We start from the raw sequence: 115,343 nt of genomic DNA, 5'->3' as shown, positions 1-115,343 counted from the left end.
ACTGATGAGGGACGGGTGTTTCAGGAGCGCTGCCGACGCATCCTGGATGATCTGGATGATGCCCAGGCCGCCTTGTCACAGTCCACGGAAGTGCCGCGTGGACGCTTGCGGCTGAGCCTGCCGATTGCCAGCTATCATCTGTTTCAGTCGGTGTTGATGGCGTTCATGGCGTTGTATCCCGATATCGAGCTGGACATCGATTTCAGCGACAAGTTGGTGGACCTGATCGAAGAGGGGTTTGACGTTGCCATTCGTAGTGGCGACCTGCCTGATTCGCGTCTGATCCGTCGATCCTTGCCCGGCGTGCAACTGGTGCTGTGCGCCGCGCCGGCTTATCTGGAGCGTCATGGCACGCCGCGCACGCCGGCAGAGCTGGATGATCATCTGACAGTGCGTTTTCGCTATTTCAAGAATGGCAAGCTGCAAGACTGGCCGTTGTTGCGAGAGGAGGGCGCTCGCGAGTCTCGGACTCGCACGGTGATGGTCAGCAATAATATGGAAATGGTCCGTGGCGCGCTGATCCATGGATTTGGTTTGGGCACCCTCCCTGACTTTCTTGCCCGTGAGGCATTGGCCGCCGGTTCGTTGCGCTGTTTGCTGCATGAACACCTCATTGCGCCAGACCCGATGAGCATCGTCTGGCCGTCGAGCCGCCAGCTATCGCGCAAGATTCGCGTGTTTGTCGATTTTGTCTGCGAGCGCCTCGAACAGGAGACCGCACAGCTTCGCGCGACCATCGCCTCGGAGTGCTCCTCGGCACAGGTAGCTCGATGATGACAACACGGTTATTCACTTGAGCCCGATCCCGCGCCTGGTGAAATTGTGGCGGGCGGGCTAGCCTGCTTGCCACGAGAATGTGCAAGGTTCCAAACGGGCCGGCGCTGCCGGTGCCACAATCATCCATTGCAACCAAGGAGCATGAGCATGACCCACTCAGCGGCCTACCAGCCACCCCAGGTCTGGACCTGGAGCAAGGAAAACGGCGGCAAATTTGCCAGTATCAACCGACCCATCGCCGGCGCGACCCATGACCGGGAATTGCCAATCGGACGTCATCCGTTACAGTTGTATTCCCTGGCGACACCCAATGGCCAAAAGGTCACCATCTTGTTGGAAGAGTTGCTGGCCCTGGGTCATCAAGGCGCGGAATACGACGCCTGGTTGATTCGTATTGAGGAAGGCGATCAGTTCGGCAGCGGTTTCGTGGAGGTGAATCCGAACTCCAAGATCCCCGCGTTGATGGACCACAGTGGGCCAAAACCGATTCGCCTTTTCGAGTCGGGGGCGATTTTGCAATACCTCGCCGAGAAATTCGGCGCGTTCCTGCCGACCACGCCGGCAGATCGTGCTGAGTGCCTGTCCTGGTTGTTTTGGCAGATGGGCAGCGCACCGTATCTAGGCGGCGGTTTTGGGCATTTCTATGCCTATGCGCCGACGAAGATCGAATACGCGATCGATCGGTTCGCCATGGAAACCAAACGCCAACTCGATGTGCTTGACAAGCAGTTGGCCGTCAGCGAATACATTGCCGGGGCCGAATACACCATCGCCGACATGGCGATATGGCCCTGGTACGGTGGTTTGGCGAAGGGGCGTCTCTATGACGCTGCACAGTTTCTTTCGGTGCAGGATTATCGACATGTCCAGCGTTGGGCCGATGCCATCGAGGCGCGTCCGGCGGTGCAGCGCGGGCGAATGGTCAACCGAGCGTTCGGTGAACTTTCCAGTCAGTTGCGCGAACGCCACGAGTCCACGGACTTCGACACGCGCACCGAAGACAAGCTGGCCACCTCGGGTCAGTGACTACGAGGCGCCGACGAAAGAAGATCCGTTACTCGCCCATGGCGTCGAGTAACAGACGACCCGTGTCAGTCAGATTGGGGTTCAGGGGCGGCGTTTACGTTGGGAGCCTGAAGCGGCTTTTCCCCGCTATTGGCATCTCTGTCTGTCGGGCTCGCGACCCTGGTCGAGGGCTCGCCCGGCATATTCGCGAGCGCTGTTTCGGCCTTGATTGCACGGATTTCCAAGGCTTTGTTCGCGGCGCGCTGTGTGTCGAGCTGTTGCTTGATCGCCGCACTTTTTTCCAGTGCCACCCGCAGGCGTTCCTGGAAGAGCGGGCGTTCGGTTTCCAGCAGGATCGTTCGTTGCGAGAGCGCTTTCTCTCGCTCGCTGCTTTGCTGAAGTTGCTCCTGCGCCTGTCGCATCTCCTTCATCAACCCCCGGCCTTCGGCCAGCAGGCGCTCGTTGTCGCGATGTAATTGAGTGATTTCATCCTGGCGTACCAAGGCACTTTGCTGGGCCTGACGCAATTCCATCTGTACCTGTTGTAGCTGGCCTTCATGGCGACGCTGTTCCTGCTCGCGTTGTTCCTTGGCTGCGCTGCGAAAGTGTTCCAGAGCGTCGCGGGCATGCTGGTGCTTGTCTTCCAGCGAGTGGATCTGCTTTTCCTTGTCCTTGAGGCGCAGTTCGCTGTCGCTGAGGGCCTGACGCAGGCCAGCATTGCGGGTCTGTTCGGTCTGCAGCATGGAGCGAGTGGTCTGCAAGTCCTGTGACTGCTGCGCTAAGGCTGCGGCCTGAACCTCAAGCTGCTGCTCAAGCTGCTCTTGCTTCTGTGTGGCCTGCGTCAGGTGTATCTGCCATTGGGCCTGTTGTTCCTGCCAGTGGGCCTGAGCCCGTTCCAGCGGCTCCTGAGCCTGTTCCTGCAGGCGCCAGGCGAGGCGGGCGACCAGCGCGGCGAGCTCTTCTTCGAGGTCTTCCTGAGGCACCGCCAGGCGCTGGTCACTTTCGGCCAGCTCCTTCAGGTACCGGTGAATGGTGGTTTTCGAGCCCGTATTACCCATTTCGATACGTACTGCATCAATGCTGGGGTGTTCGCCACGGGCGAGGATCGCCAATCGCGCGGTCTGCACCACTGCCTTGTTCACGCCGCCGCGAGCCATGTCTTCTCCTACGATTTCGTACTGTGGTATGTACCCTGTAATTACATAGCATAACAGTAAAACTTAATCGATTCATATTAGAATTTTATAACACGGGATATACTAGTATTATCCCGTGTTAGAGGCATTCTTTTGCATTTGCCCCTGTTCTTTGCGTACACCTGCCGGAATCTCTGCTCATGAGCGAGCTCGACCGTTATTTGCAAGCCGCCACGCGCGACAACACCCGGCGCAGCTATCGGGCCGCCATCGAGCACTTCGAAGTCAGTTGGGGTGGATTTCTGCCGGCCACTGGCGACAGTGTCGCGCGCTATCTGGTCGCCCATGCCGGGCTGCTCTCGATCAACACCCTAAAACTGCGTCTCTCGGCCCTGGCTCAGTGGCACAACAGCCAGGGATTTACCGACCCCACCCGGGCACCGGTGGTACGCCAGGTGTTCAAGGGCATCCGCGCCCTGCATCCGATGCAGGAAAAGCAGGCCGCGCCCTTGCAGTTGCAACACTTGGAGCAGGTGATCGCTTCGTTGGCGGGTGAGGCACAGGCCGCGTCAGCGCGGCAAGATCGGCCGCGACTGCTGCGCGCCCGGCGCGATACGGCACTGATTCTGCTGGGGTTCTGGCGCGGCTTTCGCAGCGATGAGTTGTGCCGGCTGGAGATCGAACACGTCCAGGCACAGCCGGGCGCCGGTATCACCCTGTACCTGCCGCGCAGCAAAAGTGACCGGGACAACCTCGGACGCACCTACCAGACCCCGGCGCTGCGACGGCTTTGTCCGGTACAAGCGTATATCGAGTGGATCAATTGCGCGGCGCTGGTGCGTGGCCCGGTGTTTCGTGCTGTCGACCGCTGGGGCAACGTGGGCAATGAGGGGTTGCACGCCAACAGCATTATCCCATTGTTGCGTCAGGCCCTGGAGCGTGCGGGCATCGCCGCCGAGCACTACACCAGCCACTCGTTGCGTCGAGGCTTTGCCACTTGGGCCCATGGTAGCGGCTGGGATCTGAAATCGCTGATGGGTTATGTCGGCTGGAAGGATTTCAAGTCTGCCATGCGTTATGTCCAGGCCAGTCCGTTTGCGGGCACGGGTCTGCTCGGCGAGAAGGCTGTCCAGCAAGGTTTATAGGATTTCTTCTATTAATACCCTGGTCTTATAGCGAAAACCAATCGCGAGTATCAGCTTTGCCAATGAGCCGGAATGCCAAAGAGTAGCTAGGATTCTCCCATCAACTTCTTAACCCCTGACGGAGAGTCACGATGCCTATCATCAACAGCCAAGTTAAACCGTTCAAAGCCACCGCTTACAAAAACGGCAATTTCATCGAAGTGTCGGACGCTGACCTGAAAGGCAAATGGTCGGTGGTGTTCTTCTACCCAGCCGACTTCACCTTCGTCTGCCCTACTGAACTGGAAGACCTGGCTGACAATTACGAGGCGTTCCAGAAGCTGGGCGTTGAAATCTACAGCGTGTCGACCGACACCCACTTTGCCCACGCCGCCTGGCATAACACCTCACCCGCCATCGGCAAGATTCAGTACACCATGATCGGTGACCCGACCCTGACCATCTCCCGCAACTTCGACGTATTGATCGAAGAAGCTGGCCTGGCCGACCGTGGCACCTTCGTGATCAACCCTGAAGGTCAGATCAAGATCGTTGAACTCAACGATGGCGGCGTAGGTCGTGACGCTTCCGAGCTGCTGCGCAAGATCAAGGCGGCTCAGTACGTCGCTGCCCACCCGGGCGAAGTCTGCCCAGCCAAGTGGCAGGAAGGCGAGGCTACTCTGGCTCCGTCCCTGGACCTGGTCGGCAAGATCTAAGCCAGTGAGTCAGCCAAGGGCGGTCATCCGCACTTCATAAGTCGACCGCACCGCCCAACGACGCCCGGGTGGTAATCACCTGGGCGTCGTTATTTCTACGGTACTGAAAAGGGAAATCGCCCGCATGTTGGACGCCAATCTTAAAGCCCAGTTGAAGTCGTACCTGGAACGGGTTACGCAACCGATCGAGATCGTCGCCTCCCTTGATGACGGCGCGAAATCTCAGGAAATGCTCGCGTTGCTCAAAGACGTCGCCAGTCTTTCCAGTCAGATCATCTTGTTGGACAACGGCACCGATGCGCGCAAGCCATCGTTCTCGTTGAATCGCCCGGGAGCCGATATCAATCTGCGTTTCGCCGGCATCCCCATGGGCCACGAATTCACTTCGCTGGTGCTGGCCTTGCTGCAAGTCGGCGGCCACCCATCGAAGGCCAGTGTCGAGGTGATCGAGCAGATCCGCTCGCTCAAGGGTGAGTTTAACTTCGAGACTTATTTCTCGCTGTCCTGCCAGAACTGCCCGGATGTGGTCCAGGCACTGAACCTGATGGCCGTGCTGAACCCGAGCATCCGTCACGTCGCCATCGATGGCGCGCTGTTCCAGGACGAAGTCAACGATCGCAAGATCATGGCCGTGCCGAGTGTCTACCTCAATGGTGTGAATTTCGGTCAGGGCCGCATGGGCCTTGAGGAAATCCTCGGCAAGCTCGACAGCGGTGCCATCGAGAAGCAGGCGGAAAAACTCAATGCCAAGGACGCTTTTGACGTCTTGGTGGTCGGCGGTGGCCCGGCCGGTGCCGCGGCAGCGATCTACGCCGCTCGTAAAGGCATCCGTACCGGTGTCGCGGCCGAGCGTTTCGGCGGCCAGGTATTGGACACCATGACCATCGAGAACTTTATCTCGGTCCAGGAAACCGACGGACCGAAACTGGCCCGCGCTCTGGAAGAACATGTACGCCAGTACGATGTCGACCTCATGAACCTGCAGCGCGCCAGCGCCTTGATACCGGCCAGGCATGTCGGTGAGCTGCACGAAATACGCTTCGAGAGCGGTGCCAGCCTCAAGGCCAAGACTGTGATCCTCGCCACCGGCGCCCGCTGGCGTGAAATGGGCGTGCCGGGTGAGCAGCAATACAAAGCCAAGGGCGTATGTTTCTGCCCGCACTGTGACGGTCCGCTGTTCAAGGGCAAGCGTGTCGCGGTGATCGGCGGCGGCAACTCGGGCGTCGAGGCGGCCATCGACCTGGCCGGTATCGTTAGCCATGTGACACTGCTGGAGTTCGACAGCAAGCTGCGCGCCGATGCTGTACTGCAACGCAAGTTGTACAGCCTGCCGAACGTGAATGTCATCACCCGTGCGCTGACTAGTGAAGTCAAGGGCGATGGGCAGAAGGTCACAGGCTTGACCTACAAAGACCTTGATTCGGGTGAGTTCAACAGCTTCGAACTGGAAGGTATCTTCGTGCAGATTGGCTTGCTGCCGAACACTGACTGGCTCAAAGGCAGCATCGAGCTGTCGCCGCGGGGCGAGATCATTGTCGATGCGCGCGGCGAGACGTCACTGCCGGGTATCTTCGCTGCCGGTGACGTTACCACGGTGCCACACAAACAGATCGTGATCGCCGTGGGCGAGGGTGCCAAGGCTTCGCTGAGTGCGTTTGATCATCTGATCCGTACCTCCGCTCCGGCTTGAAGCGGATAAGCAAAAGCCCCATGGATCGTCGATCCATGGGGCTTTTGTTTTTTTCGGCGCTGATCAGGCGTCTTGCAGCGGCGCCGGCTGGATGATTTCGACCCAATAGGCATCCGGATCCTTCACGAAGGCCAGGCTTTTCATGCGGCCATCGGTCAGGCGTTTCTGGAATTCCACGCCCAGGGCCTCGAAGCGCGCGCAAGCGGCACGGATATCCGGCACCGAGATGCAAATATGGCCGAAGCCGCGTGGATCGGTATTGCCGTTGTGGTAGGCAAATTCGGGGTCGTTCTCGGTGCCGTGGTTATGGGTTAGTTCCAAAATGCCAGGAATCGATTTCATCCATTGCATGCGCTCTGCCGCATCGACCGGGATCTGTGACTTGTCCACCAGAGCGAGGAAATACAGGCTGAATTCAGCCTCCGGGAAGTCACGTTTCTCAACCAGGGAGAAACCCAGTACGCGGGTGTAAAAATCCAGGGACTTGGTGGCGTCCTTGACGCGTAGCATGGTGTGGTTGAACACGAAGCCTTGAGTGGCGGTGTCGGGTTGAGCGGTAACGCCGGGGAATGTGTTGAGGTCATGCAGGCTCATAGGCCCTCCGCGAAAGTGATGAAGGCGGTCGATCAGTGCAGGGCCAGAACAGGCTGGCCGGTCTCGGACCTTGTGGGACACAGGATGATACGCAAGACGGAGTCTGACTCCAAATCCTGTAGATGAATTCTAGGGGCGCAGGGGATATATAGCGGGCGACTTCAGGAGGGTGGATAAGTTATATGAAGTGCGAACAGATAAACGTCGAAGCATAAAGAAGCCCGCCGAAGCGGGCATTGGGGCGCTAATCCTTCAGCAGCTTTCATCCTGTGAGAGTCGATGTGAAAAAAACGTGAAAGCTTCGGACGGATATCTTTTATCCGACCAACGTCTTCAAGAAGCAACGATCAGGAGTGCTCCATCATGGTAACCACCACGAAAACCCGGTCTGTCACAGCTCACGTCCCAGAGCAACTGGCCCAAAAAATCGATTTGATGGCAGAGCGTCTGGAACGCTCCAAAAATTGGATTGTCAAACAGGCTCTGTCCGCTTGGATAGACCAGGAAGAAGAACGTAGTCGCCTGACCCGCGAAGCCTTGGCTGATGTTGACGCTGGTCGGGTGATTGACCACCAGGCTGTCCAGGCTTGGGCCGATAGCCTCAGCACCGACACTCCGTTGCCGGTGCCGCGCTGATGGAGTTGAAGTGGACAAGCAAGGCCCTTTGCGACATTACCCGGTTGTACGCATTTTTAGCGTTGGTGAATCAAGCAGCTGCGGCACGAACTGTGCGGCAACTCACGGTTGCACCGCTCACGCTGTTGACCAACTCGCGCATTGGCGAACACTTGGAAGAGTTCGAGCCACGGGATGTGCGCCGAATTCAGATTGGCCATTGCGAGATGTGTGTCGAGATAGTGGACTCCACTAGCTAGCTGCTGCGCCTGTGGCATACCCACGAGGATAGGTAGCAGGGTGAAAACCGTGGCGATCGGCGCCAGTGCCAAGTTACCCGAGCTTCATCAATGATTAATCTGTTGCCGGAAAAGATAAGCGATTAGTACGCCTAAAAATTTTAGGCCATAACGGAATAAAATCGGTTGTCGGGTGTTCTGTTCTCGACATTTATGGAGTTTTTTATGCTCAAAAGTCATTTTTTCGCACCTTTTGCCGGCTGCCTCCTAACAATCGCCTGTGGTCAAGCGTTTGCGGCTTCCTCCCCTTACTCCACCCTGGTCGTTTTCGGCGACAGCCTGGCCGACGCCGGCCAGTTTCCCGATGGCTCGGCGGGTTCGACCTTGCGATTTACCAACCGAACCGGCCCGACGTTCCAAGGGGATTTTGGCCTGGTGTCATCGACCTTGCTGGGTTCAAGGCTGGGCGTCGCGCCAAATGACTTGAATGCCTCCACGTCTCCGGTTCGCGCCGCCCAAGGTTTGCCTGACGGCAATAACTGGGCGGTGGGCGGCTACCGTACCGACAATATCCTGGACTCCATTACTTCTGTCTCCAATACGGCGATTCCGCCTGGTAGTCCTGGTGCTGGCACCGTACTGCGCACGCGCCAAGGGTATCTACCGGCAAACGGTGGGCGGGCCGACCCCAATGCGCTGTATTTTCTGTCCGGTGGTGGTAATGATTTCCTACAGGGGCTGGTGCTCAATCCGGGTCAAGCGATTGCCGCTGGCGGACGTCTGGCCGAAAGCGCCCAGACCCTGCAACAAGCCGGTGCGCGTTACATCATGGTGTGGATGCTGCCGGATCTGGGGCTCACACCGGCCCTCAATGGTACCCCACTGCAGGCAGCGACCTCAGCGTTGAGCAACGTGTTCAACCAAGCGCTGGTGCAGCGATTATCGCAAATTGACGCCCAGATCATCCCATTGAATATCCCGCTACTGCTAAAAGAAACCTTTGCCGACCCGGCTCGCTTTGGCCTGGCCACCGGGCAAAACCTCACCGGGACCTGCTTCAGCGGTGACGAATGCACCGCCAATCCCATCTATGGCATCGGTGGTACTCATCCGGACCCGACCAAGCTGCTCTATAACGATTCGGTTCACCCCACCATCGCCGGGCAACAATTGATTGCCGACTATGCCTATTCGCTACTGGCTGCCCCGTGGGAAATAACCCTGCTACCGGAAATGGCCCAAGGCACCCTGCGCGCTCATCAGGATGAACTGCGCAACCAGTGGCAAGCCGACTGGGGTAATTGGCAGGCCGTAGGCCAATGGCGAGCAATCGTCGCCGCCGGTGGCCAACACCTGGACTTTGACGACCGGAGCAGCTCGGCCAGCGGTGACGGCAGCGGTTACAACCTGAATATCGGCGGCAGCTACCGGCTCAATGAAGCCTGGCGCGTCGGTGTGGCTGCCGGCTTCTACCGTCAGAAACTGGAGGCTGGCCCGAACGATTCGGACTACAAACTCAACAGCTACATGGGCACCGCGTTCGCCCAATACCAGCAAAACCACTGGTGGGCCGATGCCGCACTGACCGGCGGCAAGCTGGATTACGACAACCTCAAGCGCCGGTTCGCCCTGGGCGTCAGCGAAGGCAGCGAAAAAGGCGATACCGACGGCTGGCTGTGGGCCTTGAGCAGTCGTGTGGGTTATGACATTGCGCAACCGGGCAGCGAATGGCACCTGTCGCCGTTCATCAGCGCCGACTATTCACGGGTCGAAGTCGATGGTTACTCGGAAAAGGACGTGCGCTCCACCGCGTTGAACTACGACGACCAACAACGCGATTCCAAGCGCCTGGGCGTAGGCCTGCAAGGCAGCTACCGTATCACACCGCAAGCTCAGGTGTATGGCGAAGTGGCCCACGAGCATGAGTTTGAAAACGATGTCCAGCGGGTTAACATCGCGCTCAACAGCGTGCCAGGAATCGACTTCAAGCTTGATGGCTATACGCCGCGTACCCATTCGGATCGCCTGAGTCTTGGGGTTAGCCAGCGGCTGACGAAGGAGCTGGTGCTGAGTGCAGCGTATAATGTGAGAAAGGATGACGGGTTGACCCAGCAAGCGGTCAATATGGGAATGAGCCTGGACTTCTGACACGGTTATAAGACCCAGTGAGAAACCAATGCAGGAGGGTTCCATAGTGGAGGAGTTATCCTCAACTCATCTGCGCCTGACATTGGTTTTGCTCTCCAGCACCTCAGAAACTATCCCCGCCTGTTATTTCTGCTGAAACTCTCCCTATGCCGCTATTCAACTGGCAGCCATTGTGGCATTCCAGTTTTCTGACGTTATCGGCTATCTCTACGGCCTCAACCTAATAGGGCGAAGGCTTCGCGTAGGGTTTTTTCTGTGTTCTCTATGACGCCCGAATGGAAATGACCGACACCGATCAAGGAATTGCAGCGTTTACTGACCCGTTGTCATTAGTTGTACCAGAGATGAAAGGAGTGACACCGCGGGACGCTGTCGGGTGCGATCTGTCAACATGCATGTTTTCCTGGGGTGACCGGTTTGAATGCTTTTTGGAAGAACAGCGTGGTCCTGTGGTTTGTTAGTAAATGTTTCGTGTGCTTTTTTTCATAAAAAAACCCTGCATGTGCAGGGTTTTTATGGGGCATAGAACTTAGCCGCGGAGCCAGGAGTCCACGGTGGCGGCACCGTATTGTTCCTTCCAGGCTTTGAGTCCGCGGTGATTACCGCCTTTGGTTTCGATCAGTTCGCCCGTATGCGGGTTCTGATAGACCTTGATCACGCGAGCGCGGCGCTGCTTGGGTGTCTGAGCGGACTTGGCGCTGGAAGCCTGAGGGTCGAGAATGGCATTAACGTCCCGAAGGCTCTTGTTATAGCTCTTCATTAGGTCTTTAAGCTTTTTCTCGAACTCGATTTCCTTCTTGAGTCCGGCATCGTTTTTCAGGGCTTCCAGTTGAGCGAGTTGTTCTTGAAGGGCCTTTTCTGCGGCGCGAAATTCAGCGAGTCTGGACAAAATTTTTACTCCAATAGTTTATTCGGTTGCCATGAACCTATAACAAAGAGACAAGCCATCGCTTACACTCGATCCACCAGGCACCGCCCACAACGACCTGACTACGTTGAATCATTATGTATAAATCCGAGGCTTTCCCGTCAATTTATTGCTGGCAGGAAAAGTGTAGTAGTTATCGGTCCAAGAGTAAATCATGGGATTAAAGTGGCACGGCGAAAGTGCGGGAGTTACCTGGCGCGGTTTTTCCATTGCTGATCAACCGGCGTTTTGCTGCTTAAGACTGCCGATCAAGTCCGTGTTCGGCAACGCTTTTCCAAGCCGTTAACCCTGCAAGAAGTCGATGCCGTGGGAAGTCAGGTAATCACGCTGTTCGGCGGTTTGCGCGCCTGCGCCAGCGATGCCTAGTTCCAGCTTGGTGCCAAAGTCATCGATTGCGATCATCACCTGTCCGTGTAAATGTTCGAACAGTGGGTGAGTAATGGCGCTGGGGTCGATCAGCTCTCGCTCGACCCATTCCAGCACCAGCCTGAGCTGTCCCTGGACAAAGACTGCGTGTGCGGCCCTTGCTCAGGAATGGATGAAAAAGGAATACGGACAAAATTAGTTACGCCATGTAGAATCAATTTACGCTTATAAGAATAATGCCTTATGAAGATATTCGGATTCAAACTGATCTACGGCGACTTTCTTGCCCGCAGCGTGCGGGGAATTTCCTGTGCTCCACCCATTGGCCTGCGCATCGATAGCCACTCACTGATCGTTACTTGATTAATAGGATGAGGCACCACCATGGCAGATATCTTCGAAAACCCAATGGGCCTGATGGGCTTTGAATTCATCGAATTCGCATCGCCAACCCCGAACACCCTGGAGCCGATCTTCGAGATCATGGGCTTCACCCGGGTTGCGACCCACCGCTCCAAGAACGTGCACCTGTACCGTCAGGGCGCAATCAATCTGATCCTCAACAACGAACCCCACAGCGTGGCCTCGTACTTCGCCGCCGAACATGGTCCGTCGGTGTGCGGCATGGCTTTTCGCGTGCAGAACGCGCAGAAATCCTACGCTCGCGCCCTGGAACTAGGTGCCCAGCCGATCCATATCGCCACCGGCCCGATGGAGCTGAACCTACCGGCGATCAAGGGCATCGGTGGCGCGCCGTTGTACCTGATCGATCGTTATGGTGAAGGCAGCTCGATCTATGACATCGACTTCGTCTACCTCGACGGTGTCGACCGCCACCCAACAGGTGCGGGCCTGAAGATCATCGACCATCTGACCCACAACGTCTATCGTGGGCGCATGGCCTACTGGGCGAAGTTCTACGAGACGCTGTTCAATTTCCGCGAGCTCCGCTACTTCGATATCAAGGGCGAATACACCGGCCTGACGTCCAAGGCTATGACCGCTCCGGACGGCATGATCCGCATTCCGCTGAACGAGGAGTCGTCCAGAGGGGCCGGGCAGATCGAAGAGTTTCTGATGCAGTTCAACGGTGAGGGTATCCAGCATGTTGCGTTCCTCACTGACGACCTGGTCAAGACTTGGGATCAATTGAAGGTGTTGGGCATGCGCTTCATGACCGCACCACCAGAAACCTACTATGAAATGCTCGAAGGCCGTTTGCCGAACCATGGCGAGCCGGTCGAGGAGCTGCAATCACGCGGCATTCTATTGGACGGATCCTCGCAAGAGGGCGACAAGCGTCTGCTGTTGCAGATCTTTTCGCAAACCTTGATGGGACCTGTGTTCTTCGAATTCATCCAGCGCAAGGGCGACGAAGGGTTTGGCGAAGGCAATTTCAAGGCGCTGTTCGAATCGATCGAGCGTGATCAGATTCTTCGAGGTGTGCTGACCACAAAGTGATGTGGACTTGTGTAGAGCGGGGCAATTTACAGGATTGCCCGCTCTGCTCAGCCAAACAACCCCGCTGCAATATTGATCGAAAACCCCAAAATCGCTGCATTGAACACAAACCCGATCAGCGACTGCGCCAGCACCAGTCGGCGCAACGTCTTGGTCGCGACTCCGACATCCGAGGTTTGCACGGCCACGCTGATGGTGAATGAGAAGTACAAGAAGTCCCAGTAGTCCGGATGTTTCTCGCCATCGGCAAAACGCAAGGGCGGGTCCTGATCATTTGAAACGTAAAACTGCCGCGCGTAATGTACGCTGAAAATCACCCCGATCAACAGCCACGAGCCCATCACCGTCAACCCGGTAAATCCGTAGCGCAACAAGCGGGTGTGTACCTCCAGATCCTTGCTACCTGCCAGCTCGAACGTAATCGCGGCCAGGCTGGCAATGGCTGCGATCGATCCGATCAGCAGCACCGTCCCGGCATTTTCGTCCTCACGCTCGACAAAGCGCCGCACGTCCTCGGGGCGGGAACGCACGGTCAGCCACAGCATCAGGATCAGGTAAGACCAGACGGCGGTGTTCCAACCAACGAGGACCTTGGTCAATACGGGGCTGATCGGTACCAGTGCGCCGACGGCGAGGCCGAAGAGGGTGGAGAGGGTCAGGCGTGGATGGGTTCGGGCGAGGTGGCGCATAAAGGTACTCTGCTTGCTGGTATCAACGCACCTTAGCATGGCCCCCGCCCGGCGGAATTGTTACGCGCCTGCGCTGTAGGCGCGAAAGGCTCGGACTCCTGGTTCTGGTCACTCCCGCAGCCACTGGCCGGCGTCGCTGTTCCTCAGCATAACTGGCTATGACTTGTCACAGCGCCTCGGCCATGGATTTGAGGCATCCGAGCTTGAGCGAAGGAACGAGTTGTACAGACTACTAGTAGGCTTATTCGCATGGCCGTTTTGCGGACAAAAAGCCAAAATATTGGCATATTTGTAAATGACTTCTAAAATTTAAAAAAATGACATATTATTGACGTTAGCTCAGTGATATCACACTATGGCATCGCGGATTGCTTGATTTTATTCATTTTTTTTGACGCCAGCGTTCTGTAGGTTCCAGAGAAGGGCGATACGACCTTTGTAAAGAGGGCGGGCACTACAGGGAAGGTCAGTGATTGTGGCGTATAGCCATGAATTACTCCCCGAAAGTGCTAACTTGATGTTGGGATTGCGACGTTTTTTCTTTGGGATGATTTATGTCTGCCAAACGGATATTGGTAACAGGTGGGGCTGGCTTTATTGGTTCTCACCTTGTGGAAGCGCTGTTGGCCAAAGGTTATGTCGTTCAGGTTCTGGACGATCTCTCCACCGGCAAGGTGAGCAACCTGCCGATGGGCCATGCCTCCCTCAAGCTGGTGGTCGGCGATGTCGCCGATGCCGCCAACCTGGCTGAAGCCATGGAGGGTTGCGGCGCGGTGGTGCACCTGGCCGCGGTTGCGTCGGTGCAGGCCTCGGTCGAAGACCCGGTACATACCCACCAGAGCAATTTCATCGGCACTCTGCGAGTGTGCGAGGCCATGATCGCTGCTGGTATCCGTCGAGTGGTATTTGCCTCCAGTGCTGCGGTATACGGCAATAACGGGGAGGGCACCTCGATCAGCGAAGACACACCAAAATCCCCCCTCACACCCTATGCGACGGATAAGCTTGCCAGCGAGTACTACCTGGATTTTTATCGGCGTCAGCATGATCTGGAACCGGTCATCCTGCGCTTCTTCAATATATTCGGTCCTCGTCAGGATCCGTCCTCGCCGTACTCCGGGGTGATCAGCATTTTCAGCGAGCGGGCAAAAACCGCGCAGCCCATCACTGTTTTCGGCGATGGCGGGCAAACTCGCGATTTCGTCTATGTCGAAGACTTGGTGAAGATTCTCGTGCAGGGCCTCGAACGCCCGCAACCCACCCCGGATGCCACTAATGTCGGACTCAGTGGGGTGACCACGCTCAATGACCTGATTGTCGCGTTGGAGCAAATCAGTGGCCAGCCGCTGAAGGTGACTCATGCGCCTGCCCGTTCCGGGGACATCCGGCATTCCAAGGCTGACAATCGTCGTCTGTGCGAGCGTTTCGACCTTGGCACTCCCACCGTCATGGCGGATGGTTTAGCGCGACTTTATCGCAGTCTTTAGTGTCATAGCCTTGCAGGCACCCGGTCGCGGATGTCGGAAGTCTGATGTTGTGCGGATTGATCTACTGAAGAGTAAGTTATGGAAATCGAGTTTCGCGGAAAGGGTTTCTGCCGTGTCTGTATAGTGATACGGCGTTTGTTCACCGCGTTGGTGTTGTGTACGACTCATTCGGTCGTGCAAGCTGCGCCGATTGCTCCTGCCAGCGTCGGGTTCTGGTACGCCGAGCGGCCACCACTCGAAGAGTTGGCTCAGTTCGAATGGGCCGTGGTCGAACCCGGCCATATGACCAGCGCCGATGTTGCCACCTTGCGCCAACTCGGCAGCCAGCCCTTTGCCTATCTGTCGGTGGGCGAGTTCGATGGCGAGCGTATCGCCCTGGACAAGCAAGGCCTGAGTCAGGGGGCGAGCGCCACTCGTAACAAGGCGTGGGACAGCCAGGTCATGGATATCGCCACGCCGGCCTGGCGCGAACATCTGTTCCAACGCGCCAAGGCGTTGCAGGATCAAGGCTATGCCGGCCTGTTCCTCGATACCCTCGACAGCTTCCAACTGCTCCCCAAAGCCAAGCGCGAGCCGCAACGTGAAGCGTTGGCTGCGTTCCTGCGGGAGCTGCATAGCCGCCAGCCGAGCCTGAAGCTGTTCTTCAACCGTGGTTTCGAAGTGCTGGGCGAACTCGATGGCGTGGCTTCGGCCGTGGCCGTGGAATCGATCCATGCTGGTTGGGACGCCTCGAGCAAACGTTATCGACCAGTGTCCGAGGCAGACCGCAACTGGCTGGAAGGCGAACTCGAGCCGCTACGGGCGAAGAGCATCCCGTTGGTGGCGATCGACTACCTGCCGTCCAACCGCCGTGAAGAAGCCCGCAAACTGGTCCGCCAATTGAGCCAGGAAGGCTTTATCCCGGTGGTGACCACCGCGGACCTCAATACCCTGAGCATCAGCCGCGTGGAGGTGCAACCGCGTCGCATTGCCATGCTCTACGACCCGCGTGAAGGTGAGCTCTACGACCACGCCGGACACCGCATGTTGGGCGGCCTGCTCGAATACCTGGGTTATCGGGTGGATTACCTGCCGGTGGGCGACAGCCTGCCGGCGCATGGCTTCGCCGGCGTATACGCTGGGGGGGTGGTGTGGATGACCAGCGGCCCGCCCGAGGACAGTCGTGCCTTTTATAGCTGGATCGGTAAGCGCCTGGATGAGCAGGTGCCCCTGGCGATCATGGCGGGTCTGCCAATCGAGGATCGGGCGCTGCTCAAGCGTCTGGGTCTGAACCCGGTAGCGCCAGGTGCTCGCGAGAGTCTGCATGTGCTGAGCCAGGACAAGACGTTGATCGGTGCCTTCGAGGCACCGGTAGTAGCGCGTAGCCGTGAACTGACCCGAGTGACACTGCTGCCTGACGGACCTAAACCCGCGCTGCTGCTGGGTGATGACCAGGGCGGCAAGTTCGCCCCGGTGGTCACCGGCAACTGGGGTGGCATGGCCCTGGCGCCCTATGTGGTGGAAACCAACGTTGAGCGCAGCCGCTGGATTCTCGATCCGTTCGCCTTTATCCAAAAAGCCCTGCGCCTGCCTGTCCAACCGCGCCCGGACACCACCACCGAGAACGGTCGGCGGATCGCCACGGTCCATATCGACGGCGACGGTTTCCCCTCCCGTGCAGAAGTGCGGGGCACACCGTATTCGGGGCGCCAGGTGCTGGATGACTACATTCGCCCCAACCCATTCCTGACCTCGGTGTCGATCATCGAAGGCGAAGTCGGACCCAAGGGTATGTCGCCGTTCCTGGCCAAGGAGCTTGAGCCGATCGCCCAAGAGATCTTTGCCGACCCCAAGGTCGAGGTTGCCAGCCACACCTACAGCCACCCGTTCTACATGCAGCCGGACAAGGCCAAACAGGACGAGGATTTCCATGCCGAATACGGCCTGCGCCTGAATATCCCAGGTTACAAAACCCTGGATTACAAACGCGAAATCTTCGGTTCGCGAGACTATATCAACAGCCGCCTGACTACCGCGAAGAAGCCGGTGAAGATGATCTTCTGGCCGGGCGATGCGTTGCCGAGCGCCGAAACCATCAAGATGGCCTACGACGCGGGGCTGAAAAACGTCAACGGCGGGCAGACCATTCTGACCAAGGCCAATCCATCGTTGACCGGCCTCTATCCGTTGCTACGACCCACTGAAGGCGGCTTGCAGTACTACGCGCCGGTGATCAACGAGAACATGTACACCAATCTGTGGAAGGGTCCGTACTACGGTTTCCGCGATGTGATCGACACCTTTGAGCTGACCGATAGCCCACGCCGCCTGCGCGGCATCCACCTGTACTACCACTTCTATTCGGGCACCAAGCAGGCCTCGATCAAGACCATGACCCATATCTACCAATTCATGCGCGGCCAGCAGCCGCTGTCGTTGTGGATGAGCGACTACCTGGCTCGGGTCCACGGCTTGTACCAGGCCAGCCTGGCTCGCACCCTCGATGGTGACTGGCAGGTGCGCGGGATGGATGGCTTGCGCACCCTGCGTCTGGACCCGACGCTCGGCTGGCCGGATCTCACTCGCTCCGAGGGCGTGGCCGGCGTCCGCGATCTGCCCCAAGGCCGCTATGTGGCATTGAGCAGCGACCACGCGCTATTGGCCCTGCGACCGGAGCGTGACCCACGCCCGGCGCTTGAGCTGGCGAATATTCCCTTGCGGGACTGGCGTTATGTGAGCGACCGACAAGTGACGTTCTCCTTTGCGGGCGAATTCAATCTGCAATTCTCGGTACGCTCGGCCAGCGCCTGCCGGGTCAAGGTCCAGGGCCAACGTTACGCCGGCAAGGCTGAACAGGGCCTGTGGCATTTCCAACTTCCATTGAAGCAGGTGAGTGATGCCCAACTCCTCTGCAACTAAGACCCAACAAGCGCGGTTGCTCAACCCTTGGGCGCTGCTGCTGGTGGCGATCGCTGTCGGTGTGTTGCTGTGGGCCACCTTTCGCAACGAGGATGCATTCCGCCCCAAAGGCGGCCAGCCGGACGAGGTTTCGGCCAGCTATGCCGAGGTCCTGCTGGCGGCGCATCCGCAAAACAGCGAGTTGCGTGCCCAGTTGCTCGACCTTCTGATCCAACTGGGCGACTACCCGCGAGCGGAAAAACATCTGGTCGAATGGCCGCAAGCCGATCCGACGCTGATGGCCTATTACCGCTTGCAGCTCGATGCCCTGGCCTTGAACAACAGCACCGACAGCGTCGCACTGCAGGCCTTGGCCACGCGCTTCACGGTTTTTGACTATAAGCGGCTGCCGACACCACAGCTCGAACGCTTGCCCCAGTTCGCCCTGAGCGCCCAGGCCCCGGGCCTGGCAGCCGATGCCTATGTCGAACTGGCCCGCCGCGACCCCAAGCAACGTGAGCAGCGGTTGGCCGAGGCGGCGAAATGGTACCTGGCCAGCGAGCAGCCGGGCCAGGCCGCTGACCTGTATGTGCAACTGCTGGAAAACAGCCCGCAACCTGAAGAACGCCGACCGCTCCTCGAAGCCGCCTTCAACGGGCTGGTGGCGGCGGACCGTGGCGATCAGGCCGTCGAGTTGCTGGCAAGGGAACTGGCCACGCAGCCAGATAGTGAAGTCAATCCAGCCTTGCTTGATCAGGGTGTTGATGTGGCCGTGGCGCATCACCGTCTGGACCTGGCCGAACAGTTGTTTAGCGCCTGGCGCAAGTTACAGCCCGACAACCCGCAAGTCCTGGCCAAGGAGTTCAAGCAGCGCTTGGCTTTCGGTGACCTGGAGGGAGCCCACGAGGTGGGCCTGCAATTGCTCCAACAGCACCCTGAAGATCCTCTGCTGCTGGAGCAGATGGCGCATATCGCCGAATGGCGGGGTGATTCGGCATCGGCGCTAGGCTACTGGATCAGCCTCAATACGCTGCGCGACAACGCCGCTGAATTCGAACACACCTGGCGCCTGGCGATGCAGACCTACGACTTCGACCGGGGGATCCCGGTGCTGGCAGGGATCATGCGCAAGCGCGCGTTGACCGATGTCGAACTCGATGCCCTGGTGTACGCCCAAGAGTCGCGTGGAACACCCGAAGAGGCGGAGAAATGGCTACGCAGCTATCTGGTCCAACACCCCAGGCATCGCCTGGCCTGGGTCCGCCTGGTGCAAAACCTGGAAAACACTGAGCAGTATCAGGCGCGCCTGGAGGTCTGGAAGAGCTTCGCCAAAAGCTACCCCTTGAGCAGTACCGAGCGGGTGGACTGGGCCAACAACTATCTCAAGTTGTTTGACAGCCCCTCGGCCTGGAAAGTGCTCACGGCGGTCGATGGCAACAAGATCGACGACATCGATTACTGGCAGTCCCGTTCCGCGTTGGCCTGGGACCTGGAACTGGACGAGGAACTACGGGTTGCGCTGGAGAAGATGCAACTCATCAAGGGCTCGCTCAATTTCGGCGACGAGAGCGAATTAATCGCCCTTTATCGTGCCCGCGATCCGCGCCATGCCCTGCAGTTGAACGTCGACAGTTGGCGTCGCAGCCATAACCCACAGCGCCTGGTGGCTGCTTTGCAACTGGCCCAGGAGTTGCAGGACTGGCCCTTGGTCATCGACCTGCTCAAGGATGCCGACCAGTACCCGGATCTGTCCGACATTTCGCAGGTGTTGGCGGCCCGTGGCGCATTGGCGGTGCAGCAGGGACAGACTGACGAGGCACTGCGCCTGTATCGTCTGGGGCTGAGCCGTTTCCCGGATGACAACATCTTCCGCGAACGCCTGATGTGGCTGTATGTCGACCTGGGCCGTAGCCGTGAGATCAAGCCATTGCTTGAGCAATGGCGAGCCCTGGCGCGTAGCGACGATACCCTGTGGCTGCCGTTTGCCGCCGCCAGCCAGTTGGTGGGGCGCAACAGCGAGGCCCTGGCCTGGTACCGCCTGTACCTGCAAACCCATCCACGGGACTGGATGGTCCAGGCTGCCTACGCCGACGCCCTGGAAGGCGCCGGTTACGCCGACTCGGCCCAGCGCCTGCGGCTCAAGCTCAACCGCCAAGTGACGTCGGAGCAAATTCGCGCCACGCCACAGGGTTACTCAACCTGGCTACGGTTGCTGGCCAGCAGCTACTCCTCGCGTAAGGCGCAGAACCAGGCGATGCACTGGTTGGACGGCTCCAAGCCTATGTTACAACTGTGGTTCGATCAGCTATTGGCGCGTTTGGATGACATCAATCAGCCCGCGCAGAAAGATGATTGGCTAGCCTGGGCTCGCAGTCGCGGCTTGAAGATCAGCAGCTACGAACAGATCCAGCAGGCCTTGCGCGGCAGCAATCGTCAAGCTTTGGAACGCCTGGTGGCCAGTGGCGAGTTGGACCCGGCGCAGCAGGTCGAAGCCCTCAACAGCCTCGGGCGCGGTGGCGAAGCGCTGGCCGTCGGCCTGTCGGCGCTGGGTGACGAGCAACCGCCGGTGATCCGCGAGCAATTGCGCCGCCAGGCCATCGAGATGACCGAACGTACCCCGCAGGGCATGCTGTTCTCATGGGAGCGGCAAGACTATGGTGGCCTGGTGTTCACTGGTCCGCGCCTGACCACCGCCAGTTACCTGAATGACAACTGGTACGCCAAGCTGGTGCTGGAACAGGGCCAATACAGTGGCGATACCATCGATTCGTCGCGCCTGAGCCATGAAACCAACACCGAGTTGACCTTGCAACGACAACTGGAGAATGGCAACTACAAGCTGATTTTCGACAGTAGCCTGCGCCAGGACGACGACCGCAACGGCCTGGGGATCAGCCGGACCTGGCAGGTGGACGGCGGTAACGAACTGGATGTCGGCGCCGACTGGCACCGCAAGAACGAGGACACCGGACTAATGCGTGCTTTCGGTCGCCAGGACGATGCCTGGGTCGGCGGTCGACATCGCTACTCGGCCCGCGACCAATTGTCCTGGAACCTGGCCCAACGCTGGTTTTCGACCCGTGGCGGCGACGACCTGGGCAATGGCCATGCGGTAAAGATCGAGTTCGACCACACCTTGCAATTCGAAGGGCCGAACTGGGAAGTGCGCAGTGGTATCGACTATCAACATAACAGCCTGAACAATCGTTCGCTGGCCAAGCTGGCTAGTACTCAGCGCGGCGCAATCGACCTGGTAGGGGTCGAGCTCGACGATCCGAGTGAGATCACCAGCCAAACCTTGCTGCAGAAACGTTATGGCCAGTGGTTCTTTGGCAGCTCGTGGCGACGCGGTTTTCCGGGCGCCTTGAACCGCACACGCGGGCAGTACACCTGGTTGGTGGATGTCAGCTCGGGCTGGCAGTGGACCGACAACACGATCAACTATGCGATCAGTACAGGTGTCGGCACCGAAGTGCTGGGCGATGACGAATTAGCGGTGACCTTGGGCTACCAGTCGGCACCGGAAGGCGCCGCGGACAAGTCCGGCGGCATCATGGGTGTCAGTTACAGCGTGCGTTTCGGACGCTGATCATGGAATTCAAAGAGGAGTTAATCTTATGCAATCCATTCGTTGCGTGAGTCTGGCGATGGTCGCGGTATTGCTGGCAGGTTGCGGCAGCTTTACCGGTCAACGCAGCCCGGAACTGTCCAGCAAGGCCCGTTGGGGTGTGTTGCCGCTGGTCAATTACTCGCAGACACCTCAGGCCGGTGAGCGTAGTGAGCAGATCCTGCTCAGCGTGCTGAGCAGCCGTGGCCTGCAACCGCAGATCTATGCCGGAGCACCGGAGCAGGGCGAACAGGCGTTGCTGGACGATAACGAGCGTCTGGCTGGCGCTATGGACTGGGCGCGTGAGCAGAAGCTCGATTACGTGGTATCCGGCAGCGTCGAAGAGTGGCAGTACAAGAACGGCCTGGATGGCGAACCGGCGGTGGGCATCAGCCTGCGAGTGGTCGAGGCCAGCACCGGCAAGGTGCTCTGGAGCACCAGTGGCGCCCGTGCTGGTTGGTCCCGTGAGAGCCTGGCTGGCGCGGCCCAGAAGGTCCTCGACAAGCTAATCGGCGGTCTTCGGATCGAGTGACTGCGATGAACTCTCCACACATGGACTACGCGCTGGCGCCCCGTGCCAGCGGTCCGGCGTCATGGTTGGAAACCTTCCTGGTGACCGCGCTGGTCATCGGCTTGGGGCTCTGGCTGACGCCGCAAGACCCATTGCAGGTGCAAGGTGAGTTTCCCTGGTCGGTACTCGCGCCGCTGTTGCTGGGTGTGCGCTACGGTTTTGTCCGTGGCCTGATCAGCGCGAGCTTGCTGGTGGCAGCTTTTTTCGTCCTGCGCCAATCGGGGCTGGCAGGTTATGCGCAGATCGCACCGTCCTATGTTGTCGGCGTGCTGGTGTGCGGCATGCTCGTCGGCGAGGTGCGCGACCTGTGGGAGCGGCGGCTGCTGCGCCTGCAAATGGCCAACGAGTACCGCCAGTATCGGCTCGACGAATTCACCCGCGCACATCAGATCCTGCGGGTGTCCCATGATCGCCTGGAGCAGCGCCTGGCCGGCAGCGACCAAAGCCTGCGCAGTTCATTGCTGGGTCTACGCGAGCGCCTGCGTGCGGTGGCCGATGGTGACGACTCGCTGACCTTGTTGGCCGAACCGGTGCTGACCTTGCTTGGCCAATATGGCTCGTTGCGAGTGGCCGGGTTGTACCGTGTGGAACAGCCCCGCAGCCCGACGCCGACGTTGACCTTGTTGGCGGCCACCGGGACCATGGGACCGCTGGACAACAGGGACTTGTTGGTGCGTTTGTGCCTCGAACGCGAGGAGCTGGTGAGCGTGCGTGAAGAGCTGATCGATAGCGGCGGACAGGCCGCGGTGTCGTCGTTGCAGGCCTGTATTCCGCTGGTGGATATCCATGGCCGGATGTTGGCGATTCTGGCGGTGCGGCAGATGCCGTTCTTTGCCTTCCAGGAGCGCACCCTCAGTCTGCTGGCGTTGCTCGCCGGGCATATCGCCGATCTGCTGCATCACGATCCCGAGGTCCTGCAACTGGAGAATGTCGACGCCCAGCACTTCAGCCGTCAGCTCAAGCGGTCGCTGGTGAATGTCGAGCAGCATGGCTTATCCGGCTGCCTTTATGCGTTCGAGCTGACCCAGCCCAACGATGAGCTGGCGCCGCTGTTCGAACGCAGCCGGCGCGGTCTCGACCTGCACCTGACCTTGATCAACAATCGTGGGAATGCGCTATTGCTGGTGTTGTTGCCGTTGACCAGCGCCGAGGGCGCCGAGGGCTATCTGGCGCGTCTGGGTCGGCTGATTCACGAGTATTTCGGCATGACCTCGGATCTGGCGGGCCTCGGCGTCAAGGTGTTGCCATACGATCTGGAGTCCGCCCGGCAACGGGACGGTTTGCGTAACTTTCTGCAAAACGAGTGTGGCCTGAATGTTCAGCAAGTGGCTGTTTAGCGGGGCGGTACTTTTTGAGGCCGGGAGTTGGGCCAGTCTGACTGCACAGCTGTCGGATCTGCAGATCGCGCTCCTGTACGCAATGACTCACGGCATCGCCTGTGGCCTGCTGACGGCAGCGGTGTGGCTGTTGCTGCCGGCACGTTATCGCACGCCGTTGCCGTGGAGCCCGCTGTTCATTTTCAGCCTGGCATTTTTTGTGCCGCTGATTGGCGCCGTCGGAGTGATCACGGCGATCTTTCCGGCATTGTACCTGCCACGCAAACGCGAAACGCAAATGTGGCAGGCGGTGGGCATACCCGACCTGCCGTTCCGTGCCCAGCCCCAGTTGCACTCGCCAACCTTCGGCGACAGCGGCCTGCAGGATGTACTGCGGCACGCCCTGGAACCGGACCAGCGCCTGGCGGCGTTGCTCGCCACCCGACGGATGCCAGGCAAGGAGGCGGTGCCGATTCTCAAGCTCGCCCTGGGCGATCCGAGCGACGATGTGCGCCTGCTGGCGTACTCGATGCTCGACAAGCAGGAAAGCGATATCAACCAGCGGATCCAGTCCTCGCTGGAGCAATTGGCCGGTGCCGCGCCGCAGAAGGCCGGCGCCTTGCACGCCACGTTGGCACGCTGGTATTGGGAACTGGCTTACCTGGGCCTGGCCCAGGGCAGCGTCCAGCAGCATGTCCTCGGCCAGGCCGGAGAACATGCCGAGCTAGCATTGAAAGCCGGTGAGGGCGGGGAACTGCTATTGCTGGCCGGGCGTATCGCCTTGGAGCGCGGCGATATCGGCAAGGCAAGGCTACACATGCACCAGGCTCAAGAGGCAGGCATGGCCCCGGCCAAGGTTATCCCATTCAGAGCCGAAATTGCCTTTGAGACCGGGCATTACGCCGAGATTCCCAAGCTGCTGAAAAGCCTGCCGCCGGAAATGCAACAGCATCCGCCCTTTGCCGGGCTGTTAAGGACCTGGACATGAAAAAGCCCATCGACCCGACACCGATCGCCGATGTCTGCCTGTTGCTCGAAGGCACTTGGCCCTATGTGCGCGGCGGCGTGTCCGGTTGGATTCACCAGATGATCCTGGGGCTGCCGCAACTGACCTTTTCGGTGCTGTTCATCGGTGGTCAGCGAGCGGCCTATGGGCCGCGCCGCTACGAGATTCCATCCAACGTGGTGCACATCGAAGAGGTGTATCTGGAGGAAGCCTGGCGCAATTCCAAGCACAAGCGCGTCGTACACACGGCTTCTCTCATAGAACTGAGCAGCCTCTATCGTTACCTGCATAACCCGCAAAAACCCGCGGCTGAGCTGGGCTTTAGCGTGCTCGACGCCCTGGCTCAGGGGCGAATAACCCTGGACGACGTGCTCTACAGCCGTCCTAGTTGGGAGGCGCTGACCGAAGGCTACGAGCAGCATTGCGCCGACCCGTCCTTCGTCAACTATTTCTGGACCCTGCGCACCATGCAGTCGCCACTGCTGATGCTGGCCGACGCCGCCAGGCGGATGCCACGGGCGCGGGTCCTGCACTCGATTTCCACCGGTTATGCCGGGCTGGTGGGTTGTATCCTCAAACAGTTGTGGGGCTGCCAGTTCCTGCTCAGCGAGCATGGTATTTACACCAAGGAACGCAAGATCGATCTGGCCCAGGCCAGTTGGATCGCCGAAAGCAGTAACCAACCGCTCAACGACAGCCTGGATGCCGGTTCCGGTTATATCCGCATGCTCTGGGTGCGCTTCTTCGAGCGTATCGGTCATCTGGTGTACGAGAGTGCCGACCAGATCATCGCGCTGTACAACGGCAACCGTCAGCGGCAAATCCAGGACGGTGCGCCGGTCGAGCGAACCCAGGTGATTCCCAACGGTATCAACCTAGAACTCTGGACCCAGGCCCTCACTGCCCGAGCCGAAGGGATTGCGCCGGTGGTCGGCCTGATCGGTCGGGTGGTACCGATCAAGGACGTGAAAACGTTTCTGCGAGCCATGCGCGGCGTGGTCAGTGTCATGCCTCATGTCGAGGGTTGGATCGTCGGCCCGGAAGAGGAAGACCCCGAATACGTCGCCGAATGCCGCAGCCTGGTGGCCAGCCTGGGGCTGGAGAAACAGGTGCAATTCCTCGGCTTCCGGACAATCCAGGACATCCTGCCGCAACTGGGCTTGATGGTGTTGACCTCCATCAGCGAGGCACAGCCCTTGGTGATTCTCGAAGCCTGGGCCGCCGGTACGCCCGTGGTCAGCAGCGACGTCGGTTCTTGCCGCGAACTGATTGAGGGCGGCGAAGTGGCTGACCGCGATCTCGGCCTGGCCGGGGAGGTGGTGGCCATTGCCGACCCACAGGCGACGTCCCAGGCGATCATCGATCTGTTGCGCAGCCCGGAGCGCTGGAAGTCCGCCCAGGCGGCGGGCTTGCTGCGGGTTCATCGTTACTACAGCGAGACGTTGATGATCGACCGTTATCGCAGGCTTTATCACACGGCCATGGGCAGCGTAGACAGGGAGATCAGGTAAATGGCTGGCATCGGTTTCGAACTGCGCAAGATTCTCGCGCGCGACTCCTACATGGCGACGTTGCACGCCTATGTCTATGCGGGCCTGATCAGCTCCGGGCCCTGGGTCTTGTCGATTCTCAGTGTGATGCTGGTGGGGGTTATCAGCCTCGGACTGGTGGTCCCGGAAGTATTGATCCGCCAGTTTCTGATCACTGTGACCTATCTGATGGCGACGTCGCTGATCCTGACCGGCGGCTTGCAGCTATTTTTCACCCGCTTCGTCTCCGACCGCCTGTTCGAGCGCAAGTACGAACAGATTCTGCCGAACCTTGTGGGAGTGTTGTTGCTGGTGACCCTGGGTTCCGGGGTGCTGGGCATTATCTTGCTGACTACGCTGTTCGACCAGCCACTGATTTATCGGCTGCTGACCCTCGCCAACTTCGTGGTGCTCTGTAACCTGTGGCTGGTGATTATCTTCCTTTCTGGGATGAAGGCCTATAACCGCATCCTGTTGGTGATGTTGGTGGGGTATGCGTTGATGGTCGGCAGCGCATTCCTCTTGCGCCACACGGGCATGGAAGGATTACTGCTGGCGTTGTTGTTAGGTCACAGCACGCTGCTGTTCCTGTTCCTCTACGATATCTTGCGCGAATACCGAGCCGAGAAGCTGGTGGCCTTCGACTTCCTGGACCGAGGCCAGGTGTTTGTCAGCCTGCTGCTTACTGGGTTCTGCTACAACCTGGGGATCTGGATCGATAAGTTCATCTTCTGGTTCAACCCGAACACCTCGAGTCAGGTAATCGGGCCGATGCGTGCCTCGATTCTCTATGACTTGCCGATTTTCCTCGCCTACCTGGCGATCATCCCCGGCATGGCGGTGTTCCTGGTACGGATCGAAACCGACTTTGCCGAATGGTACGACCGCCTGTTCCGCGCCGTGCGCGATGGCGAAACCTTGCAGCATATCGGTTCGTTGAAGGCCGAGATGACCTTCTCGATTCGCCAGGGCTTGCTGGAAATCTGCAAGGTCCAGGGGCTGACGGTGGTCCTGCTGTTCCTCTTTGGCCCACGCCTGTTGGCGTGGCTGGGGATGTCCGCCTACTACCTGCCGTTGTTCTATATCGATCTGATCGGGGTGAGCATTCAGGTGCTATTCATGGCGATCCTCAACGTGTTTTTCTACCTCGACAAACGAAGGATCGTGCTGGAGTTGTGCCTGTTGTTCGTGGCGCTCAACGCCATGTTTACCTTGCTTAGCCTGTCCCTGGGGCCGAGTTTCTTCGGTTATGGCTTCACCTTTTCGTTGCTGGTCTGCGTGCTATTGGGGCTGGCGCGGCTGTCGAAGGCATTGGACGACCTGGAATACGAAACCTTCATGCTGTCGCGTTGACAGCCGTTGTCGGCTTGTCGCGATTCGCTTCACGCAGCCTGGCCGGCGATGGCGTCCGAGCTGGCGATATCAATTATTGACATCGTCGGTCCGCGCGGCGAAATCATTCACTCGCGCATCGCTCTGGGGTCCTGCCACCCACCATCACGTTGCTTTGCGTAGCACTCTAGCTTGTTGCTTCGAAGGCCAGTGGTTTTCAAAAAAATACTAGTTATTTGATTTGCATGGCTTTTTAAAGATAGCTCAGTGAGCTCAGGGGCTGTGGCACACTTTCTGCTCTTCATTCCGTTGTTACACACTAAATTCCGTTATAGCGGAGTTCACATCATCGGAGTGCCACGTCATGCATCGCGTACCTTCTTTGTTCAAAGCGTGTGCTTTTATTTTTGCCGCCACGGCGGTTGTGGCCGGAGTCGCCCAGGCCGCCGACAGCAAGCTCGACAATGTGCTCAAGCGTGGCCATTTGATTGTCGGCACTGGCAGCACCAACGCGCCATGGCACTTCCAGGGCGCGGATGGCAAGTTACAGGGCTTCGATATCGATATCGGTGCGATGATCGCCAAGGGCCTGTTCAATGATGCGAGCAAGGTCGAGTACGTGGTGCAGTCTTCCGATGCGCGGATTCCCAACCTGCTGACCGACAAGGTCGACATCAGTTGCCAATTCATCACCGTGACCGCCAGCCGCGCCCAGCAGGTGGCTTTCACCCTGCCGTACTATCGAGAAGGCGTCGGCCTGCTGCTGCCAGCCAACAGCAAGTACAAAGAAATCGATGACTTGAGGGCCGCCGGCGACAAGGTCACCGTAGCGGTGCTGCAGAACGTGTATGCCGAAGAGCTGGTGCACCAGGCGCTGCCAAAGGCCAAGGTCGACCAGTACGACAGTGTCGACCTGATGTACCAGGCCGTGAACTCGGGGCGTGCCGACACTGCGGCCACCGATCAGTCTTCGGTCAAGTACCTGATGGTGCAGAACCCTGGCCGCTACCGCAGCCCGGCCTACGCTTGAAGCCCGCAGACCTACGCTTGCGCGGTCAAGCGTGGCGATCAGGACTGGCTGAACTTCGTCAACGTCGCCTTGCATGAGTCGATGACCGGTGTCGAATTTCCGGCCTACGCGGCGTCCTTCAAGAAATGGTTTGGCGTCGACCTGCCGTCGCCGCAGATTGGTTTTCCCGTCGAATTCAAGTGATCCCTTAAGGGCCGGGTGCCGTGCGTGGCGCCCCGTCGAAGGTACTGTCGAGCATGAACTATCAGTTGAACTTTGCCTCCGTCTGGCGCGATTTCCCCAGCTTGCTGGCAGGACTCGGCCTGGGCCTGGAACTGGCCTTACTGTCGATCGCCATCGGCTGCGTGATCGGTCTGCTGATGGCGTTTGCCTTGCTTAGCAAGCATCGCGCATTACGGCTGCTGGCTTCGGTGTATGTCACGGTGATCCGCAACACGCCGATCCTGGTGCTGATCCTGCTGATCTACTTCGCTCTGCCGAGCCTGGGGATCCGGCTGGACAAGATTCCCTCGTTCATCCTCACCTTGTCGTTGTATGCCGGTGCCTACCTGAGCGAAGTATTCCGTTCCGGTCTGCTGAGCATTCCCAAGGGCTTGTCCGAGGCCGGGTTGGCAATCGGTCTCGGACAATGGCAGGTGCGCGCCTACGTGACGGTCCCGGTGATGTTGCGTAACGTGCTGCCGGCGCTGTCCAACAATTTCATCTCGTTGTTCAAGGACACCTCGTTAGCGGCAGCCATCGCTGTGCCGGAACTGACCTATTACGCCCGCAAGATCAATGTGGAGAGCTATCGGGTGATCGAAACCTGGATGGTCACCACCGCGCTCTACGTGGTTGCCTGTTATCTCATTGCCATGATGCTGCGCTACCTCGAACAGCGCCTGGCAATTCGCCGCTAGGAGCCCCTATGTACGAATCCCCAAGCTGGCTGCATGAATTGTGGGGTGCCCGAAACACCCTGGCGCAAGGCTTTTTGACCAGCGTACAGTGCTCGGCCCTGGCCATTGTCGGCGGTACGTTGATTGGCATCGTCGTCGGATTGGCGCTGACCTACGGCAAGTTCTGGATGCGCCTGCCGTTGCGCCTGTATGTCGATCTGATTCGCGGCACGCCGGTGTTTGTCCTGGTGCTGGCTTGCTTCTACATGGCCCCGGCACTGGGTTGGCAGATCAGTGCGTTCCAGGCTGGTGTCTTGGGCTTGACGCTGTTCTGTGGCACCCATGTCGCGGAAATCGTGCGGGGTGCGCTCCAGGCGATTCCCCATGGCCAGCTGGAAGCGGGCAAGGCCATCGGCCTGACCTTCTACCAATCCCTGGGTTATGTGCTGTTACCTCAGGCGCTACGACAGATCTTGCCGACCTGGGTCAATTCGTCGACTGAGATCGTCAAGGCCTCGACGCTGCTGTCGGTTATCGGCGTCGCCGAATTGTTGCTCAGCACCCAGCAGGTAATCGCCCGGACCTTCATGACCCTGGAGTTCTACCTGTTCGCGGGGTTGTTGTTCTTCATCATCAACTACGCCATCGAATTGCTCGGTCGGCACATCGAAAAGCGGGTGGCATTGCCATGATTGCGACCACCAATCAAAACGACAAGCAAGCGCTGCTGAGTATTCGCGGTCTGCACAAGCAATACGGCCAGGTCGAGGTGCTCAAGGGCGTCGACCTGGAAATGCAGCGTGGCAACGTGGTCACGCTGATCGGTTCCAGCGGTTCGGGCAAGACCACGTTGTTGCGTTGCGTGAACCTGCTCGAAGAGTTCCAGGGCGGGAAGATCATTCTCGAAGGCGAGTCCATCGGCTACAGCGAAGCCCACGGCAAGCGCGTTCGTCATGGGGAAAAAGTCATCGCCCTGCATCGGGCCATGACCGGCATGGCGTTCCAGCAATTCAACCTGTTTCCGCACCTGAGCGCGCTGCAGAACGTCACCCTGGGTTTGCTCAAGGTGAAAAAACTGCCCAAGGACCAGGCCGTGGCCCTGGCGGAAAAGTGGCTGGAACGAGTCGGCCTACTGGACCGGCGCAATCACTTTCCCGGACAGTTGTCCGGCGGCCAGCAGCAGCGGGTTGCGATTGCCCGGGCCATTGCGATGAACCCGAGCCTGATGCTGTTCGACGAAGTAACCTCGGCCCTCGACCCGGAACTGGTCGGCGAAGTGCTGGCGGTGATCAAGGACCTGGCCGAAGAGGGCATGACGATGTTGTTGGTGACCCACGAGATGCGCTTCGCCTTCGAAGTCTCGGACAAGATCGTATTTATGAACCAGGGGCGTATTGAAGAACAGGGGCCACCCAAAGAGCTGTTCGAGCGCCCGCAATCGTTGCGTCTCGCGGAATTTCTCAAGAACACGCGTTTCTAACTTTCATTCAAGGAGAACAGTATGAGCATTATTCGTTACGGCACCGGCAGCACCGCCGGTGGCGGTCAACCGCGTCCTTTCGCCCGTGCCGTCGAAGCCGATGGCTGGCTGCATGTGTCCGGCCAGGTGCCGGCACTCAATGGTGAAATCATTGTCGGCGGCATCGTCGAGCAGACGCACCAGACCATGAAGAACCTGATCGCGATTCTGGAGGAGGCCGGTTATGGCCTGGAAAACGTGGTGCGCGTTGGCGTCTGGCTAGAAGATCCGCGGGATTTCTGGAGCTTCAACAAGGTCTTCTCCGAGTACTTCAAGCCCGAACACGCTCCGGCGCGGGCCTGTGTGCAGGCGCACATGATGGTCGACTGCAAGGTCGAGATCGACTGCATCGCCTACAAGAAGAAGGGCTGACATGGCCGAAGACACCATCAAGCGTCGGGCAAAAGGATTGGACCGGGCGTTCGATATTCTCGATTACCTCAAGGAAATCGGCCAGCCCTTGCGCCCCAACGATATTGCCAGCGGCATCGGTAGTCCTAAGTCCACGGTCTACGAACTGGTGGCGTCGCTGCTGGAGCGACGGATTCTCGAAGCCGTCGGCAAGGACGGACATGTCTACCTGGGCCGTCAACTGTATTTCCTCGGGCAGGCCCACCTGCGTCATTTCGACCTGAGTCGCGAGGCCGATCAGGCCTTGCAGGAAATCGTCAGTCGGACCCGCGAAACCGCGCAGATGTGCCTGCTCAACGGTCGTAAGTACACCGTGGCGCTGATGAGGGAGGGTGAGCGCCATTTTCGTATTTCTTCGGATATCGGTGAAAACGCGCCGATTCCCTGGACCGCGTCCGGCCGCCTGCTGCTGGCGCATTTGAGCGACCAGGAAATCATCGACCTGATCGATCACGACGACTTTATCCTGCCGGACGGCCAGCGCCTGGCGCTGGAGGTGTTCCTCGGGGAAATTCGCCAGGCGGGTATCGACGGGTTCTTTTCCTTCGATAGCGTCGCCGATACCTTCACCCACTGCTTCGCCGCGCCGGTCAAGGACGAGCGGGGCGTCTGCATCGCGACCCTGTGTATCGTCGCCCCTCGCACCGATGCGCAGAAAAACTACAGCGACTATCGTCGGGTACTGATCGACAGCGCGAACAATCTGGCCCGTCGAATCAACGAATAGCAGCGGCTGTGGCCGTGCCTGTTAAGGAGTCTGAAATGCCTGTTGCCTTGAACATTCCCCGCGTGGAGAAAGGCGCCGCCGCTGTCGGTGCCCAACTGGTACGTGACGTTAGCCTGCCGGCCCTGGTGTTGCACCGTGAAGCGCTGGAACACAATATTCGCTGGATGCAGGATTTCGTCAGCCGCAGCGGTGCCGAACTGGCGCCCCACGGCAAGACCAGCATGGTCCCGGCGCTGTTTCAACGCCAGTTGGCCCAGGGCGCCTGGGGCCTGACGCTGGCCACGGCGGTGCAGACCCGAGCGGCCTATGCCGCCGGTGTGCGGCGGGTGCTGATGGCTAACCAACTGGTCGGCGCGGCGAACATGGCGTTGATCGCCGCGTTGCTGGCGGACTCGCGGTTCGAGTTCTACTGCCTGGTCGATCATGCGGACAATGTCGCGGCCCTCGGCGAGTTCTTTGCCGGGCGCGGCCTACGGCTCAATGTAATGATCGAATACGGCGTGGTCGGCGGGCGCTGCGGCTGTCGCAGCGAGCAGCAGGTGCTGGAGCTGGCCGAGGCTATCAAGGTTCAGCCGGGTCTGGCGCTGACCGGTATCGAAGGTTATGAAGGCGTGATCCACGGCGACCAGGCCGTCAGCGCTATCCGCGCCTTCGCCAGCTCATTGGTACGCCTGGCGGTGGGCTTGCGCAACAGCGGTGCATTCGCTATCGATAAGCCGATCATCACCGCTTCGGGCTCGGCCTGGTACGACCTGATCGCCGAAGAGTTCGAAGCCCAGGATGCCGACGGGTGCTTCCTCAGTGTGCTGCGTCCCGGCAGCTATGTGGCCCATGACCATGGCATCTACAAGCTAGCGCAATGTTGTGTGCTGCATCGTCGCAGCGACCTGAGCGAAGGCCTGCGCCCGGCGCTGGAAGTCTGGGCTCACGTCCAATCGATGCCGGAGCCGGGGTTCGCGGTGATCGCCCTGGGCAAGCGCGACGTGGCGTTCGACGCCGGCCTGCCGGTGCCGCTGCTGCGCTACAAGGCAGGCGTGCTGCCGGCGGTGGGTGAAGACGTCAGCACTTGTGAGATCACTGCGGTGATGGACCAGCATGCCTTTATGACCGTGGCACCGGGCTGCGAGCTGCGGGTCGGCGATATTGTCTCGTTCGGCACTTCCCATCCGTGCCTGACCTTCGACAAATGGCGCGTTGGCTGCATTGTCGATGAGCAACTGAGCGTGATCGAGACCTTCGACACCTGCTTCTAAGGGGATATTGCCTGAATGACCACCCACAGCCTGCCCCCACCGCGTATTGCCCTGATCGGCGAATGCATGATCGAACTGCAACAACAGGCCGATGGCAGCCTGCGCCAGAGCTTTGGCGGCGACACCTTGAACACTGCGGTCTATCTCTCCCGCGAATTGGCCGGGCGGGGATCGGTGGATTACGTCACGGCGCTGGGGGACGACAGCTTCAGCGACGCCATGTGCCGGACCTGGGCCGAGGAGGGCATCGGCCTGGACAAGGTCCAGCGCCTGCCCGGACGCTTGCCCGGCCTGTATTGCATCCAGACCGATGCGGGCGGCGAGCGCCGCTTTCTCTACTGGCGTAACGAGGCGGCGGTTCGCGATTGCTTCAGTACACCAGGCGCGGTGCCGATCCTCGCGGCCTTGCCGGATTACGATGTGCTGTACTTCAGCGGCATCACCCTGGCGGTGCTCGGCGAGCTTGGCCGGGAGAAGTTGATTGCCGTGTTGCAAGAGGCGCGTCGGGGCGATACCCGAGTGGTGTTCGACAACAACTACCGGCCACGCCTCTGGTCGGGTATCGAACAGGCCCGCACGGCTTATCGGCAGATCCTGCCGTATGTCGACCTGGCATTGTTGACGTTGGAGGACGAGCAGGCGTTGTTTGGTTATGCCGACGGCCCAACGGTATTCGCTGCCTACGACCAGATCGGCACGCCGGAGGTAGTGATCAAGCGGGGCGCCAAGAGTTGCCTGATCCACTGTGAAGGCGAAGCGTTCGAGGTGCCTGCGCAGGAGGTCGAGACCGTAGTGGACACCACGGCGGCGGGGGATTCGTTCAGTGCCGGGTATCTGGCGAGTCGCTTGACCGGTGGCAATCCGCAACAAGCCGCGCTAGCCGGGCATCGGCTGGCGAGCCAGGTGATCCAGGTCCACGGGGCGTTGATTGCACGTGGCTGAGAGTCTCAACCTGCTCGCCACCACTGATGCTCGTTTCAGTCGCGATAGAAGACCTGCACCAGGTGATAACCGAACTTGCTCTTGATCGGCCCGTGCACGGTACGCAGCGGCTTCTTGAAGATCACCTGGTCAATTGCCCCGACCATCTGCCCCGGACGCACTTCCCCCAAGTCGCCGCCGCGCTTGCCCGAAGGGCAGGTGGAGTGCTTCTTGGCCAGCACGTCGAAGGCTTCGCCCTTGGCAATGCGTTGCTTGAGTTGTTCGGCTTCCTCGGCGGTCTTGACCAGGATATGACGGGCTTGAGCTTTCATTGACAGATACCTTGAAACGGTGGAGCGGGCGACAGGGTGCGCGATTATGCCCGAAGATCAGTTGCCGTGGCCGATCATGTCGCGCACCCGGTTGGCCAGTAGATCAAGGGTAAAGGGTTTGGCGATGAGGTCCATGCCTTCTTCGAGAAAGCCCTGGCGCTCAGCGGCTTTCTCCGCATAGCCGGTCATGAACAACACTTTGAGCTCTGGACGATGCTGACGGGCAATCTCAGCCAGTTGCCGACCGTTCATGCCGGGCAAACCGACGTCGGTTACCAGCAGGTCAATGCGCAACGCAGACTCCAGCAACGGCAGGGCGGTTCGTGCATCAGCGGCCGGATGGACGGTGTAGCCCAGCTCGTCCAGCACGTTGAGCACCAGCATGCGTACCGCCGGGTCGTCCTCGACCACCATCACCGACTCATCGGCGGCTGCCGTGGGCGACTGTGGGGTGTTGGGCGTGGGCGCCGCCTCGTCGGCCTCGGCGTGAAAGCGCGGCAGGTAAAGACGCACGCAGGTGCCTTGGCCGGGTTCGCTTTGCAGCGTGACATGGCCGCCGGACTGCTGGGCAAAGCCATAGATCATCGACAGCCCCAGGCCGGTGCCCTGGCCAATGGGCTTGGTGGTGAAGAACGGGTCGAAGGCCTTGGCCAGGATCAGCGGACTCATGCCGGTGCCATTGTCGCTGACGCCAATCATGACGTAGTCGCCAGCCTTGACCGACTCCAGGGAGTTGATATCACTGCCGTCGAGGCAACTGTTAGCCGTTTCGATCAGCAGCGTACCGCCTTCGGGCATCGCATCGCGGGCATTGATCACCAGGTTGAGCAGGGCGCTTTCCAGTTGTCCGGTGTCCGTGTTCACCGGCCAGATATCCTGGCCGAGCCGGACTTGCAATTGGATATGGGCGCCTTTGGTGCGACTGAACAGCTCTTCCAGCGATTGCACCAATTGGTTCGGATCGATGCGCTTGCTGTCCAGCGATTGCCGACGGGAGAAAGCCAGCAGGCGATGGGTCAGGGCTGCCGCACGCTGGGCGGAGTTGATCGCAGCATCGGCAAAACGTCCGATCTCGGCACTGCGCCCTGCGGCGATATAGCGCTGCATCAGGTCGAGACTGCCGATGATACCGGTGAGCATATTGTTGAAATCGTGAGCGATACCGCCGGTCAACTGGCCGACCGCTTCCATTTTTTGAGCATGGCGCAGGGCATCTTCGGCGCGCTCGCGCTCGAACATTTCGTTCTGCAGGCGCTGGTTCGACTCGGCCAGCGCCTGGGTGCGCTGGGCCACGCGCTCTTCGAGGGTCTCGTTGAGATTGCGCAGCGCCTCTTCGGTTTGTTTACGCTCGGTTTCGTCGCTGACGAAGATATAGAAACCGTTGACCGCACCGTCCTGACCATAGCGTGGCAAGTAGCGCATCGCCGCGTGCCGCCTGCGTCCGTCGCGGTGCAGGTTGTCGATGCTGAAACTGCAGGCCTTGCCCGCCAGCGCGTTGGCGATGTACTCGGCGCGTTGGGCATAGGCGTCCTCACCGAACACTTCGAGCAGGGTCTTGCCATAGAGTTCTTGGGGGGTCTTGCCGAACCAGTCGAGGTAAGCGCTGTTGTTCAGGCGAAAGCGCTCCTCGTGGTCGACATAGCCGATCAGCGCCGGTACGGCATTGATCACCAGTTGCAGTTCGGTCTGGCTCTGGCGTAGCGCTTGTTCACTGTGTTTGCGTTCGGTAATGTCCAGGGCCGCCCCGACAAAGCGTTGGGCCCGGCCATGGGGCCCCCGATAGCAGCGGCCTCGGGCGAACACCCAGCGGACCTGGCCACGGGTCTGGACCCGGTATTCCTCGGCATGTTCGGTATTGTTCTCCAGGCAATACTTGATACCACGCGCTACCAGCCCACGATCTTCCGGGTGAACGCTCTGCATATAGGCATTAAGAGGCGTGTGCGCCGCCTGAGCCGGGTCGACGCCGTGCAGCCGGGCAAATCGCGCATCGGTGACGAAGCGGTCCTGATCGATATCCCAGTCCCAGGTGCCGAGGGTACCCGTGGCAGCCATCGCCAGTTGCAGGCGGTCTTCGCTGTCCTGCTGAGCCTTGATGCTCGCTTCGGAGCGCTGCCGCAGTTCAAGGGTCAGTCGGCGTTCATGGGTTTCGATCACGGTGATCAGGATGCCGGCAACGTCGCCCCGTTCATTGCGCACCGGGTTGTAGGTCAGGTCCACCCAGAGATCGATGTTCACGCCAGCGTGGCGCACCTTGAAACATTGCTCCGCCAGGCTGCGGGTCTGGCCTGCCAGCACGTCTTGAAAGATCGGCGTGCTGAAGTCCTGGTAATCCGACCAGGTTTCGTTGGCCGGCTGGCCGAATGCCTCGGGATGGCGGTCGCCGATAAGCCGGGCGAAGCTGTCGTTGTAGATCTGTACCTGTTGCGTGCCCCAGAGCAGCAGCATCGGTATGGGCGAATGGGTGACGATATCGACTGCGGTACGCAGGCTCTGTGGCCAGCGATTGATTGCGCCCACGGGATTGTGCGACCAGTCCTGGTGACTCATGAGGGTGGCGACGTCGTTGTCGGGGATCGATCCGTTCATAAACCTGCCTTGAAGGTAAAACTTTGAGTTGCGCGGCGGCTTATTATCCCCCCAAGCTGTAGACCATTACCAATTCGAAATGACACCGGATTAATGGTTTGAATCTCAATTGACTGTATTGCGGAAACCCTTGCCATGGAAATCCAAGCGCTATTGAAAATTCTGGCCGTCCAGGACGGTTCGGACTTGTACCTGTCGACCGGGGCGCCACCGTGTGCCAAGTTCAACGGCGTACTCAAGCCGTTGGGTACTGAAGCGCTCAAGGCCGGCGAGGTGGCGCTGATCGCCGACGCTATCATGGACGCCGAGCAGCGCCTGCAGTTCGAACGGGAGCTGGAGATGAATCTGGCGATGTCATTGCCGGGTGTCGGGCGCTTCCGCATCAATATCTTCAAGCAACGCAACGAAGTCTCGATTGTGGCTCGTAATATCAAGCTGGAGATTCCGCGTTTCGAAGACCTCAAGCTGCCGCCGATCCTGCTGCAAACCATCATGGAGAAGCGCGGCCTGGTGCTGTTCGTCGGTGCTACCGGCTCAGGCAAGTCCACCTCGCTGGCGGCCCTGATCGATTATCGCAATCGGCACAGCGGCGGCCATATCATTACCATCGAGGATCCGGTGGAGTATATCCACCGGCACAAGAAGTCGATCATCAACCAGCGCGAAGTAGGGGTCGACACCCGCAGCTTCCACGCGGCGCTGAAAAACACCCTGCGCCAGGCCCCGGATGTGATCCTGATCGGCGAAATCCGCGATCGCGAAACCATGGAGCATGCCCTGGCCTTTGCCGACACCGGGCACCTGGCGATCTCTACCCTGCATGCCAACAACGCCAACCAGGCGCTGGACCGGATCATCAACTTCTTTCCGGAAGACCGTCGTTCGCAACTGCTCAATGACCTGGGTAACAATCTGCAGGCCTTTGTTTCGCAACGGCTGGTGCGTACCACCGACGACAAGCGCCGGGCGGCGGTGGAAGTGATGCTGGGCACGCCGACTATTCGTGATTTCATCAAGCGCAACGAGTTTGCCGAGCTCAAGGGCATCATGGAGAAATCCGAGATCAGCGGCATGCAAACCTTCGATACGGCCTTGTTCCAACTGGTGGTGGAAGGGGCGATCGACGAAGAGGAAGCGCTGAAGAATGCCGACTCGGTCAACAACTTGCGCCTGCGCCTGAAGCTGCATCATGACAATGGCGCACTGGCCCAGCAGACCATGCCACCCGCGGCGCCGGTGGCGGCGCCGGAGCTGGATGTGAAGGATTGGGGCCTGGTGGACGATGGCGAACGCGGCCCGGATTGAACCTCCTCGACCGTGCGCACCAGCGGTGTCCTGTCGTAGCCCCAAACGTCCATTGTTTGATTACCGTCGCCTGTGGTTTTCCGGGATCACACCACCTGATGCCGATACGGCAGGTCCGGCCCGGTGCGGCTGCAGGTGATCGCGGCGGCACGGACGGCGAAGTCCAGCATCTCGTCGATCTGAGCCTTGTCCAGGCGTTCCAGGCCTTCCACCGAGTCCAGTTGATGTTCGGTCAACCAAGCGATCAAGGCTGCCTGGAAGGTATCGCCGGCGCCGACCGTATCGGCGGTGACGACTTCGCGCGCGGGCACTGACCAGTGGCCATGGCGGCGGCTGAATACGCTGGCACCCTGGTTGCCACGGGTCAGGAATACCACCTGGCAGCGCTGGGTAAGCCAGCCCTCGGCAACGCTCCGTGGGTCGCGATCAGGGTAGAGCAGGCTCAGGTCCTCGTCGCTGACCTTGATCATGTCGGCGTGTTCGGCCAGCTCCGCGATACGCTCGCGCCACAATTCAATATTCGGCTGTGGGTTGAGGCGCACGTTGGGGTCGAGGGTGATCAACCGGCGACCGCTTTCCCGCCGTACCAGGGTCAGCAGGGTATCGGCAATCGGCTGCACCACCAGCGAGAACGAGCCGATATGCAGGCCACGGACCTCGTCACCGAGTGACGGCAAGTGCTCCGCCAGCAACTGGCGGTCGGCACAGCCTTCGCCACGGAAGCTGTAATGAGGCGAACCGTCGGCACCCACGGCGACCATCGCCAGGGTGGTGGGGGCCGTGAAGTCCAGTAGGTAATCGGCGCGCACGCCTTCTTCGCACAGGACTTGTTGCAGGCGCCGTCCCAGGTAATCGGTAGACAGCCCGGCCAGCAACGCCGCGTCGACGCCCAGGCGGCGCAGGCCGACCGCGACGTTGAACGGCGAACCGCCGGCAATGGCCTTGAAGTTTACCTTGGAGGTTTGTCCGCTTGCGTCAGGCTCACTGAAAAAATCGAACAGCGCTTCACCACAGACCAGATACATGGATGCTCACTCTTGAATGGCCGCGACCTGTTGACGGTAGCGGTGATAAATCGGTTGATAGGTGCTGACATTGGCCGGAGTCGGCCAGGTTTCGCTGGCGGCGTCGAGGTTGACGCAACGCTCGCATAGTGCCTCCAGACTATGAATCTCCCCGGACTCACACCAGGCCGCCTGGATCGCCGCGCCGAGTGCGGCGGCCTCGCTCTGTTCGGTACAGATCACTGGTGTGTCCATGATATCGGCGACCATCTGTCGCCAGACCGCACTCTTCGCGCCACCGCCAATCAGGCGAATACCATGACTTTGCAGGCCGTTGTCGCGCAGCAAGTCGAGGCCGTAGCGCAAACCAAAGGTGGTGCCCTCGACCACGGCGCGGCACAGGTTGGCCTGGGTCAGGTTGGTCAGGGTCAGCCCCAGTAGGCTGCCGCTGGCCTGGGGCAGCGCGGGGACCCGCTCGCCGTTGAGAAACGGCAGCATGCTGACGCCGTTGGCGCCGATAGGGGCCTGCTCGACTTGGGCATTGAAGTCGTCGAGCCCGAGATCGAACAACTCGCGCACCGCGCCAGTGGCGTTGGTCAGGTTCATGGTGCAGATCAGCGGGAGCCAGCCGCCGCTGGAAGAACAGAACGTCGCTACCGCGGCATCGGCACTGATCTGCGGTTGTTCGGCGTAGGCATAGACGGTGCCGGAAGAGCCCAGACTCATGGTAATCACGCCGGGACGGATGTTGCCGGTGCCGATGGCGCCCATCATGTTGTCGCCACCACCGCTGGCGACCAGGGCTGCTGGGTTGATGCCCAGGTGCCGGGCGATTTCGGGCAGTACCCGGCCGACTGGCTGGTGGGCTTCCAGCAGTTCCGGGAGGGCGGCTTGTAGGCGTCCGCTGGGGTCGATGTCGCTCAGCAGTTGCAGGTCCCAGTTGCGCTTGCGCACATCGAAGTAACCAGTGCCCGAAGCGTCGCCGTACTCCGCGCAAGCACGACCGGTCAGCCAGTAGTTGAGGTAGTCGTGGGGCAGCAGGATATGGGCAATCCGGGCGAACAGTTCAGGGTGGTGTTCTTGGGTCCAGAGCAGCTTGGAGAGCGTATAGCCGGGGGCAATCACCAAACCCAGGCGTTCGAGTGAGCCTGCTGCGCCGCCCAAGTGTTCTAGCAGGCGCTGATTTTGCGGGGTGGTTTCGGTGTCGCACCAGAGCTTGGCCGGGCGCAGAACGTGGCCTTGCTGGTCAAGCAGCACCAGGCCGTGCTGTTGGCCGGAGACGCCGATGCCGAGAATCGACTGGCCGTCGATCCCCGCAACCTGCACTGCCTGGCGGGTGGCCAGGGTAAAGGCTTCCAGCCATTGGCTGACGTCCTGTTCGCGACGGCCATTGGCACCGCTGATCATACTATGAGGGGCCGAGCCCTGGCCGAGCACCCGGCCGCTGACGGTGTCGAGGACAATCGCCTTGGTGCCTTGGGTGCCGCAATCAATGCCGAGGTAGAGTTTCTGCTGCATGCTTGGCCTGCTTGAATAGGGCTATAGCTGTGTGGCGAGTGGACCTGTGGCGAGCGCCACCGTGGCGTTCCGACAAGACCGCTCGCCACAAGGGGCATCACAGATTCAGTTTGTTTTGGCCAATAAACGCTCCAGTGTCTGGCTCACGCCGACTTCCTGCAAGCTATTGAGGTTCTTTTCGAAGGCCGCGACAAACGCCGCCGATTTGGGAATCGCCGTACCGAAGATCTCTTCCACCGCCAGCAAGCGCTGCGCGATCAGTGCGTCGTCGGTCACCAGTGCCTGGCAGAACTCGGCCCGTGGGTCGGCAATGCGGTAGGTCGTGCCGTTTTCATCGACACCCTTGAGGTACAGCGCCCAGGCCGCCACCACCAACGCCGCGCGCTCGGTGTCGCGACCGTCGGCGATCAATCGGTTGATGGTGGGGACGGTGAACTTGGGGAGCTTCGAGGAACCGTCGGAGCAGACTCGCTCCAGCTGGTCGGCAATCGTCTGGTTGGAGAAACGCTTGACCAGGGTGTCCTTGTAGTCGCTCAGATCGATCCCGGGCACCGGCGCCAATTGCGGGGTCACGTCAAGGTCCATGTAGGCGTGCATATAGGCCACGAACAGCGGATCGTTCATGGTTTCGTGGACGAAACGGTAACCCTTGAGGAAGCCCAGGTAGGTGAGGGTCAGGTGACTGCCGTTGAGCAACTTGATCTTCATCTCTTCGTAGGGCGTGACGTCGTCGGTGAACTGCACGCCGACCTTTTCCCAGGCTGGCCGACCGTTGCTGAACTTGTCTTCCAGGACCCACTGCACAAAGGGTTCGCAGACTACTGGCCAAGCGTCGTCGACACCATGCTCATCATGCAGTTGCAGGCGATGGGTGGCGCTGGTCATCGGCGTAATACGGTCGACCATGGCGTTGGGGAAGCTGACGTGTTCGGCGATCCAGTCGCGCAGGTCGGCATCGCGCAAGGCGGCGAAGGCCAGCAGCGCCTTGCGGGTCATTGCGCCGTTGTGCGGCAGGTTATCGCAAGACATCAGGGTGAAGGCCGGGACGCCATGGGCACGACGCTGGGCCAGGGCCGCGCAGAGAAAACCGAAGACCGTCTGCGGCTCCTCTGGGTGACGCAGGTCGTGCTGGATCTGCGGCAAGTGGCTCATGAATTCGCCGTTGCTGTCGTCGATGCAGTAGCCGCCTTCGGTGATGGTCAGCGAAACGATACGAATCTGCGGCGAAGCCAATTTGTCGATCAGCACCTGGGCACCGTCCTGAGCCAGCAGCATGCCACTGATGGAAGCGATCACGCGGGTCTCGGTGTCGTCGCCTTCGCCCAGCTCATAGAGGGTGTAGAGATAGTCCTGGGATGACAGGGCGTCGCGTATGCCCTGGTCTTCTTTCCGCAGGCCGACGCCGCAGATGCTCCAGTCCAGGCCCTCGCCGAGGTTCATCAGGGCGTCGGTGTAGTAGGCCTGGTGAGCGCGGTGAAAGCCGCCGACGCCGATATGGGCAATACCTTGCCGGGTGTTGGTTGCCGCGTACTGGGGCACGGCGACTTCAGGGGCTAGGTTGTGCAGGTTCTGTTTGTTCAGGTTCATTGCAAGGATTCTCGTCAATCAGGCGGCAGCGCGTAGCGGGCGGGCGACCGCAACGCCGTCGGCATCGAATAGGTGGCAATGGGTGCTGTCCAGGTGCAGGTTGAGCGTTTCGCCGTACTGGCTGGCCATGTCCCCGCGGATACGCATGGTCAGTGGTTCCCCGGAGTGGGTCACGACGTGGCAGAAGGTGTCGCTGCCCAGGCGTTCGCCGACATCGGCGGTGACTTGCAGGGTGCAATCCCCGGCCTTGGCGATTTCCAGGTGTTCCGGGCGGATGCCCAGGGTCACCGGGCTACCGACACTGAGGCTGGCACCGCTGTGAGGCAGGCTGATACGGGTGCCGGCCTCAAGTTCGACCTCACAGCCCTGGCCGTCGATACGGCTGACCTTGCCCTTGAGGAAGCCCATCTTCGGCGTGCCGAGGAAACCGGCGACAAACAGGTTGGCCGGCGAGTGATAGAGCTCCAGAGGTGAGCCGACCTGTTCGATACGACCACTGTTGAGGACCACCACTTTGTCGGCCAGGGTCATCGCTTCGACCTGGTCGTGGGTCACGTAGATCATGGTCGCCTGCAGTTCCTTGTGCAGCCGAGCCAGTTCCAGGCGCATCTGCACCCGCAGGGCGGCGTCGAGGTTGGACAGCGGTTCGTCGAACAGGAAGATCTTCGGATTGCGCACGATCGCCCGGCCGATGGCCACCCGTTGGCGTTGACCACCGGAGAGTTGCTTGGGTTTACGTTCGAGCAATGGACCGAGTTCGAGGATCCGTGCGGCCTCGTTGACCTTGCGCTCGACGTCGGCCTTGGCTACGCCAGACAGGTCCAGGGCGAAGGACATGTTCTTGCGCACGCTCATGTGCGGATACAGGGCGTAGGTCTGGAACACCATCGCCAGGTCGCGTTTGGCCGGGCTGACCTCGGTAATATCGCGACCGTCCAGTTCGATGGTGCCAGAGGTGACTTCCTCCAGGCCCGCGATCAGGCGGAGCAGGGTCGATTTGCCGCAGCCGGACGGCCCGACGAAGACCACGAATTCACGGTCGCGGACTTCCAGGTCGATGCCTTTGATGATGGAAAAACCTTCGAAGCCTTTTTTCAGATTCTTGATTTTCAGGTTGGCCATGATGAGGCTCCTTTTGAGACTTGTTCTGGGGTCATGCGCTTGAGTGTGTTTGTTGCAACGTGGCCCTTGTAGGCGCCGGGTTTGTCGGGACGTCGCATCGAGCGAACAGGCACTGGAAATCGTCAAAAGCTTCGCGAGCAATCAAGCGTCGACGGGATGCCCCTACAGGTTGCGTAGTGTTCTCATCAGCGCACATGGGACTCGTTCATTTATTTCACGGCGCCGAAGGACAGGCCGCGTACCAGCTGTTTCTGACTGATCCAGCCGAAGATCAGGATCGGTGCGCAAGCCAGGGTCGAGACGGCGGACAGCTTGGCCCAGAACAAGCCTTCGGGGCTTGAGTAGGACGCGATCAAAGCGGTCAGCGGCGCGGCGGCGGAAGAGGTCAGATTCAGCGACCAGAAGGCCTCGTTCCAGCACAGGATCAATGACAGCAGCATGGTCGAGGCCAGTCCACCCTTGCTGATCGGCAGCAGCACCCGAATCATTTCCTGTTGCAACGTGGCCCCGTCGAGGCGGGCGGCTTCGAGGATGTCCTTGGGGATGTCCTTGAAGTAGGTGTACACCATCCAGACCACGATCGGCAGGTTGATCAGGGTGTAGATCACGATCAGCGAAATGCGGGTATCGAGTAGGCCGAGGGACTTGGCCAGCAGGTAGATCGGCATCAGCACGCCTACCGGCGGTAGCATCTTGGTGGAGAGCATCCAGAGTAAGGTGCGCTTGGTTCGATGGGTTTCGTAGAACGCCATGGAGTAAGCGGCCGGTACCGCGATCAGCATGCACAACAGCGTGGCGCTGATGGAGATCACCACCGAGTTCCAGGCGAAGTGAAAGTAATCACTGCGCTCCTGAATATGCAGATAATTCTCCAGCGTCGGGGTGAAGAAAAGCTGCGGCGGCGTGGCGAACGCGTCGATCTCGGTCTTGAAGCTGGTCAGCACCATCCAGAAGATCGGGAAGAAGATCAGGATGGCGATGGCCCAGGCCAGGACGCCGAGCAGAACGCTTTGCAGGCGCCGAAATTGTTTGAGTGTGAGGGTCATGGCACGGGCCTCAAGGCTTGTCTGTCAGGTTTTTGCCGATCATCCGCACGAGGATGATCGCGGCGATATTGGCGATAATCACGGCGATCAAGCCGCCGGCCGAAGCCATGCCAACATCGAACTGCACCAGGGCCTGGTTGTAGATCAGGTACGCCAGGTTGGTCGAGGCATAACCCGGACCACCGTTGGTAGTGGTGAAGATTTCCGCGAATACCGAGAGCAGGAAGATCGTTTCGATCATCATCACCACGGCAATCGGTCGGGCCAGATGGGGTAGGGTCAGGTGCCAGAAAATCGCCACCGCACCCGCGCCATCCAGGCGTGCGGCTTCTTTCTGTTCCTGATCCAGGGACTGCATGGCGGTCATCAGGATCAGGATGGCGAAGGGCAGCCATTGCCAGGAAACGATGATAATGATCGACAGCAGCGGGTAATGGGCCAACCAGTCCACCGGTTGCGCGCCGAACACTCGCCACAGAGCCGCGAGAACTCCCGACACCGGGTGGAAAATCAGGTTTTTCCAGATCAGCGCGCCGACGGTAGGCATGATAAAAAACGGCGAGATCAACAGGACCCGGACGATGCCGCGACCGAAGAATTCACTGGCTTCGAGCAGCGCCGAAATCAGTACACCGAACACGATGCTGATCAGCAACACGCTGCCCACCAGCAACAGGGTGTTGGTAGCACCGGGGAGAAATCCCGAGTCGGTCAGAAAGTAGCTGTAATTTTCCAGGCCGACAAATTGGTTTTCGCCCGGATAGAGCAGGTTGTAGCGGATCAGCGAAAAGTAAACGGTCATGCCCAGGGGCACGATCATCCACAGCAGCAACAGGCCAACCGAGGGCGAGACTAGGAACCAGCCAGGGTTGCGCAGACGGCTTTTGCGCAGCGGCTGGGGTATATCCATATGGGCTTTGGCAGCGGAGGTATTCATGGTGTTCAAAACCAATTAGGTACAAGGAGCGGGCAATCGTCAGTCCTGCCGGGACTCAATCCCATGGGAGCGGAGCTTGCCCGGCTCCCAAAGGGGCTGTTGTCAGGGGTTACTTCGGATAACCCGCGCGTTTCATTTCACGTTCGGTGAAGGTCTGGGCATCGGCCAAGGCTTTGTCGACCGTGCTCTGGCCGGTCAGTGCGGCAGAGAACTGCTTGCCGACCTGGGTGCCGATAGCCTGAAACTCAGGAATGGTCACCAGTTGGATCCCGATATAAGGCACGGGCTTGGCGCTCGGGTCTTTCGGGTTGGCGACCTTCAACGATTCCAGGGTGACCTTGGCGAACGGCGCCGCTTTCATGTAGGCCTCGGTGTAGGTCGAAGCCCGGGTGCCCGGTGGTACGTTGGCGATGCCGTCCTCCTTGGCCACCAGCGCTCCGTATTCCTTGGAGGTGGCCCAGGTACTGAAGGTTCTCGCCGCGTCCTTGGCCTTGGAACTGGTCGGGATCGCCAGGGCCCAGGAGTAGAGCCAGGACGAACCTTTCTCGGTGACCTGTTGCGGTGCATAGGTAAAGCCGACGTGATCGCTGACCTTGCTCTGAGTCTTGTCGGTGACGAACGAGCCGGCCACGCTGGCATCGACCCAGATGGCGCACTTGCCGCTGTTAAACAGCGCCAGGTTTTCGTTGAAACCGTTACTCGAAGCACCGGGTGGGCCGGAGCTTTTCATGGTCTCGACGTAGAAGTTCAGGGCGTTTTTCCATTCAGGGCCATTGAATTCCGGCTGCCATTTTTCATCGAACCAGCGCGCGCCATAGGCATTGGCGACGGTGGTAATCAGGGCCATATTCTCTCCCCAGCCGGCCTTGCCACGCAGGCAGATACCGTATTGCTCCTTCTCGGGATGGTTGAGCTTGGCGGCGAACTCACCGATCTGTTCCCAGGTCGGCCGCTCGGGCATGGTCAGACCTGCGTCCTCGAACAGGTCGGTGCGGTAGTAGGTCATGGAGCTTTCGGCGTAGAACGGCAGGGCGAACAGGGTACCCTTGACCGACAGGCCGTCACGTACCGAAGGGAATACGTCATCGATATCGTAGGCGGCGGGCAGGTTGGTCATCGGTTCCAGCCAACCCTTGGCGCTCCAGAGTGCGGCTTCGTACATGCCAATGGTCAGCACGTCGAACTGGCCGCCCTGGGTAGCGATATCGGTAGTCAGGCGCTGGCGTAGGACGTTTTCCTCCAGTACTACCCAGTTTAACTTGATGTCCGGGTGTTCAGCCTCGAAGGTCTTCGAGAGCTTTTGCATGCGAATCATGTCGCTATTGTTGACGGTGGCTATGGTCAGGGTCTGGGCACCGAAACTGACGCCACTGATGGTCATGCAGGTGGAGACGAGCAGAGCTTTTGCAACGGCTTTCATCGAACACTCCTCTTCTAGCGCACGGCGGCGGTCGAAGGTCGGTTTATTGTTTTTTGCCTCTTCCGGTGTCCAGGAAGAATCTGCCGATAATTACAGCTCTCAATCGTCGTGCTGACAAATCCTTGGGCACACTCTTATTAATACTTTTTTGCACTGTGGCGAAATGTCGCGGGTTGGCGAAACAGCTGTTCGGGAGGGGATGGGCGTAAGTCAAGCCTTGGAAGAGAGATAAATCAGTACAGGTTCCATCATAAAAGCAAGTCGAAAGTGAGCACCTTAGTGCGTCGCATGGAGAGGTCTGCGAGTCAAATTCGCGCCACGAGCCATTGGCCACCGACTTGTGGCATCCGAACTTGAGTTAACGAGCTAAGTGTAGTGGCTTGCAATCGAAAATGGCCATGCTCGCAATCAACGTAATTTTCGGCTCAAATTAATTGCGACTGACGGGCTCCTCGTACTCACATTAACTGCGACTGAGCTTGCGTTCAGCGGCGTCTGCTTGCATTCCATTTGCGCGTGCTCAAATTAACTGCAACTGACTGACGGACCACCAAACGTTCATTTTGCGGAAACCTAGCGGGACATCTCCTCAGCCGTCAGGCTGAGGCCATAGGCGGGTTGCGTTGGTTGGCTCCATTCTTCTATAGGGGGAGCACTAGAACCGAAAACCAGCGTAAGTCCTTCCAGCGTGTGTATTCCAGCTTTCCCAGTTGGTCATCAATCCCAGAGCCTTTGGGGTCAGCTCAGGCTTCTGAAATCGCCGCCCGACGCTTCTGGCGCTGCGACTCCAGCCAGATCACCAGGACCAGCAAACCACCGCCGGCGATCAGCAAGCTGAGCAGCCAACCCAGGGTTTCGGCCAGTTGGGTAAAAAACAGGGTGTACAACTGGATGATCAAAAACGTTAAGCCATACCCCACCAACATGCCGAACCGCTGGCGCAGTCCCACCGTTAATACGCCGAGGCTAACCAGCGCCCAAAGCAAGTTGAACATCAGCAGCTCACCATCCTCGGCAAAATGCCACGGCCCGTCGATCAAGTCGTAGCTGCCAAACAGAGACAACAGCCACAAGGACATTTCGCCGACAAACAGGCCACAGGAAATCCACACCTTGGCAAACCCACTGTAGCGGGCAAGCAACCTAGCCTCACAGCGCATATGCAACGCCCCCGCAGCCACCAGCACCGTCGCAGCACCGAGAAACCGCAGCGGATAGTTCATGCCAAACCAGTAGGCGCCCCAGCCGGACACATATCCGCTACGACCACCAAACCAGACAAAAAATAACACACTGCACAACGTCAGCAGTAACACGTTGCCCAAGGCATAGCTGAGCACCAGCAGGACTAGGAGATCGATCAGCAGCAGCGCCGGCCAGTTGCCGGAGCCGTCCGAATAGATCATCCCCACAACAAAACTCACGCTGATCAGGGCAAAGCCGCCGAGCAGTTCGGCGGTGCTGCCCAGCATCCTCAAGCCTTTCCCGGGCAACCAGCGCCCGACGACGAACAGGCCCAAGGTCAGCACTGACAAGCTGATCGCCAATTTGGGCGGGGTGAACGTCAGGTGCTCACGCAGAAACAACAGCAGACTGGCCGCCAGGCTGATGGCACCGAACGTCAGAAACCAACGCCCGAGTGAGCGCCAGTCCCATCGGGTCAAGGGATACAGTTCACCGATACGGTTGTGGGCGACGGGATCGATCTGCCCCTCGCGTAGCCATTGATCAAGGGCATCGTGGATCTGTCGATTGCGGCGATCCGGGCTCATGGACGATCCTCCCTGGCACGTAGCGCCGCGCGCTCAAACAACCAGCCCAGCAAAACACCCACAACACCGGCCACCGCGAAAAAAGCCGCGACACTCAGGTGGTCCCAGGCGTATTCATAAAAGCGCGTATATAAGTCGATGCCCAGAAACACTACACCAAACCCGGTGAAGCTGGGGTGTTTGAAACGAGCACCGATTACCAACTGGCTGATGGCCCCAACGGTGAATAGCAGTATCGAGAGCCCCGATTGGGACGAGCTGTAATTATCAAGGCTGAGAAACCACAGCGAGCAGTTGAAGTAGAGCAGTCCGAAAATCACATACAAACGCCCGAAACCGCTGAAGTGGCGGAGCGGCTCTTCTTCCGCCTGCTGGTGCCAAAGCCCCAGAAGCGCTGCCAACCCGGCAATCACTGCCATGGCTCGCGGGTCCTGGATGTTGAACACATATGACCCGCCACCAGCATAACTCGCCCAGGAGCCAAGGCCGTGAAAGGCACACAGCAGCCCCAGAAACAATGGCCAGCGTAGGTGATAACGATAGGCCGTGGCCACACTCAGCAAGGCGGTGACCAGCAGTGCCAGAGGGATGCGATCAAACCGGCCCTCGTCGGAGCCAATTCCACTGAGTAACAGGCTGCCACCGATCAGCATCAGGCCGATGGTCAAAATGGCAACACCAGCCACCGGCATACGCCCGGCCGGCTCACGCGCCAGGCGTACCCCGACCCACCACAATGTCCCCCCGGTGATAAAAAACAGCACAACGCCGAGGGCGGCCGACTCGCTGAGGTAGCTCACACCACCCAGGATTGCCAAACCAATCAGTAACACTGCACCGATGCCCAGCCATTGCAACACCGTGGATAACAGTTGGTTGGGACGCTGATAAGGCGCGCTCAGCCGCTCCTGGGTTTGCTGGTCGATCAAACCTTGGTGTTGCCAGGCAGCAATGTCGTGAATCATTAGCTGCTGTGTGGTTTTTCTCATGAGGTTCAGGCACCGCGCTATTGTTTGGATGATGGGGAGTGTTGGGGCATAGGCTGCTTATTTACCCTGATCATCCAGGGCCGGGCCAGGAACTACTATGGCTAAATTCAGACCACTCAAACAAATCAGCAGTCCCCTGTGAATTGTGGAGTTTGCGTCGTAGTTTAAATTGAGGTCACATTTACTGTTGAGGTCACATTAATTGCAATTAGCCGGCTGGACGTGCACATATTCCATAGCCCTCCCAGATTAAATCGGCAACCCCGCTGCCAGCATTTTGTCGCGCAACTCAGCGGCTCGTGCTGGATCGAGCATGTTGCTGAACAACGCTTTGATTTCGGTGGGCCTGGCGTCAAATTGCTCTACTAGATCTTTAGTACGGTATCCATGGCGCGTCAGGGTTGGTTTGAGGTCATCCAGTTGACGCGACAGAACCGACTCAATCAGCTCCGCCGAGACAGGTTTCTCGCCTATCAGGTGACGGGCCTCCAGGGACAGGCTCAGATGTGCAGGTTTCCAGTAGCCAGTGAATGTATTCGCGCTGACTACCGGCGATGCCGTCGAGTGAGAATATGTCGGTGCGGTAACCGATTTCCTCCATCGTCGGACGACGCAGGTCATTGCGCAGTTGGGGATGGCCAGCCAGCACCACTGACAATCGCCCGTCACCGTCTTCGACCAATTCCATTAGCCGTTTAAGCCCCGTCAGGGTATGACCATTGAGGTCATGGGCTTCATCCACGAACAGGGCCACCGGGCGCTTGTTCTTCTTCACCAGTTCGCGTAGGTCTCGTTTGACGCGGTGTCGATACTTTCTTGCAAACTGTGCAAGCCGACGCCGGCGGCGTCCAGTTGCTCGACCAAACGGATCAGATCCTTCCGCGAGCGTCCAAGACGATCCAGGCGCCAAATCACCACGATGTCTCCTTTGCGCAGCGTGCCCAGCAAGGCAGTCAAACCTATTCGCTCGGCTTTGGCTCCACTGGTGGTATCTTCAAACAGGCGCTCGCAACCTGCTTTCTCCAACGCATCGCGTTGCAGATCGAGGAGTTGGTCGTCGGTTGAGACTCGGGCATATCCAATCAGCATGGTTTCGTCCAGATATTAGACGAAAACTCAGTGTAGCCGGATATTGAAAATTGGAAACTGCTACTGGACACCGATAATGCCGTTTTCAGAGCAGGCAACCCGATCACAACCAGTTGTCCAACAAACCTACGTTTAATGGACGGCTACGATCAAGGTTTCATTCGCAGCTAATGTGAGCAAGCCAAAATGGAATGCAAACCGACGCGGCTGAATGCAAGCTTGCTCGCAACTAATGTGAGCGAAAGGGCTCCGCCAATCGCAGTTAATCTGAGCCGGAAATTGCGCTGATTGCGAGTGCGCCAGTTTTCAAACGCAAGCCGTTACAGCTAAGCGTACAGGCCACCAGGTGGGGCGCTAACTGGAGTCGTACCTGGATCAGCTAAGATTTTGCTCGGTCAGGCGCTGGACCACCAGGCGTCGATAATGAGACGGTGTCATGCCCTTGAGCTGCTGAAAACGTCGATTGAAGTTGGAAATATTGTTGAACCCGGACTCGAAACACACATCAGTCACCGGTTTGTCGCCATCGGCCAGTAACTCGCAGGATTTGCTGATCCGCAGGCGATTGACGAACTCCACGAAGCAACGTCCCGTGGCTTGCTTGAACACCCGGGAAAAGTAGGTGGGTTTCATTCCCAGATGCTCGGCAACCTCCTCCAACGGCAGCTCCCTGGCGTAGTGGGCAAAGATGTAGTCCACGGCGCGGTTGGTACGATCAATATTGTTCTCGTCGGCCAATTGTGGGGTGGTGGCTCCGGAGAGCAGCTGGTAGTCGGTGCAGACGCTGAGCAGCTCCAGCAGAATCAGAAAGTGTCCCAAGCGCGTCACACCCTGGGAGTCGGCGATACGCTGCATCAAGTGCATAGCCTGGCGGATGGTGTCCTTGCAACGGAACTCAATGCCGTATTGGGCGCGTTCGAGCAATGGCGCCAAGGTTTTCAGTTCCGCAAAAATCCGATGCCCTTCTTCAAACAGCTCGTCGGTGAAGTTCACCAGCATGTCACGCTTGGGTACCACTTCGCCTTCGGCCACCTGGCTGATCCAGTTGTGGGGGAGGTTGGGGCCAGTCAGGAACAGGCTCTGCGGGTAGAAATTGCCGATATAGTCACCAATGAAGACCTTGCCAGAGCTGGCGACGATCAGGTGCAGTTCGTATTCCTTATGGAAATGCCAACGCACCAGCGGGCAGGGAAAGCCATGCTGGCGATAGATGATGGACAGGCCATTATGGTCGTCCATCAGTTCATATGAAGGATCGGTGACGCGGGTTGTTCGGGTCATTGGAGGTGCTTTTATTGTTCTCGCCGTCAGATAATGCCTCCTTCGCCTGCCGTCCGCCAGCCTTGCGCCGACGTTCGGATCGGCGTAACCCCGTGGCCATGGCTTTGCAGGCCCTTCATTGAGGAGCAAAACAGTGAAGACCGTTCTATTGATTGGTATCGGTTCCGGTCATCCGGAACAGATCACCGTGCAGGCCATCAAGGCCCTGAACCGGGCCTCGGTATTTTTCCTGCTGGATAAGGGGCAGGCCAAGGATGAACTGTTGCGTGTGCGTCAGGAAATCTGCCGGCTTTATATCGAACAGCCCGATTACCGCCTGGTGCAGGTCAGTGATCCGCTCCGTGAAAACGCCGACGGGTCCTACCGGACGGGTGTTGAACGTTGGCATGAACAGCGTGCCGAATTGTTTGCCCGGTTGATCGACGAAGAGTTGGCCGAGAATGAGTGCGGCGCCTTTCTGGTCTGGGGCGATCCGGGGTTGTATGACAGTACCTTGCGCATCCTTGATCGGGTCGTGGCCCTGGGCGGCTCGGCGTTCGAGGTCGAGGTGATTCCCGGGATCAGCAGCGTGCAGGCGCTGGCGGCACGCCATCGCATTGCGCTGAATCGCATCGGCGAACCGATCCGCATCACCACAGGGCGGCGTTTGGAGACGGCTGACCTGGACAATGTGGTGGTGATGCTCGATGCGCATTGCGCTTTTGCTCAGTTCGCCGACCAGGCGCTGGAAATCTACTGGGGAGCATACCTGGGGACCGAGGATGAACTGTTGGTGAGCGGCAAGCTTCATGAGGTGCAGGGATTGATTCGCGAACAGCGCGAGGCCGCCAGGCTGCGCAAGGGTTGGATCATGGATACCTACCTGCTGCGTCGCCCTGTGAATTCGGACGAGTAAGTACTCTGGCCTTGATTCGGCGATGTTTCCTGCGTTGCTACAAGACCGTTCTTACAGAGAAGACGGGCGGTGTCGTTTAGTGTCCGCGGGATCCGACAATAGCCTGTGAGACTGTTAGAACGCCATGAGCTCCATACCAGCTATCGATCGACTTCAGTGGCGGCCCTTGGTGTTTGCCCTGCTGCTGACCAGCTTACCTGCGTTCGGGCAGGTACGAGTCGACCTGGCCTACAGTGGCGGGGTATTCAGCATCGACCCGGCTACCCTGGAGATGACCTTGTGCCGGGATAATGGCGAAGTCTCGGTACTGAGTGCGGCGGCATTCCCCGAGACCGCCAGGGCAAGTGATCTGGAGGGCTGGCGCTGGCGTATTCGCAACGGTACCGATCAGTTCCAGGTTGAGGTCGGTATCGAGCAGGACGCCTTGCGTCTCTCGGTGCGAGCCAATAAACCGGCTCGTCTGGAATGGCCCAAACCCGCGGAAGCAACTGCCATCGAGGCCCATGCCATACCGTTCGGCGAGGGCAGTTATATTCCTGGCGATGATCGCCAATGGCTGGACTGGCTGGTAAGGCGTTATGAGCCAGATGCGCTGAACGGGCTGCTGTCGATGCCGTTCTGGACCGAACTGCGCGCGGATCACTCAGTGACTTGGCTGGTGCAAACCCCTTTCGATACACGCTTTAGCATCATCGAGCAGGATCAACGGCCGCTGCCGCGAATCAGTCACGAATTCAACCGGCTGGCCGAGGGCGCGGCGTATACCGTCAGTGTGATGATCGGCCCACGGGATCCATTGTACGGTGCACGCTTTTATCGCGAGTGGCTGCTCAAGCATGACCGTTTCGTTTCATTGAAACAGAAAATCGAACTTCAGCCCCAGGTCGCCAGGCTGGGCGGCGCCCCGCATATCTACTTGTGGGGCGCCGGCCCCTTGAAAGCCGTGGATATTGCCGATTGGCCGGCGTTCCTGAAATTTTTTGCCGCGCACCGGGCTGATCCCCGGCATCTGGCCTCACGGTTGTGGGAAGCGTTTGATTCAGCCGCACGGGAAAGTTTCGTGGCGGCCCTGTTGGAGGCGCAGGTTCGGCCAACAGGTGTTTCGATCTTCGGCCAGACCGAAGTGACCCGTGCCCTCAATACGGCGTTGCCACATGCCTTGCCGCTGGTGCCGGTCGAACCCTTGCCGGGCAAGCATGATCCGGCGGCCAACGTGGTCTGGGGGCATAAAGTTCGCGAGCAATTGGTCGAGGCCTTCGGTCCGTGGCTGGTGGCGCCTCGACGCTGGGGGGGCGGACTGTCGCTCGATACCGTAGCCGCCTTGCAGCAAGCCGGCCTGATCAAGGCCTGGTTGGGCGCCGATGATTGGCGTGACGCCATGTGGCACCCCGAAGCGGTGGAGGCGGCCAAGGCTTCGGGCTATCTGGTTGCCGTCTACGACAGCTATGGTAGTGCACACCCCTCGAACCTGCGAGCGACTTGGGCCACGGCGCAAATGGGCGATGAGCTGGCCGCAGCCGGCTATCGGGACAGCAAAGGTGACAAGGTGCGTGGTTTCAGTGGCCGGGGTGTCTATGTCAACGCTCGGTTGGTCGAACCTTACGCGCAACGAAGGATCTCGGCAGTGGCGAAAGCGGCACGTCTCAACAGCTATTTCCTCGATGTCGATGCAGCCGGCCCCGAACTCAAGGACTACACCCCAGGGCGGGAAACCAGTGAACGTGAGGATGCCCAAGCCCGTACTCGCCGCCTGTTGTTTCCAACCCATGCCCTGGACTTGGTCACGGGCAGCGAAGGTGGATTGGCGCACTACGCACCGCATATTGCCTACAGTCATGGCATCGCTACCCAGCCGTTTGCCTGGATGGACCCGGATATCGGCAAGCACAAGCAGTCGGCCTATTACCGGGGGGGCTACTGGCCGCCGGAAACTCCGGCCCTGTACTTCAAGCCGGTGCCCCTTAAACCTTCGATTGCGCGGTTTGTGACCTCCGTGCAGTTCCGGCTGCCGTTGTATCAACTGGTGCTCCACGACAGCCTGGTCAGCACGCACCATTGGGAATACAGCTCGTTGAAATTTTCCAGCGAACGTGAGCATACGGCGCTGTTGCAGTTGCTGTACATGGTGCCGCCGCTGTACCACCTCAATGATCAAGTACTGGCTCGCGACTTGCCGTTCATCAGCGCCTATGATCGGGTGTTCCGGCCATTGCACGAGCGCCTGTTCGTCGAGCGTATGAGCGATTTCCAGGTGTTGTCGGCCAATCGTCTACTGCAACGCTCGGTGTTTGCCGACGGTACCCTGATCACCGTGAATTTCAGCCTGAAAACTATGCAATCACCGGAAGGGCGGCGGCTGCCACCGCGCTCGGCATTGGTCCTGGTACCGGATCAGGAGCCGCAGTTGATCGAAATCAGTCAACTCTTCGCTTCGGCTTCATGACGAGCATGACCCGCCGATTATGCGGTTTTTCGCTTCGATCCACTGGGCCATGTATTGGGTGCTCTTGTGATGGTGATGACGTAGCATCGCCCCGGTGAAATTATCGCGTCGATGCCGTACCAACTGCTGCCGGCAGCGCTCTATGCGTGCGACCAGGGCCGGGCCGTGAAGCCGTCGGTCATAACGGGCCGCCAGCAAGGCCTTGCCGTTTGCCTGGGCCTGCAGCCATGACGATTGATCCTGATACAATTGGACCGCCGCCTGTGCCAAGGCCTCGGCACTGGTCCCGATGACGCCGGGCCAGGGCAGTTCGCCGTGCATGGCCTCGGCACCGATCGGCGTGGTGATATTCGGCGTGCCACAGAGCATCGCATCGGCGAGCTTGCCCTTGATACCGGCGCCAAAGCGCAACGGCGCCAGGCAGATGCGCGCCGCACTCATCACCCGCAGCGCGTCCTCGGCCCAGTTCATCACATAAAAACCCTGGGCGGGGTTGTGCAACGCGGTCGCCTTGGGTGGCGTGTAGGCACCGTAGATATGGAGCTGCGCCCCCGGCAATTGCTGGCGAATCAACGGCCAGAGGGTGGTTTTCATCCAGAGCACCGCGTCCCAGTTCGGCGCGTGGCGGAAATTGCCGATGCTGATAAAGTGTGCGCGGTCTTCGAAGGCAGTGAAGGTGGTGGGTTGCTCAACCATCAGTGGGCACCAGTGCAGCAAGGCCGGCGCTAGCTGGAACTGTTCGGTCAAGAGGCGAATCTCGAGATCGGAAATCATCAGGCTCAGGTCCGAACGGTAGATCGCGGCGATTTCCCTTTTGGCCAGGTCAGTGTCGCTCATCTGCCGGAACACCTCACTCAGCTCGGGAGCGAACAGCGCCGTGAAGTCATTCAGGTCCGGGTCAGCCTTCAGGCGTGCCTTGAGCTGCTGCTGGCGGGCATCGCGCAAGGCTTGCAGGTCCGAGGTCTCCAGCACGCGCACGGCGTCTGGGCAGTGTTGCTCGACCCGCCAGCCGAACTGTTCCTCCATCATGAAGCGGTCGAACAGCACCACATCCGGCTTCAAGTCGCTGATGAAACGGTCGAAGCTGTTGTTGTTGAGCTCGATGATCTGCTCGTCGATGCCCAGGCTGTGTAGATCGGCCTTGTGTTCTCCGGCACTGGCGGGGCTGGCAAAAGTAATCCGCCAGCCGGCTTCGAGGAAGCTTTCGAGAATCTGCATCATGTGCCCGCCGGCAGCCGAGGACCGGGGTTCGGGCCAGACATAACCGATAACCAGGACGTGGGTGGTGTCGGTGGCACTCATGGGCAGCGTTTCCTTGAAGCTGGCAGGGCAAGAGAAGGGGTGCAATTAAACCACAGCGGCCGCCGAGATTGACCTGTTCCCATGCACTGCGTAGCCTTGCAGGTTCGAGGTTCTTCGGCATCTGGCCGAAGCTAAGAAGGGAACGCGGTAAGCCGCGGCTGCCCCCGCAACTGTAGACGGCTCGATAACCCTGCAAAGCCACTGCCTCTGGCGGGAAGGCGCGGGAATCGGCGGATCGGAGTCACTCCGCACGCCCGACCGTAAGCCAGGAGACCTGCCTCGTGACAGATTCTCACAGGGACTCTACGAAACTCGCCTGGGCGGTAGCGTAGGATCCCGTAACCGGGCGGGGTGATCCGGTGGCGAAGCTTTCCGCGCCCGTTGCCGGCAGCGGCTTTCGTCCCGTATGCCCGCTACTTTTGCCAAAGGGCATCCGATGAAAACACTGGCCAAACTTCCCGTCACTATCGTTACCGGCTTTCTCGGCTCGGGCAAGACCACCTTGCTGCGCCATATGTTGGACAACGCCCAAGGCCGCCGTATCGCGGTGATCGTCAACGAGTTCGGCGAACTCGGTATCGACGGCGAGATCCTCAAACAGTGCACCATTGGCTGCACCGAGGAAGAAGCCAATGGCCGCGTCTATGAGCTGGCCAACGGTTGCCTGTGCTGCACCGTACAGGAAGAGTTCTTCCCGGTGATGCGTGAGTTGGTGGCCCGTCGCGGCGACCTCGACCATATCCTCATCGAAACTTCCGGCCTGGCACTGCCCAAGCCGCTGGTCCAGGCGTTTCAGTGGCCGGAAATCCGCGGTGCCTGCACCGTCGATGCGGTGATCACCGTGGTCGACAGCCCAGCCGTCGCCGCTGGCACCTTTGCCGCGTTCCCGGACCAAGTGGATGCCCAGCGCAAGCTCGACCCGAACCTGGACCATGAGTCGCCACTGCATGAGCTGTTCGCCGACCAACTGTCGAGCGCCGACCTGGTGATCCTCAACAAGGCCGACCTGATCAGCCCCGCAGATCTGGCCAGGGTCCGCCTGGAAGTGGCCGAAGAGCTGCCGCCAGCGGTGAAGGTCATCGAAGCCAGCAGCGGGCGTCTGCCGCTGGACGTGTTGCTGGGGCTGGGCGCCGGTTCCGAGGCACATATCGACGGTCGCCACAGTCACCATGACCATCACCACGACGGCGATGATCACGACGACCACGACCACGATGCCTTCGACTCGATCTCCATCGAGCTGCCGCAAGCCGACGAAAGCCTGTTGCTCGATGCCCTGACCCAGTTGGTGGTGCAACACGGCATCCTGCGGATCAAAGGCTTCGCCGCGATTCCCAACAAACCGATGCGCCTGCTGATCCAGGGCGTGGGCACTCGTTTCGACAAGCACTTCGACCGCGCCTGGGGTGCTGACGAGTCGCGGGTCACTCGTTTGGTGCTGATTGGTCAGGAACTGGACGCCGCGTTGCTCGAATCGACGCTTCGTAACGCATTGACGGCCTGATCCCATGCATCTGCTCAGGACCCAGCCCGGCGGTTTCGTCTCGGACGACAATATCGCCGACCTTGGACAAACGCCCGCCGAGCTGGTGATCCTGTGCAGCGGCGATTCCAGCCTGGCGTTGCTCGCCGAGGCGGCGCGGCAATTGTCGCCGGATTATCCCAGCCTGCGTCTGGCCAATCCGATGCAGGTACAAAATCATGCATCGGTCGACCTCTATGTCGACCAGGTGCTGCAACATGCCAAGGTCATTCTGTTGTCGCTGCACGGTGGTATCGGCTATTGGCGTTATGGTATCGAGCGCCTGGTGCAACTGGCCGAGCGCGGTGTGACGTTGATCCTGGTACCGGGCGATGACCGGCCCGACCCGGCGCTGAGCGACCTGAGCAACGTCCCGGCGGCACAGGGCGAGCGGCTCTGGCACTTCCTGCGCCAGGGCGGTCTGGGCAATGCCTTGCAGTTGTACCGTTGCCTGGCCAGTACCTGGCTGGGGCGCGACTATCCGTGGCAGGAGCCGCGGACATTGCCGCGCACGGCGATCTACCATCCGCGCCTGGGTGACGCGCAACTGGCTGACTGGCGGGCCGATTGGCAGGTCGACCTGCCGGTGGCGGCAGTGCTGTTCTATCGCTCGCACCTGCAGGCGGCCAATACCGCCTTTATCGATGTGTTCTGTCAGCGTTTGCGCAACGCTGGGCTGAATCCCCTGCCGATCGCCGTGGCCAGTCTCAAGGAGCCCGGTTGCCTGTCCGTGGTCGAGGACTGGCTGGACGAGGGCGCGGCGGCGGTGATTCTCAACACCACCGGGTTCGCCCAGTCGAGCCTCGAAGCGCCGCATCTGCGTCCGTTCCGTCGCGATATCCCAGTGATCCAGGCCATCTGCGCCCAGGACAACGAGCCTGGCTGGCTGGCCAGCGAGCAAGGGCTGGGACCACGGGACCTGGCGATGCATATCGCCTTGCCGGAGTTGGACGGTCGGATCATCAGTCGGCCCATCAGCTTCAAGGACCTGGCATGGCGCAGCGAGCGCAGCCAGAGTGATGTGGTGTGCTATCGAGCGCAGCCCGAGCGCATGGACTTTGTCGCCGAACTGGCGCGGCGCTGGGTCGAACTGGCGCGAGTGGCCAATGGCGACAAACGCATCGCCTTGATCCTGGCCAACTATCCGACCCGCGACGGGCGCATTGGCAATGGCGTCGGCCTCGACACGCCAGCAGCGGCCCTGAATATCCTGCGGGCTTTGCAGGCCGAGGGCTACCCGTTGAGCGATGAGTTGCCCGCCAACGGCACCGGGCTGATCCAGGCCTTGCTCGGCGGGGTCAGCAACGACTTCGACAGTCTCGACATGCGGCCCTGCCATCAGAGTCTGGCGCTGGCGGACTATCAGGCGCTGTTCGACCGTCTGCCCGAGGCCAATCGCCAAGCCGTGCTCGCTCGTTGGGGCAGCCCACAAAACGATCCAATGTTTCGCAGCGGACGGATGATGGTGGCCGGCCTGCGGTTCGGCCTGACCTTTGTCGGCATCCAGCCGGCCCGGGGTTATCAGGTCGATGCCAGTGCGGTCTACCACGACCCGGACCTGGTGCCCCCCCACGGTTACCTGGCGTTCTATTTCTGGTTGCGCCACGTCTACGGCGCCCACGGCGTGATCCATGTCGGCAAGCACGGCAACCTGGAGTGGTTGCCCGGCAAGGGGGTTGGCCTGTCGGAAAACTGTTGGCCGGATGCACTGCTGGGGCCGTTGCCGAATATCTATCCGTTCATTGTCAATGATCCGGGCGAGGGCGCCCAGGCCAAGCGCCGGACCCAGGCGGTGATCATCGACCACCTGATGCCGCCGCTGACTCGAGCAGAAACCTACGGCCCGCTACGTGACCTGGAACTGCTGGCCGACGAATACTACGACGCGCAGTTGCTCGATCCACGGCGCGCCAGGGAACTGCAGCGCGATATTCTGCAACGGGTTCGCGAGACTCGGATCGACCGCGAGCTGCAACTGGATGCCGGGCTCAACAGTGATGCCGATGCAGCGATCTGGCTGCCGCGCCTGGACACCTATCTCTGCGACTTGAAGGAGTCGCAGATTCGCGATGGGCTGCACATCTTCGGTGAGTCGCCGGACGGGCGCCAGCGTATCGACACCCTGCTGGCGTTACTGCGCATTCCCCGAGGCGACGGTCGTGGTGCCCAGTCCAGCCTGCTGCGAGCCTTGGCCAAGGCCTTCGAGCTGGGCTTCGACCCGCTTGATTGCGCTCTGGCCGAACCCTGGACCGGGAGCCGTCCACACGCCTTGCAGATGATCAGCGACGAGACCTGGCGCACCGCCGGCGACAGCCGCGAGCGCCTGGAACTGTATGCCGCGCAACTGATCGAGCAGTCCCTGGCCGGATCGGCGGTGGTGGCTGACGGTGATCTGTGGGCCGAGGTGCGCAGCATTATCGACGGTTTGTTGAGCCACGTCGCACCCTGTCTGGATGCCTGCGGTCCGGCCGAGATGCAAGGCTTGCTCACGGCCCTGGAGGGACGCTTCGTACCGGCAGGCCCCAGCGGCGCGCCGAGTCGCGGACGCCTCGACGTGCTGCCCACCGGGCGCAATTTCTTCTCCCTGGATGTGCGCAACCTGCCGACCACCACGGCCTGGCGTATCGGTTTTCAATCCGCCAACCTGATTCTCGAACGCCACCTACAGGACCACGGCGACCACCTGCGCCAGCTCGGCCTGTCGGTTTGGGGTACGGCCACCATGCGCACCGGCGGCGACGATATCGCCCAAGCCATGGCGTTGATGGGCGTGCGACCAGTCTGGGCCACGGGTAGCCAACGGGTCGATGACTTCGAGATCCTGCCGCTGAGCCTGCTGGACCGCCCGCGGGTGGACGTCACCTTGCGGGTTTCGGGATTCTTCCGCGATGCCTTCGGCAACTTGATCCGCTTGTTCGACGCGGCGGTACAAGCGGTGGCGGCGTTGGATGAGCCCGAGGACATGAATCCGCTGGCCGCCAAGGTGCGTCACGAACGCGAGCAACTGCAAGTCCAAGGACTGAGTGCGGAGCAGGCTGCACGCCAGGCCGGCTGGCGGATCTTCGGCGCGAAGCCTGGAGCCTATGGCGCTGGCGTACAGAATGCGATTGACGCACGTCTCTGGCAAAGCCGCGACGACCTTGCCGAGGTCTACCTGAACTGGGGCGGCTACGCCTATGGCGGCTCCGACGAAGGCACAGCCGCCAGGACGGTGTTTGCCCAGCGCCTGAGTCAGGTCCAGGCCGTGCTGCACAACCAGGACAACCGCGAGCACGACCTGCTCGACTCCAACGATTACTACCAATTCCAAGGTGGTATGTTGGCCGCCGTGGAAAGCCTGCGTGGCGACAGGGCGGCCAGCTACCATGGCGACCATAGCCAGCCAGACCTGCCGAAGGTGCGTACCCTCAAGGAAGAGCTGAATCGGGTGATCCGCTCCCGGGCGGCCAACCCGAAGTGGATTGACGGGGTCAAGCGCCATGGTTACAAGGGCGCCTTCGAACTGGCGGCAACGGTCGACAATCTATTCGCCTTCGATGCCACCACCCAACTGATCGACGATCACCAGTACGCCTTACTGGCCGATGCCTACGTACTTGATGCCGATACCCGCGAGTTTGTCCGCGAGCATAATCCCCATGCCCTGCGGGATATGACCGAACGCTTGTTGGAGGCCCAACAGCGCGGCCTGTGGCGTGAACCTGGGGAGTATCGCCAGGCCCTGGAAAACCTGCTGCTGGATATAGAGGAAGATTCCTGAGGTGTATGCACAATGAGTGACTCCCTGCATTTCCCGCTGTCGGCGGTGGTGGGTGCCGATGCGCTGAAGCTGGCGCTGTGCCTGACCGCCATCGACCCGAAGATCGGCGGTGTGCTGATCGAAGGGCCGCGTGGCATGGCCAAGTCGACCCTGGCCCGAGGGCTGGCGGATCTGCTTGCCAGTGGTCAGTTCGTCACCTTGCCCCTCGGTGCCACCGAGGAGCGCCTGGTCGGCACCCTCGACCTGGATGCCGCCCTGGGCGAAGGCCGTGCGCAATTTTCCCCCGGCGTACTGGCCAAGGCCGACGGCGGAGTGTTGTACGTCGACGAGGTGAACCTGCTGGCGGACCATCTGGTGGACCTGCTGCTCGATGTGGCGGCCAGCGGCACCAACCTGATCGAGCGCGACGGCATCTCCCACCGGCATGCGGCGCGTTTCGTGCTGATCGGTACCATGAACCCGGAGGAGGGCGAGTTGCGTCCGCAACTGCTCGACCGATTCGGCCTGAATGTGGCGTTGAGCGGCCAGCCACTACCGACCGAGCGTGGGCAGATCATTCGACGCCGATTGAATTTCGACAGCGATCCACAGGCGTTCTGTGAACAATGGGAACAGCCGCAACAGGCGCTGCGCCAGCGTTGTGAACAGGCGCGGGCGTTGTTGCCAGCCATTGCCCTGGATGATCAGACCCTGGCACAGATTACCGAGCGTTGTTTTGCCGCCGGGGTCGATGGCCTGCGGGCGGACCTGGTCTGGCTGCGGGCGGCGCGGGCCCATGCTGCCTGGCGTGGCGGACAGCAGATCACCGAAGAAGATATCGAGGCGGTCGCCGAGTTTGCCCTGCGCCATCGGCGACAGAAGAGTCCGCCGGCTGCACAGACATCGAGTGCTGCCGACAACGTACAACGGGAATCGAATTCGGCCCAGGGCCAGGGCCAATGGGGCGAGTTGCCTCCCCAGGGATTGCCGGTGGGGGCTCGTCGGGAAATCCCGCACTGGCCAAAAAAGCCTTAGGCATTCGCCCTCGACTGACGCCAGGGGCGAATGCCAAAGCCCAGGCGGGGCGAATTCCCAAGGGCCGGCGGGGTATAGGCCGAGCCGACGAAGGTAAGGCAATCGCTTGGTGCGAGACCCTGCTGGGCGGCCGGCCACGGCTGCGTCGCGACCTGCGTTTTCACCCCGGCGGCAGCGCGCCCCATGAATTGTGGCTGGTGATTGTCGATGCCTCGGCGTCCATCCGCCGGCACCAGGCCCTGAGTGACGCCAAGGGTCTCCTGGCCCAACTGTTCGACGACGCCTACCGCCAGCGCGCGCGCCTGGCGTTATTGACCGCCAGCGGTCATCGACCGCATTGGCAGATCCAGGGCCTTAAGGCCTCCAGCGGCTTGCGTGGCTGGCTGGAGGCGTTGGGGGCGGGTGGTGGCACGCCATTGCTGGCGGCCTTGCAGGAGGCGAGCGAGTGGTTGAGGGGGCGACAAAAACGCTTCGCCCTGGAGCAACACAGGGTGCTGCTGCTGACCGATGGACGCCTCAAAGCTTGGACAGCGCCGACGCCGTTTAACTGTCCCACGCTGTTGATCGACCTGGAAAAAACACCGATCCGCCTGGGCCGAGCGCGACAACTGGCAAGCGAGCTCAAGGCAGACTATTGGCATATCGAAGCCCTGGAGCTGCTATTGAGCCGTTGAAGCGCAACTTCAGGATGGCCCTCGGCTAAACACTGCCTTGTCGCTCGACGTGGAAGCTGTCTTGGACCCACCCAAGCTCAGGAAAAATTCAGCGCCGAGCGGAAAACACCTCACCGATGCTGCGGCGTTTGGCATGGGTTTCACAGAGGATGATCAACTGCTCCAGGTTCTCGGGGGTCACATCGATGAATTCCTCCATCTGCGTCAGGGCCTGTTCCAGGTCCAGGCGGGTGATGCTCTGCGGTTCACCTGGCGCATGGCTGGCGATAAAGGTACTTGGTGGCTCGATATGCACCTTGGGGTAACGTACTCGGGTCAAGTTGTTGTAGCCAATAGCTACCAGCAACAGGCACACCGCCGAGCACATCACCGGCCCCAGGACCTGCCAGCCCAACGCCTCGGTGTCCGGGTCGACGATTACCATCAGCAGGGCCAGGGCTCCACCCGGCGGATGCAGGCAACGCAGCAGGCACATCACCAGCAACGCCAGGCCAGCGGCCAGGCTGGCACTGACCAGATTACGGTCGAGAAAGTGCACCACCAGCAGCGCCACCAACGTGGCACACCCGTAACTGCCAAGGATCGACCAGGGTTGCGAGAGGGCACCCGAGGACACGGCGAACAGCAACACCGCCGAGGCACCCAGCGGACCGATCAGGTGCAGTGCCACCGGCAAGCCGAATAGCTGAGCACAGACCCAGACGCTGAATAGGGTGCCGAGGGAGACACCGATGGCGGCGCGGCTCCATTCGCTGGGACGGGTATTGAGGGGGGAGGGCAGCAGGCGGCGTGACCAGCGGGCAAACATGGTGAGAACGATCCACTTCAAGTTCGGCGGGAAAAAAGAAGGGCTTGTGCGCCTGGCGCAAAGCCCTTTCAAAGTTCCAACATTTGGGGGAGGAACGGGCACAGTGTGCTGGTCGATCGAACTCTTGACTAATGCATAATAATGCGGATTAAGTGCATTATTTTTGCAGTAAAGGAATGCCGCGCCCGGCGAGGAAACACAGGCAGCCGCCCAGCGCTGTCAGGCCGCTGAGGACATAGAACATGGTGGTGGCCGGTGTGTTGATCAACAGGTAGCCGCAGATCACCGGGCTCAGAGCGCCGCCCAGGGCCGCCAGGTTCTGCGCGCCGAGGTAACTACCGCGCAGGTTTTCCGGGGCGATGGTATCGATGAACAGATATTCCGCCGGGTAGATGATCATTTCGCCGAGGGTGAAGATGAACATCGCGATGCACCAGGATACCAGGTTGGTGGCGTAGCTGAAGCCGATCAGGCCGATGATGAAGAAGGTGGTGCCGACGCCGATCCAGTAGCGCAGTTGTTCGCGCTTGAGAAAACGGCCGATCTGGTACTGCAACAGGATCACGCTGATGGCGTTGCAAGCGAGGATCGCCGACATGGTGGTCAGGGCATCCTGGTTGCTGTGGGTGACCAACAGGAACTGTGACAGGTACAGGGTGTAGCGGCCATGGACGATGGTGTTGAGCAAGCTGCCGCAGGTGAACATGATCAGGGTCCGGTCGCCGCGCAAAGTCGACAGTGTACCGAGAAAGCTCGCTGGCTTGCCGATCAAGGCCTGGGCGTGGGGAGCGATGCCAAACATCAGGAACATGCTGAAAAAGGCGATCCCGGCGGCGATCAGGAACGGTGCCAGTGGTTGGACGCCAGCGATGACCACGCCGAGCATGGGACCGGTGGCGTAGCCGATATTGGTCAGGGTGTAGCGCAACGAGAACACTTTAGCGCGCTGCCCCATGGGCAGGTTTTCGCTGATGATCGCCTTGGAACCGATCAGGAACAGCGCCGAGGCGGTCTCGGTGATGATCAGGGTCAGGGTGGTCAGGTACAGATTCTGGGCAAAGGTCAATAGGGTGAAGCCGACGGCGCTGGAAAGCATGGCCAGGATCAGCAGCCGACGCTTTTCCAAGCGGTCGATCACATAGCCGCCGTAGAGCGACATCAGGGTCGCGATAAAGACTGCGATGCCCAGCAGCAGGCCGACATCCTGCTGGTTCAGGCCCAGCTTTCTGCTGAGGAACAGGGTCAACAGTGGACTGGTGATGGCACGGCTGACGACGATGGTCACGGAGCAGATCATCAACCGGCGAATAACAAGGGAATAGGTGGCCACGGTGATGCTTATGTCCTTATAGGTATTGATCGCAAACGGACGCACTCCGGCTCTTCCAGGCCTTGTGGGTGTTCGTTCATGGCTGGTAATTCCGATAGTGTTGCTCGTAGACCGCGCTCGGGTGATCATCGGTCATCGGCGCGGCGCTGCGGGCCCACCATTGGGCGACTTCTTCGGCGCGGGCGATCCACACATCCTCGTGCTGCTGGATCCCCTGGATCAATTCGCGCAGCACACCGATGCGGCCCGGCGTGGCGATGATTTCCGGGTGCAGGCGCAGTAGGTAGCACAGGCCGAAGCGGTGGAAACCGGCAAAGTCCATCTGCATATTGCCCAGAGTGTGCCGGTAGGAGGCGATCCGCGATTGCGCCGGCGGCACGGCAGGGCTGAGGTTGAAGGCGAAGTAGGGCTCGTCTTCTAACTCGTAGTGCAACGGCAGCTCGATCAGTGACGGGGCGCTCGGGTGGGCGAACGGCAGATCATCGCCGCGCCATGACGACGACCAGTGGATGCCCTGCTCCTGTAGGGCCTCGGTAAAACCCGGCAGCCAGTTGCCGGCTGGAATCCGAAAGCCTCGTGGCCGTTGCCCGGTCAATGCCGCCAAGGCCTCGCAACCGTGGACCAGTGCTGCCTTCTGCTCCGTAAGAGTGAGCAGGTCGTAGTTCTGGTGCCGATAACCGGCGCAGGCGATCTCATGGCCGCCCGCGAGGATCGCCTGGATATGTGCCGGGTTTTCCTCGGCAACGATGCCAGGAATGCACCAGCTACTGCGCACCTGCAACTCGTCGAACAGTCCGAGCAGGCGATTGACCCCACGCTGGCTGCCATAGCGCCAGACCGACAGTGTTTTGTCGCGCCCAGCCACTTGCGGGGCTTGGGTGAGGATGCCGTGGATGTCGTTGTAGTCCACGGTGATCACCACCGCGCTGCGATACGACGCCGGCCATGGGCTCTCGAAGGCAGGCTTTTGCACTATCGTGCGTTGGAACTCAGCCATGATGATGCTCCTTGAGCCACCAACGGGCGACCTCGCGGCAGGTGCCGAACCAGACGTCATCGCGCTGGCGCATATGCTCGAACAGCCGTTCGAGCAACAGCAGGCGCCCCGGTTTGCCGATGATTTTGGGATGGAACAGGGTGGTCAGGCACAGACCTTCGTTCGCCGCGCCGTCGAACTCGCGGCACCAGTTGTCCAGGGTCAGCTCGTAGCTGGCGGTGCGATCCAGCCCGGAGGGGAAGTCCGGCCCACGGGTATAGGCAATCGAGGCGTAGTCATCCATCTCCCAGCGCCCGGGAATTTCCACCAGCGGCTGGCGGTGGCCAGGCACATTCACCAAGTAAGGTCGGTCATCCCCGCGCATGCTGCTGGAATAAATCACGCCAGCTTCCACCAACATTGCCGGCGTCTCGGCATGCCAGTCACCGGAAGGTGTGCGAAAGCCCTCGGCGCGGATATTCAGGTGCTGCCAGAACACCTCGCGGCATTTCTTCATGACGTCCTTCTGCTGGTCCAGCGAAAGGGCGTAAAAGGATTCGTGTTTGTAGCCGTGGTAGGCCACCTCATGTCCGCGCTCGATGATTGCCTGGCATTGGCGCGGCCAGTTTTCCACGACCCAGGCTGGGACGAAGAAAGTGCTCGGCAGGCCAAACTCCTCCAGCAGGTCCAGTAGCCGCGGCAATGCCCGATACGGGCCGTAGCCACCAAAGCCGAAGTACTCGGGCTTATGCCAGATCGAATCGTCGAGCATGGCATCGCCGGTGGGCCCGTCGAGGTCGAAGGCCAGGGCCAGGCAGGCTTGATGCCCGCTTGGCCAGGTCGGTGTCGGGGACATGGGTGGTTATTCCTTCTCTACACCGACGGTTACTGGCCTTTGTTGATGGAGACGGTGTCGATCGCGCCCACCGCCAGTTCCCATTTCTTCAGGATGGCCTGGTAGCTGCCGTCGGCGATCATGTCTTGCAGGGCAGCCTGGATAGCGTCACGCAGTTGCTGGTTATCCTTGCTCACGCCAATTCCGGTGAACTGCACGGTCATCGGCGTACCGATGATCTTGAAGGTGTTCTTTTCCTGGGTGGCCAGGTACGGCAAGGTCTCGCTGCCTTGCACGGCGGCGTTGATGCGGCTCTGGCGCAGTTGCGCACGGGCGTCGGCGGAGCCTTCGGTGCCGATGACCTTGATCTGCTTGTCAGCCGGGCAGTGTGCGCTGCTCCAAGCGGCGATTTCCGCCGGAAAGGTGGTACGGCGACTGGTGCCGGCCGTCTTGCCGCAGATATCGGTCATCTGGTTGATGTCCTTGTTCTTCTCCAGGGTGTAGAACTGCGAACCGCTGGTGAAGTAATCGACAAAGTCAATGGCCTTCTGGCGTTCAGCGGTGTCGGTCATGCCCGAGAGCACGATGTCGACGCGCTTGGTGGTCAGGGCGTTGACCATCTGCTCAAAGGAAGTTTCCTGCCATTTCATCTTCACGCCCAGGCGTTCGGCCAGGGCGTTGCCCAGGTCATAGTCGACACCGGTGAGTTCGTTGGTGGCCGGGTCTTTGAAGTCCATCGGTGGATAGTTAGGCATGATGGCCGCGACGATTTCGCCCTTGGCCTTGATGCTGGCGGGCAATTCGGCGGCCCAGGTGAAGCTGGAAGCCATCAGGCCGGCGAGTACTGCTGGGATTATGGAGTTCTTCATGGTCGTTCTCTTATTATGAGTGTTGTGAGGTTCAGGTGAGCCTAGGTTCGAACGGCAGAAATGAAGCTTTGGGTACGGTGGTTCTGCGGGTTTATCAGGATTTCTTCGGGGCTTCCTTCCTCCACGATCTGCCCGCCGTCCATGAACACCATGCGGTTTGAGACTTCACGCGCGAAGCCCAGCTCATGGGTGACGACGATCATGGTCATGCCGGTGCGCGCCAGATCGCGCATCACCGACAGCACCTCACCGACCAGTTCCGGGTCGAGTGCCGAAGTGGGTTCATCGAACAACATCAGCTTGGGCCGCATCGCCAGGGCACGGGCGATGGCTACCCGTTGCTGCTGGCCGCCGGACAGCTCAATGGGATAGCTGTTGCGTTTGTCGGCCAGGCCGACCCGTGCCAACAGCTCCAGGGCTTCCTCGACGGACTCCTTGGGCGAGCGGCGCAGGACTTGGACAGGACCTTCGATGATGTTTTCCAGCACGGTCATGTGCGGGAACAGGTTAAAGCGCTGGAACACCATGCCGGTGGCCAGGCGCTGACGGGCGATCTGCGCTTCGTTGAGTTCGTGCAACTTGTTGCCGGCAATGCGATAGCCGACCAACTCGCCGTCAACCCAAAGGCCGCCCTTGTCGATTTTTTCCAGTTGGTTGACGCAACGCAGCAGAGTGCTTTTACCGGAACCGGACGGGCCGATGATGCACAGCACTTCGCCCTGTTCGACCTCGATGCCGACGTCCTTGAGGGCGTGGAACGAGTCGTAGTATTTGTTCAGGCCGACGGCCTTGACGATGCTTCTCATGTTCGAATTCTCCTGGGCGCTTACGAACGCTTGCCGGCGCCGCGAGCGAATCGGCGTTCCAGACGGCTTTGACCAAAGGACAGTACGGTAATGGCCAGTAAGTACCAGATACCGGCAACCATCAGCAGTTCCATCACGCGGGCGTTGGCGTAGTAGATGTTTTGCGCGTTGTAGAGCAGTTCCGAATACTGAATCACGCTCGCCAGGCTGGTCGCCTTGACCATGCTGATGAATTCGTTGCCCACCGGCGGAATGATGATGCGCATGGCCTGGGGCAGGATGATCCGACGCAGGGCCTGCAGGCGTGGCATGCCAATGGACTTGGCCGCTTCATACTGGCCGGTGTCCACGGACAGCAGGCCGGCACGCACCACTTCGGCTGTGTAGGCGCCCTGGTTGATGCTCAGGCCCAGGAGTGCCGCGACGAATGGGGTCATCAGGCTCACAGTGTCGAGCTGAAACAGGCCGGGAATCCCAACGGTGGGGAAGATCAGCGCCAGGTTGAACCACAGCAGCAACTGGAGGATCAGCGGCGTGCCGCGAAACAACCACGTGTAGGTAATTGCCACGTAGCGCAGGATCGGGTTGCTCGACATGCGCATGATCGCGGTGATTACGCCGAAGACAATGCCCAGGATCATCGCCAGGACAGCCATGATCAGGGTGTTCAGCAGGCCGGTGAGGATTGATTTGGCGGTGAAGAACTGGCCGATATAGCTCCATTCGATCTGGCCATTGGCAAAGGCGCGGAGCAGCCCCACCAAGGCGATGACGATCACCGTGGCAAAGAATATCCGCCCGTAGTAACGCCGGGGCACGTGCTCGTATTGGGTAATATCGAACTGGTTCTCGGCCTGCTTGCGCTCGGCGAGCAGGCGTTCTGCCTGGGTCAGGCTCATGGTCTTTCTCCTCAGGTGGTACCGCTTGGGCGCCGCCGTTATCGCTGTCATACAAAACCGTCCCTGTAGCAGACGGGCTTTCCCGCAAGCCCGTCTGCTACAGGATCGTCGGTGTTTTCGAGTTCTGGTTACAAACGAAAGCCGCGGTATTCGCGCACCCAGTGGGCTTGTTCCGCCAGGGCAGTTTTCAACCGGGCAATCTGCTCGCGAACCTGTTGCGGTGCGGTGCCGCCCCAACCGCTGCGCGCATTGATGGCGGCTTCGAGCGTCAGACTGTCGAGTACTTGTGGGGTCAGGCGGCTGTCGATCTCGGTCAGCAGGGCAGGGCTGGCATCTTCGAGTTCGATACCCTGGGCTTCGCAGGCTTTGACCAACGCCCCGGTGATTTCATGGGCTTCTTTGAACGGCACGCCCCGCACCGCCAGCCAGTCGGCAACCTCGGTGGCGAGGGTGAAACCCAGGGGCGCCTGGCGTCGCAGCTCCCCGACATTGACGGTCATGGTCGCGACCATCCCGGCCATGGCAGGCAACACCAATAGCAGGGTATCGACGCTGTCGAGTACGCCGTTCTTGTCCTCGCTCAGGTCGCGGTTATAGGACAGCGGCAGGGACTTTAGGGTCGACAGCAAGCCGGTCAGGTTACCAATCAGGCGCCCCGCCTTGCCCCGAGCCAGCTCGGCGATATCCGGGTTCTTTTTCTGCGGCATGATCGAACTGCCGGTGGCATAGGCATCGTCCAGCATGACCCAGCGGAACTGACGCGACGACCACAGGCAGAACTCCTCGGCCAGGCGCGAGATATTGATCCCTAGCATGCTGGCGACAAACAGGAATTCGGCGACGTGGTCACGGCTGGCGACGGCATCGATGGAGTTTTCGCAGACGCCGTTGTAACCCATTTCCCGCGCCGACTGCTGCGGCTGGCGAGCGATGGCCGAACCAGCCATCGCGGCTGCACCCAGGGGCGACAGTGCGGTGCGGGCATCCCAGTCCATCAGGCGCTGGACGTCGCGTAGCATGGATTGCGCATGGGCCAGCAAATGGTGGGCGAAAACGATCGGCTGGGCCTGCTGCAGGTGGGTGAAGCCGGGGCAGATGCTTTCTACATGCTGCTCGGCCTGTTCGACCAAAGCCTGTTGCAGCACCAGGACTTCCACCGCGAGAGTTCGCACATGATCGCGCAGAAACAGCCGCAGATCGTTGGCGGTCTGGTCGTTGCGCGAGCGACCGGCACGCAGCTTGCCGCCCAGGGCACCGAGGCGTTCGGTCAGCAATCGTTCGATAAAGGTATGCACGTCCTCATCGTCGAGGGTCGGCGCGATGCGTCCGGCGCGGAAATCCTCGCCGATAACATCGAGCGCTTCGACCATCCTCCGGGTTTCCTGCTCGTCGAGCAGGCCGGCGCGCTGCAATTCATGGGCGTGGGCCTTTCCGCCCGCGAGATCGTAGGGTGTCAAGCGGAAGTAGCGGTCCGGGCAACGCGACAAGGCAGCCAGAGCAGCGGACGGGCCGCTTTTGAAACGAGCGCCCCAAAGGCGATCGGTGGCTTGGTTCATTGTTGTTTTCCTCAAGCAGATTGAATGTTCAAGGCGGGACCGCGGTAAGCGTTCAGGCGGGGCGAGCCGGCCGAAGCAGGACGGGTCATGCCGTTTTCAGAAAGGCAGTTGTAAGTGATGAGGACTGACCGAAGTGTCGGTTTTTAAATGCGTAGAATCAACGAATTGTCGCGGATTGGCAGAAGTTGATTGTGGTTGCCAAGCCCTGTTTTCTGTGTTCATTATTATTGACCGGCTGCGTTCTTGTTGTGGGAAAAATTCTGGTGATTAGGCGGTTTGAGGTCAATAAGCATTATGGAAACTCAACTTTCCACTTCTGGAAACCCATCGGTAAAACCCGGCCAGAGAGCGCCGTTGGCCCTCAGTGGGTTGGATTTCAAATTGCTCAAGGTGTTCAAGGCCGTGGTCGAGGCGGGAGGCTTCAGTGCGGCCCAGAATGAGCTGAATGTAGGGCTCGCGGCTATCAGTAAGCAGATTTCCGACTTGGAAATCCGGATCGGCATGCGCCTCTGCACGCGTGGTCGGGAAGGTTTCTGCCTTACCGAAGAGGGTAGCCTGGTGTATCAGGCATCCATTGAGTTATTTGCATCGGTGGACAAATTCAGGGACCGGCTTAGTTCGGCACAGAATGAATTGGTCGGCGACCTTAGTATCGGCGTCGTAGATAACACTATTTCCGACCCTAACTCACCGTTAGTTGCTGCCTTGCGGATCATCAACGATGAATCACCGAAAGTAAGGTTTCGCCTGCATGCAGCGCAATTGGATGAGGTGGAACGCGGGGTAGTTGAAGGGCGATTTGTTGCCGGCATTGTGCCGGTGTATCAGAAAAGAGAAGAATTTGACTATTTTTCCCTCTATGAGGAACTGTCTGAGGCTTACTGTGGTGTCGGGCATTCGTTGTTCGATCTCGACGATTCTCTGATCGACCGGGATGTGCTGCGTAACCATGCGTTCGTCAATCATCGTTATGCGATTCACCGGGACAAGCTCGACTTTGTTGGCCACGACAGTTATTCGGCTTCCGCTTCCCAGGTCGAAGCGGTGGCGATGCTGATCCAGACCGGACGTTTTGTCGGCTTTCTGCCGCAGCACTATGCCGCTGCGCTGGTTGCTCAAGGACAGTTGCGGGCGTTGCGACCGGAGACCATCCGCTTCAACACCTCATTCAACCTGATCCTGCGCCACAATACGGTGCGTGGCCCCTTGATCAAGGCTTTCGCCCGGTCCCTGGGAGTGGATCTCAAGGCGCCGGTCTAGGCTGTACCATGGGCTGAACAGCAAGTGACCGGCGCTCTCGCGAACCTGTTTGCCGAGGATGCGCTCGTGGACTTCATTGTTGAACAGCAGCCCTTCGATGACACCGCGGTAGCCTGGGTCATCGGCCAGTGGCCCCTTGAATGCTACCAATACATCGCGCAATTTCATCAGGCCGTTCAACAGCGGCGGTGTAACGGCTCTCGCAGGCAAGAGCCCGGACGGTAGTTGCAGGTGCGACGTAGCACAGGCCGGTTTTCGTGGGCGGTTTTTTTGGCACATGGACGGTTCCTTGCCAACTGTGGCGGCATCAGATCAGAGAGGGCGTGGGTGTCGCGACAGAACTGCAAGTGGCGTGCGTCCAGCAGCGCAAACTCACCTTTGAAGTTCGAACAAGTCCACGGATTTATTGTAAGTCAGCAAATCGTGCGAGGTTGGCTGGGTGGGGCTTTTAGTACCCGTTATATTTACGGGTTTATCCGTAGGATCTTTCTAGTTTTTTGCAGGAGTGTAGGGTTAAGCCAAATCGAAAAATGCGAAACTGCGTATTCGAGATAAGGAATGCGCCGTCGCGTCAGCATGGCGAGTCGGTATCCAAAACATCAATTGTGGGAATAGTCCTTGATTAGCGTTACTGCTGCTGATATTCCGACCTAAAAACCTCGGGTAATATCTTGTTACCATAGGCTTTTTAGCACTGGCGAACCCTCAATCGTCAAACCCGGCCTGTTCATGAATTTCATCCATCTTCAGTTCCAATCGGTAGGCCACGGCAATGAACAGCGCCTGACACAGGCACAGCGTGGCGCTCAGGGAACGGAAAGCGAAAGAGCTGCCCTCATTGACCAGCAACACCGTATTGGCCCGCTTGGCCAGGGGTGACAGATTGCTGTCGGTAATGATCAGGGTGTTAGCCTGATGGTGCTGGGCAATGCGCAGGCAGTGCTGGGTTTCCTTGCCGTAGGGCGTGAAGCTGATGGCGATCACCAGGTCGTTGGCCCGCACGCTACGCATCTGCTCGCGATAGCTGCCGCCCAAGCCGGACACCAGGTGAATACGCTTGTTGGTGTGCTGCAGGTTATAGACCAGGTAGTCGGCCACGGCGAACGAACGGCGCACGCCGACCACATAGATATTATCGGCGTTGACCACCAGGTCCACGGCCTTTTCGAAGGCGGCATCGTCGAGTTCCAGGCCCAGTCGCTCGATCCCGCAGAGCGTCGCGTTGATACAATCGCGTGCCAGGTCTGCGCTACTGGCTTTCTGCGATTTGTTGGCGATCATGCTACGAATGCGCTGCTGGTAGTTCTGTACCGGTGTGGTCTTGTGGGTATAGGCCTCGCGGAACAAGGCCTGCATTTCGCTGAAACCGCTGAAGCCGAAACGCTGGGAGAAGCGCACGATCGCCGACGGATGCACTTCGCATTCGCGGGCGATATCGCTGATCCGATCGACCATGATTCGATCGCTCTGCTGGCTCATATAGCTGGCGATGCGCTTGAGCTGACGGGGCAGGTCTTCGTATTCCTCGGTGATCAGCTGCAACAGACGCTCGGCATTGATCGGGGCGCTGGGAAGGTCGTCGACAGGCGAGGTCGAAGCCGGCTGATCGGTACGGGACATAGTGAATCCTTCTGGTTTGTTCTTTTAGGGCGCGGGCACTTGTCCGGTCGGCCCCTGACAATAGGTTGGCCTGCGCAGTCTACAGGGTAGGCGCCAAAAATAGCGTCGCCATGGGAGCCGCTGGCGGAGCTGAATCGATGCACCTCGCTCGCCGCGATTTTGTGGAAGTTTATTGGAAAAAATATTCCACGTAAAAATATATAGAAAAAATATTGATTGGCTCCACCAGACGTTTTAGTCTGCATTCAGCAAGCACCTGCCTCGTCGCTCGGGCGAGGGGCGTCGACTGATAAAAATAACAGGAGCCAGCATGGGTCAAACTCGTTTTGCCAATGGGCGTCAATTTGATCTGATCTGCCTTGGACGTCTGGGCGTCGACCTTTATGCACAGCAGGTCGGCGCACGTTTGGAGGACGTCGGCAGCTTCGCCAAGTACCTGGGTGGCTCCTCGGCCAACATTGCCTTCGGCACCGCCCGACTGGGACTCAAGTCAGCTATGTTGAGTCGGGTCGGCGACGATCATATGGGGCGCTTCCTGCTGGAGTCTCTGGCCCGTGAAGGCTGCGATGTCAGCGGCGTCACCATCGACCCGCAACGCTTGACCGCCATGGTCCTGCTCGGTCTCAAAGACCGCGAAACTTTCCCCTTGGTGTTCTACCGGGAAAATTGCGCCGATATGGCGTTGTGCGCCGAAGACATTTCAGAAAACTTTATCGCTTCCAGCCGATCCCTGCTGATCACCGGCACGCACTTCTCCACCGAAGGGGTCTACAAAGCCAGCATCCAGGCCCTGGACTTTGCCGAGAAACATCAGGTCAAGCGCGTGCTCGACATCGACTATCGCCCGGTGCTCTGGGGCCTGGCCGGGAAGGCCGATGGGGAAACCCGCTTTGTCGCCGACCAGCAGGTCAGCACCCATGTGCAGGCAATCCTGGCGCGCTTCGACCTGATCGTCGGTACCGAAGAGGAGTTCCTCATCGCCGGTGGTTCGGACCAATTGTTGCCAGCCCTGCGCCGGGTGCGCGAACTGACCGCCGCAACCTTAGTGGTCAAGCTTGGCCCGCAGGGTTGTACGGTGATTCACGGGGCGATTCCGGCACGCCTGGAAGAGGGTGCGATCTATCCGGGTGTTCAGGTTCAAGTGCTGAATGTGCTGGGGGCTGGCGATGCTTTCATGGCCGGGTTTCTCAGTGGTTGGTTGGGTGGTGCCGATGACGAACAGTGCTGTCGCCTGGCCAACGCCTGCGGCGGCCTGGTGGTTTCCCGGCATGCCTGCGCCCCGGCGATGCCGACCCGCGCCGAGCTGGACTATCTGTTCAGTAGTCCGGTGCCGATTAGCCGTCCTGATCAGGACGCAGTGTTGCAACGCCTGCATCAGGTCAGCGTGCCGCGCAAAGCCTGGAAGCAGTTGTTTATCTTTGCTTTCGATCATCGCGGGCAATTGGTGGAACTGGCGCGCCAGGGTGGGCGCGACCCAGCCTGCATCTGCCACCTCAAACAACTGTTCATCAAGGCTGTGGAGCGGGTCGAGGTCGATCTGCACCGCCAGGGCATAGCGGCGGATATCGGTCTGCTCGCCGACCAGCGTTTTGGCCAGGACGCCCTGAATGCGGCGACTGGTCGCGGCTGGTGGGTTGCACGTCCGGTGGAAGTCCAGGGTTCGCGGCCACTGGCGTTCGAGCACGGACGCTCGGTGGGCAGCAACCTGATCAATTGGCCCCAAGAGCAGATCATCAAGTGCCTGGTGCACTACCACCCCGATGACGAGCCGCTGCTGCGACTGGAGCAGGAAGCACAGGTCCTCGGGTTGTACCAGGCGTCCCAGGTCAGTGGGCATGAGTTGCTGCTGGAGATCATTGTGCCCAAGGATCATCCTTCGCCCCATCCCGATGCGCTCTATCGCGCAATCAAACGCCTGTACAACCTGAGTATCTTCCCGGCCTGGTGGAAGATCGAGGCACAGAGCGCGCAGGACTGGCAGCGCCTCGACGCACTGATCCAGGAGCGCGACCCGTACTGCCGTGGCGTGGTCCTACTGGGTCTCAATGCGCCGGTCGACGCGCTGGCCGAAGGCTTTCGCCAGGCCGGGCGCAGCAGTATCTGTCGCGGTTTTGCGGTGGGGCGCACGATTCACTATGAACCCAGCCGGGCCTGGCTGGCGGGGGAACTCGACGATGAAGGGCTGATTCGCGCGGTACAGGCGATTTTCATGCAGTTGATCGATGCCTGGTGCGAAACCAGGGCCTGAGGTTTTGAACAACCAGAAAAGGTGCAGTCCATGCCCGCTATCCGTATTGGCATCAACCCGATTTCATGGAGCAATGACGACCTGCCTTCCCTCGGCGGCGAAACGCCCCTCAGCACTGCCTTGAGCGAAGGCCAGGCCATCGGCTACGAAGGCTTCGAACTCAACGGCAAGTTTCCCAAAGACGCCAAAGGCGTTGGCGATGTCTTGCGTCCCTACGGCCTGGCATTGGTCTCGGGCTGGTACTCTGGCCGTCTGGCGCATCGTGGCGCCGCCGAGGAAATCGATGCCATCGCCAGCCATGTCGAGTTGCTGGCATACAACGGCGCCAAGGTGCTGGTCTACGGTGAAGTCGCCGACTCTATCCAGGGCCAGCGCATCCGCCTGGTCGAGCGACCACGCTTGCACGGCGAACAGGCCTGGCAGGTCTATGCCGACAAACTCACCGAGCTGGCACGGTTCACTCTATCGCGAGGCATACGCCTGGCTTACCACCATCATATGGGCGCCTATGTCGAATCGCCGACGGACATCGACACCCTGATGCGCCTGACGGGGCCGGAAGTCGGTCTGCTGTTCGATTCCGGGCACTGTTACATGGGCGGCGGCGAGCCGCTGGAGGTTTTGCGCAAGCATATTCAACGAGTCTGCCATGTGCATTTCAAGGATGTGCGTCAACCCGTGGTGCAACTGGCACGCAACAACCTCTGGAGCTTCCCGGAGTGCATCATCAACGGTACCTTCACGGTACCGGGCGATGGCGATATCGATTTTGCCGCATTGCTCGATGTGTTGTTGGCCGCGGATTACCGGGGCTGGCTGGTGGTCGAAGCGGAACAGGACCCGGCCGTGGCTCCGAGTTACGCCTATGCGAAAAAAGGCTATGACACCCTGCGGGCACTGTTGAACGAGAGGAGCGTGCCATGAACCTGCTGGTCAAGAGTTTTCCCCGTGGCCAGCAGATGGTCGCATTGCCTGCCGGAACCCTGGAGTACGTGGGATTTGCGGCCTACCGCCTGCCCCCTGGGGAGAGCCTGTCGGTCGATGCCGATGACCGTGAACGGTGCGTGGTGGTGCTGTCCGGGCAGGTCGATATCAAGGGCGAGACGCCGGGGCAGGGGGGCTTTCACTGGGGCAATATCGGCGAGCGGCACTCGGTCTTCGAGGACCAGTCGCCCTATGCCGCGTACCTGCCGCCTCATAGTCAGGCCCGGATCAGTGCCCTGAGCAACGATGTGCAGATTGCCGTCTGCGCGGCACCGGGCTGCGCGTCCGCGCGGCTGCCAGCACGGTTGATCCGGCCCGAACAGATGAAGCGCTCCGTGCGCGGCAAAGGTGCCAACACTCGTTATGTCTGCGATATTCTGCCGGACAGCGAGCCGGCGCATTCGCTACTAGTGGTCGAGGTACGCACGCCGTCAGGGCATTCCTCCAGCTATCCACCGCACAAGCATGACACCGATGACCTGCCGCACCAGAGTTTCCTGGAAGAAACCTACTACCACCAGGTCAATCCGCCCCAAGGCTTTGTCTTCCAGCGGGTCTACACCGACGACCGCAGCCTCGACCAGGCCATGGCTGTGGAGAACAGCGACCTGGTGGTGGTGCCCAAGGGTTATCACCCGGTCAGCGTGCCCTACGGCTACGAGTCCTATTACCTGAACGTAATGGCCGGGCCCAAACGCATCTGGCAGTTCCACAACGACCCTCAACACGCCTGGCTGATGGACCTCTGACGAATTCCAGCCCCTGTTCACGGAGAACAACGATAATGCGCCAGCCCCTGCGTTTCGCCCTCAATCGTATGGTTGCCCCACGCTTAGCCCTGGCGGACTTCATCGCCCTGGCAGTCAGCCTCAAGGCAGATGCCATCGAGATTCGCAACGACATCGAGGGTATCGAGATCGAGGACGGCAGCTCGCCCGAGGACATTCGCCGCTTGTGTGCCGGCGAAGGACTTCGGGTGTTGTCCATCAATGCGCTGTACCCCTTCGATGTGTGGAACGATGAGCGCCGTGCCCACGCTATCCGGTTGGCGACCTATGCTCGCGACTGCGGGGCCGAGGCGCTGGTCATGTGTCCGTTGAACGATCGTACCGACCCGCGTAACGCCGCCGAACGCGCCGCGGGCTTGCGCACCGCATTGAATGAACTGGCGCCGATCCTGCGCGAATACGCCATCCTCGGTCTTATCGAACCATTGGGTTTCGAGGAGTGTTCGCTGCGGCGCAAACGCCAGGCGGTCGATGCCATTGAGGCCATTGGCGGGCTGGATGTGTTCCGCCTGGTACACGACACCTTTCATCACCATCTGGCGGGTGAAGAGGAGTTTTTCCCCGAACTGACCGGCCTGGTGCATATCTCCGGCGTGGAAGATACCGAGGCCCCGCTGGCGAGCATTCGCGATGGTCATCGGGTACTGGTGGGTGAGGCGGATATTCTCGGTAACGCGGCACAGATCCGCCACTTGCTCGCCACTGGCTACAGAGGGCATCTGTCCTTCGAGCCATTTGCCGAGAGCGTCCACGGCCTGACGGATATCCGCCAGGCCGTGGGGGCAAGCATGGATCACCTGACCCGCACGGTGGCGGCATGAGCACGACACGACTGACGATGGCCCAGGCCCTGGTGAAATTCCTCGATAACCAGTATGTCGAGGTGGACGGGGTGCAAAGCAAGTTCGTCGCCGGGGTTTTCAGCATTTTCGGCCACGGCAATGTCCTGGGCCTGGGCCAGGCGCTTGAGCAGGACAGCGGCGAACTGGTGGTGCATCAGGGCCGCAATGAGCAAGGCATGGGTCATGCCGCCATCGGTTTCGCCAAGCAGCACCTGCGGCGTCGGATCTATGCCTGCACATCGTCGGTCGGTCCGGGGGCGGCGAACATGTTGACGGCAGCGGCCACGGCCAGCGCCAATCGCATCCCGCTGTTGCTGTTGCCGGGGGATGTCTATGCCAGCCGCCAGCCCGACCCGGTGCTGCAGCAGATCGAGCAGTTCCACGACCTGAGTATCAGTACCAACGATGCGTTCAAGGCAGTGAGCAAATATTGGGACCGGATCAACCGTCCCGAACAACTGATGAGCGCGGCGATCCAGGCCATGCGCGTACTTACCGATCCGGCCGAAACCGGTGCGGTGACCCTGGCCTTGCCCCAGGATGTGCAGGCCGAGGCCTATGACTACCCAGACTATTTCCTGCAAAAACGCGTGCATCGTATTGACCGCCGGCCAGCCACCGACGCCATGCTCGGCGACGCCGTGGCGCTGCTCAAGGGCAAGCGCACACCGCTGATCATCTGCGGCGGCGGGGTGCGTTATTCGGGCGCCGGTGCGGCCTTGCAGGCGTTTGCCGAGCGTTTCGCCATTCCCTTTGCCGAGACCCAGGCCGGCAAGAGTGCGATTGTGTCGGCGCATCCGCTGAATGTCGGCGGTATCGGCGAGACCGGTTGCCTGGCGGCCAACCTGTTGGTCCGGGACGCTGACCTGATCATCGGCGTCGGTACCCGTTACAGCGACTTCACTACGTCCTCGAAATGGCTGTTCCAGCACCCACAGGTCGAGTTCCTCAACCTCAATATCAGCCCCTGCGACGCCCTCAAGCTCGACGGTGTACAACTGCTGGCCGATGCCCGTAGCGGTTTAGAGGCACTGTCCAAGGCTCTGGCCGATTCGGGCTATCGCAGCGATTGGGGGGATCGGCCACGGCAGGCCAAGGTCCTGCTCGAAGAGGAAATCGAGCGGGTTTATCAGATCGAGTACCAAGCAGCAGACTTCGCTCCAGAGGTCAACGACCACACCGACCCGGCGGTCCTGCGCGAATTTATCGAACTGACCGGCTCCTGCCTGACCCAGAGTCGGGTGCTGGGCGTACTGAACGAGACCCTGGCCGACGATGCGGTGATAGTCGCCGCGGCCGGCAGCCTGCCGGGCGATCTGCAACGGGCGTGGCGCAGCAAGGGTGTCAATACCTACCATGTCGAATACGGCTATTCGTGCATGGGCTACGAGATCAATGCGGCGCTGGGGGTGAAGCTGGCGGAGCCGGCACGTGAGGTCTACGCCCTGGTCGGCGACGGTTCCTACCTGATGCTGCACTCGGAGCTGGCAACCTCGATCCAGGAGCGGCGCAAGATCAATGTGATCCTGCTGGACAACATGAGCTTCGGCTGCATCAACAACCTGCAGATGGGGCATGGCATGGACAGCTTCGGCACCGAGTTTCGCTATCGCAACCCGCAGACCGGCCAGCTCGACGGCGGCTTGGTGCCGGTAGACTTTGCCATGAGCGCCGCCGCCTACGGTTGCAAGACCTACAAAGTCAGCACCCTGGAACAGTTGTACTCGGCTCTGGCCGATGCGCCATTGCAGACGGTGTCGACGCTGATCGATATCAAGGTCCTGCCCAAGACCATGATCCACTCCTACCTGTCCTGGTGGCGGGTCGGCGTGGCGCAGGTGTCCACCCGCGAGCGTACCGACGCGGCGGCAAAAAAACTCAATGCCCAATTGGCGAAAGCCCGGCAGTACTGATTGCTCACCCTTTAATAAGACTATCAACGGGAGTACTTCTATGTCGTCCTTGAAGCTAGGCGTGATCGGCACCGGTGCCATCGGCCGCGATCATATCCGTCGTTGCAGCCAGGCCTTGCTCAACAGCCAGGTGGTGGCGGTCACCGATATCAATCTGGAACAGGCGGCCAAGGTAGTGGCTGAGCTGGACCTGGTCGCTGAGATCTATTGCGATGGTCATGCGTTGATCAACGCGCCGGAAGTCGAGGCGGTGCTGGTGACGTCCTGGGGGCCGAGCCACGAGGAATTTGTCTTAGCGGCGATTGCCGCTGGCAAGCCGGTGTTCTGCGAAAAACCCCTGGCGGTGACCGCCGCCGGATGTCGCAAGATCGTCGAGGCCGAGATCGCCCATGGCAAGCGCCAGGTCCAGGTCGGTTTCATGCGTTCCTACGACCAGGGTTACCGAGCCCTCAAGGCGGTGATTGACAGCGGGCAGATCGGCGAACCGCTGATGCTGCATTGCGCCCACCGCAACCCCACCGTGGATGAGAACTACAAGACCGACATGGCGATCACCGACACCCTGATCCATGAACTGGATGTGCTGCGCTGGCTGCTGGCCGATGACTATGTCTCGGTGCAGGTGGTGTTTCCACGCAAGTCGCCTAAGGCCTTGCCTCATCTCAAGGACCCACAGATCGTTCTGCTGGAGACCGCGCGCGGTACCAGGATTGATGTTGAGGTCTTCGTCAACTGCCAGTACGGCTATGACATCCAGTGCGAAGTGGTCGGGGAAACCGGTATCGCCAGGTTGCCGGAGCCCTCCCAGGTGCAGTTGCGCAGCCAAGCCAAGCTGTCCAACGCGATTCTGATGGACTGGAAGGATCGCTTTATCGCGGCATACGACGTCGAGTTGCAAGGGTTTATCGATGGCGTGCGGGCCGGGCAGGTCGGTGGCCCATCAGCCTGGGACGGCTTCGCCGCAGCGGTGGCGGCCGATGCCTGCATCGAGGCGCAGAACAGCGGCGCGATTGTGCGGATCGGTTTGCCACCGCGTCCGGCGTTTTATAACTGATCCGGGTGGCTGGCACCGAGCTGCCTTGCATCGTGCAGGCGATGAGCCTCGACAGGCCAGGGAGCAATGTGCAGGTCATGGCCCAACTGAGCAGCCCGGTGTCTGCGCTGATTGATACGTCGCTGCAAGATCATCGGGCCGCTAGCGCATTGGGGCGGGCGTGGGGAACTCAGTATAAAATTCACCAGGGCTGTCGGCGCATGCAAAGTTGGTCAATAAATAAGCGGATTCTCGCAAATCGGACGATACTCCCGCAGTTTTGTTGGCTATGTCACAAAATTCGAATGGTCAAATTGACAAGCTGGTTACTTCCTGGAGTAAACTACCGAGCTTCAAGGCGCTGATAAAGCTTCAATAACTGTCGAGTGCCTTGGAAGTTAAATAGAGTGTCCACAGCTTTTCACAAGCTTTCACAATTTCACTGATGTGATTTCAGTATCACTGTTTTCATGCGATATATCGGCAAGCCATTGTTGGAGTTTAGCCTTGGTGTATGCATCAGCCCGATATCTTGCATGATGCCGATGCCTGTAGCGCCACAGGGTGAAATCACTCTCGAAGGCATTGCCTGAGCTGCCATCCTGCAGCCAGACCCCGTAGTACCGAGGCCCTAATACTGGCACCCATGCCACCGTCGGCTACTGGCCTGGGCCGCTCGCCCGTTCAGATCGTTGGTGGCAATCGCTTTTCGCCCCTGTCTTCGACGCCACCACACGCCGCCTGGCGGTTGACTCCCGTTGTAGCGGATCGACTGTCGATGAAGCCATTATTTCGATAATTAGTATCCTCCCCAGTTCTATATTCAGAAGCGCACTTCGGTTAACCACTAGTTATCGGATGAGCATTGGTTCTCCACAAGTTTTCACAAGCTTTCACAGCTTCTTTCAATTTCATCTGAGTACTATGCAACGCATGCAGACCAACGGGGTCAGGTTCAGGAGAAGGTTATCCTCGTTCGTGATTACCAGTAGTTTGCATAGCTTTCAGTTTGCAATAGTGCAACTGAAGGAACTTCTGACCGAGACTAGGAGATACAAAATGAGCGACGTCCCACCAGTAAGCTCCGGCAACGCAGACGCAGCCATCGCCAAGATGCAAGCAACTTTCGATATGGCAATCGAGAAGTCTGCAAAAATCACTGAATTGTCCACTGCCAAAAAAGCAGAGCTCGACGCTACCAAACAGCGTCCGTCCAACTGAGTTGGCTCGCGAGCGGCGCCTGGCGCCGCTCGCCTGTTCAGACTGATTGTCGCAATGGCACTTAACTTACACCTTATCTCATGTGAATGGTCTGCGGTGCCGGCTCAAGGCCTGCCGAAGACGGTTCACCGTTCCTGATCGGTGCATTTGCTACATGGCCCGCTGCGGTTAGCGGAGTAGATGGTGGTAAGTCCAGTCATGACAGCCCTGATATCCCGACCTTCGAGCGCCGCCAGCGGTTTGCCGCTTCTGAGTATCACCCAAGGGGTGCATCAGGGGGTATCGCTGGTTCTGGAGGCACCGACCTACCTGATCGGCGGCGCCGTAACGGCTGATCTGATGCTACGCGATTCAGGCATCGCTGCGGAGCATCTGCGCCTGCGTTTCGACGGTGCCTACGTTGCCATCGAGGCTCTGGGGGGTGACATAAGGGTCATCGGCGATAGCGCACGCAGCGTGACGGTCCCCTTGGGTAATGGCCATCGGGCGCGAATGCCGCTGCGGATCCTGCTGGACACCGTCGAGTTGCAACTCGCCTTTGATCGCGAGCCCTTGCCCCCGCTGAGTGTCCGCACGCCAATTGCCAGTGCACCGAACAGCGTCACCAGTAGTGGTTGGCGCTGGATTGCTCTGGGTTTACTGGCGGTCTGTGCTACCACCGCCTTTGCGTTACGCAGTGAGCCGCTACCTGTTGTCGATTCGATCAGCGTGGCTTCTCCCGCCGAGCTCGGCGTCGGCCAGCCTGCGCTAACCCTGGCCGAAGCCAAAGGGTATCTCGATAACGGTTTGCGTGCGGCTCGCCTGAGCGGCATCACGGTGCAGCTCAAGGAGGGTCAGCTACTGGCCCTTGGCTCGTTCGACGCTACCCAGAAACCGCAATGGATCGCCCTGCAGAAAGGCTTCGACAGCCGTTATGGTCGCACTTTCATCCTGCATCAGAACGTCAGTGTGCGCGAAGGCGTGGCCGCACCACGGGTACGTTTCCAGGCTGTTTGGTTCGGCGCCAATCCTTATGTGGTCAACGACTCCGGCATGCGCCTCTATCCCGGTGCCGCGTTGCCGGACAATTGGGTGATCGAGCGGATTGAAAATAACGAGGTTGTCCTCGCTCGTGGCGAAGAACGCTTCACCTTCACTTTATGACCCGCACCATCCGAAGGAAGCGTGAACGATGAGAATTGTCGATCGCCCGTCAGTGCAACTGACCGACAAAACCGCTGCGATCCAAAGCATCAATGCCGTTAGCCAGCGCCAGGCGGCGAGCTTCGAGGCGGTTCTGCGCAAGCGCGAGGTGCGAGCCCGTCAGGCCCTGCGCGGACACACCAGCGAAGCAGACGCGGCGTCGAGTGTCAGCCCCGAACTGTTCGGCAACGGTCGTTCCCTGGAAATTCTGCAACGGGTGCTGGAGCAGGTCTTGCCAGCCCTGGATTTCGAGCCACAAGTGCGTGAGATGGCCGAGGACTTTATTCGTGAGGAAATCGAAACCCGCCAGCAAGTCGAACAGCAGCGCGCCGAGGTACAGGTGTCATGAACCGTGAAGACGAGGACCTTGCCGCGTTGCTCAAGAGCATGGGCGAGTTGTATCGGCGCAACGGCCAGACCCCGCGCGCTCTGGTGATGCTGCTGATCGCCGTGCAGGTTTCACCACGCGACGGTGAACTGCTGCGCAGCCTGGCCATGGCCTTTACCGATGCTGGCGATGGGCTGCGCGCCCTGGCGGCACTGGATCGCCTGCGCGCTCTGGAGGGCGAGTCTCGCGGCGAGCTGCTGCTGCGCAGCCGGGCGCTCTGGGTGGTGGGCAACGAAGAGGATGCGCGGCTGTGTTTCAAACGTTACCTGGCGGCGCGGAGGGCCGAACAATGAACTTCAGCCAGCAACTCAATAACCTGGCCCGACGCGCTTCTCAGCGCAGCGACGTGATCATTGTCGCGTTCATGTTGATGGCCATTGTGATGATGATCATCCCGCTGCCCACCTATATGGTGGACATGCTGATCGCGCTGAACATCGCCCTGAGCATCCTGATCCTGATCGTCGCGTTCTACATTTCCCATTCGGTGGAGTTTTCCGCGCTGCCACCGCTGATCCTGCTCAGCACGCTGTTTCGCCTGTCACTGTCGATCACCACCACGCGCCTGATCCTGCTGGACGGCAATGCCGGACATATCGTCAAGGCCTTCGGCGACTTTGTGATCGCCGGGCAGGTGGTGGTGGGCTTGGTGGTGTTTCTGATCATCACCGTGGCGCAGTTTGTCGTCATCACCAAGGGCGCCGAACGGGTGGCCGAAGTGGCGGCGCGTTTCACCCTGGATGCGATGCCTGGCAAGCAGATGAGCATCGACAACGATTTGCGCAACGGCGATATCGACCAGGCCGAGGCGCGTCGGCGGCGTTCGCGGCTGGAGCGGGAAAGCCAGATGTTCGGCGCGATGGACGGTGCGATGAAGTTCGTCAAGGGCGATGCCATCGCTGGCCTGGTGATTCTGCTGGTCAACCTGCTGGGCGGGATGCTCATTGGGATGCTCGAACGCGGCATGAGCTTCGCCAATGCGGTGCACACCTATTCGTTGCTGACCGTGGGTGACGGCCTGATTGCGCAGATCCCCGCGCTGCTGATCTCGGTGGCCGCCGGCACCGTGGTGACCCGAGTCAATAGCGACGGCGTGCAGGGCGACCTCGGCACCGAGATTGTCCGACAACTGGGTGCCAGTCAGCGCGCGCTGATTCTGACCGCGCTGATTCTGGCCGGGGTTAGCCTGTTGCCGGGTTTTCCTTCGGCGATCTTTATCGGCTTGGCGCTGATCATCGGTGGTGCGGTGTTCGGCTTACATCGCCGTGATCGGCTGAATGCTTCGGCGGAGATCGAAGAGCAGGCTGAACTCATCAGCGAGCCGCAAGCCGAAGCGTTGGCGCAGCCCTTGCCCGAGTTGGTGCCTGATAGCCGGGTCCTGCTGGTGCTGGGACCCGCCCTGGCTGAAGTCTCGTCACTGCATTCGTTGCGCCAGAAGATCGAAGCTCTGTGCCATGAGATTCGTAACGACCTGGGGGTGGACATCCCGCTGCCCGGAGTCTATGTCGACAATGCCCTGGGCGCCGAGCATTTTCGGGTCGAATTCGAAGGTGTCCCCGTCAGCGAGGGTCAACTCCCCGCCGGTCGTTTGTTGCTGCAGGACGACTCGGTACACCTGAGCTTACTGGAAATCCCCGGACTGGAAGCCGACTCACCGTTGTCCCGGCGTCCGGCACAGTGGGTCGAGGCGAGCCACGAAGAAAACCTGCGTAGTTCCGGTACCGCCTTCCTGTTTCCCGACGAGGTCCTGCGCGCGGTGCTTGAACGCAGCCTGCGGCACTATGCGGGGGATTTTCTCGGTATCCAGGAAACCCGCCAACTACTTGCTCGCCTGGAGTCCGGCTACGGCGAGTTGGTCAAGGAGGCCTTGCGCGTGGTGCCGTTGCAGCGCATGGCCGAAACCCTGCGTCATGTGGTCGCCGAGGGCGTGTCGATCCGCAACCAGCGAGCGCTGTTGGAGGCCATGGTGGAGTGGGGCGCCCGTGAAAGCGATGCCGCTCGGTTGGGCGAGCATATGCGCGCGGCGTTGGCCCGGCAGATTTGCCATCAATACGCCGACCGTAACCGGGTCATCAGTGCCTTTGTGCTCTCGCCGCCGTTGGAGGAACAGTTGCGTGCGGCCCTGCGCCGGCCAGAGCCGACCCGGGAGCTGGTGCCGGAAGAGATCAACCGCTCGCTGATCAGCCAGCTACGCCAGGCCTGCGACAAGCTCCCGGCCCACAACCGCACCGTGTTGCTGGTCCATGCCGACTTGCGCCGAAGCATGCGTCGCCTGGTTCAGCGAGCGCAAGTCGAGCTGCCAGTGCTGTCGTTCCGCGAACTGACCACCGAATACAACCTGCAAGCTCTGGTTACTCTCGGCCTGCCCGATGCCGCTTATCGCCGGAACACCGCCGGTGCCTCGGTCACCTCTTTAGCGAGCGCTTCATGAGACGATTCCCTCCACTCTGGCTCCTCCTTTTGATCCTGCTGGCGCCTGGTCTGCAAGCGGCCCAGGACATTGCCAGCGGCAGCCATGGCAACCTCGACCTGGCGGCCGGGGAGGGGCGTATCCTGCATTTCAGCGTCCCTGTCGACTCGGTGATGGTTGCCGACCCGGCGGTGGCCGATGTGCAAGTGGTATCGCCCGGACAGATCTATGTGTTCGGCAAGAGCGTCGGCCAGACCAGTCTGATCACCCTGGATAGCGCCGGCAAAGAGCTGGCCTCGCTGATCCTGGCGATCAGCACCGGTAGCCAGGCCGTCGCGCAACCCTTGCGCGAGCTTCACCCCACCAGCACGGCACGGATCAGCGGCGCCGGCAACCGGATGCTGGCTCAAGGCAACGTCGGCAGCGTTGCCGAGGCCGCAGACTTGAATGCCTTGCTCGATCCCCGCGGGCAAAATTTCCAGGGCAGTGTCAACGGTGCGACCTATCCCGGTTCGGCCCAGGTCAATATTCGTGTGCGCTTTGCTGAAGTCTCGCGCTCCGAGTTGCTGAGCTACGGGGTCAACTGGAATTCGCTGTTCAATAACGGCACCTTCTCTTTCGGCCTGATCACTGGCAGTTCGCTTGCCACCAGTGCGATATCGGGCTCAAGCAACGTGATCAGCGGCGGGCTCAGCTCCGGTAACGTGAATATCGACGCAATGCTTGAGGCATTGCAAAGCAACGGTATCCTGGAAATCCTCGCCGAACCGAATATCACTGCCATGACCGGCCAGACCGCGAGCTTCCTCGCCGGCGGCGAAGTACCGGTCCCGGTGCCGGTCAGCCGTGACCTGGTGGGGATCGAATACAAGTCCTTCGGCGTGTCGCTGCAATTCAACCCGACGCTGCTACCCAACGGCCGGATTGCCCTGCAGGTACGGCCCGAGGTCAGCAGCTTGATGGACAGCAACCCCGTCACCATTTCCGGCATCCAGGTGCCATCGTTTCGGGTCCGCCGGGCCGACACGCGGGTCGAGGTCGGCAGCGGCCAGACCTTCGCGATCGCTGGCTTGTTCCAGCGCGAGACCAGCCAGGACGTCGACAAGCTGCCGATGCTCGGCGAGTTACCGGTACTAGGCAACCTGTTCCGCTCCAAGCGTTTCCAGCGCAATGAAACCGAGCTGGTGATCCTGATCACTCCCTATCTGGTGGAGCCGGTACGCGGTCGTACCTTGGCGACACCGCTGGACGGCATGCAGGGCACCACCACGGCCTCCGCCGGACCGCGCAGCGGCGGCGCGTTCGGCTTCTACATGAACTGATCCGGGAGTCGAGACTATGCAAAGCCTGTCGTTTATACCCGTCCTGGCCTCGCTAGTGTTGCTGGGCGCCTGCAAGACCCATCTCGAACCGGTGGCCTATTCGGCGGATTACCTCAGTGCCCGCGATGCAAACGGGCGCGCCGGGCTGATCCCGGTGGAGTGCCAGAAACCGCCGCGAACCAATCGGGAAGTGGTAGGGGATGAGCCGGATCTGAGCTCGACCTTGCCCTTGGGGTGCGCCAACAATCTGAATCTGTTGCAAATGGTCGAGCAGCGCCAGGACCTGGTTCAGGGCCGCAGCACCGGCCCGACCATGGCCGCGCCAGTGGGGCGAGCGGCGCAGATCTATATCGAAGGACAGGACCGGCAAAAGCAGGAGCGCCGCGAAGCGGTGCAGGAAGCCCAGACCAGCACCGGGGCCGCTCAATGAATGGGGGCGGATCAGTGACTGTCGATCAACCCCAGCTCGCGTGCCTGGGCGGCTGGATCGGCGATGGCCTTGATGCGTCGGGCTTCGACCAGCAGCCGTTGCTGCTCGGCCGGCGCAATATCGTCCAGCGCCAGCGTGCTCAACTGCGCTTCACGCCCGGCCAGTACCAGGATCAGCAGTTCGTTGCGCTGGTGCCGGGGCTGCGCCCGAGGCGATTGGCCGACCTGACGAATACTGCTCAGGGCCTGATCGGCCTTGCCGCCCAGGACATAGGCCAGGGCCAGGTTGCACTGAGTATCCAGGTCAGTAGGGGCCAGGGCCAGGCTCTTGCCGAAAGCCGCCTGGGCGTCTGCGGTCTGGCCGCGCAGTACCTGAGCGATACCCAGCCGATTGTAGGCCTGCGGCGTGTTCAACGTGCTCGCCGCCTGGGTCAGGGCAACCGCCGCGCGGTCGAGCTTGCCTTGGCGCAGTTGCGCCGTGCCCAGCCCCAGCAGCGCGACGGGGTCGTCACGCTTGAGCTCCAGGCCCTGCTGGAAAGCGCGTTCGGCAGCCCGCGCATCGCCACTGTCGAGCCGCGCCTGACCGAGCTTGCGCCAGGCCTCGATCTCGGCACCCGGTTGGGCCGCAGCTTTTTCATACAGCGCCGCCGCCGTGCCCGGATCGCCACGACCGTTGACGTCATTGGCCAGGCGCATGAACCGCTGGTAGCTGTCACCGCCGCCGGTCGCGTTGTCAGGGGTGTTGGCACAGGACACCAGCAGCAGGCTGCTCAACAGCAACAGGGCGGACGGGAAAGGCTTGGGCAAGACTGCAACTCCTCAGGCAAGGGGGAACACATGACAACTTGGACGGCGAGTGTGACACCCGAAAGTCATTTTATCGACCCTGAAATGCGGTCCGATTGTTTTATGTCCGAAGCCATGGAAAACGTCTTCGGGGATTGTAAGTGCTCTCAGTGGCAAGCGAGGTTTCAGGGCGGGTGTTCGATCCCTCTGCGGGGAAATGGCGTCCATGATTAATCTGCTGCGATTGCTGGTGGGGTTTGTAGCGCTGATCGGTGCGCTTGCCCAAGCGGCCGACGAGCCGGCCTGGTATGCCCAACCCTATGCCTATGTGCTGGTCGACCAGGACATACGCGGTGCGCTGGAGGAGTTCGGGCACAATCTTGAACTGGTGGTGGTGATGTCCGATAAGGTCCATGGCAAGGCTCGCAGCCATATCCAGGCCAAGACCGCCGGCGAATTTCTCGACCTGATCACCGACGCCAATGGTCTGACCTGGTTCTTCGACGGCAATGTGCTGTATGTCAGCACCGACGAAGAAACCGCCACCCGCCTGTTCAAGACCCATGGAGTGGGCCGTGAGCAACTGCAGGCCTACCTGGACGATCTCGATGTCTTCGGCGAGCACCTGTCGACACATGCGGGACCGCTTGACGACGAACTGTTCGTCTCCGGGCCGCCGGCCTATCTCATGCTGATCCAGCAACACCTTGACCTGCAGCGTCCTGCCGCCGTGCCCGTGGCGGCTCGCGAGCGAGGCGTGCGGGTCTTTCGTGGCAACACAGTCAGTACCGAGTGACCTTGCAATCCGTGACCCCCAAGCAATCCCACTTGAAGGAGATACATCATGGCAGTCAATCCAATCGAAGGCGGCGGTACCCCTGCCGTCGACGCACAAAGTAAGTTCGACGCGGCGGTCGACAAGGCCAGCGACACCAGCGGCGACGACCAGCAGCTCACCGACTTTATGGTCCAGGGCGCCATTCAGATCGGTGGGCAATTCATCATCATGCCGCGCCTCAATGAGCTGCTCAACGACGCCATGGCGGACGACGACGGCGACGAATGATCCCCGGCCCTAACCTACCAGAGGTAACACCATGACAGTGAGTCTAGCGGCGACAACAGCAACAGCGGCGGCGCCGCCTGCCGGAGGGCAGGGTGGCCTCGTGGCTTCGCAGAATCTCTTCGAGCACATGGCCAACAGTGCCAAGAGCTCGATGCCCGAAGGTGCAAGCCCGCACCAGATCGGCAGCAACCTGATGGAGCGCCTGAACGGTTTTATCGACCGTTCGCGGACCTTTGCCGAACGGGCCGATGCCCTGAGCAACGGCTCGCCGATGAGCAATCCACCAGTGGCGAGTCCGACTGCCGCCAGCGGCAGCACGGCGAGTGGCGCCGGCACCGAATCGACAAAGAAAGTCACCGACCAGCACCTTGACCAGGTCGTGCATTCCCTCAGCCGAATGTTCGACTACTCCATCGAAACCCAAATGGTGGTTCGTGGCGCCACGCAGATCTCCGGTGCCGCCAATACCTTGTTGCGAGGGCAATAAACCGATGTCCAGAGCCCAGCGCATATTGCGCTTCGTCATCGTCCTGGTCACCGCCTGTCTGCTCCAGGCCTGCGACATGGACCTCTACAGCAACCTCGACGAGCGTGAGGCCAACGCAATGGTCGCCGTGCTACTGCGCGACGGCGTCCCGGCCAGCCGCAAGGTCCAGGATGACGGCCGCATCACCGTGGTGGTGGACAAGGATCGCTTTGCCCAGGCCATGGCACTGCTCGACGCCGCCGGCTTACCGCTGCAGAACTTCTCCAATATGGGCGAGGTGTTCAAGGGCAACGGTCTGGTGTCGTCGCCGGTCCAGGAACGGGCGCAGATGGTCTATGCCCTGAGCGAGGAACTGTCGCACTCGGTGTCGCAGATCGACGGCATTCTTTCGGCTCGTGTGCATGTGGTACTGCCAGACAACGACCTGCTCAAACGGGTGATTTCACCGTCGTCGGCCTCGGTGTTGGTGCGTTATGACCCTGGCGTGGATATCGACCCGCTGATTCCCCAGATCAAGACCCTGGTGGCGAACGGTATTTCCGGGCTGAGTTATGACGGTGTCTCGGTGACGGCGATCAAGGCCGCCGCCGTGCCCGGCAAAGGCCAGGGCCAACCGCCGCTGGCGCGTTTCATGGGCCTGTGGATAGTCGCCGATAACCTGGCCTGGGCTTGGTTGTTATTCGGCGGCCTGCTGCTGGCGATTGTCGGGCTGGCCTCTGTCCTGTTGTGGCGCCTGCGCCGGCAACGCGACGCGATCGCCCTGTACCCGCTGAAGGAAAGCCCATGAATTCGTTGTCGGAACTGCTCGAACGCTGGCAGCAATTGACTGCTCACCCGCTGACCTTTATCGGCCTTGAAAGCCTGGCCGAATGTTTTGCCGGCGCGGTTTCGAGCGGACAACTGCACGCCTTGCGCAACCTGTCGCGCTTCGAGGCTCGGCTGCTGCGGCGGCTGCACGAGCGTTTCGCGTTGTTGCCCTGGACCGAAGTGCCGAAGCCCGATCCTGCTGACCTGCCGGTATTGCTCTTGAGCCCTCAGGCGTTTTCCCGCCTGGCCAGGCTCTGCGGTGCCATCTGGCATGGAGCGACCCTGCGCCGGGAGATTCGCAGCGAGGTGGTCGGCGAACTACACCAGCGCCTTGGCTCCGAGGTATTTACCCACGCCATGAGTTTGCCGACTCTGGCCGGTGCCGCCGATCTGCTGCGCGAGCCCGCCGAACTGGTGGAGGCTATTGATCGTGACGGTCAGACTTGTGTTGCCGCCTGGCTGCATCAGCAACCCGAATCTCTCAAAGGCTGGCTGAGCCTGCGCCTGGACTGCCCGCAGTTCGACCAGGCACGCCTGAGTCGAGATATCGATATCGTGCGCCGCGCCGCCGCGCTGCTGTCCGCCGAGGAAGGTCCCGATAAGGAGAGCCCAGATGAGTGAGCTGCCCAGTCGCCCGACCGGGCGAATCCTAAGGGCCGCCGAAGCGGATGCCTGGAGCAATGGTTTCGCCTTTCTCCAGGCCGCTCGCGATCAAGCCCTGGCGATTCGCAACGACAGCCAGCAGTGGCTGGCCGACGCCCGCGCCGAAGGCTTTGCCAGCGCCGAACGGCAAGGGGCCGAACAGGCGGCGCTGCTGCTGCAGGACACCGCCCGGCAAGTCGACGCCTACCTCCACGGCCTGGAAAGCGCATTTGCCGACCTGGCGCTGAACATTGCCCGCGAGGTGATGGGCGAGCTGGACGCAGGCGAGCGAATCCTGCGGTGCACCCGCCAGGCCATGACCGCTTTTCGCCAGGATCAGGCACTGACTCTGTACGTGGCGCGCGAGCATCTCGACAGCGTGCGTCAGGCGCTGGCGGTCGAACCGCTACCGACGCCCGGCGTCGCCGTGGAGGCCGATGACCAACTGACTGCTGACCAGACGCGCCTGAGCAGTCCGGTCGGCTCCGTGGAGCTGGGTCTTGACGCGCAACTGGCCGGATTGCGCCGAGGTCTGTTACCCCAGTCCGAAGAGACCCTGGCATGAGCGCGATCCTCGACAACCTGCTACCGCGTCTGCAATCACGTCTGTCCGGTGCGCGTCCACGGCCGGTCAAGGGCACCATTCGCAGTATTCGCGGGGTCCTGCTGCGAGCCAGTGTCGCCGGTGTGCGCATCGGTGAACTGTGCCGACTGCTCGACCCCAGCAGTGGCCGTAGCCTGGCGGCGGAAGTCATCGGTTTCGACGCTGACGAGGCGATCCTGTCGCCGATTGGCTCGATGGAAGGCCTGTCGACCCGCACCGAAATTACCGCCACCGGCGAAGCCCTCGGCGTGGTGGTCGGTGATGGGCAACTGGGTCGGGTCATCGGCCCTATGGGCGACTTTCTCGATGCCGATGGCGAACTGCCGGGCGGCCTGTTCGAAACCTACCCGTTGCATGCCGAGCCGCCACCGCCCTTTACTCGGCAACTAATCGTGCGGCCGATGTTCCTCGGCGTGCGTTCGATCGATGGCCTGCTGACTCTGGCCCAAGGCCAGCGCATCGGGATTTTCGGCGAGCCGGGGGTGGGCAAGTCCTCGCTGCTGGCTAGCATCATTCGCAACAGTGAGGCCGATGTGATTGTCATCGGCCTGATCGGCGAACGCGGGCGCGAGGTGCGCGAGCTGCTCGATGTACAACTCGACGCCACGGCTCGGGCGCGTACCGTGGCGGTGGTGGCGACTTCCGACCGACCGGCGGCTGAGCGGGTGCGCGCGGCGTTTGTTGCCACGGCCCTGGCTGAATATCATCGCGACCAGGGACGGAATGTGCTGTTGCTGATGGACAGCCTGACTCGCTTTGCCCGTGCTCAGCGCGAAATCGGCCTGGCGGTGGGCGAACCGCCGACCCGCCGGGGTTATCCGCCGTCGTTCTTTTCCGCCTTGCCACGCCTGCTCGAACGTGCCGGACCGGCGCCACGAGGCAGCATTACCGCGCTGTATACGGTGCTGACCGAAGGCGACGCGGCCACCGACCCGGTGGCCGAAGAGGCTCGCTCGATCCTCGACGGGCACATTGTCCTGAGTGCCGAACTGGCGCAACGCAACTATTTTCCGGCAGTGGATGTGCTGCGCAGCCGCAGCCGGCTGATGGAGCAGGTGGCGAGCAAAGAACACTTGCACCTGGCGATGCGGATCCGCGAGCTGATGGCCCGTCATGCCGAGGTCGAGATGCTGATTCGCATCGGCGAGTACGCCAGCGGCAGCGACCCTCTGACGGATGAAGCGATTGCCCGTCACGCCGACATCGAGGACTTCCTGCGCCAGGGCCCCCACGAATCCAGTAACCAGGCCGAAACCCTTCACCGCTTGCATCAGGTACTGTCATGAAAACCAAAACCTTGCAGAGTCTGCAGAGCCTTCGAGTCCTGCGTGAACAACGCGCCACCACCGCTTTGGTGGCCCAGCAGCAACGGGTCCGAGAAACCGGCAGCGAACGCGATCAGGCCAAGGAACGGCTGCGCCAGCACCGCGAATCCATCGCCCACGAAGCCGAGGCGATCTATGCGGCACTTGAGGGTGGTCTGTCGGTGGCCAACTGGCAGGCCGCCCAGGCACGCTTGCAAGATCTTGCCGAGGGCCAGGACGTGCTGGAAGAGCAGGTGGGTGAAGTGTCGCACAAGCTACAGGCCGAAGAACTGCTGCGCGATGCCTGTCAGCGCGAGCGGCTGATGCGCCAGCGTCAATCCGAAGCCTGGCAGACCCTGGTGGAACGGCGCGAACGGATGGAGCAGGGTATGCGCGAGACCCGTGAAGAATCGGATCTGGCGCGGTCTGCCGTGGGCTCCGGCTCATGACGTGCCAGGAACCCGGACCTCGGCTCGAGACTCGCCCGGTCAAGCCTCTGGTCGACAGCCTGAAATTGATCGACCCGGTACTGGTCAAGCTTATCAACCGTCTGCATCAACGGCGTCAACCCTGGGTCGGTGAATGGGCAGGACAGGCGCTGACGGTGGAATGGGCCAGCCCTGGTGGAGCTCTGCCGGGCAGCAAGGAAGTGCTGTTGACCTTGGAGCATGAGCCGCTGCGCCTGCTGGTGCCGGCCCAGGTCTTCGACGGCCTGCTCGGCGATTTGTCGGTCGATTCGCCAGCCACGGGGCTCGATCCGCTGGCCATGACGCTGTTGACGGAAATGGCGTTGCTCGCACTGATCGAGCCGATCGAGACACGGCTGCGCAAGCCAGTACAGGTCACCGTGCGCTCGCGTTTGCCACGGCCGCCGAATTTCGTCGTGAGCCTGACCGTCAGCATTCGCCTGGGCGATGCGCCGGCTTTTGCGGTGGTCGTGGAAATGACGCCGATCTCCGCGCATTGGGTCGCCTCGCTGTTAGAGGAAAACCTGGCGAAGCGGGCCGATCCGCTGCCACAACTGTGCCTGAGTGGGCGCATCGAAGCCGGCCATGCACCATTGCGCCTGAGTGACCTGCGCAGCCTGCAACCGGGCGATGTGGTGATGCTCGACTACCTGCCGGCCGACCAATTGCGCCTGACCCTGGCCGAGCGCCTGCAAGCCAGGGGCCGCAGCGACGGCAGCCGCTTCTGTTTGATCGAAGCACCGCAATCGATACCCCCTGACATGGAGAATGCAATGAGTGATCTCGACAGCAGTGCCAGCCTGGACAGCCAACTGGACGACCTGCCGCTGAAATTGGTGTGCCAGGCCGGCAGCGTCGAGGTATCGCTCGCGCAGTTGCGCGAGCTGGGCGCCGGTAGCCTGTTGCTGCTGACGCCGCCGGTGCTGGACGGTGTCGAACTGCTGGTCAATGGTCGCAAGCTGGGCCAGGGGCAATTGGTACGCATCGGCGACGGCCTGGGTGTACGGATCCTGAGTTTCGCCGCGCCATGACCGGCTACCAACCCAATCTGATCGAGATCATCCTGGTGGTGGCTACCATCGGGCTGATCCCGCTGGCAGTGGTGACCCTGACCGGCTTCATGAAGATCTCGGTGGTGCTGTTTCTGATCCGCAACGCCCTCGGTGTCCAGCAGACGCCGCCTAACCTGGTGTTGTACGGCATTGCGCTGATTCTCTCGGTGTATGTGACCACGCCGCTGATCGGCGATATGTACCGCCAGGTCGAGGGTCACAGCATCAACCTGGAGCACGTGGAGGACGTCAAGGCCCTCGGTGATGCCCTGCGGCCCCCCCTGCAGGCGCACCTCGCGCGCTTCGCCAATGTCCAGGAGCGCGGCTTCTTTGTCCAGGCCACCGAGACTATCTGGTCGCCAGAGGCTCGTGAACAGCTGCGCGACGATGACCTGGTGGTGCTGATTCCGGCCTTTGTCAGCTCGGAGCTGACCCGTGCCTTCGAAATCGGCTTCCTGCTGTACATCCCGTTTCTGGTGGTGGACCTGTTGGTGGCCAATGTGTTGATGGCCATGGGGATGTCGATGGTTTCGCCGACGCTGATCTCGATTCCGTTGAAAATTTTCCTGTTCGTCGCATTGAGTGGTTGGTCACGTCTGATGCACGGCCTGATCCTCAGTTACGGGAGTTGACCCATGGGCCAGGACGTATTTCTCGGGCTGATGAAACAGGCACTGATGACGGTGTTGCTGCTGTCGGCGCCAGCACTCGGAGTGGCAATTATCATCGGCCTGAGTGTCGGGCTGTTTCAGGCCTTGACCCAGATTCAGGACCAGACCTTGCCCCAGGTAGTCAAGCTGGTGGCGGTGTTGCTGGTGATTGTGTTTGTCGGGCCGTTGTTGGCCGGGCAGGTGATGGAACTGGGCAACCAGGTGCTGGACAACTTCCCGCTCTGGACCCGGTGAGCGGTATGGAAGCCAACCTCGCCAGTGCCTTTGTCGAAGTCGCTTACCCCGTCATCACTTCGGCGGCCCTGGCGGTCTGCCGAGCCACCGGTCTGGTGCTGATCACCCCGGCGTTCAATCGCCTGGGCCTGACCGGCATGATCCGCGGCTGTGTCGCCGTGGCGATCTCGATCCCGATGTTCCTGCCGGTGTTCGAAGCCCTGACCTCCATGGGCGAGCACGGCAGCCTGTTCCTCGTCGGGCTGATGCTCAAGGAACTGCTGATCGGATTGACCATCGGCCTGCTGTTCGGCATTCCGTTCTGGGCCGCCGAGGTCGCTGGCGAGCTGATCGACTTGCAGCGGGGTTCGACCATGGCCCAGTTGGTGGACCCGCTTTCGGTGGGCGAAGCCAGCGTGATGGCCACCTTGCTGACAGTGATGATGATCACTCTGTTCTTCATGTCCGGCGGGTTTATCTTGATGGTCGACGGTTATTATCACAGCTACCAGCTATGGTCGGTGACTGCCTTTACACCGTTGTTCGCCAGTCAGGCGCTGATGGCGGTGCTGTCAATTCTCGACCAGGTGATGCGGATCGGTGTGATGATGATCTCGCCGCTGGTGATTTCCCTGCTGGTGGCCGATATGATGCTGGCATTTCTTTCACGGATGGCGCCGAACCTGCATATATTCGATCTGGCATTGTCGGTGAAGAACCTGGTGTTCTCGGTGCTGATGGTCATCTATATCAGCTTCCTGATCCCGCTGATGCTCGATCAGTTGGCCGAATTTCGTGGTGCCTTCGAAGTGCTCAAAACCTTGAGCGGAGTGACGCCATGAGCGAGACCAGCGAGGAGAAGTCGCAACCGGCCTCGGACAAGAAACTCCAGGATGCGCGCAAGAAGGGCCAAGTCGCCAAGAGCCAGGACCTGGTTTCGGCAATGGTGATTCTGTGTGCCTCGCTGTATATCTCGGTCACCATTGCTCGGGTCCAGGGCCAGGTCAGCGCGTTGATCGACCTGACCACCCAGGTTTACATTGAGCCGTTCAATACTGTCTGGCCGCGTTTGCTCGATACCGCACAACAGCTCTGGCTGTCGGTGACTCTGCCATTGGTCGCGGTAACAGTCGGGGCGGTGGTGCTGACCAACGTCGTGACCATGCGCGGTTTTATCTTCTCGGTGGAGCCGCTCAAGCCCGAGTTCAAACGTATCAACCCAGCGGAGGGCTTCAAGCGGGTCTTCGCGGTGCGTAACCTGGTGGAGTTTCTCAAGGCACTGATCAAGGTCGGCCTGCTCGGACTGGCGTTCTACGTGGTCGGGCGGCATGCCCTGCAAGCGCTGATGGATTCCTCGCGCTGCGGCGCCGGCTGTATCGAGGCGACGTTCTACCTGATGCTCAAGCCGCTGGTGTTCACCGTGGTTGCCGCCTACCTGGTGATGGGCGCGGTGGACGTGATGATGCAGCGCTGGCTGTTCGGGCGCGACATGAAGATGACCAAGAGCGAAAGTAAGCGCGAGCGCAAGGACGTCGACGGCGATCCGCTGATTAAGGGCGAGCGTCGGCGCCAGCGCCAGGAAATGCAGGCCATGGCCAGCAAGCTGGGATTGGGGCAGGCATCGTTGATGATTGGCACCGGCGATGGCTGGCTGGTGGGCGTCCGTTATGTCCGTGGCGAGATGCCTGTGCCGGTGGTGGTGGCGCGAGCGGCGGCGCAAGAGGCGGCGCAGATGCTCGAAGAAGCGACAGCCTTGAACATTCCCCAAGCCGTGGATGCGGAACTGGCCGGGGCAATTGCCAAACGTTCGGTGGTCGGCGAGCCGATTCCAGAGAACACTTTCCAGGCGGTCGCGTTGTTGTTGGTAAATGCGCAGTTGATCTGATGCGACGGGTCAGCGAAGCGGCTCGCGACATCACTCTGGTGGCTCTCATCGCCAAGGTCATGCGAGGAGCCGCTTCCCTTCGGTTTTTACCGGACACGAGTGACGCGCAACGTGGGCACGATTGACCCTGTCGCTTCAGTCATTGGCCGGCGCCGACGCAGCTCCTCAAGCCGCGCCAGGTCGTTGTTGATTCGTCCGATCCAGAACCTCGCGCCTTGGTAGGTCGCTTCGGCTCGTGCCTGGTACAGCAGCGAATGAGCCAGCTCGCTGGCGGTGGCGGCGCCTTGTGCCAAGTGCAGCCGGGCCTTGAGCCGCAGCAGTTCCGGCAGGTACCAACGCTCGTGGCGGCTCAGGGTCAATTGCAAGGTGTGCTCCAGCACTTCGAGCCCGACATCGCCCAGACCGATGGCCGATAGGCCGAGGGCGTATTCACCCTGGAAAAAACTGAACAACGGGCCGTCCGCTTGCAGGCGCAGCAGCCGAAGTGCTTCACCGAGCTGGCGTACACCGCGTTCTTGCTGATTCTGGCGGATCAACAGAATACTTTCGAAACAGTCGCCGAACAGTCGCCAGATATGCAGGTCGTGCTGGGTCGTGCTGTCCTGTAGCAGGCTCAGGTAGCAGGCGGCGCTTGGCAGGTTGTCGGTCAGTAGCGCGATCGGTAAGGTGCTCATGCAGAGGGTGTACCAGAGCGTTGCCGGATGATTGAGCTTCAGAGCCTTTTCCACATTGCTGTCGAAGGTGAACATCGTTTCATCGACCCGACCTTCGAGCAGCGAGATGTTGGCCTTCAGGCAGTAAGCAGCGATGCGTTGGTCGAAATGCGCCTCGATGACGTCCGAGTGCGAGACACAGGGCGTATTGATCGCCTCGTCGATATTCTGCCGTGCGCCGGCCAGGTCGGCCATGTAGAACAGCGTCGTGGCGAGCATGCGCTTACCCAGCAAGGGGGAGTCGTCGATCCGTTCCTGTTCGGCCAGCAGGATGTAACGCTCCGCCAGCTCCAGTGCTTCGCGATACTGATTGGCGGCGCAGCGATCGGACCACAGTCCCCATAGCGCCTTGAGTTTGTGTTCGGTATCCCCAAGGATCTGAGCATCCTCGCGCACTTGCCGCCAGGCCCCGCGCACCGGCTCGCCGGCACCGTAGGTGAGCATCAGCACAGTGGCCAGCGCGGTCATCAGTTGCATGCGCCGACGAGTCGCCGGATGATCGAGATCGCGGTTTTCCTCCAGACCGCGCTCGACCTGGCTCCGGCATTCGTTGAGCAGGCCCAGGTGCAGCCACAAGGGCACCGCCACCAGGGTGATTTCCACCGCCAACAGATGCTCCGCGGCGCCGTAGGTCCAGTCGAGGGCACTGCGCACCGCGTTGATTTCCGGGCCGTAAAGGGCAATCCAGGCTGCGGGTGAAAGGCTGTTGAGCTTCTGTCCGGCTTCCGCGAGTAATTGCCGGGTAAAGAGTGCATGGCGCTCATGCGCCAGCCCCGCCTCGTCGTGCTCGGCCAGTTTCTCCAGTGCATAGACCCGGGTGGTTTCCAGCAAGCGGTAACGTTTGACGGCTTCGTCTTCGCGGGCGCTGAGTAGGGATTTTTCCATCAAGCTTTCCAGCAACGACAGGGCATTGTGATCCTGCGGCTCCTGGTGGTGGATCACCGCACGGACCGCGGCGAGGGTGAAGGGACCGGTAAACACCGCCAGTTGCCGCAACATGCCTTGTTCGGCTGGGCTGAGAATCGAATAGGTCCAGTCCAGCGCGGCCGCGAGGCTGCGGTGGCGGGGCATGGCAGTGCGGCGACCGGTCATCAGCAAGCGGAAACTGCCGTCAAGCAGATTCACCAGGTTGGGAATGCCGAAGGTTCGCACCCGTGCGGCGGCGATTTCAATCGCCAGCGGGCTGCTGTCCAGTTTGCGGCAGATGGCGCACACCGCCGCGACATCGGCCTCGCCGAGGGTGAAGCTGGGATCATGGGCCTGGACTCGCTCGACAAACAATTGAATTGCCGGATAAGCCAGGGCCTGCGCGGCGTTCAAGTCGCTGTCCGCCATCGGCGTGGGCAGGGAATCGAGAACTTGCACCGATTCTCCGGCAGCCCGCAAAGGCTCGCGACTCGAGGTCAACACGCAGCATTGAGGTGCTTGGCGCAACAGTTGTTCGATCAGCCCGGCAACGCTCTCCAGCACCGGCTCACAGTTATCGAAGACCAGCAGCAGACGGCTGCTGCTCAGCGCACTGATCACGCCGCGCAATGGGTCGTCGACCATGGCGTTGAGGCGCAGGGCCGAGGCCAGCATGCCGGGAATCAGATGCGGCGCGGTGACAGGCGCCAGATCGATAAAGCAACTGCCCTGAGGAAATTCATCGGCCAGGGCATTAGCCACCGCCAGAGCCACGGTGGTTTTGCCGATGCCACCAGGGCCGGTCAAAGTCACGAAACGGCGGCTGATCACCTGTTCGCAGAGCTCGCGAATCACCTCTTCACGGCCGATAATCGGCGTCATCAGTGCGGGTAGTTCGGATTTCACCGGCGATTTCACCTCCACAACCGCTGTATTGTCGCCTACGCTGTCGTACTGGGTGACAGGTGCGATAAACCGGTAGCCACGACCCGGCACAGTGGCGATGTAAGCGAAATGGCCGTCATCACTGAGCGCCCGCCGCAGGGCGACGATCTGGGCCCGCAGGTTGCATTCCTCGACCACCATCTTTGGCCAGGCAAAGGCAATCAGTTCGGTTTTCTCCAGCAACTCTCCAGCCCGTTCGACCATGGCAATCAGCAAAGCCAAGGCCCGGCTGCCTAGAGTGACCGGCTCGCCGTCTTTCAACAGCAGATGCTGTCGTGCCAGCAAGATGAAGGGACCGAAACAGATCGCTCCTTGCTGCTGCATGTGGCTGAGGAGGGGGACGTCCATATTGATAGGGCTGTTGCTCAACTTCATGTGGGCACCGTTTATTGAGTTTTTCGGCAATCAGGCGCTTGCTTTTTTATGGGTACGTTGCATGGTGTACAGGGCGCAGGGCACGGCCCAGAGCCAGCGCAGCAGGCTTTATTTAGATGAATGTATTCATGCTACGCGAGCGTATGGGCAGTTGAGGTGGATCGGTCAGCTCGACGGGGGACGGCCCGACGACGGCGAGGCGTTGCTGCGGGCAGCGCGCGGTAGGTTGGCTGGCGAAACCTGAAGCCTGCAGGAGGCCGGAGGCTGCAACAAGAAAACGGAAAAGTGGCGTGTTACCGGAATCAGCGTGCTCATCGTCTTACCCTCCATGGGCGGATCCAGTTCGTCGAGGCCAGTTTTCGAACGTTGCTCGCGCAATGCCAAGGCAGAGACAACAGGATCGCCGTGAGATGTTGGACCATCAAAAACCATGATCAACATCTTCGTACCTCACAATCAATCGGCTTTTCCGGTTCCACTGAAGCCGTCGGCCAAGGGCTTGCAAAGGCGTTTTTTGTTTGGGGTGGAAGCAAGCAGGTTGTGTGCCATTGCGTGAAAAGTTGTATCTGAAAAGTAACAATATGAAATTTAAAGTAATAATTACACGGCAATGAATTGTTGAATTTTTTTTTGTTCGGGAGTCCGAATCAAATAAATGCGGGGTGTTCGGAAAGCCGACTACTCACTGTACCTCGACAGCCGAAAAGTGTGGTCAAGCCGCCTGAAGCCGTGAGAAACAATATCTCCGGTTTGTGAGCCAGGTCTCATTCAAACCTGTGAGCGCAACCCGTTAACGACACGTGATCGAGCGGCTCAACCACTAAGAGGGCCACGAGATGAGCCCGGTGCCCGCTAACATCGATTCAAGGTTGCAGCAGAATCGCTTCGGCCAAATCCTGATCACTGGCGACCAGTCCCGGATGTTCCTGGCGGATCTGCTTTAGAGCCGCTTCCAGGTAGGCACCACGAATCGCGCCACCGCTGGCGATAAAGCTGGAGGCATCATCGTGGGAAGGCGCCACCAGCTTCTTGTCCTTCTTGAAGGTGGAATACAGCGAGGCGGAAACCCCGGCTGAGGTCGCCACATCGCCTGCATCGACGTCGGCCTGGGCATAGCTGACGGGGAGCAAGAGAGCAACGCAAAGAACCAGCACCGCATTACGCATGATTCTAGACTCCTGAAAAGAGGGAGGTGTTCCGTAGTAGAGCGTAGTTGCTGATTGCCGCTGGCGTTGCCCGCTTATCGGGCGCCGACCGCCATGAGCATCACCTGGGCCTGTCAGCGTGTTAGGGCGGACACGGTCGCTACTCGCTTTGCTGTGCCATTTTGTCGCACCAACCGACGCAAACAGGGCGACAGTGGTAAATTGCCTGCCATGATTTCCTTTCTTTCCCTTCGAACCTTCAGGCGCCACTCGGCAGCCTGTCTGAGCCTGTTCGCCATGCTGCTGGTGTTCGCCGGGCCGTTGATCGGACAGGCGAGCGGCGAGGTCCATGGCACGCCGGTGGATCCGGACGATATCTGCGGCGCTGTACCAGGCGGCTATATTGCCGGCGCCGACCTGACATCCGAACACGGTACCGATCCGGATTCCCAGCGCATCCGGCACTGGGAAAAGTGCGGCTACTGCTCGCTGCTATTCCAGCATCCGGCGCTGGCCGACTCTAATGCCGCCCTGGGTTACTTGGGCATCTGGCCGATTAGCCGGCCAACCTCGACCTCCGGCCCACAACGGATTGCCGCGCCCATCTTTCCCGGCTCCCGGTCACGGGCACCGCCGTCGCGCGCCTGATCATCGTTGCCAATCGTTGTCGGCTCCGACCTCGAAGGCTCCTTGTTGGAGCCATGGGGCACGACAGCCTGCGTTGCACAAAGGCTACCTAGAGGACCCTCTACATGAATGAATTACTGACTCGCCGCCAGGTCGTTGCCGGCCTCGGGCTCCTGAGTCTTGGATTGCTGGCCGGTTGCGACAGCTCTTCCAAACTGTCGTACAAGTACGGCAAGGACCTGAGCAACGAGATCCTTGGGCGCAAGTTCAAACTCAAAGACACCCAGGGTAATGTCACTCTGCTCGGCAGCTTCGGCGGAATGATGCCGATGATCTTCTTCGGCTTCACCCAATGTCCGGCCGTGTGCCCGACAACGCTGGCCCGAGCCGCTCGCGCCAAGAAGCTGATGGGTCCCGATGGCGACCGTTTGCAGGTGGTCTTTATCACTCTCGACCCGGAGCGCGACACGCCGCAGGTGCTCGACGCCTACGTCAAGGCTTTCGACCCAAGCTTCGTCGCCCTGTATGGCACCCTGGAGGAAACCGCACAAACGGCCAAGGAGTTCAAGGTGTTCTATGAAAAGATCCCCGCTGGCTCCACCTACACGCTGTCCCATACCGGCACCAGCTTTGTCTACGACTCCCGTGGCCAGCTGCGCCTGGGGCTGTCACCGTCGCTGTCGGCCCAGCAATGCGCAGAGGATTTGCTCACCGTCATGTCAGTCTGCTGATCTGCTCTAAAATTACTCGAGATATTTAAATGAACTCTTTGAAATATATTGCTTTTCCATTTTTTTTCATGCTGAGCCTGCAAGTTTCGGCCGAGACATTAGTGGAGGATGCGTGGGTCCGCGCCACGGTGCCGGGCCAGCCGTCTACCGGTGCGTTCATGCGTATTACCTCGACTGAGGGCGGCAAGCTGCTTGAGGCCAGTTCACCGGTGGCCAAGACTGTGCAGATCCATGAATCGAAGATGGAAAACGACATCATGAGCATGCAGCCTGTGCCGTTTGTCGTCCTGCCGGCCGGCAACGTCGTCAGCATCGCCCCCGAGAGTTATCACGTGATGCTGATTGACCTGATCGGACAGGTGAAGGAAGGCGATAGCGTGCCACTGACCCTGGTGGTGGAAAATGCCAAGGGTGTGAAGGAGTCGGTCGAGGTCAAGGCCACGGCACGGGCACTCAACGAAATGCCCATGCACGATCATGGTGATATGCAGTAGGCCATCTACTGTCCGACTGTTCCGCGTCTGTGACGCGGAACGTCACGATTGGTGTTTAACTTCCAGAGCGAAGTCGGCAAAAAACACCAAGGTGAAACGTTTCATCGGCGATGAAAACCTTCGCGCAAACGCTTGCGTAAACAATTTTATCTGATTACATTTTACTTCAATCAAGTCGGCCCAGGCATTTTCCCGGCATGGCTCAGGGATAAAAATAAAAAACCGGGTGTAAACATGGATTTCTTACTGGGTCAGGTCCTCCGCCTTTTTTGCTGTCCCGCTCGGCCGATGGCGCTGGCCGCAGTCGCGAGAGCCTGTTCATGACTCCCGCATCAGCCTCTGCTCCTCTTCTCGAAATGCACGGTATCTCCAAGACCTTCAATGGCCTGCGCGTATTGAAAAGCGTCGACCTCAAGGTCTATGCCGGGGAAGTCCATGCGCTGATGGGGGAGAACGGTGCCGGCAAATCGACGCTGATGAAGATCCTCTCCGGTGCTTATCAGGCCGATGCCGGCGGTGAAATCCGCGTGGGTGGCCAAACCATTGCCAGCTTCGATCCGCGTACAGCCAAGGCCCATGGCATCGCCGTGATCTACCAGGAATTGAGCCTGTGCCCGAACCTGAGCGTGGCCGAGAATATCTATCTCGGACGCGAGCTGCGTCGTGGTTGGACCGCCGATCGCAAGTCGATGCAAGCCGGTTGCCACCCGGTGCTGGCGCGCCTGGGCGCCGAGTTCAAGGCCGCTACCCTGGTCAGCACCTTGTCCATCGCCGAACGCCAGTTGGTGGAAATCGCCCGGGCGCTGCATGCCGACGCCAGGATTCTGGTGATGGATGAGCCGACCACGCCGTTGTCGTCCCGCGAGACCGACCGCCTGTTCGCGCTGATCAAGCAACTACGCGAACAGGGTCTGGCGATCATCTATATCAGCCATCGCATGGCCGAAATCTACGAACTGTCTGACCGGGTCTCGGTGCTCCGTGACGGCGAGTACGTGGGTATGCTGGAACGCGACGGACTGTCGGCGCAAAGCCTGTTGAAGATGATGGTCGGCCGTGATCTGTCCGGTTTCTACAAAAAGGAGCAGGCGGCTTACTCCCCTGGAGAGGTGGTCATGCGGGTGCGCGACATGGCGGACGGCAAGCGCGTGCAGCCGTGCAGCTTTGACCTGCATGCCGGCGAAGTGCTGGGTATTGCCGGACTGGTCGGCGCCGGTCGCACTGAGCTGGCCCGGCTGATTTTTGCTGCCGATCCGCGCCTTTGCGGCAGCCTGGAAGTCGCCGGGCGGGCGGTCGTGCCGTTGCGTCACCCGACGGATGCGATCCGTGCGGGGCTGATTTACCTCACCGAGGACCGCAAGGCCCAAGGCCTGTTCCTCGATATGAGTGTGAGCGACAACATCAATGTCTGCGCCTGTGTCGGCGATGCCCATGTCGGTGGCGTGCTCGACCGTCCCCGTGCGGCACGGCGCGCGCTTGCCGCGATCAAATCGCTGTCGATCCGGGTCGCCTCGGGCAAGGTCAGTGTCGGTGCCTTGTCCGGCGGCAACCAACAGAAGGTGCTGCTGGCGCGTCTGCTTGAGGTCAAGCCCCATGTGCTGATCCTCGACGAGCCCACCCGTGGCGTGGATATCGGGGCAAAATCGGAGATCTACCGGATCATTAACCAATTGGCCAAGTCCGGCGTGGGCATTGTGTTGATCTCCAGCGAACTACCGGAAATTATCGGCACCTGCGACCGCGTGATGATCATGCGTGAAGGCCGACTGGTAGCTGAACTGGGCGGCATGTCCGGACGGGAAATATCCCAGGAGGTCATTATCGAACTCGCCACCGGTGGTGAGCAGGTGACTGCCCATGGCTGACGCCAAGCGTCCACAACGGCCAACCCTTCAACCGCAACCCATGGAGACGAACACTATGGCGCTGACCCTAGGCAATCCGGCGTCGGCGATCGGCAAACGCCAACGCCTGCGTGAGCTGATGCGCACGGTGGGCATGTTACCGATACTGATCCTGCTGTTGGTGGGCTTCGCTTCGGTCAGCGAAAACTTCATGACGGTGCAGAACCTGTCGATCATCACCCAACAGGCCTCGGTCAATGTGGTACTGGCTGCTGGCATGACCTTCGTCATCCTTACCGCCGGCATCGATCTGTCGGTGGGTTCGATTCTCGCCGCTTCGGCAGTGGTGGCGTTGCTGACCTCGTTGTTGCCGCAGTTTGGCATGTTCGGCATCCTGGCCGGGGTCGGCTGCGGCCTGTTGCTGGGCCTGGTCAACGGCGGGTTGATCGCCTTCATGCGCATGCCGCCGTTTATTGTCACCCTCGGTGCCTTGACCGCCATCCGTGGCTTGGCCCGGTTGTTGGCCGACGACAAAACCGTGTTCAACCCCGACTTACCGTTTGCCTTTATCGGCAACGATGCAATCCTCGGCGTACCCTGGCTGGTGGTGATTGCGGTGTGTGTGGTTGGGTTGTCCTGGTTCATCCTGCGCCGGACCGTGATCGGCGTGCAGATCTATGCCGTGGGCGGTAACCCTGAAGCGGCGCGGCTGTCCGGGATCAAGGTGTGGAAGGTGCTGCTGTTCGTCTATGCGCTCTCCGGCGCCCTGGCGGGACTGGGCGCGGTGATGAGCGCCTCGCGGCTGTTCGCTGCCAACGGCCTGCAACTCGGGCAGTCCTACGAACTCGATGCGATTGCCGCGGTGATCCTCGGCGGCACCAGCTTTACCGGTGGCGTTGGCAGCATCGGCGGCACGCTGATCGGCGCGCTGATCATCGCAGTACTGACCAACGGCCTGGTGCTGCTGGGGGTGTCCGATATCTGGCAATACATCATCAAGGGCATCGTCATCATCGGCGCGGTAGCGCTGGACCGTTACCGCCAGTCCGGAGCCCGTACCTGATCGCCGCGCCGCGACCCACGACAACAGCCGAATGCCGATGTACAGACGCTTCAACAATAATCACAAGAGCGCAATCATGAACTGCAAACACCTGTTTCCCGCTGTCCTGTCCTTGAGCCTGGCCGTGTTGCTATCTCAGGCTGTCGAGGCCCGTGAGCTGAAATCTATGGGCATCAGCCTCGGCTCGCTCGGCAACCCGTATTTCGTCACCCTGGCCGACGGTGCCAAGGCCCGGGCGCAGGAATTAAACCCGAATGCAAAGGTCACCTCAATGTCCGCCGACTATGACCTGAGCAAGCAATTCACCCAGATCGACAACTTCATCTCCGCCGGCGTCGATCTGATCTTGTTGAACGCGGTCGATCCAGCGGCCATCGAGTCGGCCATCAAGAAAGCCCGCAAGGCAGGGATCGTCGTGGTGGCCGTGGACGTCAGCGCCAAAGGTGCGAATGCCACTGTGCAGACCGACAACGTCGAAGCCGGCAAGCTGGCTTGTCAGTTCATCGTCGACAAGCTGGCCGGCCAGGGCAATGTGATCATCCAGAACGGTCCGCAAGTGACGGCGGTCACCGACCGGGTCAGTGGTTGCAAATCCGCGCTGGAGGCCGCGCCGGGGATCAAGCTGCTGTCCGCTGACCAGGATGGCAAGGGCTCCCGCGAAGGCGGCCTGAACGCTATGCAGGGTTACCTGACGCGCTTCCCGAAAATCGACGGCCTGTTCGCCATCAACGATCCGCAGGCCATTGGCAGCGATCTGGCCGCCAGGCAGTTGAAGCGTGGCGGCATCGTCATTACCTCGGTGGACGGCGCGCCGGATATCGAGAACGCGCTGAAAACCGAAACCTCGATCCAAGCCTCGGCTAGCCAGGATCCCTGGTCCATGGCGCGCACCGCGGTGAATATCGGCAATGACCTGCTCAACGATAAGCCACCGGTTGAGGAAGTGACTCAACTGACGCCGAAGCTGATCACCCGGGACAATGTCGGTGCCTATACCGGCTGGTCGAGCGGGCATTGAATCGCTCGAAGCGCACAGACAGCGCATACAGCCGGCTCCGACGTTGCGGATTGGCAACTTATGTGGCTGTCCATGAGCAGCCTGCCGGATGGAAGTGCCTGTAGATGAACAATCCCGTTTCCCTGGGCATCGACCTTGGCACCTCTGAGCTCAAGGCCATCCTGCTGGATGAAGAGGGCGCCGTGCTGGGCCATGCCGCTGCGCACCTGACGGTGTCGCGCCGCCAGGGCGGCTGGTCCGAGCAGGACCCGCAAGACTGGTGGCAGGCCTGTTTGGCGGCCCTGGCGCAGCTACGCCAGGTGCAACCCGACGCTTACGGACGAGTCCGCTGTATCGGCCTGACAGGGCAGATGCATGGCGCGGTGCTGCTGGGCGACGACAACCGCGTGCTATACCCGGCGATCCTCTGGGACGACTCGCGGGCGATGGCCCAGGCCGAACGTCTGGGCCAAGACCATGGGGATTTTGCCGAAGTCACCGGTAGCCTGCCGATGGCCGGGCTGACGGCACCGAAACTGCTCTGGCTGCAACAGCATGAGCCACAGGTGTTCCGGGCGATTGATTGTGTGCTGTCGCCCAAGGACTACCTGCGCCTGTGTCTGAGTGGCGAACGTATTAGCGATGTCTCGGATGCCGCCGGCACCTTATGGCTGGAGGTGGCTCGACGCGACTGGTACGAACCGATGGTCCGCGCCACCGGACTTGAACCACGGCAGATGCCGCGACTGGTGGAGGGACCGGCGGCCTGCGCACAATTGAGTCCGTCAGCGGCGCGGCAGATTGGCCTGGCCGCCGGGCTGGTGATCGCTGGAGGGGGCGGGGACAACCCGGTGTCGGCGGTCGGCATTGGTGCGGTCGAGGCGGGCGACGCCTTCGTCACCCTCGGCACCAGCGCTGCTATTGTCGCGATCACCGACCATGCGGCGGGTAATCCAACCTGCGCGGTTCACAGTTTTTGCCATGCGTTGCCGCAGCGCTGGTACACCATGGGCGCAATGCTGGCCGGAGCCAGTTGCCTGCGCTGGGTGACACGTCTGCTGGGTTTTGCCGATGAGGCGACGCTGTTGCGGCAGATCCAGCTGACGTTGCCGGTCAGTCAGGCGGTGGGGCTTTCCACCCCCTTGTTCCTGCCGTACCTGGCCGGCGAGCGCACGCCGCATAACGACCCGTTGTTGCGTGGCGGCTTCATGGGCCTGGGGCACGACAGCGGGCCGGCGATGCTCGGCTACGCGGTACTGGAAGGTGTTGGCTTTGGCCTGCTGGATGCAATGAATGCTGTATGCTCGGCCGGTGCGACTGTGCAACGTTGCGCGCTGGTGGGAGGTGGGGCTCGCAGCGAGTACTGGGCGCAACTGCTGGCCAATATCCTCGAACGGGAAATAGTCACCCTGCAGGGCAGCGAACTGAGCGCCGGCATCGGTGCCGCCAAGCTAGGCTTCCTGGCCATGGGGCAGGGCACCGATCTGTTGCAGGCCGGCATGCCGGTCAAGGCACGCTACCTTCCGGACCCTGGGCTTCGAACCGCGCTCCAGGAGCGTTACGGGAAATTTCAAGGATTGCTGTCAGCGGCGAAAACCTTGCACGGATGAATATCCGTAGGTTGCAAGCCAGCCATTGGCAATCCTTGAAAACATGCCTGCTCCTGAACAGGATGACCCTCAGTGCGGTGCGCGAGCGATGGTCTTGAGCAAATCGGCCGGACTGATATGACCGACCACCGCGCTGCCTGGCTGCGGCAGGTCGAGGATATGACCCTTGATCTTACCGATCACGTGCATTTCGCAAGGCTTGCAGTCGAACTTCAGCGTCAGCACTTCGTCGCCGTGGATCAACTGCATCGGTGCCACCTTGGTGCGCACACCGGTGACACCCTTGGCCTGCTTGGGACACAAGTTGAAGGAGAAACGCAGGCAGTGCTTGGTGATCATCACTGGCACTTCGCCGGTTTCCTCATGGGCTTCGAAGGCCGCATCGATCAGCTTGACCCCGTGACGGTGATAAAAGTCGCGAGCCTTCTGGTTATAGACGTTGGCCAGGAATGACAGGTGCGACTCCGGGTACACCGGTGGCGGGTTGGTCTCGGCCTTGCGCCCACCACGTGGGTGAGCGGCGATACGGGCGCTGGTCAGCGCTTCGATCACTTCGCGGCGCAAGGTCTTGAGCTGCGAATTAGGGATGAAGAACGCCTGCGGCGCATCCAGTTCCACGGCGCTGGCGTGGTATTGGGTAGTGCCCAGTTGGCCGAGCAGATCGCGCAGCTGTTCCAGAGCCTGCTCCGGTTTGTTGGCGACACCGAACGGGCCGTTAAGGGCAACGCTGGCGCTGATACCTTCCTCGCTGATGGCTGTCAGTTCCAGACGTTCCTCGCGCAAACGGGCAACCCAGGCAACACCGACCCGGCGTTCGGCGGAAGTCTTGAGCAAAGCCTGCTGCCAGTTGTGGTCGAGGTTACGGCTCAACGGGTGGTTCGGCCGCAGGCGATGCAGGCCCTCCGGCATTTCATTGGGCTCGACGCGGTAGCGATAGCGTTTCTCGCCGTCTTCCTCGAATTCGCACCTGAGTTCGGCGATGTTGGCGCGAAAACCCACGACTTCGCGCTTGATCAGCACGTTGAGACCGTCGCCGTTAGACAGCGGGTCGAAGGTCACCACCTGCAAGTCGCGCTTGCAGGCTTTCTCCACCACGCCGACCGGCAGGCCGGTAAAGGTCGGCGTATCGAAGGCGCCGATATCGATCTTACGGTCGCTGACGAAGTAGTCGGTGCTGCCGCGATGAAAAGTCTTTTCCGGATCCGGCAGGAAGAAGTGCGCGGTACGCCCGCTGGAAGCGCGGGCCAGGTCCGAGCGGTCTTCGAGGATCTCATCGAGGCGTTGGCGGTAGTAGGCGGTGATGTTCTTCACATAACCCATATCCTTGTAGCGCCCCTCGATCTTGAATGAGCGCACGCCGGCATCGACCAGGGCGCGCAGGTTGGCGCTCTGGTTGTTGTCCTTCATCGACAGCAGGTGTTTTTCAAAGGCCACCACGCGCCCCTGGTCGTCTTTCAGGGTATAGGGCAGGCGACAGGCCTGGGAGCAGTCGCCACGGTTGGCGCTGCGACCGTTCTGCGCATGAGAGATATTGCACTGGCCGGAAAACGCCACGCACAACGCGCCATGAATGAAGAACTCAATGGCCGCGTCGGTCTCGCTGGCAATCGCGCGAATTTCCTGCAGGTTCAGCTCGCGGGCCAATACCAGTTGGGAAAAACCGGCCTGGTCAAGGAACTTGGCCCGAGCCAGGGTGCGGATATCGGTCTGGGTACTGGCATGCAGCTCGATCGGCGGAATATCCAGCTCCATCACCCCCAGGTCCTGGACGATCAGCGCATCGACGCCGGCATCGTGAAGCTGATGGATCAGCTTGCGGGCCGGCTCCAGCTCGTTGTCGTGCAGGATGGTGTTGATAGTGGTGAATACCCGTGCGTGATAACGCCGGGCGAACTCCACCAACTGAGCGATATCGCTCACTTCATTGCAGGCATTATGGCGGGCGCCGAAGCTCGGGCCACCGATATATACCGCATCGGCGCCATGCAGGATGGCCTCGCGGGCAATGGCAACATCGCGGGCCGGGCTGAGCAATTCCAGGTGATGCTTGGGTAGGGACATGTTTTTTAATCAGGCTTCACGGTCAAGGCGTGCAGTGTAGCGGCGAAACGCCTGGTCGGCATCCGTTGCTTGGTGATGGCGGACACGCCGCCGGATGCCGGTGACTTCGACGGTCGTGAGGGGGCACCACATTGCGTTCGCGAGTTCACCGATCATCCCGAGTTTGCTATGAACACCTCCAGTCGCGCGAGGCATTTCAATTATCAGTTCATGTTAATACTATGTGCATAGATTAACAAAACCAGCACACGGACCCACTAGACATGATTGCGATAGGTGAAGCATGGAAGGCGGGGTTGTTGAAGCGGGAACACTGGCTTCGCAATATCGTGTCTGGCGTGATCGTCGGGGTCGTGGCACTCCCCCTGGCAATGGCTTTTGCCATCGCGTCCGGTGTCAAGCCTGAGCAAGGCCTCTACACCGCGATCATCGGCGGACTGCTGGTTTCGCTCTTTGGCGGAAGTCGCCTGCAGATTGCCGGGCCGACAGGTGCATTTATCGTGATCCTGGCTGGAGTCACTGCTAAACATGGTGTTGACGGTTTGCAACTCGCCACGCTGATGGCGGGAATCATCTTGTTATTGCTGGGGATGAGCCGGCTCGGCGCCATTATCAAGTTTATCCCCGACCCGGTGATTGTCGGATTCACCGCAGGCATCGGTGTGATTATCTGGGTCGGACAATGGAAAGACTTTTTCGGTTTACCAAAAATCAGTGGAGAGCATTTCCATGAAAGGCTTTGGCATCTGCTACAGGCGCTGCCAAGTCTTCATTTAGCCACCACTGTGCTGGCTGTGCTTAGTCTTTTCCTGATCATCAGCGCGCCCAGGATTCCCGGACTCAAACGGATACCGGGCCCGCTAATCGCCATGACGGTCGCCACAGCCATACAGTCATTCTTTGGCTTTGAGGGCGTCGCCACAATTGGTAGTGCATTTGGTGGCATCCCTCAAGGTCTTCCCGCGTTGAGCCTGCCTGAAATTACCCTGTCTCGTATTATCGATTTGATGGGTCCGGCGTTCACTATCGCGATGCTTGGAGCAATCGAATCGCTATTGTCGGCGATGGTGGCTGATGGCATGGCGGGCACCCGGCATGATTCCAATCAGGAGTTGATCGGTCAGGGAGTGGCTAACCTGGTCACCCCGTTGTTTGGCGGCTTCGCGGCAACCGGAGCCATTGCCCGCACCGCAACCAATATCCGTAACGGCGGCACGAGCCCCCTGGCCGGCATTACGCATGCGATCACCTTGGTATTAATTATTCTGTTTCTGGCGCCTCTAGCCTCAAACATCCCATTGTGTGCACTGGCCGCCATACTTTTCGTGGTCGCTTACAACATGAGCGAGCTCAAGCACTTCAAGCGCATGGTCCAGCGAGCCCCACGCGCCGATGTGTCCATCCTGCTCATCACTTTCAGCCTCACCGTGTTCAGTGACTTGGTGATCGCCGTGAATATCGGCGTCATTCTGGCGATGCTGCACTTTATGCGGCGTATGGCTTCATCCGTGGAAGTGCAACAGGTGGTCGAGCAGGACCTTGAGGAACAACTGAGGGCCAATGGCCAGGCTCATTTGCCGCCCGGAATATTGATTTATACGATTGAAGGACCATTGTTCTTTGCCGCGGCTGAGACCTTCGAGCGTGTCTTGGCCCAAACCCATACCGACCCACGCCTGCTGATTATCCGTCTCGGACGTGTGCCGTTTATGGACATCACTGGCTTGCAGGCGCTGGAGGAGGTCATTCAACAGCTACACAAGCGACATATCGTGGTGAAACTCTGCGAGGCGAATACGAAGGTGCTCAACAAGCTCGATAGGGTAGGTGTATTGGGTGAAATCGGCCCGGAGCACTACCACGCCGACTTCAACACCGCACTGGCCAACGCTGTCGGCCTGGTAGAAGGACGGCCATCCCTATAGGTAAGCGGATTGGCTCAAGTTCGGCTGTCACAAAGCCGTGGTCAAGGAGCTATGACGAGGCACAGCGAAGCGGGTCAGAGGCTGGTGGCGTCGACATTGACTAACAGCACTCGCGATACGGACCATTAGGGGCGCTTGGTACTGACAGCATGCTTGCTCTTGGTCGAATAGCTGGCGCCGTGGCTATCCAGATAGTCACGAATCAATTGGCGAACCACCTGTGAAGGCGTCAGATCTTGTGCGGCACAGAGTTCCTCGAAAGCCTTTTTCTTGACGGGATCAATGAGTACGGTGAGGCGCGCAGTCTTGCTTTCCATGGAGTATTCAATCACTCGAGTCGCTAGATGTTAATCAAATTGTAATGGTCTTGTCCGGTGCTGTCACTGTTGCGGCCTGTGGGCCTGGCGGTCGGGAGGTAACCGAACGTCCGGCGACGGAGGAGGATTTAAAAGGCCCGGCCAGGAGAGGATGTCAATGTTCCACCGGGCGAAAAGACAGGCAAGTAGTGATTTTAAAAGGAGCGACGAGGGCCTGTTTGAGACGCCCGCCGCTGCCGGTCACGCCCTGCGGGTAGAGGACTTCAAGGCGAACGGGCCATCACCCAGCAATGCGACAACCAACGCACTGACACACAGGTAGATGGGATATTCC

General features: G+C 60.2%; 101 protein-coding genes, 2 pseudogenes and 1 riboswitch (2 of these 104 cut by a window edge). Of the genes and pseudogenes, 67 read left to right on the top strand and 36 right to left on the bottom strand.

Features of this window, described 5'->3' with window-relative positions; translation table 11 throughout:
• Positions 1–774: the 3' portion of a LysR family transcriptional regulator gene (locus AWM79_RS06810; RefSeq protein WP_060782465.1), read on the top strand. The gene continues 174 nt to the left of window position 1, outside the view; the window shows 774 of its 948 coding nt (coding positions 175–948); its start codon lies beyond the left edge, outside the window; its stop codon occupies positions 772–774.
• A gap of 150 nt (positions 775–924) precedes the next feature.
• On the top strand, positions 925–1,803 hold the full coding sequence (yghU, locus tag AWM79_RS06805) for a glutathione-dependent disulfide-bond oxidoreductase (RefSeq protein ID WP_060782464.1): 879 nt from the start codon (positions 925–927) through the stop codon (positions 1,801–1,803).
• Positions 1,804–1,868: 65 nt separating this feature from the next.
• Here yghU and AWM79_RS06800 read toward each other — a convergent pair whose 3' ends face one another.
• A complete protein-coding gene (locus AWM79_RS06800) occupies positions 1,869–2,939 on the bottom strand; it encodes a DNA-binding protein (protein WP_017133728.1) in 1,071 nt (356 codons plus the stop codon).
• Positions 2,940–3,118: 179 nt separating this feature from the next.
• Here AWM79_RS06800 and AWM79_RS06795 point away from each other — a divergent pair, with 179 nt between their 5' ends.
• The 3 genes from AWM79_RS06795 to ahpF all read left to right on the top strand — a co-directional run bounded on the left by AWM79_RS06795 (position 3,119) and on the right by ahpF (position 6,448).
• Positions 3,119–4,063: a site-specific integrase gene (locus AWM79_RS06795; protein WP_060782463.1), complete on the top strand. Its 945-nt coding sequence runs from the start codon at positions 3,119–3,121 to the stop codon at positions 4,061–4,063.
• 131 nt (positions 4,064–4,194) lie between these two features.
• Positions 4,195–4,758, top strand: a complete 564-nt coding sequence (ahpC, locus tag AWM79_RS06790) for an alkyl hydroperoxide reductase subunit C (RefSeq protein ID WP_017133730.1) — start codon at positions 4,195–4,197, stop codon at positions 4,756–4,758.
• Positions 4,759–4,882: 124 nt separating this feature from the next.
• Complete coding sequence (ahpF, locus tag AWM79_RS06785) at positions 4,883–6,448, top strand: alkyl hydroperoxide reductase subunit F (protein ID WP_017133731.1); 1,566 nt, start codon at positions 4,883–4,885, stop codon at positions 6,446–6,448.
• Positions 6,449–6,511: 63 nt separating this feature from the next.
• On the opposite strand, the gene gloA is transcribed toward ahpF, so the two are convergent.
• Positions 6,512–7,042, bottom strand: a complete 531-nt coding sequence (gene gloA, locus AWM79_RS06780) for a lactoylglutathione lyase (protein WP_017133732.1) — start codon at positions 7,040–7,042, stop codon at positions 6,512–6,514.
• A gap of 363 nt (positions 7,043–7,405) precedes the next feature.
• Here gloA and AWM79_RS06775 point away from each other — a divergent pair, with 363 nt between their 5' ends.
• The 3 genes from AWM79_RS06775 (at position 7,406) to estP (ending at position 10,044) form a co-directional block, all read left to right on the top strand.
• On the top strand, positions 7,406–7,678 hold the full coding sequence (locus AWM79_RS06775) for a CopG family ribbon-helix-helix protein (protein ID WP_017133733.1): 273 nt from the start codon (positions 7,406–7,408) through the stop codon (positions 7,676–7,678).
• The gene (locus tag AWM79_RS06770) at positions 7,678–7,917 is read left to right on the top strand and encodes a type II toxin-antitoxin system RelE/ParE family toxin (protein ID WP_017133734.1); all 240 of its coding nucleotides are present in this window, start codon (positions 7,678–7,680) and stop codon (positions 7,915–7,917) included. Before AWM79_RS06775 ends, AWM79_RS06770 begins: the two co-directional genes overlap by 1 nt.
• Positions 7,918–8,121: 204 nt before the next feature.
• Complete coding sequence (estP, locus tag AWM79_RS06765; protein WP_060782462.1) at positions 8,122–10,044, top strand: esterase EstP; 1,923 nt, start codon at positions 8,122–8,124, stop codon at positions 10,042–10,044.
• Positions 10,045–10,573: 529 nt separating this feature from the next.
• On the opposite strand, the gene AWM79_RS06760 is transcribed toward estP, so the two are convergent.
• Complete coding sequence (locus AWM79_RS06760) at positions 10,574–10,933, bottom strand: histone-like nucleoid-structuring protein, MvaT/MvaU family (RefSeq protein ID WP_017133736.1); 360 nt, start codon at positions 10,931–10,933, stop codon at positions 10,574–10,576.
• A gap of 321 nt (positions 10,934–11,254) precedes the next feature.
• Positions 11,255–11,455 (bottom strand): hypothetical protein, encoded by a 201-nt coding sequence (locus tag AWM79_RS06755; RefSeq protein WP_017133737.1) that lies wholly within the window; start codon positions 11,453–11,455, stop codon positions 11,255–11,257.
• Between the two features lie 267 nt (positions 11,456–11,722).
• On the opposite strand from AWM79_RS06755, the gene hppD reads away from it, so the two are divergent.
• Positions 11,723–12,799, top strand: coding sequence for a 4-hydroxyphenylpyruvate dioxygenase (gene hppD, locus AWM79_RS06750; protein WP_017133738.1), 1,077 nt, complete (start codon positions 11,723–11,725; stop codon positions 12,797–12,799).
• A gap of 47 nt (positions 12,800–12,846) precedes the next feature.
• Here the strand turns inward: hppD and AWM79_RS06745 are convergent, their stop codons facing one another.
• Entirely contained in the window at positions 12,847–13,488 is a 642-nt protein-coding gene (locus AWM79_RS06745) for a DUF1345 domain-containing protein (protein WP_017133739.1), read from the bottom strand.
• 554 nt (positions 13,489–14,042) lie between these two features.
• On the opposite strand from AWM79_RS06745, the gene AWM79_RS06740 reads away from it, so the two are divergent.
• From AWM79_RS06740 to AWM79_RS06665, 16 genes and pseudogenes are all read left to right on the top strand, one after another.
• Positions 14,043–14,975: an NAD-dependent epimerase/dehydratase family protein gene (locus tag AWM79_RS06740; protein WP_026013375.1), complete on the top strand. Its 933-nt coding sequence runs from the start codon at positions 14,043–14,045 to the stop codon at positions 14,973–14,975.
• Positions 14,976–15,053: 78 nt separating this feature from the next.
• Positions 15,054–17,873, top strand: a complete 2,820-nt coding sequence (locus tag AWM79_RS06735) for a bifunctional glycoside hydrolase/polysaccharide deacetylase family protein (protein WP_060782461.1) — start codon at positions 15,054–15,056, stop codon at positions 17,871–17,873.
• Positions 17,851–21,441: a tetratricopeptide repeat protein gene (locus AWM79_RS06730; protein ID WP_060782460.1), complete on the top strand. Its 3,591-nt coding sequence runs from the start codon at positions 17,851–17,853 to the stop codon at positions 21,439–21,441. The genes AWM79_RS06735 and AWM79_RS06730 overlap by 23 nt, the downstream gene beginning before the upstream one ends.
• A gap of 28 nt (positions 21,442–21,469) precedes the next feature.
• Positions 21,470–21,991 (top strand): hypothetical protein, encoded by a 522-nt coding sequence (locus AWM79_RS06725; protein WP_060782459.1) that lies wholly within the window; start codon positions 21,470–21,472, stop codon positions 21,989–21,991.
• 5 nt (positions 21,992–21,996) lie between these two features.
• The gene (locus tag AWM79_RS06720) at positions 21,997–23,367 is read left to right on the top strand and encodes a PelD GGDEF domain-containing protein (RefSeq protein WP_026013376.1); all 1,371 of its coding nucleotides are present in this window, start codon (positions 21,997–21,999) and stop codon (positions 23,365–23,367) included.
• Positions 23,345–24,334 carry a hypothetical protein gene (locus tag AWM79_RS06715; RefSeq protein WP_060782458.1) on the top strand — a complete coding sequence of 330 codons (990 nt, stop codon included), beginning with the start codon at positions 23,345–23,347 and terminating at the stop codon, positions 24,332–24,334. The genes AWM79_RS06720 and AWM79_RS06715 overlap by 23 nt, the downstream gene beginning before the upstream one ends.
• The gene (gene pelF, locus AWM79_RS06710; protein WP_017133746.1) at positions 24,331–25,863 is read left to right on the top strand and encodes a GT4 family glycosyltransferase PelF; all 1,533 of its coding nucleotides are present in this window, start codon (positions 24,331–24,333) and stop codon (positions 25,861–25,863) included. The genes AWM79_RS06715 and pelF overlap by 4 nt, the downstream gene beginning before the upstream one ends.
• Positions 25,864–27,234, top strand: a complete 1,371-nt coding sequence (pelG, locus tag AWM79_RS06705; protein WP_017133747.1) for an exopolysaccharide Pel transporter PelG — start codon at positions 25,864–25,866, stop codon at positions 27,232–27,234.
• A 343-nt stretch (positions 27,235–27,577) separates the two neighbouring features.
• A pseudogene (locus AWM79_RS06700) lies at positions 27,578–28,426 on the top strand (transporter substrate-binding domain-containing protein).
• Between the two features lie 53 nt (positions 28,427–28,479).
• Entirely contained in the window at positions 28,480–29,142 is a 663-nt protein-coding gene (locus AWM79_RS06695; protein WP_060782457.1) for an amino acid ABC transporter permease, read from the top strand.
• A gap of 8 nt (positions 29,143–29,150) precedes the next feature.
• Positions 29,151–29,813 carry an amino acid ABC transporter permease gene (locus tag AWM79_RS06690; RefSeq protein WP_060782456.1) on the top strand — a complete coding sequence of 221 codons (663 nt, stop codon included), beginning with the start codon at positions 29,151–29,153 and terminating at the stop codon, positions 29,811–29,813.
• Positions 29,810–30,601: an amino acid ABC transporter ATP-binding protein gene (locus AWM79_RS06685; protein WP_060782455.1), complete on the top strand. Its 792-nt coding sequence runs from the start codon at positions 29,810–29,812 to the stop codon at positions 30,599–30,601. Before AWM79_RS06690 ends, AWM79_RS06685 begins: the two co-directional genes overlap by 4 nt.
• A 21-nt stretch (positions 30,602–30,622) precedes the next feature.
• Entirely contained in the window at positions 30,623–31,012 is a 390-nt protein-coding gene (locus tag AWM79_RS06680) for a RidA family protein (protein WP_060782454.1), read from the top strand.
• Position 31,013: 1 nt separating this feature from the next.
• A complete protein-coding gene (locus tag AWM79_RS06675; protein ID WP_017133753.1) occupies positions 31,014–31,778 on the top strand; it encodes an IclR family transcriptional regulator in 765 nt (254 codons plus the stop codon).
• 35 nt (positions 31,779–31,813) lie between these two features.
• Positions 31,814–33,031 (top strand): amino acid deaminase, encoded by a 1,218-nt coding sequence (locus AWM79_RS06670; protein WP_017133754.1) that lies wholly within the window; start codon positions 31,814–31,816, stop codon positions 33,029–33,031.
• Positions 33,032–33,046: 15 nt separating this feature from the next.
• On the top strand, positions 33,047–33,973 hold the full coding sequence (locus AWM79_RS06665; RefSeq protein ID WP_017133755.1) for a sugar kinase: 927 nt from the start codon (positions 33,047–33,049) through the stop codon (positions 33,971–33,973).
• 35 nt (positions 33,974–34,008) lie between these two features.
• Here AWM79_RS06665 and AWM79_RS06660 read toward each other — a convergent pair whose 3' ends face one another.
• Together AWM79_RS06660 and AWM79_RS06655 are read right to left on the bottom strand one after the other, a co-directional pair.
• Positions 34,009–34,284 (bottom strand): peptidylprolyl isomerase, encoded by a 276-nt coding sequence (locus AWM79_RS06660; RefSeq protein WP_017133756.1) that lies wholly within the window; start codon positions 34,282–34,284, stop codon positions 34,009–34,011.
• A 57-nt stretch (positions 34,285–34,341) separates the two neighbouring features.
• The gene (locus AWM79_RS06655; protein ID WP_060782453.1) at positions 34,342–36,873 is read right to left on the bottom strand and encodes a PAS domain-containing hybrid sensor histidine kinase/response regulator; all 2,532 of its coding nucleotides are present in this window, start codon (positions 36,871–36,873) and stop codon (positions 34,342–34,344) included.
• Positions 36,874–37,008: 135 nt separating this feature from the next.
• On the opposite strand from AWM79_RS06655, the gene AWM79_RS06650 reads away from it, so the two are divergent.
• Positions 37,009–38,178, top strand: coding sequence for a PilT/PilU family type 4a pilus ATPase (locus AWM79_RS06650; RefSeq protein WP_060782452.1), 1,170 nt, complete (start codon positions 37,009–37,011; stop codon positions 38,176–38,178).
• An 86-nt stretch (positions 38,179–38,264) separates the two neighbouring features.
• Here AWM79_RS06650 and AWM79_RS06645 read toward each other — a convergent pair whose 3' ends face one another.
• The 12 genes and pseudogenes from AWM79_RS06645 to AWM79_RS06590 form a co-directional block, all read right to left on the bottom strand.
• Positions 38,265–39,203 (bottom strand): carbohydrate kinase family protein, encoded by a 939-nt coding sequence (locus tag AWM79_RS06645; RefSeq protein ID WP_017133758.1) that lies wholly within the window; start codon positions 39,201–39,203, stop codon positions 38,265–38,267.
• 6 nt (positions 39,204–39,209) lie between these two features.
• The gene (gene xylB / locus AWM79_RS06640; RefSeq protein WP_017133759.1) at positions 39,210–40,700 is read right to left on the bottom strand and encodes a xylulokinase; all 1,491 of its coding nucleotides are present in this window, start codon (positions 40,698–40,700) and stop codon (positions 39,210–39,212) included.
• A 105-nt stretch (positions 40,701–40,805) separates the two neighbouring features.
• Positions 40,806–42,287 (bottom strand): mannitol dehydrogenase family protein, encoded by a 1,482-nt coding sequence (locus tag AWM79_RS06635; RefSeq protein ID WP_060782451.1) that lies wholly within the window; start codon positions 42,285–42,287, stop codon positions 40,806–40,808.
• Between the two features lie 18 nt (positions 42,288–42,305).
• A complete protein-coding gene (locus AWM79_RS06630; RefSeq protein ID WP_017133761.1) occupies positions 42,306–43,409 on the bottom strand; it encodes an ABC transporter ATP-binding protein in 1,104 nt (367 codons plus the stop codon).
• 209 nt (positions 43,410–43,618) lie between these two features.
• Positions 43,619–44,455 (bottom strand): carbohydrate ABC transporter permease, encoded by an 837-nt coding sequence (locus tag AWM79_RS06625; protein ID WP_017133762.1) that lies wholly within the window; start codon positions 44,453–44,455, stop codon positions 43,619–43,621.
• Positions 44,456–44,465: 10 nt separating this feature from the next.
• Positions 44,466–45,392 carry a carbohydrate ABC transporter permease gene (locus tag AWM79_RS06620; protein ID WP_017133763.1) on the bottom strand — a complete coding sequence of 309 codons (927 nt, stop codon included), beginning with the start codon at positions 45,390–45,392 and terminating at the stop codon, positions 44,466–44,468.
• A gap of 109 nt (positions 45,393–45,501) precedes the next feature.
• Positions 45,502–46,773 carry an ABC transporter substrate-binding protein gene (locus AWM79_RS06615; protein WP_425262056.1) on the bottom strand — a complete coding sequence of 424 codons (1,272 nt, stop codon included), beginning with the start codon at positions 46,771–46,773 and terminating at the stop codon, positions 45,502–45,504.
• A gap of 782 nt (positions 46,774–47,555) precedes the next feature.
• Positions 47,556–48,584, bottom strand: a complete 1,029-nt coding sequence (locus tag AWM79_RS06610) for a membrane protein (protein WP_017133765.1) — start codon at positions 48,582–48,584, stop codon at positions 47,556–47,558.
• Positions 48,581–49,573: a hypothetical protein gene (locus tag AWM79_RS06605; RefSeq protein ID WP_060782450.1), complete on the bottom strand. Its 993-nt coding sequence runs from the start codon at positions 49,571–49,573 to the stop codon at positions 48,581–48,583. The genes AWM79_RS06610 and AWM79_RS06605 overlap by 4 nt, the downstream gene beginning before the upstream one ends.
• 439 nt (positions 49,574–50,012) lie before the next feature.
• A complete protein-coding gene (locus AWM79_RS25970) occupies positions 50,013–50,483 on the bottom strand; it encodes an AAA family ATPase (RefSeq protein WP_428829781.1) in 471 nt (156 codons plus the stop codon).
• A pseudogene (locus tag AWM79_RS06595) lies at positions 50,369–50,662 on the bottom strand (recombinase family protein); the annotation flags it as partial. The pseudogene AWM79_RS06595 and the gene AWM79_RS25970, both read right to left, overlap by 115 nt.
• Positions 50,663–51,037: 375 nt before the next feature.
• A complete protein-coding gene (locus AWM79_RS06590; protein ID WP_017133769.1) occupies positions 51,038–51,943 on the bottom strand; it encodes an AraC family transcriptional regulator in 906 nt (301 codons plus the stop codon).
• A 133-nt stretch (positions 51,944–52,076) separates the two neighbouring features.
• Here AWM79_RS06590 and cobF point away from each other — a divergent pair, with 133 nt between their 5' ends.
• Positions 52,077–52,838 carry a precorrin-6A synthase (deacetylating) gene (gene cobF, locus AWM79_RS06585; protein ID WP_060782449.1) on the top strand — a complete coding sequence of 254 codons (762 nt, stop codon included), beginning with the start codon at positions 52,077–52,079 and terminating at the stop codon, positions 52,836–52,838.
• 124 nt (positions 52,839–52,962) lie between these two features.
• A complete protein-coding gene (locus AWM79_RS06580; RefSeq protein ID WP_060782448.1) occupies positions 52,963–55,281 on the top strand; it encodes a glycoside hydrolase in 2,319 nt (772 codons plus the stop codon).
• On the opposite strand, the gene AWM79_RS06575 is transcribed toward AWM79_RS06580, so the two are convergent.
• Positions 55,276–56,583, bottom strand: coding sequence for a glycosyltransferase (locus AWM79_RS06575; RefSeq protein WP_017133772.1), 1,308 nt, complete (start codon positions 56,581–56,583; stop codon positions 55,276–55,278). The two genes, AWM79_RS06580 and AWM79_RS06575, sit on opposite strands and share 6 nt — an antisense overlap.
• 90 nt (positions 56,584–56,673) lie before the next feature.
• Positions 56,674–56,879, top strand: a riboswitch (cobalamin riboswitch).
• Positions 56,880–57,019: 140 nt separating this feature from the next.
• Between AWM79_RS06575 and cobW the strand changes: the two genes are divergently transcribed.
• Genes cobW through AWM79_RS25260 form a run of 4 tightly spaced genes read left to right on the top strand, consistent with a single transcriptional unit; the run spans position 57,020 to position 63,553 of the window.
• Positions 57,020–58,087 carry a cobalamin biosynthesis protein CobW gene (gene cobW, locus AWM79_RS06570; RefSeq protein ID WP_017133773.1) on the top strand — a complete coding sequence of 356 codons (1,068 nt, stop codon included), beginning with the start codon at positions 57,020–57,022 and terminating at the stop codon, positions 58,085–58,087.
• Positions 58,088–58,091: 4 nt separating this feature from the next.
• Positions 58,092–61,865, top strand: coding sequence for a cobaltochelatase subunit CobN (gene cobN, locus AWM79_RS06565; RefSeq protein WP_060782447.1), 3,774 nt, complete (start codon positions 58,092–58,094; stop codon positions 61,863–61,865).
• Between the two features lie 12 nt (positions 61,866–61,877).
• Positions 61,878–62,879, top strand: coding sequence for a magnesium chelatase ATPase subunit I (locus AWM79_RS06560; RefSeq protein ID WP_017133775.1), 1,002 nt, complete (start codon positions 61,878–61,880; stop codon positions 62,877–62,879).
• Positions 62,804–63,553, top strand: coding sequence for a vWA domain-containing protein (locus AWM79_RS25260; protein ID WP_167375421.1), 750 nt, complete (start codon positions 62,804–62,806; stop codon positions 63,551–63,553). The genes AWM79_RS06560 and AWM79_RS25260 overlap by 76 nt, the downstream gene beginning before the upstream one ends.
• Positions 63,554–63,641: 88 nt before the next feature.
• Here AWM79_RS25260 and AWM79_RS06550 read toward each other — a convergent pair whose 3' ends face one another.
• The 8 genes from AWM79_RS06550 to argH form a co-directional block, all read right to left on the bottom strand.
• A complete protein-coding gene (locus AWM79_RS06550) occupies positions 63,642–64,361 on the bottom strand; it encodes an HPP family protein (protein WP_060782446.1) in 720 nt (239 codons plus the stop codon).
• Positions 64,362–64,518: 157 nt separating this feature from the next.
• Positions 64,519–65,691: an MFS transporter gene (locus AWM79_RS06545; RefSeq protein WP_060783948.1), complete on the bottom strand. Its 1,173-nt coding sequence runs from the start codon at positions 65,689–65,691 to the stop codon at positions 64,519–64,521.
• A 76-nt stretch (positions 65,692–65,767) separates the two neighbouring features.
• Positions 65,768–66,688 carry a polysaccharide deacetylase family protein gene (locus AWM79_RS06540; protein WP_060782445.1) on the bottom strand — a complete coding sequence of 307 codons (921 nt, stop codon included), beginning with the start codon at positions 66,686–66,688 and terminating at the stop codon, positions 65,768–65,770.
• Positions 66,681–67,523, bottom strand: coding sequence for a polysaccharide deacetylase family protein (locus AWM79_RS06535; protein ID WP_060782444.1), 843 nt, complete (start codon positions 67,521–67,523; stop codon positions 66,681–66,683). The genes AWM79_RS06540 and AWM79_RS06535 overlap by 8 nt, the downstream gene beginning before the upstream one ends.
• Before the next feature lie 29 nt (positions 67,524–67,552).
• Positions 67,553–68,371, bottom strand: coding sequence for an ABC transporter substrate-binding protein (locus tag AWM79_RS06530; protein ID WP_060782443.1), 819 nt, complete (start codon positions 68,369–68,371; stop codon positions 67,553–67,555).
• 41 nt (positions 68,372–68,412) lie between these two features.
• Complete coding sequence (locus tag AWM79_RS06525) at positions 68,413–69,177, bottom strand: amino acid ABC transporter ATP-binding protein (protein WP_017133782.1); 765 nt, start codon at positions 69,175–69,177, stop codon at positions 68,413–68,415.
• 20 nt (positions 69,178–69,197) lie between these two features.
• Positions 69,198–70,076, bottom strand: coding sequence for an amino acid ABC transporter permease (locus AWM79_RS06520; protein ID WP_017133783.1), 879 nt, complete (start codon positions 70,074–70,076; stop codon positions 69,198–69,200).
• A gap of 128 nt (positions 70,077–70,204) precedes the next feature.
• Positions 70,205–71,632 carry an argininosuccinate lyase gene (gene argH / locus AWM79_RS06515; RefSeq protein ID WP_060782442.1) on the bottom strand — a complete coding sequence of 476 codons (1,428 nt, stop codon included), beginning with the start codon at positions 71,630–71,632 and terminating at the stop codon, positions 70,205–70,207.
• A 294-nt stretch (positions 71,633–71,926) separates the two neighbouring features.
• On the opposite strand from argH, the gene AWM79_RS06510 reads away from it, so the two are divergent.
• Entirely contained in the window at positions 71,927–72,892 is a 966-nt protein-coding gene (locus AWM79_RS06510) for a LysR family transcriptional regulator (protein WP_026013382.1), read from the top strand.
• 705 nt (positions 72,893–73,597) lie between these two features.
• On the opposite strand, the gene AWM79_RS06500 is transcribed toward AWM79_RS06510, so the two are convergent.
• Positions 73,598–74,512, bottom strand: a complete 915-nt coding sequence (locus AWM79_RS06500) for a MurR/RpiR family transcriptional regulator (RefSeq protein WP_017133787.1) — start codon at positions 74,510–74,512, stop codon at positions 73,598–73,600.
• Positions 74,513–74,822: 310 nt separating this feature from the next.
• Here AWM79_RS06500 and AWM79_RS06495 point away from each other — a divergent pair, with 310 nt between their 5' ends.
• The 13 genes from AWM79_RS06495 (at position 74,823) to AWM79_RS06435 (ending at position 89,273) form a co-directional block, all read left to right on the top strand.
• A complete protein-coding gene (locus AWM79_RS06495) occupies positions 74,823–76,760 on the top strand; it encodes a bifunctional 5-dehydro-2-deoxygluconokinase/5-dehydro-2-deoxyphosphogluconate aldolase (RefSeq protein ID WP_060782440.1) in 1,938 nt (645 codons plus the stop codon).
• A 30-nt stretch (positions 76,761–76,790) separates the two neighbouring features.
• Positions 76,791–77,684 (top strand): myo-inosose-2 dehydratase, encoded by an 894-nt coding sequence (gene iolE, locus AWM79_RS06490; RefSeq protein WP_017133789.1) that lies wholly within the window; start codon positions 76,791–76,793, stop codon positions 77,682–77,684.
• A complete protein-coding gene (gene iolB / locus AWM79_RS06485) occupies positions 77,681–78,493 on the top strand; it encodes a 5-deoxy-glucuronate isomerase (RefSeq protein ID WP_017133790.1) in 813 nt (270 codons plus the stop codon). Before iolE ends, iolB begins: the two co-directional genes overlap by 4 nt.
• A 35-nt stretch (positions 78,494–78,528) precedes the next feature.
• Complete coding sequence (locus AWM79_RS06480; protein ID WP_017133791.1) at positions 78,529–79,353, top strand: TIM barrel protein; 825 nt, start codon at positions 78,529–78,531, stop codon at positions 79,351–79,353.
• Positions 79,350–81,287, top strand: coding sequence for a 3D-(3,5/4)-trihydroxycyclohexane-1,2-dione acylhydrolase (decyclizing) (iolD, locus tag AWM79_RS06475; protein WP_060782439.1), 1,938 nt, complete (start codon positions 79,350–79,352; stop codon positions 81,285–81,287). The genes AWM79_RS06480 and iolD overlap by 4 nt, the downstream gene beginning before the upstream one ends.
• Before the next feature lie 40 nt (positions 81,288–81,327).
• A complete protein-coding gene (iolG, locus tag AWM79_RS06470) occupies positions 81,328–82,341 on the top strand; it encodes a bifunctional inositol 2-dehydrogenase/D-chiro-inositol 1-dehydrogenase (RefSeq protein WP_060782438.1) in 1,014 nt (337 codons plus the stop codon).
• Between the two features lie 1,038 nt (positions 82,342–83,379).
• Positions 83,380–83,541 carry a hypothetical protein gene (locus AWM79_RS25255; protein WP_017128419.1) on the top strand — a complete coding sequence of 54 codons (162 nt, stop codon included), beginning with the start codon at positions 83,380–83,382 and terminating at the stop codon, positions 83,539–83,541.
• 198 nt (positions 83,542–83,739) lie between these two features.
• Entirely contained in the window at positions 83,740–84,684 is a 945-nt protein-coding gene (locus AWM79_RS06460; protein WP_017133795.1) for a SctD/MshK family protein, read from the top strand.
• A gap of 28 nt (positions 84,685–84,712) precedes the next feature.
• Positions 84,713–85,072 (top strand): hypothetical protein, encoded by a 360-nt coding sequence (locus tag AWM79_RS06455; RefSeq protein ID WP_017133796.1) that lies wholly within the window; start codon positions 84,713–84,715, stop codon positions 85,070–85,072.
• A complete protein-coding gene (locus AWM79_RS06450; RefSeq protein ID WP_017133797.1) occupies positions 85,069–85,404 on the top strand; it encodes a hypothetical protein in 336 nt (111 codons plus the stop codon). Before AWM79_RS06455 ends, AWM79_RS06450 begins: the two co-directional genes overlap by 4 nt.
• On the top strand, positions 85,401–87,542 hold the full coding sequence (sctV, locus tag AWM79_RS06445; protein WP_017133798.1) for a type III secretion system export apparatus subunit SctV: 2,142 nt from the start codon (positions 85,401–85,403) through the stop codon (positions 87,540–87,542). Before AWM79_RS06450 ends, sctV begins: the two co-directional genes overlap by 4 nt.
• Entirely contained in the window at positions 87,539–88,843 is a 1,305-nt protein-coding gene (locus AWM79_RS06440; protein ID WP_026013383.1) for a type II and III secretion system protein family protein, read from the top strand. Before sctV ends, AWM79_RS06440 begins: the two co-directional genes overlap by 4 nt.
• Before the next feature lie 16 nt (positions 88,844–88,859).
• Positions 88,860–89,273: a hypothetical protein gene (locus AWM79_RS06435; RefSeq protein WP_017133800.1), complete on the top strand. Its 414-nt coding sequence runs from the start codon at positions 88,860–88,862 to the stop codon at positions 89,271–89,273.
• 11 nt (positions 89,274–89,284) lie between these two features.
• Here the strand turns inward: AWM79_RS06435 and AWM79_RS06430 are convergent, their stop codons facing one another.
• Positions 89,285–90,079: a tetratricopeptide repeat protein gene (locus tag AWM79_RS06430; RefSeq protein ID WP_017133801.1), complete on the bottom strand. Its 795-nt coding sequence runs from the start codon at positions 90,077–90,079 to the stop codon at positions 89,285–89,287.
• Between the two features lie 205 nt (positions 90,080–90,284).
• On the opposite strand from AWM79_RS06430, the gene AWM79_RS06425 reads away from it, so the two are divergent.
• From AWM79_RS06425 to AWM79_RS06365, 13 genes are read left to right on the top strand one after another with little or no spacing between them, the layout of a single operon-like run.
• The gene (locus AWM79_RS06425; protein WP_017133802.1) at positions 90,285–90,854 is read left to right on the top strand and encodes a hypothetical protein; all 570 of its coding nucleotides are present in this window, start codon (positions 90,285–90,287) and stop codon (positions 90,852–90,854) included.
• A gap of 48 nt (positions 90,855–90,902) precedes the next feature.
• Positions 90,903–91,124: a hypothetical protein gene (locus tag AWM79_RS06420; RefSeq protein WP_017133803.1), complete on the top strand. Its 222-nt coding sequence runs from the start codon at positions 90,903–90,905 to the stop codon at positions 91,122–91,124.
• Between the two features lie 31 nt (positions 91,125–91,155).
• Positions 91,156–91,611: a hypothetical protein gene (locus AWM79_RS06415; RefSeq protein WP_026013385.1), complete on the top strand. Its 456-nt coding sequence runs from the start codon at positions 91,156–91,158 to the stop codon at positions 91,609–91,611.
• Between the two features lie 4 nt (positions 91,612–91,615).
• A complete protein-coding gene (sctJ, locus tag AWM79_RS06410) occupies positions 91,616–92,398 on the top strand; it encodes a type III secretion system inner membrane ring lipoprotein SctJ (protein WP_017133805.1) in 783 nt (260 codons plus the stop codon).
• A complete protein-coding gene (locus tag AWM79_RS06405; RefSeq protein WP_060782437.1) occupies positions 92,395–93,039 on the top strand; it encodes a hypothetical protein in 645 nt (214 codons plus the stop codon). The genes sctJ and AWM79_RS06405 overlap by 4 nt, the downstream gene beginning before the upstream one ends.
• The gene (locus tag AWM79_RS06400; protein WP_017133806.1) at positions 93,032–93,625 is read left to right on the top strand and encodes a FliH/SctL family protein; all 594 of its coding nucleotides are present in this window, start codon (positions 93,032–93,034) and stop codon (positions 93,623–93,625) included. Before AWM79_RS06405 ends, AWM79_RS06400 begins: the two co-directional genes overlap by 8 nt.
• The gene (locus AWM79_RS06395) at positions 93,622–94,950 is read left to right on the top strand and encodes a FliI/YscN family ATPase (RefSeq protein WP_060782436.1); all 1,329 of its coding nucleotides are present in this window, start codon (positions 93,622–93,624) and stop codon (positions 94,948–94,950) included. The genes AWM79_RS06400 and AWM79_RS06395 overlap by 4 nt, the downstream gene beginning before the upstream one ends.
• Positions 94,947–95,417 (top strand): type III secretion system stalk subunit SctO, encoded by a 471-nt coding sequence (sctO, locus tag AWM79_RS06390; protein WP_017133807.1) that lies wholly within the window; start codon positions 94,947–94,949, stop codon positions 95,415–95,417. The genes AWM79_RS06395 and sctO overlap by 4 nt, the downstream gene beginning before the upstream one ends.
• Positions 95,414–96,466: a type III secretion system cytoplasmic ring protein SctQ gene (gene sctQ, locus AWM79_RS06385; RefSeq protein WP_060782435.1), complete on the top strand. Its 1,053-nt coding sequence runs from the start codon at positions 95,414–95,416 to the stop codon at positions 96,464–96,466. The genes sctO and sctQ overlap by 4 nt, the downstream gene beginning before the upstream one ends.
• Positions 96,463–97,119: a type III secretion system export apparatus subunit SctR gene (gene sctR / locus AWM79_RS06380; RefSeq protein ID WP_017128407.1), complete on the top strand. Its 657-nt coding sequence runs from the start codon at positions 96,463–96,465 to the stop codon at positions 97,117–97,119. The genes sctQ and sctR overlap by 4 nt, the downstream gene beginning before the upstream one ends.
• A 3-nt stretch (positions 97,120–97,122) precedes the next feature.
• Positions 97,123–97,392 (top strand): type III secretion system export apparatus subunit SctS, encoded by a 270-nt coding sequence (gene sctS / locus AWM79_RS06375; protein WP_017128406.1) that lies wholly within the window; start codon positions 97,123–97,125, stop codon positions 97,390–97,392.
• A 5-nt stretch (positions 97,393–97,397) separates the two neighbouring features.
• A complete protein-coding gene (gene sctT / locus AWM79_RS06370; RefSeq protein WP_017133809.1) occupies positions 97,398–98,213 on the top strand; it encodes a type III secretion system export apparatus subunit SctT in 816 nt (271 codons plus the stop codon).
• Positions 98,210–99,256 carry an EscU/YscU/HrcU family type III secretion system export apparatus switch protein gene (locus tag AWM79_RS06365; RefSeq protein ID WP_060782434.1) on the top strand — a complete coding sequence of 349 codons (1,047 nt, stop codon included), beginning with the start codon at positions 98,210–98,212 and terminating at the stop codon, positions 99,254–99,256. The genes sctT and AWM79_RS06365 overlap by 4 nt, the downstream gene beginning before the upstream one ends.
• An 86-nt stretch (positions 99,257–99,342) precedes the next feature.
• Here AWM79_RS06365 and AWM79_RS06360 read toward each other — a convergent pair whose 3' ends face one another.
• From AWM79_RS06360 to AWM79_RS06350, 3 genes are all read right to left on the bottom strand, one after another.
• On the bottom strand, positions 99,343–102,195 hold the full coding sequence (locus tag AWM79_RS06360; protein ID WP_244159622.1) for an ATP-binding protein: 2,853 nt from the start codon (positions 102,193–102,195) through the stop codon (positions 99,343–99,345).
• A gap of 165 nt (positions 102,196–102,360) precedes the next feature.
• On the bottom strand, positions 102,361–102,636 hold the full coding sequence (locus AWM79_RS24890) for a hypothetical protein (protein WP_143063246.1): 276 nt from the start codon (positions 102,634–102,636) through the stop codon (positions 102,361–102,363).
• A 422-nt stretch (positions 102,637–103,058) separates the two neighbouring features.
• Positions 103,059–103,361, bottom strand: a complete 303-nt coding sequence (locus AWM79_RS06350) for a DUF2388 domain-containing protein (protein WP_017133813.1) — start codon at positions 103,359–103,361, stop codon at positions 103,059–103,061.
• A 210-nt stretch (positions 103,362–103,571) separates the two neighbouring features.
• On the opposite strand from AWM79_RS06350, the gene AWM79_RS06345 reads away from it, so the two are divergent.
• The 7 genes from AWM79_RS06345 to xylB (AWM79_RS06315) all read left to right on the top strand — a co-directional run bounded on the left by AWM79_RS06345 (position 103,572) and on the right by xylB (AWM79_RS06315) (position 110,706).
• A complete protein-coding gene (locus AWM79_RS06345) occupies positions 103,572–103,988 on the top strand; it encodes a DUF2946 domain-containing protein (RefSeq protein ID WP_074861989.1) in 417 nt (138 codons plus the stop codon).
• Between the two features lie 104 nt (positions 103,989–104,092).
• Positions 104,093–104,698, top strand: coding sequence for an SCO family protein (locus AWM79_RS06340; RefSeq protein WP_017133815.1), 606 nt, complete (start codon positions 104,093–104,095; stop codon positions 104,696–104,698).
• A 68-nt stretch (positions 104,699–104,766) separates the two neighbouring features.
• Positions 104,767–105,192 (top strand): copper chaperone PCu(A)C, encoded by a 426-nt coding sequence (locus tag AWM79_RS06335; RefSeq protein ID WP_081503069.1) that lies wholly within the window; start codon positions 104,767–104,769, stop codon positions 105,190–105,192.
• Between the two features lie 320 nt (positions 105,193–105,512).
• Entirely contained in the window at positions 105,513–107,057 is a 1,545-nt protein-coding gene (locus AWM79_RS06330; protein WP_039792885.1) for a sugar ABC transporter ATP-binding protein, read from the top strand.
• Between the two features lie 55 nt (positions 107,058–107,112).
• Positions 107,113–108,099 (top strand): ABC transporter permease subunit, encoded by a 987-nt coding sequence (locus AWM79_RS06325; RefSeq protein WP_017133818.1) that lies wholly within the window; start codon positions 107,113–107,115, stop codon positions 108,097–108,099.
• A 76-nt stretch (positions 108,100–108,175) separates the two neighbouring features.
• Positions 108,176–109,117: an ABC transporter substrate-binding protein gene (locus AWM79_RS06320; protein ID WP_017133819.1), complete on the top strand. Its 942-nt coding sequence runs from the start codon at positions 108,176–108,178 to the stop codon at positions 109,115–109,117.
• A gap of 104 nt (positions 109,118–109,221) precedes the next feature.
• Positions 109,222–110,706, top strand: coding sequence for a xylulokinase (xylB, locus tag AWM79_RS06315; protein ID WP_017133820.1), 1,485 nt, complete (start codon positions 109,222–109,224; stop codon positions 110,704–110,706).
• A gap of 69 nt (positions 110,707–110,775) precedes the next feature.
• Here the strand turns inward: xylB (AWM79_RS06315) and AWM79_RS06310 are convergent, their stop codons facing one another.
• Entirely contained in the window at positions 110,776–112,767 is a 1,992-nt protein-coding gene (locus AWM79_RS06310; protein WP_060782432.1) for a peptidase U32 family protein, read from the bottom strand.
• Between the two features lie 263 nt (positions 112,768–113,030).
• On the opposite strand from AWM79_RS06310, the gene AWM79_RS06305 reads away from it, so the two are divergent.
• Positions 113,031–114,692 (top strand): SulP family inorganic anion transporter, encoded by a 1,662-nt coding sequence (locus tag AWM79_RS06305; RefSeq protein WP_060782431.1) that lies wholly within the window; start codon positions 113,031–113,033, stop codon positions 114,690–114,692.
• A gap of 125 nt (positions 114,693–114,817) precedes the next feature.
• On the opposite strand, the gene AWM79_RS06300 is transcribed toward AWM79_RS06305, so the two are convergent.
• Together AWM79_RS06300 and AWM79_RS06295 are read right to left on the bottom strand one after the other, a co-directional pair.
• Entirely contained in the window at positions 114,818–115,009 is a 192-nt protein-coding gene (locus AWM79_RS06300) for a ribbon-helix-helix protein, CopG family (RefSeq protein ID WP_060782430.1), read from the bottom strand.
• 240 nt (positions 115,010–115,249) lie between these two features.
• Positions 115,250–115,343, bottom strand: the end of a protein-coding gene (locus AWM79_RS06295; RefSeq protein WP_017133824.1) for a DoxX family protein. Its footprint extends 311 nt past the window's final position; only the last 94 of its 405 coding nucleotides appear in the window; its start codon lies beyond the right edge, outside the window; the stop codon is at positions 115,250–115,252.

This window comes from Pseudomonas agarici, from assembly GCF_001543125.1.
In the GTDB taxonomy this organism is placed as follows: Bacteria; Pseudomonadota; Gammaproteobacteria; order Pseudomonadales; family Pseudomonadaceae; genus Aquipseudomonas; species Aquipseudomonas agarici.
The sequence above is the reverse complement of the archived record's forward strand: the minus strand, read 5'-3'. Positions and strand labels throughout refer to the sequence as shown.

Coding starts and splice junctions, on each gene's coding strand:
- yghU (WP_060782464.1), top strand. CDS start 925: ATGACCCACTCAGCGGCCTACCAGCCACCCCAGGTCTGGACCTGGAGC.
- AWM79_RS06800 (WP_017133728.1), bottom strand. CDS start 2,939: ATGGCTCGCGGCGGCGTGAACAAGGCAGTGGTGCAGACCGCGCGATTG.
- AWM79_RS06795 (WP_060782463.1), top strand. CDS start 3,119: ATGAGCGAGCTCGACCGTTATTTGCAAGCCGCCACGCGCGACAACACC.
- ahpC (WP_017133730.1), top strand. CDS start 4,195: ATGCCTATCATCAACAGCCAAGTTAAACCGTTCAAAGCCACCGCTTAC.
- ahpF (WP_017133731.1), top strand. CDS start 4,883: ATGTTGGACGCCAATCTTAAAGCCCAGTTGAAGTCGTACCTGGAACGG.
- gloA (WP_017133732.1), bottom strand. CDS start 7,042: ATGAGCCTGCATGACCTCAACACATTCCCCGGCGTTACCGCTCAACCC.
- AWM79_RS06775 (WP_017133733.1), top strand. CDS start 7,406: ATGGTAACCACCACGAAAACCCGGTCTGTCACAGCTCACGTCCCAGAG.
- AWM79_RS06770 (WP_017133734.1), top strand. CDS start 7,678: ATGGAGTTGAAGTGGACAAGCAAGGCCCTTTGCGACATTACCCGGTTG.
- estP (WP_060782462.1), top strand. CDS start 8,122: ATGCTCAAAAGTCATTTTTTCGCACCTTTTGCCGGCTGCCTCCTAACA.
- hppD (WP_017133738.1), top strand. CDS start 11,723: ATGGCAGATATCTTCGAAAACCCAATGGGCCTGATGGGCTTTGAATTC.
- AWM79_RS06745 (WP_017133739.1), bottom strand. CDS start 13,488: ATGCGCCACCTCGCCCGAACCCATCCACGCCTGACCCTCTCCACCCTC.
- AWM79_RS06740 (WP_026013375.1), top strand. CDS start 14,043: ATGTCTGCCAAACGGATATTGGTAACAGGTGGGGCTGGCTTTATTGGT.
- AWM79_RS06735 (WP_060782461.1), top strand. CDS start 15,054: ATGGAAATCGAGTTTCGCGGAAAGGGTTTCTGCCGTGTCTGTATAGTG.
- AWM79_RS06730 (WP_060782460.1), top strand. CDS start 17,851: ATGCCCAACTCCTCTGCAACTAAGACCCAACAAGCGCGGTTGCTCAAC.
- AWM79_RS06725 (WP_060782459.1), top strand. CDS start 21,470: ATGCAATCCATTCGTTGCGTGAGTCTGGCGATGGTCGCGGTATTGCTG.
- AWM79_RS06720 (WP_026013376.1), top strand. CDS start 21,997: ATGAACTCTCCACACATGGACTACGCGCTGGCGCCCCGTGCCAGCGGT.
- AWM79_RS06715 (WP_060782458.1), top strand. CDS start 23,345: ATGTTCAGCAAGTGGCTGTTTAGCGGGGCGGTACTTTTTGAGGCCGGG.
- pelF (WP_017133746.1), top strand. CDS start 24,331: ATGAAAAAGCCCATCGACCCGACACCGATCGCCGATGTCTGCCTGTTG.
- pelG (WP_017133747.1), top strand. CDS start 25,864: ATGGCTGGCATCGGTTTCGAACTGCGCAAGATTCTCGCGCGCGACTCC.
- AWM79_RS06695 (WP_060782457.1), top strand. CDS start 28,480: ATGAACTATCAGTTGAACTTTGCCTCCGTCTGGCGCGATTTCCCCAGC.
- AWM79_RS06690 (WP_060782456.1), top strand. CDS start 29,151: ATGTACGAATCCCCAAGCTGGCTGCATGAATTGTGGGGTGCCCGAAAC.
- AWM79_RS06685 (WP_060782455.1), top strand. CDS start 29,810: ATGATTGCGACCACCAATCAAAACGACAAGCAAGCGCTGCTGAGTATT.
- AWM79_RS06680 (WP_060782454.1), top strand. CDS start 30,623: ATGAGCATTATTCGTTACGGCACCGGCAGCACCGCCGGTGGCGGTCAA.
- AWM79_RS06675 (WP_017133753.1), top strand. CDS start 31,014: ATGGCCGAAGACACCATCAAGCGTCGGGCAAAAGGATTGGACCGGGCG.
- AWM79_RS06670 (WP_017133754.1), top strand. CDS start 31,814: ATGCCTGTTGCCTTGAACATTCCCCGCGTGGAGAAAGGCGCCGCCGCT.
- AWM79_RS06665 (WP_017133755.1), top strand. CDS start 33,047: ATGACCACCCACAGCCTGCCCCCACCGCGTATTGCCCTGATCGGCGAA.
- AWM79_RS06660 (WP_017133756.1), bottom strand. CDS start 34,284: ATGAAAGCTCAAGCCCGTCATATCCTGGTCAAGACCGCCGAGGAAGCC.
- AWM79_RS06655 (WP_060782453.1), bottom strand. CDS start 36,873: ATGAACGGATCGATCCCCGACAACGACGTCGCCACCCTCATGAGTCAC.
- AWM79_RS06650 (WP_060782452.1), top strand. CDS start 37,009: ATGGAAATCCAAGCGCTATTGAAAATTCTGGCCGTCCAGGACGGTTCG.
- AWM79_RS06645 (WP_017133758.1), bottom strand. CDS start 39,203: ATGTATCTGGTCTGTGGTGAAGCGCTGTTCGATTTTTTCAGTGAGCCT.
- xylB (WP_017133759.1), bottom strand. CDS start 40,700: ATGCAGCAGAAACTCTACCTCGGCATTGATTGCGGCACCCAAGGCACC.
- AWM79_RS06635 (WP_060782451.1), bottom strand. CDS start 42,287: ATGAACCTGAACAAACAGAACCTGCACAACCTAGCCCCTGAAGTCGCC.
- AWM79_RS06630 (WP_017133761.1), bottom strand. CDS start 43,409: ATGGCCAACCTGAAAATCAAGAATCTGAAAAAAGGCTTCGAAGGTTTT.
- AWM79_RS06625 (WP_017133762.1), bottom strand. CDS start 44,455: ATGACCCTCACACTCAAACAATTTCGGCGCCTGCAAAGCGTTCTGCTC.
- AWM79_RS06620 (WP_017133763.1), bottom strand. CDS start 45,392: ATGAATACCTCCGCTGCCAAAGCCCATATGGATATACCCCAGCCGCTG.
- AWM79_RS06615 (WP_425262056.1), bottom strand. CDS start 46,773: ATGACCATCAGTGGCGTCAGTTTCGGTGCCCAGACCCTGACCATAGCC.
- AWM79_RS06610 (WP_017133765.1), bottom strand. CDS start 48,584: ATGAGCCCGGATCGCCGCAATCGACAGATCCACGATGCCCTTGATCAA.
- AWM79_RS06605 (WP_060782450.1), bottom strand. CDS start 49,573: ATGAGAAAAACCACACAGCAGCTAATGATTCACGACATTGCTGCCTGG.
- AWM79_RS06590 (WP_017133769.1), bottom strand. CDS start 51,943: ATGACCCGAACAACCCGCGTCACCGATCCTTCATATGAACTGATGGAC.
- AWM79_RS06580 (WP_060782448.1), top strand. CDS start 52,963: ATGAGCTCCATACCAGCTATCGATCGACTTCAGTGGCGGCCCTTGGTG.
- AWM79_RS06575 (WP_017133772.1), bottom strand. CDS start 56,583: ATGAGTGCCACCGACACCACCCACGTCCTGGTTATCGGTTATGTCTGG.
- cobW (WP_017133773.1), top strand. CDS start 57,020: ATGAAAACACTGGCCAAACTTCCCGTCACTATCGTTACCGGCTTTCTC.
- cobN (WP_060782447.1), top strand. CDS start 58,092: ATGCATCTGCTCAGGACCCAGCCCGGCGGTTTCGTCTCGGACGACAAT.
- AWM79_RS06560 (WP_017133775.1), top strand. CDS start 61,878: ATGAGTGACTCCCTGCATTTCCCGCTGTCGGCGGTGGTGGGTGCCGAT.
- AWM79_RS25260 (WP_167375421.1), top strand. CDS start 62,804: ATGGGGCGAGTTGCCTCCCCAGGGATTGCCGGTGGGGGCTCGTCGGGA.
- AWM79_RS06550 (WP_060782446.1), bottom strand. CDS start 64,361: ATGTTTGCCCGCTGGTCACGCCGCCTGCTGCCCTCCCCCCTCAATACC.
- AWM79_RS06540 (WP_060782445.1), bottom strand. CDS start 66,688: ATGGCTGAGTTCCAACGCACGATAGTGCAAAAGCCTGCCTTCGAGAGC.
- AWM79_RS06535 (WP_060782444.1), bottom strand. CDS start 67,523: ATGTCCCCGACACCGACCTGGCCAAGCGGGCATCAAGCCTGCCTGGCC.
- AWM79_RS06530 (WP_060782443.1), bottom strand. CDS start 68,371: ATGAAGAACTCCATAATCCCAGCAGTACTCGCCGGCCTGATGGCTTCC.
- AWM79_RS06525 (WP_017133782.1), bottom strand. CDS start 69,177: ATGAGAAGCATCGTCAAGGCCGTCGGCCTGAACAAATACTACGACTCG.
- AWM79_RS06520 (WP_017133783.1), bottom strand. CDS start 70,076: ATGAGCCTGACCCAGGCAGAACGCCTGCTCGCCGAGCGCAAGCAGGCC.
- argH (WP_060782442.1), bottom strand. CDS start 71,632: ATGAACCAAGCCACCGATCGCCTTTGGGGCGCTCGTTTCAAAAGCGGC.
- AWM79_RS06510 (WP_026013382.1), top strand. CDS start 71,927: ATGGAAACTCAACTTTCCACTTCTGGAAACCCATCGGTAAAACCCGGC.
- AWM79_RS06500 (WP_017133787.1), bottom strand. CDS start 74,512: ATGTCCCGTACCGATCAGCCGGCTTCGACCTCGCCTGTCGACGACCTT.
- AWM79_RS06495 (WP_060782440.1), top strand. CDS start 74,823: ATGGGTCAAACTCGTTTTGCCAATGGGCGTCAATTTGATCTGATCTGC.
- iolE (WP_017133789.1), top strand. CDS start 76,791: ATGCCCGCTATCCGTATTGGCATCAACCCGATTTCATGGAGCAATGAC.
- iolB (WP_017133790.1), top strand. CDS start 77,681: ATGAACCTGCTGGTCAAGAGTTTTCCCCGTGGCCAGCAGATGGTCGCA.
- AWM79_RS06480 (WP_017133791.1), top strand. CDS start 78,529: ATGCGCCAGCCCCTGCGTTTCGCCCTCAATCGTATGGTTGCCCCACGC.
- iolD (WP_060782439.1), top strand. CDS start 79,350: ATGAGCACGACACGACTGACGATGGCCCAGGCCCTGGTGAAATTCCTC.
- iolG (WP_060782438.1), top strand. CDS start 81,328: ATGTCGTCCTTGAAGCTAGGCGTGATCGGCACCGGTGCCATCGGCCGC.
- AWM79_RS25255 (WP_017128419.1), top strand. CDS start 83,380: ATGAGCGACGTCCCACCAGTAAGCTCCGGCAACGCAGACGCAGCCATC.
- AWM79_RS06460 (WP_017133795.1), top strand. CDS start 83,740: ATGACAGCCCTGATATCCCGACCTTCGAGCGCCGCCAGCGGTTTGCCG.
- AWM79_RS06455 (WP_017133796.1), top strand. CDS start 84,713: ATGAGAATTGTCGATCGCCCGTCAGTGCAACTGACCGACAAAACCGCT.
- AWM79_RS06450 (WP_017133797.1), top strand. CDS start 85,069: ATGAACCGTGAAGACGAGGACCTTGCCGCGTTGCTCAAGAGCATGGGC.
- sctV (WP_017133798.1), top strand. CDS start 85,401: ATGAACTTCAGCCAGCAACTCAATAACCTGGCCCGACGCGCTTCTCAG.
- AWM79_RS06440 (WP_026013383.1), top strand. CDS start 87,539: ATGAGACGATTCCCTCCACTCTGGCTCCTCCTTTTGATCCTGCTGGCG.
- AWM79_RS06435 (WP_017133800.1), top strand. CDS start 88,860: ATGCAAAGCCTGTCGTTTATACCCGTCCTGGCCTCGCTAGTGTTGCTG.
- AWM79_RS06425 (WP_017133802.1), top strand. CDS start 90,285: ATGATTAATCTGCTGCGATTGCTGGTGGGGTTTGTAGCGCTGATCGGT.
- AWM79_RS06420 (WP_017133803.1), top strand. CDS start 90,903: ATGGCAGTCAATCCAATCGAAGGCGGCGGTACCCCTGCCGTCGACGCA.
- AWM79_RS06415 (WP_026013385.1), top strand. CDS start 91,156: ATGACAGTGAGTCTAGCGGCGACAACAGCAACAGCGGCGGCGCCGCCT.
- sctJ (WP_017133805.1), top strand. CDS start 91,616: ATGTCCAGAGCCCAGCGCATATTGCGCTTCGTCATCGTCCTGGTCACC.
- AWM79_RS06405 (WP_060782437.1), top strand. CDS start 92,395: ATGAATTCGTTGTCGGAACTGCTCGAACGCTGGCAGCAATTGACTGCT.
- AWM79_RS06400 (WP_017133806.1), top strand. CDS start 93,032: ATGAGTGAGCTGCCCAGTCGCCCGACCGGGCGAATCCTAAGGGCCGCC.
- AWM79_RS06395 (WP_060782436.1), top strand. CDS start 93,622: ATGAGCGCGATCCTCGACAACCTGCTACCGCGTCTGCAATCACGTCTG.
- sctO (WP_017133807.1), top strand. CDS start 94,947: ATGAAAACCAAAACCTTGCAGAGTCTGCAGAGCCTTCGAGTCCTGCGT.
- sctQ (WP_060782435.1), top strand. CDS start 95,414: ATGACGTGCCAGGAACCCGGACCTCGGCTCGAGACTCGCCCGGTCAAG.
- sctR (WP_017128407.1), top strand. CDS start 96,463: ATGACCGGCTACCAACCCAATCTGATCGAGATCATCCTGGTGGTGGCT.
- sctS (WP_017128406.1), top strand. CDS start 97,123: ATGGGCCAGGACGTATTTCTCGGGCTGATGAAACAGGCACTGATGACG.
- sctT (WP_017133809.1), top strand. CDS start 97,398: ATGGAAGCCAACCTCGCCAGTGCCTTTGTCGAAGTCGCTTACCCCGTC.
- AWM79_RS06365 (WP_060782434.1), top strand. CDS start 98,210: ATGAGCGAGACCAGCGAGGAGAAGTCGCAACCGGCCTCGGACAAGAAA.
- AWM79_RS06360 (WP_244159622.1), bottom strand. CDS start 102,195: ATGAAGTTGAGCAACAGCCCTATCAATATGGACGTCCCCCTCCTCAGC.
- AWM79_RS24890 (WP_143063246.1), bottom strand. CDS start 102,636: ATGTTGATCATGGTTTTTGATGGTCCAACATCTCACGGCGATCCTGTT.
- AWM79_RS06350 (WP_017133813.1), bottom strand. CDS start 103,361: ATGCGTAATGCGGTGCTGGTTCTTTGCGTTGCTCTCTTGCTCCCCGTC.
- AWM79_RS06345 (WP_074861989.1), top strand. CDS start 103,572: ATGATTTCCTTTCTTTCCCTTCGAACCTTCAGGCGCCACTCGGCAGCC.
- AWM79_RS06340 (WP_017133815.1), top strand. CDS start 104,093: ATGAATGAATTACTGACTCGCCGCCAGGTCGTTGCCGGCCTCGGGCTC.
- AWM79_RS06335 (WP_081503069.1), top strand. CDS start 104,767: ATGCTGAGCCTGCAAGTTTCGGCCGAGACATTAGTGGAGGATGCGTGG.
- AWM79_RS06330 (WP_039792885.1), top strand. CDS start 105,513: ATGACTCCCGCATCAGCCTCTGCTCCTCTTCTCGAAATGCACGGTATC.
- AWM79_RS06325 (WP_017133818.1), top strand. CDS start 107,113: ATGGCGCTGACCCTAGGCAATCCGGCGTCGGCGATCGGCAAACGCCAA.
- AWM79_RS06320 (WP_017133819.1), top strand. CDS start 108,176: ATGAACTGCAAACACCTGTTTCCCGCTGTCCTGTCCTTGAGCCTGGCC.
- xylB (WP_017133820.1), top strand. CDS start 109,222: ATGAACAATCCCGTTTCCCTGGGCATCGACCTTGGCACCTCTGAGCTC.
- AWM79_RS06310 (WP_060782432.1), bottom strand. CDS start 112,767: ATGTCCCTACCCAAGCATCACCTGGAATTGCTCAGCCCGGCCCGCGAT.
- AWM79_RS06305 (WP_060782431.1), top strand. CDS start 113,031: ATGATTGCGATAGGTGAAGCATGGAAGGCGGGGTTGTTGAAGCGGGAA.
- AWM79_RS06300 (WP_060782430.1), bottom strand. CDS start 115,009: ATGGAAAGCAAGACTGCGCGCCTCACCGTACTCATTGATCCCGTCAAG.